Below are 114221 nucleotides of genomic sequence, written 5' to 3' on the forward strand. Positions count from 1 at the left end.
CGCAGATTGGCGCCCCCTGATGCGGGCAGTAGTTCAGAACCGCATGATACTCGCCGTTGACCCGATAGATGCCGATTTCGCGTCCCTCTATGTTCACGACCGCGTGCCCGCCCTCCGGAATATCCTCCTCCGCCAGCACGTAATGTACCGCCATACATGCCACCTCCTTGCCCTATGCGCCCAGCTTTGTAGGGTTTGGCTTTGAGTCTTTGCTTTGAGTTTGCTTTGAGTCTTTGCTTTGAGTTTTTGCTTTGAGTTTGCTTTGAGTTTGCTTTTGGTTTGGGTTTGGTTTGGGTTTGGTTTGGGTTTGGTTTGGGTTTGGTTCAACTTTGTTGTTGCCTTTCTTTCGCCTTTGATTTCGACTTTTCTTTGTCATTGCTTTGACTTTGGTTCTACTCTAGTTCAACTTGTTGTTGCCTTTCTTTGCGCCTTTGTTTTCGACCTTCTAACTTTTGTTTCGCCTTTCTATCCCCTTGGATTTCACCTGTGTTTTCGGCTCGCTTTTGGTCTGACTTTGGTTTACCCATAACCCCAGCTTCAATTATTCAAGCAAGCTTTCATACGGATACCATTCATTCATTCATTCATTCATTCATCCATTCATACATCCATCATGCATCCATTCACCCATTCCCTCAATCCAACCTGTACAGCTGCTTCGCGTTCTCGTAAAAAATCTTCCGCCGCGCCTCCGGCTTCAGCCCTCGTAAAATATAGCTCGGCGAGTCGAAGTCCCAGTGCGGGTAGTCGCTGGAATAAAGCAGCATGTTCTCGGCATCGATCATATTGAAGAGATCGATGAGATGCTGCGGATTGTCCGGCTCCTCAATCGGCTGCGTCGATAAGTAGCAGTGATCCCGGATGTACTCGCTCGGCATTCTCGTCAGCCAGGGCACGGTTGCGCGCAGCGCCTTGTAGTTTTTGTCCAGCCGCCACATCAGGCCCGGCAGCCAGGCTACTCCGCCTTCAACCAGAACGATCTTGAGACTCGGATACTTCACGAACACGCCCTCGCATACCATGCTTACCAGATGTGCCATGAACATCTGGGAGAGGCAGGTGTGCCACTCAATGTAGCGGGTCGGGTAGCCGGCAGCGGTGGGAGCCGTCGAGCTCCCGCCGCCTTCCGCTCCCGGGTGAATCGCGACCGGAAGGCCGTTGCGCTCCGCCGCTTCGTAGATCGGGTGATAGTGGCGCTGGCCCAGCGGCGACCTCGCCGCGCTGGAGATCATCACCTCCACGATATCCGGATGACCGCCGATCCGGTCGATCTCGCGTGCCGCCAGCAGCGGGTCCTGGGTGGCTACCGCCATTGCGCCTTTGAACGCTTTATGTTTGCCAAGCCACTCGGCGATCAGATAATCGTTATAAGCCGAGCATATCGCGGCCGCGTAATCCGGATCATGCGTGGAAGAGATATTGTAGACGACGCCCGTCAGCACGGCATAATCCAGATTGTAGCCTTCAATCAGCTGCTTGATCATATAATCGGGATCGGAGCCGGCTTTGCCTCCACCCGGAGGGATCGAGTCTTTTTTCATGACGCCGATCGGCGAGTAGTACCCTGAGCCTGCATAACCGATGCCGGATGTCGCTACCCGGGAGCGCCAGGGCTCCTGCAGATATGGCAGCAGCGCCCTGTCGTCCTGCTCGTTATGAACGTCGACATCGATGATTTTCATATCGTCCATTGCCTGATTCCTCCATTCGACTTGCGGATTACTTGCCGCCGTATGTGCGAGTATAGGCGGTGTTGTACATGGTAAGGAGTTCATCGGAGCCGAGTTTCTTGGCCTGGTCAATAAATTGCTGATAGGTGGTGTCGTTAATCGGGGTTTTACCGGTCACAAACTCCGTTACCTTCTGTTCAAGGAATTTGTTCAGATTGTTCAGCTTCGATTTCTCGAGCTCCAGCTCCTCTTCCGTCTTGACGATCTGTTTTGGTGCCGGGACGATATACTGCTCATACCTTGCATTGATATCCTTGCTCTTCTCGCTTAAACCGCGCTCCCACACCTCACGGGATTTGGCGTTATTCAGCGTGATCAGGTCATACCATACGCCCCAGTCCTTGCGCAGCGCATTAAACGGAGATTCGCCGAACTCCTTGTTATATACCGCTTTGCCGTCCTCCATCGTATAGGTTTTGCCTTCGATGCCTAATGATAAATAATTCGTTCCCTCTTCGCTCACCAAATAATCGAGGAATTGGACGGCTCGCTCCTTATCCTTCACTTTGGCCGATATCGCTCGGCCGACGGTGCCAACGACCGGGCGGGAGAACTGATAGTTCTTGATCCCTTCGGCGGCAAAGGAAGGAATCGCGTCCAGCTCATACTCCGCCGTACCGGCTCCCCGCGCCTTCGCTACAAGCGACTCGAGATCAGCCTTCCAGAAAAAGGTCACCAAGGATTTGCCCGTCAGTATGCGCTCCTCCCACTGTGCTTGCGTCAGCAGCGAGAATTCCGGATCCAGTAATTTTTCCGCATACAGCTTATTCAGATACACCAGCATATCCTGATAATTCTCATGGTACGGCGCGAATGCGTATTGATCCGTGGTCGGATCCAGGTTGTAAAAACCGCTGATGCCGGTGAAGATACGCCCGAAGGTCGTATACAGCCCCGTATCGCCCACGATCGCGTTCGAGATGAGCGGATAGGAATCCGGAACCTTTTCCTTCAATGTTTTCAGATACTGATAAAATTCATCCACCGTGGTCGGTGCCTGTATCCCGTGCTGATCCATAATGTCTTTGCGGGCATACCAGATAAAGTTGAAGCCCTTGCCTTCCGCATCCCCTTCCAGTACGGGTACGGTGTACAGGCCCCCGTCCGTGCCTGTTGCCAGCGCCTTGGCCTCAGGATATTTTTCGTAAAAGGCTTTCAGATTCGGTGCCCGGTCCAAGTAATCATTAAGGTTCAGGAACACCTTCTCCGGCCCATGCTCTCGACCGTCCTGCGTCGGCACCTGGATAAAATCCGTGGCCGTGTTCGTCGCAATCATGATCTGCCTTTTCTCCTCAAGTCCTTCCTGGCTTACGATTTGAAACTTCACACTGACGCCCGTCTTGGCCTCGATCTCTTTGAAAATCTCCCAGTCATCCCGAACCTTGCCCTCCACCCGGTCGTATACCAGCCATGAAAAAGTAACCGGTTTGTCAGGACTTAGCGTCCCCGAATCGTCCTTGCCCCCGCCGTTGCAGCCCGTAACCAGCATTGCGCAGAGCAGGATCATGGCAAGCGCAGTTCTGAACCCCTTTCGCCGCATTCCATAACCTCCTTTTTTTATCATCACATCGTATAGAGATGGATTCCCGTGAATCCATGACTACCCCTTAATGCCGCCAATCATCGTGCCCTGTACAAAATATTTCTGGATAAACGGATATACGCACAGGATCGGCAGCGTCCCGATCATGATCATGGCGTATTTCAACGTTTCCAGATGCGTCAGATCCCCTTCGCCCTGTACGTTCGTACCGGCGATCAGGATGTTGCGCATCATGATTTGCAGCGGATACATCTCCCGGTCATTCAGATAGATCAAAGCACTGAAGAAGGAGTTCCATTGATTCACCGCCGTGAACAGGCCAATCGTGACCATCACCGGCACGGATAACGGCAGCACGATCCGCACCAGAATCTGCAGGGATCCGCACCCGTCGATGGCAGCGGCGTCCTCGAGTTCCTCCGGCAGCGCCTCGAAGAATGTCCGCATAATGAACAGGTACCATGTGCTGATCAGTGACGGAAGGACGATCGCCCAGATCGTGTCCAGCATCCCCAGCTTCTGAACGATCAGGAAGGTTGGAATCATGCCGCCGCTGAAGAGAAGCGTGAACGCCGCCATCAGCAGAATCACTCTTCGGCCGGGCAGCCACCGCTTTGCCAGCGGGTACGCCATTGCCGAGGTCGCAATCAGCGTCAGCACCGTATGCAGGAACGTATACCGGATCGTATTCCAGTAGCTCACCCAGAGATCGGGGTTATAGATGAGCTGCTCGTAGGCGATGAGCGTAATTTTTTTCGGCCACAGCAGCACCGCGCCGCTCGCAACCATGGCATTGTTGCTGATGGAAGCCGAGAATACGTACACCATCGGGTAGGCCATCACCATGATCAGCACAATCATGAACAAAACATTGAATACGTCAAACAGCTTCGAGGCGAAGCTTTCCTGCTTTTTCATCGCGCACCTCCCTTACCACAGGCTGGTCTCCGAATATTTGCGTACAATCCGGTTGGCCGCAACGACCAGAATGAAGCCAATCGCCGACTGGAACAGGCCGACCGCGGTCGCGAAGCTGAAATCGGCGTCGAGGATACCCCGCCGGTACACAAAGGTGTTAATGACATCCGAGGTTTCATAATTCATCGTGTTGTAGATCAAGAGGATTTTCTCGAAGCTGGCCTCCATGAAATTGCCGAGCGACAGCACGAACAGAATAATCATGACCGGCACCATGCCGATGAACGTAATATGCCGGACCTGCTGCCACCGGTTCGCCCCATCCATCTTGGCCGCTTCATACAGCGTCGGATCGATGCCGGCAATCGCAGCCAGATAGAGAATAGTCCCCCATCCCACCTTCTGCCATATTTCGGAGCCCACATACACCGTCCGGAACCACTCCGGCATGCCCAGAAACATGATCGGCTCCATACCGAACAGCTTAACCAGCAGATGGTTCACGACGCCCGTGGTCGGAGACAGGAAGGTCACGAGAATGCCCGCGATTACGACGGTGGACAGGAAATGCGGCATGTAGCTGATATTTTGCACGAACCTTTTGAACCATTTGCTCTTCAGCTCATGGAACAGGATCGCCAGAATGATCGGTGCCGGAAAATGAAACAGGAGATCGTACACATTCAGCATGATTGTGTTGCGAATCAGCTTCCATGCATCGGGGGTGACATAGAAAAATTCAATCAAATGCTTGAGTCCCACAAATTCACTTCCCAAAATGCCCCGGCCGATCGAATAATCCTGGAAGGCGATGATGATGCCGTACATCGGCGCGTACTTGAATATTAAGTAATACAAAATGCCAGGCAGCATCAGCAAGTACAACGCTTTATGCTTTCTCAGAACATAGCCGATCCGTGATAGCTGCGCCAATAATCCTCACCTCCGATTGAAAGCATTTACATTCGTTTGTTGTTGTCCCCACTATACGAGCCGTCCTTCTTTCGCGTAAAGCGTGCATCTTTTCCTGGAGACACTCCTTTTGCGACCCCCGTGGCACAAGGCTTTCCGCTTGGGTCCATGCAAAAAAAGAGACTTCAGAAAATAATGCAGTCTCTTCTTTCCTAATGGTGGGAGCTCCTGTATTTAGCAGGTGTAATGCCCTCGTATCTGCGGAAAGCCCGAATCAGAGAATTTCGCCCCCAATACCCGACCTTCTCAGCAATTTCGTCAATTTTCAAATCGGTTTCAAGCAACAATTGCTTCGCCTTCATCAGCCGGTATTTCGCGATATATTCCACGTACTTCTCGCCAATCTCCTCCTTGAAGGTCCGGCTGAAATGCCCTATGGACATATTCATCATCCCGGCAAAATGCTCAATCGACAGCTCTTGATCGTAATGCTTATGAATGTACTCCAGAATCTCCATAAACTGTTGACTCCGGCTGCTGGAAGCCGGCTTCCGAAACAGAAAACCATGAATCTCCGTAAAGCAGCACGTCAGCTCGTCCCATGTCATGCAGCGATTCATCCGTTCGAACAGCCCCGAGTAATACGGAACGTTGAGTTCATTGCGCTCCGATTCCACCGCCCGAATCCAGGTGTTGAGCACATCGGCAAGCAGATATTTCATCTGCACGGCTGTTGCATCCTTGCCCTTTCCCTCCTCCAGCAGAGCAAGCACAGAATGAAGCAGCTTGTCATACTCACGGGTTTTGTACTGATTTAGGATCCGCTGGACCTCTTGCACGGATAAGAAAGGATCCCACTGCTGCAGCTCCCGGGAAGGCTGTCTGCCGCAAATCTCTACGGTGGAATGCAGCCCCCGGTACTTCAGCATGATCAGGGCATGCTCATAAGACTGGTGCAGCTCTTCCATGGCACGAACGGTCTTTCCGATACCGATGGTCGCTTTATAATAGGTCCCGTATTCCAGGAAAATGTGCCGGATTTGCTCCGCTACTTTTTCAGGATGACCCTGGCCCTCCGTGATGTGGCCATGCTCAACGATGCATGCCATCAAATCCGGCCTTGTCTGGCAGATCCAGACCATGCCGGGTGCCAGCCGAAGAATCTTGTCCTTCAGCTCGGTCAGCATAAAGATCTTGGCGGATTCCGATGTCGAGTCGTAAACCGACCGGTCATAATGGAAAGAGATGCACAGGACGGTTCTTGCCGCCTTGTGGCTGTAAGCAAACTCAATCTCCTTGGCGTAGTACTCAATCGATAAGGCATCGCGGTATTGCCCCAGCAGGATTTTCGTGAAAAACTGCTCCTGCACGATCGGCAGCATCCCGTTCACCATCTGGTACAGCTCTTTATTCTCCGTCATGATGAATTGGGAATAACGTTTGATGGCATCAAACTCGTTTCCTTCGTAACGGCCGACTTCATTCGGAGCGTGATGCAGCTTCAGCCCATCCTTAATCTCCCGGATCGGCCGGTATAATCGCCGGCCTAAATAATACGAGGCGAGTGCGCCGACTAGAAGGAAGAATACGAGGAACAACCAACAGATCCATCGGGTAATATAGACCGGCTTCATCAATGTGCCTAAGTCGATCATGCTGATATAATGCCAGGACTGATCGAAGCCGGAGGTCATGAAGGACAGCCCCCTCTTGTCCGATATCGTGAATTGCGAAGCAATGCCGTCCGTACGTATTAGCTCCTGCAGAGCAAGCTGGTCCTGCGCGGTCAGTCCGTTCTGGGCGATCACTTTGGCCCCATGATCTACAATCGCCGTGCCCGTAACCCAGCTCTCCGGAATGTGAATCTGCTCCTCAAGCTTGTCTCGTTTCACTTCGACCAGGAGATAGACTTCAGGGGCGGCCGTATTAAACGGGTAGCTCATGGCAGCTGTCAAAGAGGCGGAGGAATCCATGAAATCCATCATTTTTTTACCGGATAATTCGGCTTCCAGCTGATAGCGCCGGTTTAAATCCAGGGGATAGCGGGAACGAAAATAATACGCTTTATTCGTGTAGGTTTCGGCATCGATCATCAAATCCTGGTGCACGAAATAATAGTATGCCTTCTCGACCAAATCATCGGATTCCAGCTGCTGCAGCTGCTCCCGCAGGGAATGAAGCAATTCCGGAAGCAGCAGGCTATCCGGCGTTGAGGACAGGGGAGCGAGCAGCACGCTCCGTAATCTCGAGGTGCTGAGGATATTAATCATGCTGGTCTTCAAGGATTGCAGCTCGGTGTCCGTCTGCTCGGAGAAGCGGTTCATCATCACTTGGTTGAAACGCTCGGCATCCTTTTCAATGATGCGAACGACCAGCACCTGGGCGAGAACCGAAGCAACAATCACAGGAATCAGAATGAGGAGAAAATAGTTGGCGAATAGTCTCCAAAACAAGGTGTGCCTTCTGGGAGGCGGTGAATCAGGCTCCCCCGGCTCAGGAGATCGGTTTGGCGTTGTCCTGCGATTCATGAGTGTCCCCCCTTGTTATTTTAAATTTGCAAGTAAACAAGGCTTGCATTTACGTCTACTATATTTAGATGTAAGTTATAATATTCGCTGCAACTTCCATGCATGGAGTTTGCACAGAAATGACGTTTTACCGGACATGTTTGCATCTATAGCAAAAAAAGAGCCAGGAATCTCCTGGCCCTTACGCATCCATTCAAAATCAACCTATTGATACAGTAAATCGTTGCGACACTCCAGTAGCACTCCATTAACCCGCTTGATCTATTCTTGCGGACACCGGAGGTTTTCTTAAAGAGAGAGACAGCCAGACACAGTGGACGGCCAGCACCAGCAAAATGAACAGATCGTATCCGATAAATGCATCACTATTGTCATTACCGACAAACTGGATAAAGTTATGAAGGAAGTGGAATAGAATCAGAGGGATGATATTTTGGTTTTTCACCATCAGCAGAGCCAATACAGCGCCTATAAGCAGAGCATATACAATCTGTAAAACCGTTTGGAATATGTCCTGCCCTGATAAGACATTCAGTACATGCGTGACCGCAAACAGAATGCTGGAGGTGATGACCGCGGTCGGGATGCCTTTGTGCAGCAGTGTTTTCAAAATCAATCCCCGATAGATGCTCTCCTCCACAAATCCAACAAGCAGTGTGAAGAAGATAAAGAACAGGATCTCCGATGCGCTGATTTCACGCATCCCTTTAAGCGAGATTGTAATTAGAATAAGGAGCAAGGGGGAATAATAGAGCCACCCGGCGGCCGGTATACTGTTCAGCTTACGGAAACCGAGCGGGTTCCACTTCTTTTTCCATGTAAAGTAAGCCATCAACACAAGAGCGATTGGGATAAATGAGATCAGCACAGGCGAAGTGTAACTTAACTCTTTAATCGTAGAGTAAGCCCCAGCAGCAAATACGGCTAATAACAGCAGAACCTCGATAATGACTACGGTTATAATCGGGTGTTTATGCGAAAAAGAATCCTTAGTTTTCCGGTTTAACATGGTTCAGATCCTTCCTCTCCATAATATCCTTCAACCATTGCCGTTCCATCTGAAAATGGTTCAGTCCATACGCCAGAACCGATACCCGATAGTAATAATTCTCCGGATGTTCGATCTCAGCCAATTCTCCAGCCACGACGTTCTGCACCGCTTCAAGCATGTGAATTTCCTGATCCAGCTTAAATATGTACTCGGCCAATCGTTTTTGACGAAGTTCTTCATCCAAATAATCAAAAAAGAAAATACGGATCAGCTGCTCATTGCGTCCTGTCTGCATCGGTCCAGACAACCAGTCGAGAAAAGCCTTTTCACCACTGGGCCGCAGAGAATATAGCTTCTTGTTCTTACTGTTATCCGTCTCGGTCAGCATAACCATGTCCTTCTCTGCGAGTCTCTTGAGCGCAGGATAAAGACTTCCGTAACTCGCTTTGTAGAAAGTGCCTACAGTGCTGTCGATTGTTTTCTTAAGATCATAGCCGCTCATTGTTCCTTCCATCAGCATGCCGAGGAGAATGTACTCCAGCAATGTCATCACCACATTTCATATAATATATCCGTTCGATATATCTGTTTGATATATTGATCATCGCATTTTTTCCAAAAGGAGTCAAGATAATTTTCAACAAATGATTCTTGTTCTTGCGTTCATCAAACGCAAACCAAAAACGCCCCCGCATCTGTTTCCAGACGCCAGGGACGCATATCTCTCGACTCATCATTTATTCCACCATGCGCTCAAACACCTTAAACCTTCGATCCTCCTGCAAAGCCACCAATGAATGGTGCCCGCCAAGGTCAAATCCGCATCAGCAAAAGCCTCGGCATCCTCGATGCCTTTTCCTAGAGCTATAACAGCTCATCCAAGCGTTCCTTTAATGCCCGGGCATCATAACGAATAAAAGCTCCGTTGACCGTGCCGACGAGCACTTCCCGTTCCGTTACGTTCAGCGCACCGTTCTTGGCATAAACCTCTCGCAAATCGACGCTGCCGGTGACCACGTTATGCAATCTGCCCAAGCTTCGGCCGTCTTCCTTGTTCAACACCACGAGATCGCTTCCCAAACTTACCAGCAGGTACGAATCCAGGATTCCGTAACTGCTGCCAACCAGATGGGAGAGATCGTCGCCCGCTTTGGATGAGGTCCCCATTTTCCATATGATGCTACCGCTCTCTATATCTATCGCTGCCGGAATGCCGTTCAACGTAAGATAGATTCGTTCTCCCTCGATGGCGCCTCGTGCGGCTTTGCCTCTCACGATCCATATTTCCTTATCTTCCAGGCTGTCATACAATACGCTTTCGTAAGCGGTAGCCCCGTTGAAATACTCCCCGTTCAGCGCACGCTGCACCAATAGATACCGCTCATTCAGCACCTCGAATCTTTCCATCTCACGGGCCGGATACACGGCTTCGCGCGCCCCGGTTTCGGTATTGAGCAGAACCCATTCCTTGCCAAGCAGCATCCATCTTGTTGTCATATCCGCAGGAGATAGCGGATTGTAGCGATACCCTCCGATATAATACGGATCTTGGGATGGATCGTCCATAATCCTCTTACCCACCTTTACATTCCATGCCGCTTTGCCGGTGACCGGATTGTACGCGGTAAGCTGTCCGTTCTGCTCGACGAGCACATACGGATCACCCGATCCTGCATTCAACAAGCGGTGTTCGCCGGACAACGTCTTTTTCCAGCGCAGCTTCCCGGTTTCCTGATCCAGCACGCTCAGCACGCTTTCGGTTTTGGTTTTGTTCATACTCAAAGCTTCATCCAGAATTATCGCATCGGCCGCAGCCGTCATCGTCAGTCCAAATTCATTCTTCGGCTTAACCTCCCATATCACTTCACCATCCGACAACCGGATATGCCGCACGCGGGCTGCATAATCCTTAACCTCCGGGTTATAAGCCGAGTACATGGTAACATGCTCCCGCTCCTTATCCGTGACAGCCGTATACCACCCAAATCCCGCATCCTCCTGCCACAGCTTCTTGCCGGTGCTGCGGTCAATCGCATACAGGGAAGAATTATCGTGCATCCCGCTGTATCCGCCATCATCTCCCTTGAGGAGCAGGACGTCCTCGTTCGCCTCAAGCAGGAAGGTGAAATTCAGATTGCCCTGATTTCGCCAGTCGGGCCCGGCTTCTATCGTCTTCTGAGGCGGCACAGGGGCAAAGCGATAGGTAAACTCGTAATCATCGCCAGGACTGTAACTCCGCTCAAAGGATCCGGTCGCAGGGATTGTCCATTCGCTGGACGTCAGCTTTCCGGACGGAGAGAAGGTCACGGTATAATGGGCATCCCGCTGCTCATATCTCCAGGTCTCTCCTAGTATCATCGGTTTATTGGAAGATTCCTCCTGATTCCGCGATGTCTCCCTCGCCTGCGGTTCGCCGAGCAGCTTTTTCACGTATGAAGAAGGAGTCCCTTTCATAAAAAGAAGCTCCGTCAAGTTGCGTACCACATCCGTCGTTACTTCCGAATTTCCATCAAGCAGCCCGTCAGGCATCGCCTTCTTGGCCGTCGTATCCTTACCCTTTACCCACATTATCGCTGGGCGGTAGATCCGGTAATCTTCCTTCCACTTGGAAGGTGCGACCATGACGCCGTACCAGTCCTTCCACTGGGCTACGGCGATGAGCGACGTTCCCGTCTGGGATACCGGCCATTTCATTACGCTTCCAGGAGCAAGATATATGCTGCCGCTGCTGCGCAGTTGAAGCGAGAGCGGGAAAATTTCTTTCGCTTGGACAGCTTCCTTGGATACATACCATGTCGGGAGCCACAAATCTCCCCGGGAATCGGATTGGATAAAGGCTAATTCCCCCTTTACGGAGGTAATCCGGAGCTTTTCCCCCTTGGCGCCGTAATAGCTCACCTTGAGATTTGTCAGATGGCTATTCTTGCTAAGCGCATTAGGAAACAAAGCAGCCTTTTGCTGAATCGTAACGCGTTGACCAGATGTTAAGCTCACGGCCCCGGCAGCATCAGCGAATACGACATGTGTGCTCTCCTGTGTCCGCTGAGTTGGATGCCCAACAAGTGAAATACATACGGCTGCTGTTATTCCGATGAATAATCGCTTTCGGATCGATACGCGTAAACTCACAGAAACCATCCTCTCCCATACAAGCCTATATAATGTAAACGCTATTATAAGGCAATCTGTTCCAAAATCAAAACAAAAAAACTCCCTTCCAGGAAAGGAGTCTATCCATCTCTTATTGCCAATGTACATTCACGAAAGATTCTTCGTTACAATGTTTTCTGCTGCACATTCATAATTAGCCGTCTTCTCCGCTTTATCGTACCTCCATACGCCAACTCGCTTCGAATAGGGTACGGCTCGGCGTTTGCCTGCCTGTCATTTTTCTGGTGCGGTTCGTCACCCCGTCCGATATGTCCCCCCATAACTGCCCGAGAAAGGATGCTGGAGCCATTGACGTGCTTCTATTGCTTGCTGTGGCCCTCCCCTGAACGGATCGATTCTCAATCCGTGTATCATCGCGGGGCATCTTGAACTCTGCGCATCCCGCTAGTAATATGACACCAACAACCATCACAATGATTGCTGGCCATGCCAGCGTAAGCCTGATGTTCCGTTTCGCATGATGTATGGATCCCATCCCGACTGCCTCCTTATGTACGTTCCTGAAGGAAAGTATAAGGAACACATCTTACCATTCCATGGTCCAAATCCTTAACGAATGCTTAAATAAAGCTGAACAATTACCTTCGCCACGTTATAACAGATCTTAACTTGAAAAAACTGATTGGTGGTTGTAAAAGGAAAGGGAAATTCACCTATATATATGAAGGCCAATTAAACCATATATAAGGAGAGTTGACCAATGAGAAATGTATTGTATGTACCCTTGGATGACCGCCCGGTAAACCTTGATGATGTAATCAAATTAGGACAAGCCTCAGGATTGAACCTAATAACTCCTCTTGCTACAGATATTCGTAACCGGATCGATTCGGTCGCAGATGCTTCAGGCAGCCAACTGATAGGCACCTCGGCACCTACCTTTGGTAAACCGGAAGATATTCGTCAGTTCATATTAAGTCACGCCTCTTCCGTCCAGGGTTTTATTATTTCGATCGATATGCTCATTTATGGAGGCTTAATCGGTAGCAGACGTTTACGAACAAGCGGAGGAGGGACGTATCCCCATTATGATTCAGGGACGGCAGACTTGCTTGACGTAATCCGCGAGATTAAACAGCTTTATCCGAACAAGCCAATCTATGTGTTGGATACCATTATGCGACTCGCTACGACCACATACGTGGAGGGACTCACTTATAACGCGTACACCGAGTCTCGCAGTCTCATGGGGATAGCTCGCAAAAAATATACAGACTTCAACGATATTTTGAACGGCTATAATATATCCGGTGATGGCACCGAGCTGGGCGATACCGTTCACTTCAATAAAACCCATTACTACAACACAAGGCAGCATAAGTTTAAAACCAATCATTATGTATTGGACAGGCTTGTACGTCAGGGTTATATTGACTTCCTGGCCGTTGGGGTGGACGATGCGAATAAAGAAGGCGTGCAAATCAATGAAATTCGATTTGTGGAGACTTATATCGATCGTTATCTAGGCGGTTGTGAGGGACAAAATCCGAATCGCGCCATTATACTGCCTGATGCAGATGGCTTGGGTCATTCTCTGGTAGCACGGATGGCTAATCAATTGCATCGGGAAGGCAGAAAAACGCAAATTTCGGTACAATATTTCGGTCCTCATGGATCCACAATCATCAACAGCTATGAATACATGACTGTTCATCAGAATATTCTTCGCCATATTGACGTCGTTGGCGGCCAATATGTCAATTGCACACCAAACATTGAAATCCTGGCAATCACAGACGAAACACAGGTGTCCAGTGCCGTAAGCCGCATCCAAACCAATGGAACAAACTTCGTAGCAACTGTGGTTATGGATTTCACGGGAAAAGGCTCTGCCAATCCAACGGTAACGGAAGCTCTGCTAGACAGCCAGTACACGGGACGCCTATTGGGTTATAGTGCATGGAACACTGCCGGGAACCTTATGGGCATCTCGCTTGGCATGGGGCAAGCGCGCTACGCTTTTTTGGTATCAGAGACCTCTGCCTCCGAATTGAATATGGCGGTGAACGCTCATGGGTCACTACTCTTCAAACGATTTTTGAAGGATTATTATTATAAGAGACTAGCTGTAGTCGATGTCCGAAGCTATTCCAGAACTCCAAGCAATATTCGTTACGAGAATCTACAAGCCTCGTTCGCTGATCAAAACATGCGTCTCTTCAACACAGAATCAGCTTACCAGCAAGTGTTCACGATTCTTCGAGATCAAATGCAGATCCACCAAACAACGCTGGCCGGAAGGAACGCTTTCCTGATCGGTACCTCCACTCCGACATGCAATGTCAAACAAATAAAGGGCTCTTCGTGGAAATTGTCAGAGTACGGCAGTGCTTCGCTGGTTTATGACAATCCTGACTTCATCTGGTGGCGCGCCTTTGAGATCACGCTCAATCCTAAGGTCACACTCCAATAATATGAGAAAGAAAAAGGATAGCTCGGTCTTTATCCGAGCTGTCCTTTTTCTTTTGTCCTTTTTATGAGTGGATTTCTGCCGACAGCCATTTAATTAATCCTAGAAATCCTTGAACGACAGTGATCGGAAGAACTTTTCACACGGCTGCTCTATCGAGTGAAATCAATAATACAACTTATAGAGTAGATTACCATTTCACAATAGATGTAAAAAATGGTACAATAAAAATAAGAACAAATGTTCCTATTTGTAGCTTGTTAACTTTCTCTTTTTCCCCAAAATAATGAATACGATGATAGACAGGCACAGGAGGGATGCGTTATGAAGCAGCATATAACAGCATACGAACACTATAAGACTGAAATTTATCGGATTGGTTGGAGAATACAATATCAGGCTAAAAAACTTAGAAAACGAGAAACGCTATACCCTGATATTAGTACCGCGCAGACAGGGTTATTTCATGCTAGATCCGATGACCGCATTTGGCTTGGTCAATTACTGGATTCATTACCCCCTCAAGGAAGAACCATTATATATAAACTCTACTTAGAAGACCTCACTGAAGCGGAAGTAGCCAAGCAGCTCCATATCTCTCAACAGGCGGTGAACCGATGGAAAAGAAAAATGATCCAAAAGTTATCTCAGATCGCGAATTCATGACTTTGCTGCAAGCTGCAAAGCAGAATGAAGATCAAGCCATTCTGCAACTCATTGATTTATACAAAGACGATATAATGAAAATCAGTCAATATATCTATATGCCTCAAGAGGATGCCATATCAACGATTGTCCTGGAGTTTATGGAAGTGATTCGAGAGAACAATGATACGTATGAGACAGATTGAACCCTTTCCCGGTTCAGAGCGAATATAAGGGTGGGACGCTTTATTCTATGGACCATCCATTTCAGGTTTACGACGAACACGGTTAATTGTCTGCCTTGTGAATCAAACGACTTCTCTCCCTTTTTTACTTCTTCCAGTATAACAACAAACCCAGTACCGCCCGAGGCACTGGGTTGTGTTTTATAGAAACTGTATTCGTATTGCAGCGCCCTCATTAAGGGGCGCTCATTCAAGATCACATCCTGTTTTCCTGGGAAAATAGGCAAAGTAAATACAGGAATTTGAAGCAGTCGCTATACGACTGTAGGAAAGCGCGTTTCAAAGGTCGTTCGCTGCCGATCGCTCCGCACCCGGATTTCGCCGCCCTGGACTTCCACTATGCTCTTCGTAATGGCCAATCCCAAGCCGGTGCCACCGGTTTGCTTCGAACGGGAAGCCTCTACACGGTAGAAGCGGTCAAAGATGAACGGCAAATCCCGCTCGGGAATCGGATCGCCATAGTTGGTGAAGCTGATGCTCACCTGATTGCCCTCACTGCGGACGGCAATGTCGATTCTTTTGCCCGACTCCCCGTAACGGATCGCATTGGATATCAAATTCTCGTAAGCCCGGACGAGCTGGGCGCCGTCTGCCCGAACCACGAGCCCTTCCTCTGCAGCAAGCTTACATTCCAGCCCGGCTTTCTCCAGAGCAGGAACGAATTCCTCGATCAGCTGTCTCATGAACTGAGCCATATCGATCTCCCGGATATCCAGCGGAAGCCCGTTATTAATCCGGGTGTATTCGAATAAATCATCAATCAGCTTCTTCAGACTTTGCGCTTTCTCATATGCGATATTTACGTAGTAACGCAGCTCCACTTCATCCTGGTACCGGTCTTCCTCGATAACCTCCAGAAATCCCAGTATCGATGTAAGCGGCGTCCGCAAGTCATGGGAAACTCCCGTAATCAGATCATTCTTTGTTTTCTCCGCGTTACGTTCCTCCAATATGGATTGGTGAAGCTGCCTGCTCATCTGGTTGATGCTCTCGGCCACCTCACCCAGTTGGCTGCCTGACTGAACCGGAATGTCGGTGTCGAAATTCCCCTTGGCAATCTCGCGAAGCCCAATCCTGATTTCCTCCAGATAAACGTTCAGCTGATCGGTCATGCGGTTTATGCTGGAAGCGACGATGCCTAATTCGTCTTGGGATCTGAGCTCGATTCTGGAATCGAATCGCCCCGCCGTGATGTCCTGAAGACCGGTCTGAATCTTCTGCAGATCAAGGACAAACCACTTCGTGCTCACATAATAGCTGACCAAAAAGAGAATGATGCCCGCAACCAGCATAACCGGATCCGAGCCAATGTTGTTAATGATCCAGACGAGCGGCGGCTTGATGGCCGGAATAGAGAGTATCAACGTGCTTAATGCGTAGAGTATGATAAGCAGGGCGGCCGTGATGCCGATGCTGGCAAGCAGCATAAGCAGCATCTTCAGGCGGATGCTATAAAGCTTCATTATTTTCAAGTTCGTCACCTCTGCTTAAGTTTACTCTATTTTATAGCCAATCCCCCACACCGTCTTAATATATACCGGCTGCTGCGGATCCTTCTCGATCTTCTCGCGCAGCTTGCGAATATGTACCATGACTGTATTTTTCGATTCCATGAACGGTTCGTTCCACACTTCGGTATAAATCTTGTCCATGCTAAGGACGAGGCCGCGATTGATGGCCAGCATATGCAGCAGAGCAAATTCGCGGGGCGTCAGCTTAATCTCAACGCCTGCCACCGCCACCCGGTGGGAAGCGACATTAATCACCAGCTCATCGATCTGAATTTCGTTCTCATCCCTCACCGAGTTACTGTTCAGCTGTTTGTATCGGCGGAGCTGCGATTTGATCCTTGCGATCAATTCAAGCGGGCTGAACGGCTTGGTCACGTAATCATCCGCGCCGATGCTGAGTCCGGCGATTTTGTCAATCTCCTGACTCTTGGCCGACAGCATGATGATCGGCGTGTTGTTCTCCTCCCGAATTCTCATGCATGCCTCAATGCCATCCATCTGCGGCATCATGACATCAAGGATGATCAAGTCCACTTTATGGGTTCTTAGAATCTCCAGCGCTTCCAGGCCGTGAGATGCGGTGAGCAGCGTGTAGCCCTCATTTCTGACGTAAATCTCCATCAATTTCAAAATTTCGGTTTCATCATCAACCATTAATATCGTAACTCCAGACATGGCTCCTCCTTGATCAACGGCTGCCAGAACAACGCCGTACGGTGTCATTCTTCATGGATGTCAGACTGCGTGGTGCGGTAATGGTTGTCTCTTCGCTTCGCCAGAGCCATGCCCTCGGCTTTGGATACGTCCTGGTTTACCGTGAAGCAGACTACGAACCGGAAAGAGGCACAGACGGCGAATCGACTGGTTTAACCGACCTCTTCGCCTTCGGAATATTACCGAATATCACCCATGAGCCTGGTATAAATCGAACCGTCAATTCCACAACGATCCATGAACAGACTAATGCCGCCGCAAAACCGCCTGCATACCACAGGTGGGTAAGCATGGAATTCCCCGTAGTTAACGGAAACTCCCGGTAGACGAGCAGAAAGAACGGATGAATGAGATATATCCCGAAAGATACGGCACCCAGTCTTTCCAGCGCCGGCGTCCATCCCCGCACCCCTGCCCGATAAAAAAGAATCGCAAGCTGGAGCAGAACGAGCGCCCCCAGGTACGTATGCATATTCCACAGCAGCTCATACAGCGTTGAATTATACCCGGTTCCAAGCAGCCGGTTGTTGTAATAAATGTACACATGCCCGAGACCGGCCGCCGTCCATGCGATCCACAGCACCACCCAGGCGGTAATGCGATGAGGCCGTGCGTTCGCGCGGCTAATAACAAGCCAGGCTTTCAGTTTCGGGTAATAAATGCCGATAAAAGCACCCAGCATGAAATAGGCAATGTAGGACAATGCCCAGCTTCCTTTATTCGGTACCTGCCAATAATACTTATTCATCAGTATAAACGTCCACTGGATCACCAGTCCAATCGGTATCGCCCATTTCGCCAGCTGGGGCATCTTCTTGAACAGCCATAATACAAGCGGAAACAGCACATAAAACTGAATGCTGATAAATACGAAATAGAGATGCGTATACGCTTTGCCCGTCAACAACTTTTGCACAAAACTCTCCATCGTCTCACCGAACGGCCTGCCCTGATAATACAAATAGTGGAGCAGCGCGAAGTAGAACACGGAGAACAGCGTATATGGAATGATAATGTACAGCAGTCTTTTCTTGTAAAATCCGCCGATCAGCTCCTTCGTTGTGGGACGGTCATAATAATTATAGAAGAGTACCAGACTGCTCAAAAATATAAATGTCGGCGTTCCGAATTTCATGAAGATGTTCATGAAATTGTACATAAAAAAGTATTTGGAATCCGTCATCGCAGATACGGCATACGATGTAGAGTGAACGGACAGCACGCCGATGATGGCGAATGCGCGTACCAATTGCAGCTCGGGAAGACGTTCCCTTGATAAAGATTTTAATTGGTTCATGAAAGTACCCTCCCATCTTAAAAATTCGATTATTCTCGTTCCTTGCGAAACAGATTCATCAAGTATAGTAGACAGTTCTTAACGCCATACTTCCAAATTCTTATCATTTGCTTAAGATTATGGTCCTTCCTCCTAATAAAATTCTCCTTGATCATGTAGAATCCTTGGACTTACAATAAGAAAAACATCTATCGACGTACTTTCTTTAGAAGACAGACCGCGTATAGCGGAAGTATTTCTGGCGAGATAAGGATGGTAAGCCTCTGAAGCTTATACTTTCTTATCTCTTAAAAATAATCTTTCAGAAATGGGGTGAATTGGATGCTGATAAGGGTCCTTGCCGTTCGAAGTAGCTAGGCCCGGTCTCTCATACTGGACCGGGCCTAGCCAGAATCACAGTAACTGGCAACGAACGAATAAGTGACGATCTGTTTTCAGCATCCCATTTTATCTCATATGGAAGGTGAACAATATAAATGGATTCACAGGAATACAAGCAGTTTTATGATATCGTAGGGGCTTTAAACGGCTGGGACTTTAGCCAGCTAAGATGTATCTCCGAGGGTATGGAGTGGGATTTTTACGATGAGGTTGGCAAATTATGCAAAAAATCCGATGTTGTGCTTGATATCGGCACTGGTGGTGGAGAGAGCTTGATGTCCATCGCCGACAAAGCAGCCCTGCTGGTTGGAATCGATCTATCGCATGCGATGATGGAGACAGCCCGGCGGAATAAACGGAACGTATCGGCTTCCAATGTACGCTTTATGCAGATGGATGCAGAGTCGCTTCAATTCCCGGAGGCGTTTTTCAATTTGATCTCATGCAGACATTCCCCATTCCGTGCATCAGAGGTGGGAAGAGTACTAGAAGAGGATGGCGTGTTTCTAACGCAGCAGGTTCGCGAATCTGATAAAGCCAATCTGGCTCAAGCCTTTGGCAGAGGACAATCCTCCCGTGAAGACGGTGCCTTAAAGGATCAATATATGGAGGAACTTCGGCTTGCCGGGTTCCGTAATATCCAATATGCCGAATACGATGCGGATGAATACTATGAACGTGAAGAGGATCTTATCTTTCTGCTGAAGCACACGCCCATTATCCCCGGGTTTGGACAGGAGGAATCGGATTTTCGCATCCTGCAGCAGTATATCAGAGACCATCGCACAGATCGGGGTATCCGGACGAATTCCGCCCGGTTTATGATCGTGGCCCGGAAGTAACCGGCCCCTCTGGCAATCCATAACCCGCAGCATCCCGCTGTTAAACAGAAAAAGCGCAAAGGGACGAGACCTTTGCGCTTTTTCTTATGCAAAAAGATATCATCCCTTTGATGAATAGGTTGCCCTCCACATAAAAAAGCAAGCCCCCCGTAAAAGGAGGCGCTTGCTTTCGGTATGGTTTATCTTCGCATCGACGAAAGGATCACTATTAGCCGTTAACCAGCAGTTCTTTCAGCTGCTTGATCTGCTTGCGCTCGCCCGCAAGCACCAGCGTCGATCCCGCTGTCAGGATGTCGTCCGGACCCGGATTGATTTTCTGCTCTTTCTTGTTCACAATCGCTAATACATTAGCACCTGTACGTTGACGAACCTGAAGCCCCGCAATGGATTGTCCCACGCATTTGTAATGCGGCTCGATGCGTGCCCATTCGATGATCAGGTCTTCGAGTGTCACCTCGATGGTCTCGAGCGCTTTCGGTTTATACGTCATGCCGCCGATGATGCCGGCGATTTGTCTAGCCTCATCATCCTCTAATGTAATCTGGGAGATGGTCTCCTCAGGATCGTCATCTTCAAAATGGTACAGCTCTCTACGGCCATCGTCATGAATAACAATAACCAGCTTATCCCCTGATCTCGCCTGAATAAGAAATTTCTTACCGATACCCGGCAGATCAGATTCGCGAATAATACTCATGTGAAAATCCTCCGTTCTGGGGTTAATTCAATCTCTAGATTATATAGATTAGTTGGAAGAAAGTAAATCAGGCCAGCAGCCTTAGGCCTTCCTTTTTTTTACTTTCTCCACGGGCTCGCTCCATTTGAATATTTTATTCGCTCCGCGGTAGACACGTTTTGACTCCTTGGCTAGAAGAGGACCGAGAATCGCAAGAATCAAAACATAGAGGGCCGAGAATGGTTTCAGCATAGCGGACAGTCCGCCGGCGAGTCCCAGATTCGCAACGATGATCGTGAACTCCCCGCGAGCCATAATGGTCAATCCGATGTTAAGCGACGATTTATGCGATAATCCAGCCTTGCGACCCGCTATCATGCCTGCGACCAGATTACCGATAATGGTCAGTACCACGGCGCCTAGAGCAAGCCAAAACGCATTGCCAAGCGTGGTCGGGTCGATGCCGAGACCGAAGCTGAAGAAGAAGATGGCTCCAAAAAAGTCACGGAAAGGAATGACCAGCTGCTCGATCCGTTCGCTATGATCCGTCTCCGATAAAGCCAGTCCGAACAACAGCGCGCCGATCGCTTCGGCTACGTGCAATGTCTCCGAAAACCCGGCAATAAAGAACATCGACGAGAAAACAACGATAATGAAAATCTCGCTGGACGTAATATTCAGCAATTTGTTAAGTATAGGCGGGCCTTTTCTCGCAATAACAAAGAACAACAGCATGTAACCTATGGAAATGCAAACCGAGATGATGGTTGCGCCTATCGATGTAGCCCCGCCTAACAGGAGTCCCGACATAATCGATAAGAACACGGCAAGAAAAATATCATCGAACAAAATCATGCCGAGAATGAGTTCCGTCTCCGCATTCCCTGTGCGCCGCAGATCCACAAGCACCTTAGCGACAATGGCGCTGGAGGAAACCGACAGCATCCCTGCAATGATCAGCGTCTCGTACAGCGGCATATTGATCACGAAACCGTAAGCCACACCCAGTACGAAGTTCAATACTACGTATACGGTTCCGCCTACCACAATGTTTCTTCCGGACTTGATCAATTTTTGAACGGAAAATTCAAGACCAAGATAAAAGAGCAGGAATAGAATACCGATCTGTCCCAGAAAATCGATGATCCCCTGGCTCTCGATGAACTTAAAATCAAGAATCCCTATCGTTGGTGCATGTGGACCTACAAGCATCCCGAGCACAATCAAGAACGGTATGATCGAGAACTTGAGCTTTCCAGCAATTACGGAGGCTATAGCAACCAGAATCAGAGCAGTTCCAACCTCAAACATCATATGGTCCATAGAAGACCTCCTCCTCCTCAAATTTGACTTCTGGCAATCATTTCTATTATACATAAAAATGCATACATTTACAAAGTGACTGCCGTTTTCTTGCTTGATAACCCAATAGATGCTATATTTACTCCATAATGTTCAGGGTTAATTTTATTAGTGATTTTATAGTTTCCAAAAAATATAAAATATATCCAAACACTTTACCCCACAAAATAAAATGAATATTTATGCATAATATTGAATACAATACCAGGTAAAAAAATACATATATCGCGAAAAAACACCCTTGTGGCCATCCCCCATTATCTTTATCCGGACAAAAAAAAGAAGCCCCGTGGCTGCAACCACGGGGCTTCCGGCTATTTTCAGATGATTATTTAAACCAACCTTTTTCTTTAAAACGCGTAATCGCTTCGATCCGGTTGCTGACACCAAGCTTATCAAGAATAACGGAAATATAATTTCGCACGGTGCCCGTTGTAATAAACAGCTGATTGGCAATTTCCTTCGTGTTCTTGCCGTCCGCAATCAGGCCCAGCACTTCCTTTTCCCGCTCCGTCAGCGGATTCTCTTCGCCGGAATACGCTTCATCCACCAGCTCGGAGGCGTATATTCGTCTGCCGGCCATAATGCTCCGAATGGATGCCGCCAGTTCCTCGCTCGGGCTGTCCTTAAGGAGATAGGCGTTGGCACCGGCCTTCACGGCACGCTCAAAATACCCCGGCCGGGCAAAGGTTGTCAGGATCATCACCTTGCAGCCAGAGCCCTTTAGTTCTTCAGCTGCTTCAAGTCCGTTCATCATCGGCATCTCAATATCCATGATACAGATATCCGGTTTATGAAGTTTGACAAGCTGTACGGCATCCCTCCCATTCCCTGCCGTCCCGACCACCTGCATATCTTCTTCCAGATCAAGCAGTGAGGCCAGGGCTCCAAGCAGCAATCGCTGATCTTCGGCTATGACAATTCGGATCATATTCCCGCCTCCTTATCCGGCATTCTGAGCACATTAGGTACACGTAGGACCAGCGTAGTCCCCTCGCCGGAAGTGAACTCCATGCTTCCATTTACGAATTCAAGCCGCTCTCTCATTCCCCGCAGCCCATTGCCGCGGTTTCTCGCATCGATCACGAACCCTGTTCCATTGTCCTTCACCCTCGCAACCAGTTCCGTTTCCGTGGATTCGATCACAATGGAGCAAGCCGTGGCATTGCTATGTTTCACTATGTTATTCACGGCCTCTTTCAGGCACATGCTAATCACATTTTCATTCATTAACGACAGATTTTCCGGCTCCAGCGTTCCCTCAAAGGTTAATTCAATCTGGGCAGCCTTTAGAATTTGCTGAATGCGGAAAATTTCATCCGTAAGCCGGGTCCCCCGCATCCGTGTCACCATCTCGCGCACTTCCTTGAGTGCCGTTCTGGCCGTCTGGCGTACATCGTTGATCTCGGCTTGGGCTCTTTCCGTATCTTGCGTCATCAATTTACCGGCCAAATCACTTTTGAGGCCAATGAGAGACAGCTTCTGTCCGAGCGTATCATGCAAATCGCGGGCAATCCGCTGACGTTCCTCCAGCTTCACCAGTTCCGAAATCCGTTTGTTGGCATCCTCCAGCTGACCTTGCAGCTGATCATTCTTATTCCGGTTATAGTTCGTCACGGGCAGCAGAATCACCCCGACTACACTGACAAGCACAAATGGCAGCTGCGTGATAAAGAACGGATTCCGCGTTAACAATCCATAATTGACCGTAATGATGGTGGTGACCAGATGGATCGAATACAGCGTGATAAACCCGGCCTTATTCTTGATGTTCCCGATAAAAAATGCGAGGAACAACGAAAAATAGATATATCCGAATACCAATGACATCGTAATCGATATCAGAATTTGCAGACTCGTCCAGAAGTAGACGAGCCAGCCTTTGGCCAGAAATGAAAAGACGTAGAAAGCAAAGAACATCACGATCATCAGCGTACCGAATACGACCTGATAGGTAGAGGTCGACCGGAAGATGAAATAGAACGGAAGGATATAGAAGACGACCCATACATAAGGGCTCAGCCCCGTACTTTTATGAAATATCTGATACCACTTCTGCATGGAGTCCCACCTTCTGTCGGTTCTAGCTTTGTCCTCATTTCTGTATAACGGACCTGTGATTCTTATTTATTCCTAATTATAACCTCATAGCCGAAAGGAATTACTCGCCCTGCACCCTAGGCCTGCTGTTCGCCAGGCTCTTCTCGGCTTTTGCCAATACCGATTCCTTCGGTTTTCGAAGCGATTTCTTTGCTTCCTTAAATGTGACAAACACCTTTTTCTCTTCATCCCACAGACGGAAACGAATAGATTTCAAACTGGTCTTGAGTGTAATCGTTGTTGCCTTTTGCAGCGGAGGAGCAGCTTCATGCGCCTTCTCCAGGTTGTAATTAGGAACCTTCGGGCTCAGATGGTGAACGTGATGGAAGCCGATGTTACCCGTGATCCATTGCAGAACCTTCGGAAGTTTGTAATAAGAGCTGCCTTCTACGGCTGCATTGATATAACTCCACTCTTCATCATGCTCGTAGTACGTTTCTTCGAATTGATGCTGTACATAGAACAACCAAATGCCCAGCATTCCCGACACCATGAATATAGGAGCTTGAACGAGGAGGAAGGCCTGCCATCCGATCGCCCAGCACAGCAATGCATACAGCGCAACAATCGAAATATTCGTTATATAGTTACTGATTTTCTCCTTGCGTCTCGCACCTTTACGGTTAAAACGGTAGGATACCAGAAATATGGCGATGGGACCCAGTCCGAACATCACGATCGGATTACGGTATACCCGGTAGTATAAACGCTGCCAGAAAGAAGCCGCTCCATACTCTTCAACGGTCAATACCCACATATCGCCGATTCCCCGCTTATCGAGATTGCTGCTCGTCGCGTGATGAATCGCGTGCGTGTTCTTCCACTGTTCGTAAGGGCACAATGTAATAACGCCTGTAATCGTGCCGAGAATTTTGTTCGCCCGGCGGCTCTTAAAGAAAGATCCGTGACAACAGTCATGGAATATGATAAACGTCCGAACAACAAATCCCGATGCAATAATCGCTATGGGCACGGTTAGCCAGTAGGATACAGATAAACTTAAATAGGCTGCATACCATAGCAATATTAAGGGAACCAGTGTATTGAAAAGCTGACCTATACTCGCCTTTGTGTCAATTTCTTCATAAGGGGCAACGTTCTTTTTCAAGCTGGATAGTTTGTTATCGGGTTTAGCCATAGTTGTCTTCCTCCTCGAAATGGCGCAAGGACATTATACATGTATCACGCACTTGTCTAATCTAATTATAGATAGAATGTCACGTAACTCGTAGTCATAAACGTCATTTCGGGAGTATGACAAATATCATATATCGATGCGGGAATCGGCCGGAAACCGCAGTCCTACCTGGCGTCTGGCCTCCTGCATGATTTCGGCCGTAATGAGTGAGTTGGCATGGGTATTGATTGCGCTTTCCCTTTCGCCGCATTGGATTAAATCGATAAATTCCCGTGCTTCATAATACATCGATTCATGGGTCTGAAGCTGGGTCACGTTCTCAATGGTGCCGTCTCTGTAATGAATCTTCACATCATAGGGCTGATTGATTTTGTCAATAATCATCGTGCCGATCTCGCCCTGGATTTCGGCAGGGGCATAGGAATCGCTGATTTTGGAGTGCATGATCACGGCATCCATCTCGGGATAGGACAACAGCAGGCTGCCCTCGCCATCAACCCCGGAGGATAGCATATAGCCGGAAGCTTTCACGGAGTCCGGTTTACCGAACAGGGTGACCATCGGATACAGGCAATAAATCCCCAGATCCATAAGAGAACCGTTGGAATATTCGGGGTTAAATGCATTGAGCACCGTTCCCTGCTTGTACGCATCATAACGGGAGGAGTATTGGCAGTAGCTTGCAAAATAACGCCGGATCGGACCCAGCTTGTACAGGTTGTCCCTGACGGTCTTGAAGTTCGGCATCAATGTCGACTTCAGGGCTTCCATGAGCAGAACGTTGTTATTCTTCGCAGCTTCAATCATGGCGGACACTTCGGCTGCGTTAGAAGCCATCGGCTTCTCGCACAGAACATGCTTCCCGTGGTTCATGCACAATATCGCCTGATCTACGTGATAAGAATTCGGACTTGCAATGTACACGGCGTCAATCTCGTCATCCTGCAGCATCGTCACAAGATCCGTATATACTTTGGGATCCGCATATTTGGCCGCGAAAGCCCTGCCCTTCTCTTCCGTTCGGGAATATACGGCAGCTAGAATAAATTCTTCCGTCTCCAGAGCAGCTTGCAGAAACCGCTCGGTAATCCAGTTTGTGCCTATAATGGCAAAACGGATGTTCATCTCTAATCCCATCCCTTCTCATCTGATAGTAAGTGATCTTTCACTTTTCGTTACATCCATCCTTCAAAAGCGGATATTCGCTCGCGTGCCGAATCCGGAATCGGCGTACTCTTGCCTGACGCGGTATCAATGAGCACAATGGTTCCGCGACCGGCCGCTTTTAAGATGCCGTCCACGACAATCGCATACTGGACGTCCATGGAGGAACGTCCGATCTCGGCCACACGGACATGAAGCTTAAGCGGGTCCTTCAGATACAATTGAGCAAGATACTGGCATTCCAGATCCGCAACCACCGATACCTTTTGTTTGCTGAAGAGGTCCTCGGTCAATCCCAGGTTCTCGAAATACTCAATGCGTCCCTGCTCAAAATACATGAAATAACTGACGTTATTGACATGGCCCAGCATATCCGTTTCGCAATACCTTATCTTTATCGGAATTTCAAAGTGAAACGTGTCCAGCCAAGCCTTGGGATCCGGTTGTATGAAGGTTGGTTTTTTCATGATGAGTCCCCTTTCTCTTTATAAGAGACAAATGTATGTACAATTATAATCAGTCTTCTACAAGGATAGTCAATACACGTTGAGTCCGTCAACTGCATAACCAAATCATGGATAACCCGCCCGAAAGCAGCTGGCCATAAAAAAAGACCACCCGATCCAGAGCAGAATCACTGGAGGGACAGTCTTGATAAGAATGAATGGAGCAAGCTGGTCAAAATACGTGCGGCTCAGCCATCAATGTCGCTTCTTATAGTAAGTCAAGGCAAGCGCCAACGCCAGCACCGAGCCCTTCACGATATCCATCGCATAATACGGCACGGACAGCATGATCAGACCGTTTTGCAATATACCGATCAACACGGCGCCGACAAAGGTCCCAAGCGCGTTCGGCTTGCCGGCTCCGAATACGGAGTATCCGATGAAGGTCGCAGCGACGGCATCCATCAGATAAGGTCCGCCGGAGCCCACCTCGGCCGTCATGACGCGAGCCCCGAGGATAATTCCGCCGATGGCGGCAAACAATGCGGAGACCAGGTATGCAATCAAACGGTATTTGCTCACCGGAATCCCGGATAAGGCCGCCGCTTCTCGGTTGCCTCCGATCATATACATATACCGTCCGTGTTTGGTATAGGTCAGGAACAGATGGACCACGAGGACCACGAGCACCATGATGATAATGATCCATGGCACCTGTCCGATCTTCTCAAACACCGCCGGAATTTTACCCGTGGCAAAATCTCCGCTCGGCAGGATCATATTCTGGGAAATGGTAGCACCCCGGGTATATGTCAAGGCAATGCCCTGGAAGATAAACATCGTCGCCAGGGTCATCAGCATGTCGTCGATTTTGAAATTGATGACCAGAAACGCGTTGATCAGCCCGACGGCTAGACAGAACAGCAGCGTGAGGCCGATGCCGATGCCGATATTTTGCCCATGCCAGACGAACATGGAAATGACCAGCGCATTCGCCAGGGAAGCCGTTGAGCCCACAGACAGGTCAAACCCGCCCACGGCCAGCGATACGGTCAATCCCACGGCAATAATCGTCACGATCGAAATCGAACGGAGTATGTTAATAATGTTGCTTGTATTCAAAAAGTTATCGGCGACGGTCCCGAATACGAGAATAAGTGCGAATACCGTAATCAACGTGCCGTATTTATACAGAAAATCAAAAGCGAAACTAGCCGCCGGCTTCTCCTTAATTGGTCTTGCTGTATTCATGTTAACCCGCCTCCTGTGCAATAAAGCAATAGTTCCTCTTCGTTGGATGACTGCGTCGTCAGCTCCTTCGTGATGCCGCCGTCATACATCACATACACCCGATCCGTGATGCCAACGATTTCGGACAGCTCGCTGGAGGCGTACAGCACGCATTTCCCCCGTTTGGCCAGCTCGGCCACCAGATGAAAAATGTCCCGCTTCGCGCCCACGTCAACCCCTTTGGTTGGCTCATCAAAAATATACACATCCGCGTCGACCAGCAGCCATTTGCCGATTGCCACCTTCTGCTGGTTGCCCCCGGACAAGTTTCTCACTCTGGCCCGCTCGTTCGGGGTCTTAATTCCGAGCGACTCGATAATCTCCCTCGCCGCCTGCTTTTCCTTGCCGAAGCTGAGCCAGGATCCCCATCTGGCGAAACGGGACAGCACCGCAGCCGTTAGGTTGACGGACACCGGCTCTTCCACGAAGACGCCTTCGCGTCGGCGTTCCTCGGGAACCAGCGCGATGCCATGCGAGACGGCATCGTGCGGCGAGCGGATGCGGAGCTTTTTCCCGTTCAGCGTGATATCGCCGGTTGATGTATCGGATGCTCCGAATATCGCCCGGCACAGCTCCGTTTTCCCGGCACCGACCAGCCCGGCCAAGCCGACGATCTCCCCCTTGCGTATGTGCAGGTCAACACTGTTGATTTTGCCTGGGTCGAACATGTTCTTCACCTCGAAGCAGACAGAGCCGATCTCTCGCTGGATATGGGGAAACTGCTGCTCCATCCTGGAGCCCAGCATGTACTCCACCACTTTGGGCTGATCGATATTTGCAATGCGGTCACTCTTCACCAGCTGACCATCCCGCATGATCGTAATCTCGTCGCAGATTTCATACAGTTCCGGCAGCCGGTGCGAGATGAAAATAATGCCGACCCCATCCTGCTTCAGCTTGCGCACCAGCTTGAACAGCTGATCTGTCTCGCTGTGGCTGAGCGGCGCGGTCGGCTCGTCCAGAACCAGAATCCGGCACTGCTTGGAGACGGCCCTTGCGATCAGCACCATCTGTTTCTCCGCCAGCGTCAGCTCCGAGATCAGCTTTTTGCCGGGAACCCGGATGTTCATCCGTGCAAGAATCGACTCAGCTTCCTGCTGGAGCTCCTTCCAGCGGATCAAGTGCCGCTTACCCATATCGTGAACCGTCCGGTCGAGCATAATGTTCTCTCCGACCGTCAGGTTCGGAATGAGCGCCGTATCCACCTCTTGATAGACGATCTGAATGCCCAGATCCTTCGCTTCCTTCGGGGAACGAATGTCTGCCTTGCTCCCATCGATCCAGATCTCGCCCTCATAATGGTTGTAAGCACCCGATAGAATTTTCATTAATGTAGATTTCCCTGCGCCATTCGCGCCGATCAATGCATGTGCTGTTCCTGCGACCGTCTGAAAGTCAACATCGATTAACGCCTTGACGCCTGGAAAAGAAATTGAGATATGCTTCATTTGAAGTAAGGGTGCCGCACCCGACACGTCGGTTGATGTGGCAGTTGTTGGCTCCATAACGCTTCGCAAGTGTATTCTTCCCTTCAAATAGGATAGGGCGCCCTTATCGAAAACCGACAAGAGCGCCTGTATGAATAATGCCGTTTATTTGCCGCTTGCTTCTTTCAACGCCTTCATCCAGTCCTCTTCGAATTCGGTGCTCGTCCCCCAGCTAGGGATAATATCCGCCAGGTTGACCATGTTGACCGCTTCGGCTGCACCCTCAAGGCTGGAACGCTCGATCAATACAGGCTCCAGATTGACCGTGGCAGGCGTTTCCTCACCGGCAATCTTTTTAGCTAGCAAACGCACGTTGATCGCGCCGATCGTTTTTGGATCTACGGCTGCGGTAGCCACCCAAGGGCTGTCCGGCTTCTGGATCAGCTCCAGGTCCGCGTTGGATACGTCGATGCCGTAAATCTTAACCTCGGTGCGTCCCGCTTCCTCCAGCGCTCTGGCTGCGCCGATGGCGAACGCATCCCAGGTTGCGAAAATCGCATCGATTTCGCCCTTCGGATACTTCGTCAGGATGGCGGATACCGCATTTTGCGTTTCCAGCGAAGTCTGGTCGCTCGCCACGCCGAAACGCTCCACTTCCTTGATGCCCGGATTGTTCTTCAGCGTTTCCTGGTATACGGCATTACGTCGTACCATCGGCGGGAATCCGTCTACCCAGAGATAGACGATGTTGGCTTCCGGCCCTTGCTCTTCGACCAGCTTGTCCAGTGCCAGCTTCGCCAGCTGCTCATCATCCTGCGACGTCTGGGTTACCCCTGCAATGTCGCCAATCTCCGGCAAGGAGTCAAAGGTAACGACCGGAATTCCTTTATCCGTAATCTTCTTCACGTCTTGAACGGATGCAGGATCGTCTCCGTGCGAAATGATAAATCCATCGTAATCGCTGTCAATGGCTTGGGCGATCGCATCGTGGAATTTGGCGGAATCCCCGTTCGCCGAGAAGGTATCTACCTTAAACCCGAGAGCCTCGCCTTCCTGCTTCGCGCCTGCCAAAAATTGCGCCGTATGATCATCGCCCCCGATTTTCCGAACGACCATCAATTTCACCGGATCCTTCTCGGCAATGCCTGACGGCAGGTTCTCGACTTTGTCCGCCAGATTGCCTGCTCCGCTGCCGCCGCCGCTGCCCGATTCAGCACAGCCGGTTAAGACAATCATAAACGCAAGCACCAGCGCGGTTAATTTCCTTACGTGTTTACTGCCTTTCATGTTCTCTCTCCCCCTGTTTTCCGTTAAAAGGACTATACTAATTAATACAAGTAATCCTATAGGATTTAATTAGAGGCGTCAACCCTTATTTTCTCGCTTTAATGCATTACACCACATAGGCAAAAAAAATGAAAGTTATTTTCTAACTCTCCTTCTGCCTGAGAGACGCTTTCATTCCATACGCCAGCCCCTTCATTTGATATGTATCGGCAGCGGCGCGCCGATATTTCATATCCCGTGCAAATCCTATCAAAAAAAAGAGCTCGAGAGGGCAGTCATTCACCCCCGAGCTCTTTTTCCCATCCTAATCGATCAGCTCACCCAAGCTTATCCTGCAGCATTGCAGTCCGCTTATTGCCGATCAATGAATTAATCCAAACGAACGCCTATCGTTTCGAGCCAAGCCTTCGCGATCAGTCCGTGTCCGGCCGGTGACGGATGCACGCCGTCCGGCGCCCAGAAGGCAGCTTCGCGGCGGGCCGACGCCGCAGCGAACAATCCGTCCAGCGGCACCAGCAGCGCCCCGTATTCCACTGCTAATTCGCGAACGGCCGTGATTTTCGGATCCAGATCCTCGCGCCAAACTCTGCGATCCTCCGGATGCGGCAGCACGAACGGCTCAACCAGAATCAGCTTGGCGTCAAGCGCCCCTTTCGTGCGTTCGATCAATTTACGGTAGCCGGCTTTGTAATCCTCGGTGCTTGTCGGGTCCCCGCTATCATAACGGCGCCAAGTGTCATTGATTCCGATATAGATGGATACCCAGTCCGGTTTCAAGTCCAGGCAATCCTCCTGCCATCTAGCATTCAAGTCAACGACCCGGTTTCCGCTGATCCCTCTATTCAGAAAGGTTACATTTAACTCAGGAAATTTCATGCCGAACAACGAGTCAATCAATAGCGGGTATCCGTTTCCCAAGCTGCCGGAAAAGTTCCGGTCACGACCGCAATCCGTAATGCTGTCTCCTTGAAATAATACGACATCCCCTTGCTGCAAACGATTCATTCCACTTCCTCCTCATCGGTATGTTGCTAATGTACGTACAATTGGAAATCCGTAGGCTCATTTCTCGTGAGAACGCTTCCTAGCATTAAATATTTGCCACGCAGTGCTCATTTCCTTTTTATGTACCATGCAAATCGTCGATTTATAGGCGAATTTTTTGGCATAACCCATCGGAAGAGAAAAACGTGTATCGACGTACTTTCTCAAAAGACATACTGCATCTAGTAGAAGTTTTTCTTGCGGGACCAGGATGGTAAGCCTCCAAAGCTTATTCTTATTTCCTCAAATAAAAAACCTGCCCCAAAGTCGGGACAGGTTCTGTTATGGTTCGATTAAGCTCCGGTTGGCATGGCCACCCAATGGCCTTCCGATACTTCCACAAGCTCCGAATGCTCGAGGTTATATTTGTCCTCGCCGGTGCGTTCTTCCAGCAGTACCCGTTTCTTCTTGGATTCGATCTTCGGATCGGGTACCGGAATCGCCGCGAGTAGGGACTTCGTATAATCATGCTGCGGATTGGAGTACAGCTCTTCGCTTTCAGCCAGCTCCACGATTTTGCCCATATACATAACGGCAACGCGGTCGCTGATATGCTTCACCATCGACAGATCGTGCGCAATAAACAGATAGGTCAAGCCCAGACGATGCTGCAGCTCCTCCAGCAGCTTCACGATCTGCGATTGGATCGACACGTCGAGCGCGGAGAGCGGCTCGTCGCACACAATGAATTTCGGCTCCACCGCAAGCGCCCGGGCAATCCCGATTCGCTGGCGCTGGCCGCCCGAGAATTCATGCGGATAGCGCGTGGCATAGGCCGGATCCAATCCGACCATATCCAGCAGCTCCTCGACCCGTTTCTTCCGCTCCTGCTTACTTCCCGTCAATTTGTGAACATCCAGCGCTTCGCCGATAATGTCCACCACCTTCAATCTTGGGTTGAGCGAGGCATACGGATCCTGGAATATCATCTGCATATGGCGCCGCATGGCCTTCATTTCCGAAGGAGAAAGGCGATTTACGGACATTCCTTGGTACAGCACTTCTCCGCCGGTTGGCTGGTGAAGGCGTAGGATGGCTCGTCCCGTCGTCGATTTTCCGCTGCCGGATTCCCCGACAACCCCGAGCGTTTCCCCAGCCTGTATGTGAAAGCTGATATCATTTACCGCTTTAAGCACATTACCTTTACCCATATCAAAGTACTGCTTCAAGGATTTAACCTCTAACAGAGGTCCCTTGTAATCCGTGCTAGGCACAATGATCGGCGCGGGCTTCGCTTTCTTCTTCTCGTCCAGGCGCGGAAGCGCGTTTAACAGCTTCAGGGTGTAGGGATGCTGAGGATTCTCGAAAATTTCGTCCGTCGTTCCCGTCTCGACGATCACGCCGTCCTTCATCACCGCCACGCGGTCGCACATGCCCGCGACAACGCCAAGGTCATGCGTGATCAATATAATGGAAGAACCGAATCGCTCCTGCATATTTTTCATCAGATTGAGGATTTGAGCCTGAATGGTTACGTCAAGCGCCGTTGTAGGTTCATCCGCGATCAGCAGCGCAGGTCTGCACGCCAGCGCGATGGCGATCATGACCCGCTGCCGCATGCCGCCCGAGAACTCGTGAGGGTACTGGTTATAACGCGCTTCGCTGTTCGGGATGCCGACCAGCTTCAGCATCTCAAGCGCCTGCTGCTTCGCTTCCTGCTTGGACAGCTTCTGGTGTTTGACCAGGCTCTCTGAAATTTGTTCCCCGATTCGGATCGTCGGATTAAGCGAGGTCATCGGATCCTGAAAGATCATCCCGATATCGCGTCCGCGGATGCTCTCCATCTCTTTCTCGGTTTTCTCCGCCAGGTTCTGGCCAAGGAACAGGATCTCCCCATCCTTCATATAAGAAGGCGGGGAAGGCAGCAGCCGCATGATCGAGCGTGCGGTGACGCTTTTGCCGCTTCCCGATTCCCCAACGATCCCGAGCGTTTCCCCTTTCTTCACTTCAAAGCTGACCCCACGCACCGCGTGAAATTCTGAATCACGGGATTGAAAGGCTACACTCAAATTTTTAACCTGCAATATCGGTTCCAACTCTGCTCACCTGCCATTATGCGTTTATGTCATTAAAGTAATATCATCTACAACTCTTATAATCTATTGACTTTTAAAATAGGCTAAAATAAAATATACTATATCACTCGGAATAATGCAATTTGAAACAAGGAGGAAAGGCAGCTTATGGGGGGGACAGAAGCAGCAAGACCAAACAGACTCATAGGTTCGATAAGCAGCACATACAGTAAGATCCTTCTGAATCCTTCTTATAGATACTTACTATTATTATTGGGAGCGCCCGTGAATCTCGTGGTCTTCCTATTTTATTTGGTTCAGAGAAAGAAGGACGACTACGCGGCGGCTGAGAACCGCATACGCAGCGAGATGCTCGCTGCCGGATATCTGGAGGCCCTTCGCTCCGAGATAATGGAGCAGCAGAAGCGCAAGCACGACTTTTTCAAGCAAAAAGTCAATGAGGGGCAGCTCCGGCAGGAAGTCGACAAAATCGTAGAAGCAAGGTTCCGGGAAGTCCTTAAGGAACGGACTGTCAGGGAGCTGAAACTGAACAACCGGAAACGGTTGACCATGGCCGATACGTTTGGTTCTCTTATCGAGAATCCGTTGTTCTTCATTATATCACTTATTCCGGGCTTGCTGATGTACATCCTTATTTTTTTGTACAGCAATCCTTATCTGAAATATATTCTGGAAAGACTCGTGATGACGGTCTTCGTTATCTTCGGAGTAGCGGTGCTCGTCTTTACGATTCTCCACTTGTCGCCGTTCAACCCTGCAGCCAACATTTTGGGAGAGACGGCAACGCCGGAACAGATCGCGGCTTTTAACAAAATGCACGGACTGGATCAGGGCTATCTCACCCAGCTGTGGAACAACATTAAAGGAATCGCCTACTTCGATCTCGGCAAATCCTTCTCGGGCAATGAAGAAATTACTTCTAGCATCGCCAGAAAGTTCCCGATTACGCTGACCCTTACGGTCATTTCCCTGATTATCGCGATTGCGATCGCATTGCCGATCGGGATTATCTCGGCAACGAGACCAAATTCGTTTTTTGATTATACGTTTATGTTTATCGCGCTGATCGGGCTGTCCATTCCAAACTTCTGGCAGGGACTGATCTTCATCCTGAATTTCTCGATCAAGCTGCAGTGGCTCCCCGCCACCTTTAACCCGGAGAACTGGTTGTCCATGGTCATGCCGGTGATCGTGCTCGGTACAGGACTTACCGCTTCGGTAGCGAGAATGACGCGCTCCTCTACGCTGGAGGTTATTAATGAAGATTACATGATCACAGCCAGAGCGAAGGGGCTCAGCAAGGGCACCATTCTGATGAAGCATGCTGTTCGCAACGCCATCATTCCGATCATTACAGTCATCGGACTTCAGTTTGGCGGAATGCTCGGCGGCTCCGCCGTTACGGAGAAGGTATTCAACATCAGCGGAATCGGCAGCTACATCGTCGATAAACAATTCATCCCTGACATCCCGGCCATTATGGGCGGCGTGGTTTACACCGCCATTACCATATCGCTGGTGAACGTCATCATTGATATCTTGTACGCGTTCTTCGATCCACGGATCAGGTCCAAGATGAAACAATACTAAAGCAGGTGTACTCATGATCAAGAAGCTTCTTTCTAAACAAGAAACCAAACACCAGCTGAAATCCTCACACGAGTACAGTCAAGCCAGCTTCACATGGGTTATTTCTTTGACCTTAACGGTGATCCTGCTTCTGAACAGCTTTGATTTCACTGGGGGAACCATCAAACCGTGGGTGTTCGCCGCCTTTGCGGCATATGCATTGTTCACCATCATTCAGATCATCATTACGCTGTTGATCCGCAGAGATTTTCAAAGCCAGGGAGAAATCCGACGCTCGACAAGGATCCTGGGATACATTCAGCTGCTTAGCATTGTCACAGGAAATCTGTTTACCGTCACGTTCGGTTTCAATCTGATAAAAAAACAGAAGCCTCCTGAATATACAATTGCCGTCTACATGCTGTTAACCCAGCTGTTTGTCATCGCGGTCTCGGCACTGAATCTGTTCAAGCCTTATGTGTCGAATACATTCCTGCCGGCGATGGCCGTGCTTCTGATTATTGCAGTCATTCAGCTGATCGCGCTTATACTCGTTGCCCGATATGTTACAACGAATTCTGTACCTCCCCGGATGGCCTGGCTTGCCTTTCCGGTCATTCTGACTGCGGTGACGGGTAATATTTTTGCCTTGGTGCTCGGCATCAACCTCCTTGCGAAAATACGCAAGAACGGCAATCCGGCAATGACCCGCTGGGGCGACGTCTGGGTGAAGCTTACTGCCAATTCGACGGCCATGTCCGGATTGTTCTTTGTGATCTTCCTGTTCTGTCTGTCGGTAAGCAGTCTGTTTACCTTTGATTACAGCATCGCGATCGATAACAATTACAGTGCCATCCTGCAGCCGCCAAGCCTTGTGTACCCATTCGGTACGGACAACTTCGGCCGGGATTTGTTCTCCCGAATCGTATTCGGAGCCCGAATCTCGCTGATCGTCGGATTTGCCTCTACGGCGATCCCGGTTGTCATCGGCGGTGTTCTCGGTGCCATTTCCGGCTACTATGGCCGCCATACCGATAACATCATCATGCGTTTGCTGGACGTGCTGTACGCTATTCCGGGCATCCTGCTCGCCATTGCGATCATTGCTGCATTCGGAGCCAACACCGTCAACCTCATTCTGGCACTCAGCGTAGGCGCAATACCGACTTATGCGAGAACCATGAGGGCAAACGTGCTCCTGGTCTCCACCTTTGAATATGTCGATGCGGCCAGAGCTTTCGGCTCCAGCAATTTTTCGATTATATTCAAGCATATCGTTCCTAACTCGCTTGCACCCATGATTGTCAAATCTACGCTAACCATTGGTGCAGCCGTCATCTCGACGAGCAGCTTGAGTTATCTGGGTCTCGGGGTTGAACCGCACATCCCGGAATGGGGGAATATCCTGAAGATCGGAAGCACGTATCTTGAGACGCATTCCTACTTGGCCATTTATCCGGGTCTAGCCATCATCGGGCTTGTCCTGTCCTTCAACTTCCTTGGCGACGGACTGCGGGATGCCCTGGATCCTAAGCTGGATTAAAACTCTTCGTGCCCTTGGCACACTAACTGTCGGTTTCAAAAAATATTTTATATATATATACAACTCAGGAGGGTATCACCAATGAAAAAGAGTTCCTTGCTGTTACTGTTTCTCTCGCTAGTCATGGTACTGGCCGGATGCAACGTAACAACCAAAGATGATGCACAGCAAAATCAGCAAGAACCATCGGATACAGCTACAGACACATCCGCTGTTAATATTGAACTGCTTGGCATGAGCTCGAACGAATCCGATGTCAACATCATTCGCGACCAGCTCACGAAGAACGGCTTCAACGTGAAGCTGAATCTGCAGCCGGACTACGGCAGCTACAAGGCTCAGCAAGATGCCGGTAATTACGACATCTCGCTCTCCAGCTGGACAACCGTTACGGGTAACCCTGACTACGCTGTACGTTCCCTGTTCAAAACCGGCGGCGACTACAGCATCCTGTCCGACGAAGAAGTGGACAAGCTGATCGACCAAGCGGCAACACAAACGCCTGAAGACGCTGTTGAAACTTACAAACAACTGGAACAACGTCTTGTAACAGACAAAGCTTATATCGCACCATTGTACATCTCCCTGAAGAGCCAAGCGTTCAACAAGGATGTCCTGGACGAAAATTCCGTCCGACTCTCGAAGTCCCGCTCCCTTCCTTGGGAAGCCGTTGATTTCAAAGACCAATCCAAGCGTGCTTCACAGCCGCTGATTCTGTCCCAATCGATTTCCGAACTGACTTCTCTTGATCCGATCAAGGGTAATGACGGTTCCATCAACATCATCAACACCAACATGAACGTACGTCTGATCAACCTGACCGATGATGACAAGATCACATCCGAAGGATCGCTGTCTTATAACCATGCCATTGGCGAAGGCAACTCGGAGTATTACTTCATTCTTAGAGACGATATTAACTTTGCCAAAATTACAAACAAAAAGGCTGAAGATTCCGGCGAGCGCGTAGGCGCTGACGATGTCATCTTCTCCATGAACAGAGCCAAAGACAAAAATTCGGTACCGGATCATCGCACCTACACGCTTCACGAGCATATCAACACGGTTGAAGCTGTAACCGATCTGAGCGCGCTGGAGAACACCAAAGTATCCGGTGGCAGCGAAAGCATTAAGGATGCGCTGGAAGCTGGCTTGGATACCAAGATCACTTCCCTCGTCGACGACAAGAATCAAGCAAGCACGAAAGACGGAAAATACCAAGTCATTAAATTGACGACCACCGAGCCGTTCCCGCAAGTATTGAACTACCTGGCTCACCAATCGGCCGGTATCGTATCGAAGAAACAAGTGGAATCCATCAACACGTATGACGTCGAGAAATTCGATGTAAACAAAGACATCCCTTACGGCGACCAAAACACGGTAACCGAAGGCGACAAATATAACAACACGCTGTATGCCAGCGGTCCTTATATTCTGTCTTCCAAAAATGACTATGAAGCGACCTTCTTCAAAAACCCTGGCTACATGAAGGGCACCGAGCACGAACCGAAAATCGAGCAGGTGAAAGTACGCTTTATCAAGGATGCGGACAGCACGCTTTCCGCACTGCGCAGCGGCGAAATTCACTTGTACTACGGCGTGCCTGAAACGAAATACGATGTGGTTAAAGGCGACAGCAAGCTGAAGCTGCAAACGATCGAGAGCAACGCCGTATCCTACTTGCTGTTCAACACGAAGAACCGTGATGTGGCAACAAGCGATGATCTGAGAAGAGCGGTCCTCTACTCCATCAACCAGGATGAAATTTTGACTTACTATAACAATAACAAAATCAAAGCCTACTCCACCGTCAGCCCAATCGTCAAAACCGGCAACGAGCTGGTGGCCGATCCGGCGAAGGTGAAGGAATTCTTGAGCGCATATAAAGCGAGCAAGTAAAAAAAGGACGACATTAGCGAAAAGCTGATGTCGTTTTTTTTTGATACGAGGTTTATATGCGCCACTTAACTTCTGGCTCCCATATAGCATCGCAATGGGAGTAAGGAATTCTTTTGCATCGTTCCGGCTGTTTTTTTGCATCGCTCCGCATGCGGATGATTCTTCCGATCTCTGTTGCCCCCAGATTTCATGAATGAATGGGCCAGTGTAGAAATCCGGGGGCAAAGGAGACCGCTAGCGCTTCTCCAGAATCATTCCGCCTTCTCCGCTGGAGTAGTACCTATAAGTAATGCCTTGTTGGCTCGTGCTTCGATGCATCTCGTATAAACCATTTAAAAGGACGATGGATTAGCCGCGGCTCAGCTAATGTCGTCCTCTTTAAGAGGAAGGAGTGAGGGTAAGCCCCCTGTAATTAACATATACAGGGGGGCTTATCAAGATTGAAGGCTTGGATTACTGGCGCTTGATATCGTCCACAAGCTCGGGCAAGCCCTTGCCGAAGTAGTGATCGTCACCCTCGTATGCCCGGGTGACGGCTTGGGGGAGCTGCTTCGCGTAGTACTGGGCATGTGCCAAAGGTACCACTGGATCGTGTCGGCTGTGATATAGAATTAACTTTGATATGTGCGGTAGCTTGGCTGCAAATGAATTGGATAACGTATACTCTCCATTCTGCCAATCGTCGTCCTTGCCCCAATAGGGGGCTGCGACCAAGAACAGTCCAGAGACGGTTCGCTTGCAGCCTTCTTCCGAGAGATATTTCAGTAGCACCGAGCCGCCTAAGGAATGGCCTATGAGGAGAAGCTCCTCATCCAGTGCCTCGATTTCACTGGCTATCTGCGCTTCCCACAGAGAACAATCCAGATTCTCGGGCATGCCTGGGGATATAACATGGTAACCTTTACCGAGCTGTTCTTGTAGATGGGCAATCAAGCCGCTGCTGCCTTGGTGAATACCTTGCGGGCCTGCACTATGGATGAACAAAACTTGTTTTTTCAAGATCTGGCCTCCTTCCCGATCTTTGCTTAGGGTATGAGCATATCCAACAGGATGTGTACCAACCTAGAATAACTGATAGCAGCGTGCCGGACTTCTTTTCGTTTGCTGACATCCCACCTGTATCAGAAGCCCTGGCATACCCTTTATTACATAGAGGTATCTAGATCAAGGTGTCGAACCTCCGGGATCACCCGCTTATGATGAAGGCCAACAAAGAAATGGTTAGCATCAATTGCCTGACTCCATTGAACACAAACAAGCCGCCCCTTCACCAGAATCGGGCGAAGGGGCGGCTCTTTTTAGCGGATCTATGATGGTCTCTTTCTATATCGCCAGCACCATCGCCGGGTCAATACAATCGGCCATGGACCGAACCTCGACCTGACCCGGCTTGCCCGGTACGAATGCCTGCTCTCCGTTATTTCGGCAGCTGAAGGAAACCGTCATCGGAATGCCCGGTATCAAGTCGAAGAAGTTATCGCTGTAGAAGCCTTCCGTTTCCGACGACAGCCATACGTGGCGGGCAAGCACGTTGCTCTCCAGCACAAACGTGGTGCCGTTGCTTCCCTCGACCTCTTTCACGTGGATGGTCGGGCTATGCAGACGAAGTTGTTTGTCATTCACGAAATAGAATGTTTTGCTGTCCACCTCGTCTCCGTCCGTAAGCAATTGCGCCAACAGCACGACCTCGGCTGGATCATGTCCACGAAGCAGTTCCTCGTTCATAGCTCGGAACACAACGAGCGACGCTTGCTCTTTCGCACGGATCGATTGCTCCGATACATAGAGCTCTTTGCCGTTAAAATCGAATAACTGAACCTTAAGAGTCCCTTGGACCTCGTCTGAAATGTCGGATACAAGATGGACCAGAATTTCGGAGTCCTTGGACTCGATCGACAGACTCACATCCCGGAAACTGCGCTTGGCCACATATTGCAGCGCCTTCCATCTGCCGAGATAATCCATGCCCGCCCACGAAGCGACCGGCCAGCAGTCATTCATCTGCCAGTACAGCGTGCCCATGCAGTACGGTTTGTTGCGGCGATGGGCTTCAATCGCCATCTTCATTGCTTCGGCTTGCTGAATTTGGCTCATATGCAGGAAAGCTTCAAAATCCTTCGGCTCATTATAATATTGATCCATGTAAGTCTTGATCAAGCGATTGCCGGCACCGTTCTTCTGATGCGCCAGCATGACCGTTGACTCCAGCTCCATATCACCGTCTTCGGCGTAGGTACGGACCGTCTTCGGTTCCGGGAAGGACTGGAATCCGTATTCGCTCATGAATCGGCCGACATAAACATTGTAGTTATCAAACGGCTCCGTATTATGCCAAACGCCCCAGTAATGAATATCTCCGCTCGTTGTGGACGGATTGGCATGCTGCTCCTTGTCATGGCTGAGCGATACCAGCGGGGATGAAGGCCAATACTCCGCTCCAGGTGCATAACCGGTTACAGCCTCAGGCAGAGTTTCGTGGAATACCTTTTCGTAGTCGCTCCAGATCTTCTCGCGGAGTTCCTCGGTATAGTCCTGCTTCCAGCCCCAGCCGCCATTCTCTTCATAATGCGCCCATGCAGAATCAATCTCGTTGTTGCCGCACCAGAGCACGATGCTCGGATGATTCCGCAGACGGACGAGGTTCTCCTCCGCTTCCAGCCGCACGTTCTCCAGAAACGCCTCGTCGCCTGGATACATGCTGCAAGCGAACATGAAGTCCTGCCATACCATGATTCCATATTCATCACACAGATCGTAGAATACGTCCTCTTCATAAATACCGCCGCCCCATACGCGCAGCATGTTCATGTTCGACTCCGCTGCGGACGCGATTTCATGACGGTAACGGTCTGCCGTCACTTCTGTTATGAAGCTGTCATTCGGGATATGGTTTGCCCCCTTGGCAAACACAGGCGTGCCGTTAAGCTCGATGTAAAAAGAAGTGCCGCGGCTATCCTGTTCCCGTACCAGCTTGACGGTGCGCAGGCCGGTTCTAACCTCTTTCTCAGCAACGATCCGTTCCGCTTCCACCAGCTCGGCATGGAACGAATACAGATGAGCCTCACCCAGGCCGCGGCACCACCACAGCTTCGGCTCCGCAATCGCAAGATTTAATTCAACCGAGTGGCGGCCTTCTTCAAGCTGTACGTGCTGTTCCCATACCTGACGGCCTGCGGTTACGCGCAGCACCCCTTGCCAAGGTTGTCCCGCTTCGATTGCAGCGACCGCGGTAACTCTAGCTACGTCAGCTGTAACCTCATCCTGACGGATGAACAAGTCATCGATTCGCACCTCGGACCAAGCCTCAATCCGGGCTTCCCGCCAGATTCCGCTGGTCACAAACCGCGGTCCCCAATCCCAGCCGTAATGATAAGGCGCCTTTCGGGCAAAAATGCTCAGTTTCTGATCGCCCAGGCCCCCAAGCTCAGACTGGTCATTCGTAGCCGGCAGCGGATATCCGAGCTTCGCAAGTTTCGGCAGATCCTCCTGGATAGGGGAACGAAAGCGAATGTGAATCACGTTGCCGGAAGTCTTTAGCTGCGATTTCACGTCGATCCGCCATGAACGGAACATATTATCTGCGGAAAGCACCTTCGTCCCGTTCACGTATACGTCCGCGTAGGTATCCAGGCCGTCAAACACGAGTTCAATGCGGGATTGGGCGCTCAGATTCGGATTCAGATCAAATGTGGTCTCATACTCCCAATCCTTCTTGTCGATCCACTGCAGATCATGCTCATTCGTTCCGTAGAAGGGATCCGGGATTTTGCCATTTTTCAGCAGATCCGTATGTACGCAGCCCGGTACCTGGGCCGGAAGCCACTCGGATTCGTCGCACGCTTTGAATTTCCATTGGTTTAAGGTCATAACGTTATGATTCATGATAGTAGTCTCTCCACTCTATTTATTTATTTGATGCGGATCGGGCCATATTCCATACTGATATGGCTTCTCCGCGCATCAGCTTGTTCTCCACTCAACGCTTAGGTAAACTGCGGCTTATGCTTGCATCCCTGTCAGAATACAAACCGCTCAGCCTTTTAAATCCGGAAGCTCATCCAGCGTGACCGTAAACGGATGGTGATAGGTTCGGATCAGCTGCTGCTCATCCGTATACTCTTCTGAATACCTCCGTTCGTTTCCTTCTCCTGTGAACACGAAGTTTCCATACCACGTGCAATTCCATGCCCACGGGCATCCGTCCTCCAGCATGAGATCGGGGTCGGGAATGACGCCGTTCTCGGTCAGCGCAATGATTTTTGCCGTATCCGTATACGATAAAGCCGTGCGGAACCGCTCGGATTGTGAACCGTAATCCCGGGCAGGCGGGTAAATGTCCTCTCCGATGATATCGACGTAGGAATCTCCCGGATACCAATCTTTGTGCTGCCCGTTCCATACCCAGATCAGGTTGTTCAATTCGTGGTGATGCGTCATGCGTTCGTACATCAGCTTCCAAAGCGCGATGCAAGGCTCGGGGCCTTTGGCCCCCCACCAGAACCAGCCTCCCGAAGCCTCATGCAGTGGTCTCCACAGCACCGGAATGCCGGCATCCTGCAGGCGCTTAAGCTCGATTGCAATAGCATCGATATCCCGGATGATAAGGCCGTGCGCTTCCGACGAAGGCTCCGCCATCGCCTGTGCGATATCAAAGGTTGTCGCATTGGTGTAAAAGCCTCTGCCCCAGGTCCGATCCGGCGGCATATCCACCAAATCCTTCGGGGCGTTCCAGTGCCAGCAGAAGGTCACGATCCCGCCTCGATTCCACCACTTCATCGCCAGATCCGTGTCCTGACACTCGGCTCCGCGCTCCACCCGTGAAGGCGAGTAATTCATGAAATCGAATCCGCCAACGGCAGGGTATTTCCCGGTGACCTCATGGATCATGTCGAACTCCGGCGTGGATACAACACCAATCTGCTGCCCGGTCAGCATCCGTTTGCCGTAGATGCTGCATAAATACCCCATTAGCCGTTTGGCTTGATCGGAAGCGGCCGGGTTGATCAGGTCCGGCTGGACCTCAAAGCGGGTGCTGCTTGCTTTTGTCATGAGATTCACTCCTGTCCTGTAAGTTCTTATTAGGTGAAGGTTGCCGCCCGTAACACAAGTACAAGGCACAAAACTCATTCTGCGACACGACACCTGTCCATTAACCCGATAGCTATCCTTCAGCGTTGCACCTGTCCTACAGCAGCCATTAACCGACAACCCCGGTACGCTCCACGCTCTCCACAAAGTGGCGCTGCACGAACAAATACAGTCCAATGAGAGGTAGAATGGCCAGCAATATCCCCGTATCTACCACGAGTGCCACGTAGTTCGGATCGGCTTTGGCCGATGAACCAAGTCCCATCAGCGCCGGGAGAAACTGGTTCGCGTCCGCGGGCAGGGAAGCGATCTTCAGCGGCATCAGCGACTGCTCGCTCATAAAGAGCGAGGTATAGAAGGTGTCATTATACTGCCAGACGAACGAGAACAGGGTCACCGTAATGAGCGGCGGAATCGCATTGGGAAGCATGATCGCAAAAAACGTCTTAATCCCGCCTGCACCGTCAATCAGCGCGGCTTCCTCAATCTCCTTCGGGAGCCCCCGAAAAAATTGACGGAAAATATAAATGAACAGTCCGGCTTTAAGCCCGGTGGCCGTAGCCGAAGTAATGATCGAGGGCCAGTAGCTGTTCAGCAGGTTAACGCCTTCTTTTCCGGTAAACAAATGAACCAGCCCCAGAATATCAAAGCTGCGGAAGTGCAAATACATCGGTACCATCAGCGTGCTCATCGGAATCAAGATCGTCAGCACGACCAGGCCGAACAGCAGGTTGCTTCCTGGAAAGGTGAACCGGGCAAAGCCATATCCGGCAAGCGCGGTCGACATCGTGGTCAGCAGCATCGTGATGAATACGTAAATCATGGTGTTCAGCAGCAGCGGCCAATAATCCAGCAAGTCGAACACGAGCTTGAAGTTATCCAATGTGAAATGCACAGGAATCATATAAATCGTTGGATTATAAATATCCTGTTTGTCTTTAAACGCAACAGAGAACTTGGAGATGATCGGATAGATAATGATGAATGTAATGCCGATGATCAGCAGGTAGCGGAACACCGCCCACAGAATAGGCAGCGCTTTGTTCTTGAACCGGTTCATTCGTTCCTGAGCCGTTTCGTCCGAGCGATCCCGAATCGATGCCATACGGACCTCCTTTTTTCCTGTACCCGTCAGGAATCTCTTAGCCATTAGTTTTGATAAAAGGTTTTCCTTGAGACGATGATCCCCATAATAATCAGCAGCAAGCTGATAACGATGGTATACAGCCAAGCCATCGCGGCGCTGAGCCCGAAGTTCTGCGTTTTGAAGGCCGTCTCGTATATCGTCCGGGTCACGGTGCTGTCCGCGAACGAATCGATGATGGTATAAATCATGTTTGTCAGGATGAGCGGACTCACCATCGGAAAGGTGATTTTCCAGAACGATTCATAAGCGGTCGCCCCTTCAATCTTCGCCACCTCGTACATTGAGCCCGGGACGGCCTGCAAGGCGGCAAGAAAGATCAGAATTTGAACGCCTGAGTTGCTGATAATATCGTAGATCCTCATGACCGCGCCGATAATATACTCGGTTACGGTAATGGGAAATCCGGCCTCAGATAAAATGCGAACCATCGACAGCACATTGAATTGTCCGGAAGCTTGCCCGACCTCCTCCGCCACCGTAGCATTTCCGACCAGATTGATCAGACCGGAAGTTTCCGCTGCGGAAATTGCGCCGGACGCCAGGATGACCGGCAGGAAGAATATCGCCCTCGCAAGGGCTCTCCCCCTGAATTTCTGATTCAGCAGAATGGCGGAGAACAAACTGAAGAACAAGATCAGCGGAACATCCACCACCATGCCCAGGATCGATTCCGTCAAGATCCGGTTGAAATTCGCGTCCACGAACAGCGCCGTGTTGAAATTGCTCCACCCAACCGACTCCAGTTCATAGCCTGTGGGGGAAATGTTCAATTTACTGAAGCTGAACAGGATGGACTGGAGCAAAGGTCCGGCAAACAAAAAGATGAAACCGATCAGCCATGGTGCAATGAAAAGGAGACCGAGCATGGATCTTTTCTGAGTCAGGGACCATCTCATTTTCATGCCCGGCCACCCCCTACGGCATAATTTTGCGGCTCCACCAGGACCCCGTTAACATCGACGGCTTGATCGGTATAATTGATCAGGATCGACGTGCCGTTCTCGTACCTCACTTCGACCACGCCTTCGGCATGCCGCTTATGCTCCACCATTTGCTGCGTCCGAAGCGGCGCCAGCACCTCGTTCAGCTCCTGGTACAAGGAAACCGCTTCTTCGAACCAATCCTTGTAATGGGTGGAGTACATGTCATCAAAACGCGTGTACTTCAGCTTCGAGCTTTGTTCATATGACCACAGGAAGTGCGGAGCCGATCCGAATTCCAGTGACTGCAGAAGCTGCTTGCGTAAATTTTGCTCATTCAGGTTATTGACTGCTGCCCCCGCATAATCCAGGTATCCGTGAATGACCATTTGATAAAAGGGGACTTCCTCATCCGTCAGCCCGAATCCGCTGCTCGACGTCGGTGCATCGATCACGTGGCTGGCATAGGCCCAGCTGTATGCATTGGCGCCGGAAATCATCGTATCCGGATAGACCTCATGCAGCTTCAGCAGCTGATCGGTCACGATAAGCTTCGCGGTTTCACGGAAAACCACCCGCTGCACCCGGTAATCGGAGCTCAGAACATCGCCCAGGTCCCGCAATGACACCGCCCCGATGCCAAAACGTTCATATTGCCCCGCGAATCGGTCCACGTAATAGGGAAGCTTCGCCGGCGACATGAGATTGTACGTACCGTAATAAGAGTCCATCCGGTTCGTGTTCCGGTCATACGGATTTAGCGCTGCCGTTTCCCTGGTCACGAAACGGGATGCATCGGATGAAGGCGTGAACGCCCCATCGTCATGATAAACGTGCTGAAAGGCAACATCCGGATACAATCCGCCGCCGGCATCCTTCAATTGCTGGGACAGGGCCTTCAGCTCCGATGTGCTTCCAACCACGCGATCGGCCTTTATCTTCACCGGGGTTTTGTGATGGACGCCTTTGCCGAACCAGCCGAGGTAACGCATTCGGAGATTGGCGATGCCCTCGCCATTCAGAAGAGCGGCGATCTCCCCTGCCTGCTCGAAGGTGGTCATCGAGACGACGGCATCATAAGGGACGCCCAGAAAAGATCTCCGTTTATCCACGCTGCCCAGCATATCCAGATAGAACGGGATCCCCTCGTCTTCTTCCAGTGGAGTCAGCTGGTTATCCTCCACGAGCGTTTGCTGATACAAGCGCGCCATGCCCGAGTAGCTGGCCTCATCACCCGACAGGAAGCTGTATCTAACCGCCAGATTGCCGCTGTAGAGCTTGTCGTTCAGCAGCTGAATCTCCTGCACCGTACTGCCGGTGTAAAGCTCCAGCATATCCTCGCCGCGCACGGCAAAGCTGCTGAATGCATGATTGTACGAGTTCTGCTTCCCTGCGATGTCAGCGGACACGCTCGCGATGGCGTCGCCTTCTTCAATCACGGCAAACCAGCCGCGGTCACCGCTCTTCATTCCGAACACGGGCATCCGTGCCTGCTCCGCCACCTGTCCGCGGCTGCCGCTGTTGTTATTCGGATCGGTGCCGTATATCCGCTGCACGTACTGCTCTTCCTTCACTTTGCCGTTATTCAGCTTAATGAGACTGCCACTGCCGTCCGGGACCAGCATATATCCCTGTTCCTGCGAGCCGGCCGCGCCAAAATAACGAAGCAGCTCCACGCTGCGCAGACGGTGGCTCTCGCTTTCCGTTACCTGGTCAAGCGGAATTGAAACGACCAGCGAATCTTCCTCCAGCCGGTATTCGAGCGGAATCTTGAACTGCGGTTTCGAAGAGGCGCTTGCGGCGGCTCCTCCGCCCGCTTCGTTATCAACGGCAAGATCCTCCGCGGTGTAGCCGGCCTGCTCGAACGCCCCCAGCATTTTTTTCAGCACCAGCTCTTTCTTGATCTGGTCATCCAATCGCTCCAGCATCGCCGGGTTATCCTTCATGGGGTAATACCGGGCCTGCACATATCTCGCCAGCGACTCATCGAGCTTGCTAATCACCTTCTCCTGCAATCGGTCCTGCGAGATGTATTTCGGCAAGGCGTCGATCCCGAGCGACACATCCCCCAGCGTATACGTGACGCGAATTCCGTTGTCCAAGCTTTCCACCGTGTAGTTCCCGTTCATCACACTCCACGTATAGTTCGGATAGGTCTCAAGCGTGCCGATCGCATCCCGGAACGTCAGCGTCAATTGCGAAGATAACACTTCCTTCTCAAACGGCGAGGCAATTCCATCCTCCATGCGGTCTGACGGATTGCTGTACCATAACGTATCGCTCCGTTTATCCCGTACCGCCACCTCGGTCGTTTCCGGATGATAATACAGAGCAAGCGCCGCCGTCTCCGCTACCAAATCCATACCGGCTACGCCGTCTGTCGAATCGTTCAGAAGGGTCAGCTCACCGCCCGGCGTTGACTCGGCTGCCGCGATTCGGTAAGCCGCCACGTCAACTGCCGGTGCTCCCCGATTCACGTAGATCAGAAAGCCCGCAGCCATGCACGTTATAACGGTACATGCAAGCACCGTGTACAACCATTTTCTTTTTTTCACGGCCCACGGCCTCCTCTATTGCCTGAATAGGATCTCTCGGTAAACGTTGACAACGAACGTGTAAATCTGCTGCATCATGCTCAGCACAAGCGTGCCCAGAAATACGATGATGCCCATAACGATCAGGGTCAGAAACATCGTGACGACCGTTTTGCCGGCCGAGTACTGATGAACCGTCATCGTGCCGACAAAAAGCAGCCCGATAAACCAAATGGCCGCAACCGTCGTAAGCAGATAGTAGAACACGGCCTCTTCCTGCACCATGAACTGGCTTGCCAGCGTCATGGGCGGATAAATCAGCACCATCGGAATCAGGGCATACGCGCTGGCCATCACGATTTCTTTAAACTTCCCTTCCCCGCCCATGAGCGTGGTGACCGACCAGTTGGAGACGCACCACAGAAAGAACGGGAGCACGATATAGATTAGCTCGTCGATGCGCTCAGCGTCCGCGGATCATTGTAATTGACCAGAAATCCCGCGTATTGCCGCTGCAGAATCATGGCCATGACCACCAGCGCCAATACAACATAAGCAACTCCGAGTCGTCCTCTGTTCTCATACTTCAGGTCCCAATACCCGTCGAAGGGGTGTACGATCAAATGAAGGGGGAATCTAAGATAATCCTGTTTCATGCTTCCCTTCCCTCCTCTGCTTTCGGTATCTCACCGTTCTGTAGACCGCATAGAGCAGCACGACGCTGGTCCCAACCGATAAAATGGTGCCGAAATGCTCCTTCATGACCTCTCTGCGGTAGCGTTTATAAGCAACGGAATAATTTTTGCGGTCCATGCCCAGCTCAAAATATCGAAGGGCTTCCTTGTTCTCCCCTTTCATGAGCTTCGCTTTCCCGATGCCGATATAAGCGATGTCATAGTTGGCGTTGAGCTGAAGCACGCGTTCCCAGTACCTTTCCGCCTCCTCGTCTTCCCCCCGATAATGGTGGCGTACGGCAAGGTTAACCTGCTTCCCGAACTCGGTTGGCTCGAACATGACAATGCTTGCCTTTCCCCGGTCCAGCACAAGCTGACGGTCTCCAAGCCGTTCAATCGCCGCCGGCGTCTTAAACACGCCCAGCTGATTCCCGATGCCGCCGTAGACGTACAGCAGGTTTCCGGACTCATCATAGGTGAATACGCGTCCCTGGGTAGAGTCGAGCGCACTGTATATCCCGTCGCCAAGCACTTTAATATCAACGAACTTGGAGGGACCTACCGTTCTCCGATAATAAATATCCCCGGCAACCGGAAAGTAGCCAAAGCGTTTCAGCACATCCTCACCCGACGGATTAAGGCGTTTAATTGGCTCCTTGGACCCGACATCAATATTCGTGGCATAAACGAACCCTTTGCCGTCGATGTCCAGATTGGAGAATTCGGTCGGGATGAATAGCCTCATCTGGGCTTTTTGGGCACTCGTTGAGACAAGCCGCCAGAAATAATCGCCATAATCGCGTTTTACCTTAATCGTTCCGACGTAACCGAGAAAGGTACCGTTCTCCTCAAATTGCATAATGCCTTCGTAAACACCCCGGGCGACAACGAATACCCGCTTGGCTTCATCCACCGTTACTTTCAGCGGGATGAATTGAAAGCCTTGGGGCAGCACATCCGATTCAGGCTGCTCAATGATCCGGACAAGCACGCCTTTCGCCGTTAATACGACAACCCGTTGATGGTCGGTATCGGCAACATAGATGTTCTCGTCCCCGTCAACGAAGATGCCGGAAGGATTGGCAAAGCCGTCCTCTTTCCCTTCATTCATAAAGGCATCAATGACGCGAACGACATTCCACGTTTCATCGAGGCAAACAATCCGTTTGTTGCCGCTGTCCAGCACGTAGATGTTCCCCGCCTCTGACACATGCATATCGCCGGGCTCCAAAAACTCCCCGATGCCCAGATCCTTCCCCGTCACGGAGCGTACCGGCAGATAGGCCGCAGGCACGGCAACCGTTTCCTCCCAATAATTGTAGATATAGCTCTCATACGGAGCACTGGCGGAAACGCTCCCCGGCATCAGGCCGGTTAGCAGCAGGGTGGCCGCCGCGAGCGATAACAACCATTTTTTCGCTGACATGTGATCCCCCCTAATCCTTCATCCCGGAAGTGGCCATCGTCTCGATAATCCGGCTCTGCGAGAACAGAAAGAGCACAATCGGCACACTCATCAGGATGACTGCCACGGCCGCACCTGCGCCGGCCCGGGATATACCGCCCAGAATAATCTGATTGGACGCATAGTGCAGGGTCTTGAGCTGCTCGCTGTAAATAAAGCCGTTGCCGTCGGTCCCCCATAGGATCTGGAACAGCAAAATAATCAAGGTAAGCCACGCCGGCTTCACGTTAGGCATCACGATGGACCAGAAGATCCGGTATTCGCTGGCTCCGTCGATCTTGGCCGCTTCAAGCAGGGCATCCGGTATCTGCTCCATGAACTGCTTCATCAGGTATAGGCCGAGCGAATAACCGAATGCCGGTATAATTACTGCCCAGTAGGTGTCAATCAGTCCCAGCCACGACAGGATCATATAGTTCGGCGTCGCCGTAACGACCGGCGTGAACATCAGGGACAACACCACGATTTGGAATAGAAAAACCTTGCCCGGAAACTTGTGCTTGGCCAGCGGATATGCCGCAGCGGAGGCAAAGATCACGTGCCCGACAATGCCAACGCCGGTAATGAATACCGTATTGAAGATATACCGCGAGAACGGTACCCAGGACTGACCGAGCAGATTGATCAAATCGGAAAAATTATTCCATGTGGGATTGCGGACAAACAACGTGGGCGGGAACAGGAAAATCTCGTCCAGCGGCTTGAAGGCATTGTTGATGGCATACACCAAGGGCAGCGCCATGAAAGCGCCGAACACCGCCAGCAGCGCAAACAGGGAGAAAGTGCCCATGAAGGATCGGTTTACCCGTTTGCTGCGCCCTTTAATACTTACGTTCAGCAGGCGGCTGCCCCGTTTTTTTGGAAGTTCGTATGTAACCCTCATGCGTCTACTCACCTACCTTGCGCAGCAATTTTTGGACGATCAGGTTGGTTCCCACCATCAGAATGAACAGCACGGTCGCAATCGCCGAAGCAAAACCCATCTCGAAGCGAGTCGTGCCAAAATCGATGAGATGCGTTACGATCGTTTCCGCCGCATAATTCACGCTCGGGAAACCGGCAAGCGCAATCGATACGTCGGCCACGGCAAACGATGTCGTAAGCTGAATGACCGCGCCGAACATGAGCTGCGGCCGCATCGAAGGCAGCGTAATGTACCACAGCTCCTGCCAACGGTTGCGGACCCCGTCCACGGCACCGGCTTCGTAGAGCGTTTTATCTACGGTCTGAAGACCGGCGATGAAAGCCAGAAAGCCGGTTCCGAGGCTGAGCCACAGCTGGACCAGAATGATGATCGGCATAATCAACGCTTCGGTCTTCAGCCATTGGATCGGCTCCAGGATGATGCCCAGCTTAATCAGCATGCCGTTCGCTATGCCGTAGCGGTCGCCCGAAAAGATCATCAGCCAGATGAAGTAAATGTTCCCGGAGATCGAAGGCGCATAGAAGATCAGAGTCATGAACGCCCGCAGCCGCGGCCCCAGCTCATTGATGACCCACGCAAACAGGAAACAGGCCAAATAGCTGATGGGTCCTGTGATGGCGGCGAAGAGAAGGGTATTCTTCAGCGCAACCAGAAAGATATCGTCTTCCAGGAACAAACGCGTGTAATTATCCCAACCGACAAACCGCGGAAATTCCAGCATGTTGAAATACGTAAAGCTGAGAATCATGGAAATAACGACCGGAAAAACGGTAAACAGCGTGAACAGGATCATATAAGGCGCAAGCAAAACATAGGAATGCTTGCTGGCCTTGATCTCCGCCTGTTTCCGCTTCCACCATGATTGCGGCTTCACCGGGTGAACAGCGGCAGAGATCGTAACCTCAGGATCCTGAAGGCTGACATTATGCAATTTGGATTCCCCCTATCCCTGCGGCTCGCCGAATTCTTCTTGCTTGGTCCGGATTTCGTCGTGAATATACTGCACGGAATCCATCAAGGCCTCCCGCGGCTCGATGCCGCTGATCACCGCTCGGTAGAAGGCATTAAACAGATGTCTGCCCGTCGAATAACCGCCCGGCACCTCCGGAATTCCCTGCACCCATTCAAATTGCGATTTCAAATTCTCATAATCGGCAACCGGCCATGGCAGACTGTCAAGCGCCTTAATATTGGCGGTCGGATAGCGTGCCGCTGCGCCCATCAAGCCTTCCATCTCGCGGCCGAAGCTGGTCTGCGTTGCATCGCTGGTCCACCATTTCAGGAACTCCCAGGCCGCATCCTTATCCTTGGCATCATCCAGCATCAGCACGGCACTGCCACCGCTCGGAACGGTTCGATCAATCGTGCCGTCAGCCTGAACGGTTCCCGGAACGGGCGCAAAGCCCCATACGCCACGAATTTCCGGCGCGAACACGGACAGCTGATTATAGGTGGTATAGTCGGAAATGCCGATCGGCATTTGTCCTGTACGGAACCGGTTCGCAAAATCATACTCCCGCTCCAGCTTGTAATCCGTGTAATATTCCGTCCATTGTTTAAAGGCTTCGAGCCCAATCTTGGAATCCAGATCCGACTCCTGATTGTTGTTGCGGTAGAATTGCCCGCCGGATTGCATCAGGAGCGCCGCATACAAAGAATTCGGCGGCAGTGTAGTCCACTGATCCGGTGCCTGCGCCACAACGGGAAGACCGAATTGCATATGATTTTTGTTCAATACGGCAAGCAGGCTGGCTACATCGTCCCAGGTCTTCGGAACTTCAAGTCCAAGCTCCTCCAGCACATCCTTCCGGTAGAACATCATATTGAAGGTTTGCGTCTCAGGCAGCGCGTACACGCCGTCCAGGTATCGGTATGGCACCAAGGCGCTGTTCCTGAATCGGTCCGATACCGAATCGAAATCATGGAATTGCGTCAGGTCTGCTGCGGCATTCCGCATGGCAAAATTCACCGGCAGATCATTGCCGATCTGCATCGCGACCTCAGGTCCCTGTCCCGACAATGTTGCGGGGAGCAGCGTTCCCATGTTGACCAGCTTCAGATTGACGTTAATGCCGGTCTCCGGCGTAAAGGTCTCGTCAATCATCGCCTTGATGGTATTGGCCTGATCGCGACCGCTGCCGATCCATACCGTGATCGAACGCTGATTCTTCGTATCCGCGACATTACCGATATTGTTGTAATCGATGAAGAAGGAGCTGAAGAACGTCGTCACCTCATGCTTCACCTTATCACCGGCACCCATCCCGCTCTTGGGCAGCTTGACATCGGCCGAGGCAACATAGAGGGCATCGATCTCGAGCGGCTGCTCCCTAGCCTGCTGCAGCCATGTTCCAAGTCCGCCGGTATTCGTCTTGTAAGCCTCCAGCCTGCGCGGAATCGTATCCGGCTTCTCGATCATCTCATCCAGCTGAAGCGCCATGGTCTTCAGCAGCGCTTCCTGGTCGCCGGATTGTCCCGACAGTTCAACCAATCTGGCCGCGACGACTTTCAGTCTGTCGCTTTCGAATCGGAAGATTTCCAGCAGCTCCGGTATCCGCTGCTCCACCCGGTAATCGCGGAAATCATCCGGATTCGTGCCAGTGATCATCAATATTTTGCGATACATGGCATTCAGGTTCAGCAGACTGTCCTCCACCTCGTGAATGAGCGGAGCGAATTCACCCAGACTCGCCTCGAGGCGCAACACATGCTTACCTTGCTCCAACCGGAACAGATAGGGTTCATCGCCTCCAAGCACGTCCATGCGATATCCGTTCTTAAATCGGAACGGAACATGGTTCATTTCCTCAAACGGAACCTTCCCGTCGATCGTCAGCTTTCTCGTCGCGTACATGCCCCGCACAAAATTTTGCTGCGATTTGAATGCAATCTTGTAGAGCCCGCTCTCGGGTACATCCAGCTCCCATTCAATCCACTGCCCGGGCAGCCGCCAGTTGAAGCCGCCAATGGTATTGATTCGGACCTTCGAGGCGCTGTAGGGACTGACGCTCGGACTCGAACGCTCGCTTAGCGGATACAAGGTCGGTGATGATTTGGCGACGGCGTCTTCACCCTGTATCGTCAGTAAAGTTCCTTCGGTTATTCGAGCTCCTTCAGTCTCATACTGTTGATGCAGCTCGGCGTACGTCAGCGGGCGCTCCTGCTTGAAAAGCTTCAGCTCCCCGATCACCATCGGCTCCCTTGCTGCTGTAAGAGACACGGTATGCTCTCCTTTTTCAAAGTAAAAAAGAAACGGCTCCGTGATATATCCGTCGGCATCCTTCAGCACCGCCTCGATCCAGGCCGGACGTTCGATTTGCTTCGGTCTCAGGTCATTGCCCTGGTTATCCTGATCGATGCTGTCCTTGGCGTTATCCCATATCCGGTCGAATTGCAAATAAGCAGCCTCTTGAAAGGGAAGCTTCCCGTCGATGCGGATGGAACGCTCAATAGAGGAGCTCTTTCCTTCCACTGGATAGTAGAGCAAGGATAGGTTATACAGTCCCTCTTCCTCTACACGAAACTTCCATTCCACCTCACCCTTTTCCCCCGTAAATAACGAGGTTCCAGGCCGACCCTCATAGGCCTCCAGCTTGCGGAAATCCCCGCCCTCAATACGGCTGTAATCCGCGGCAGGAATCGTGATTACACGATCAGGCCGACTCTTTCCGTCATGATCCGACAAATACTGGGCATACGAAATGCTTTTTCCCGGCTGCGTGCTGAGTTTGACCAGCGATGCGGGACGTTCCAATGAAAGCTCTGTACGGCTGTCTCCCGCCTTGATGCCGGATCCGGGTTCATTTCCCCCTCTATTAAAAAACAGAATCAAAGCGGCCATGACCGCCAAAAGAATCAATAGTCGGTTCATCCATTTTTTTAGCTGCACATGAAGTGTCAATGTTCATCCCCCTGTTCAGGAGAAGGGGGCGCGGCTCTAAGCTTTAACGCCCCCGTCCATCTTATTTGCCCATTTTATCGACAGCAGCCTGCGCCTGTTGTTTATATTTCTCGGCCGTAGCGGTTACCGATTGATTGTTCACGATAATATCCTCAATGAAAGCGCCCGTAGGGTAATCCGTGTATGCTTCGTCGACCGTGATGACACCGGTTCCGGCAATATGCTCGCGAATCATGTCGATGTCTTCCTGATTGGTATAGATGCTCTCCAGGTAATCCTGACCCGGATATTCCTCTGTTGGCGGTATATCGAACGTCTCTTCATAAATTTGATAGACGATGGCCGGATCTTTCACGCCCTTTGGAATGAACTTCGCGGATGCGGCGGTATTGGCATACGTTGTTTCCGGCGAGCCTTGCGGACCGCTAGGAATCGGAACCACGCCGACCTCGAACGTAATGTCGCCTAGCATCCATTCCGCTGCCGTAAACATGGCTACATCACCGTCTTTAAAGGTGTTTGTTTCTTCCCAGTTCGTTTTGTTGCCGCTCTTGACTTTAACCACCTTCTCCACGTTGTAGAGGCGATTCACAAATTCGGCTGCTTCCAATGTTTTCGGATCGGACAAGCCTTCTTTGCCATTGGAATCATCAACGATTTTGCCCCCGTTAGCGGCGGTGAAATGTTTAACCACATCAATCGCCCAACCGGAGAAGCCCCATACGTCGGTTTTCCCATCGTTATTCGTATCCTTGGTTGCCTGCTTGGCAATCTCCATGAGTTTATCCCAGTTCCATTCTCCTTTGGCATGCAGCTCCTGAAGATCCGGGAGGCCGTTCTTCTTAAACAAATCGCGATTGTAATGAAGTCCAAGTCCGATGGAGGTCGGATTATCGAAACCGTATTCCCCTCCGCCAATGGCAGGATATTTCGCCTGCAGATCGGCTTCGTTATTGATATTGTTCTGATCCGTCGTAAACTCGCTGATCGGCAGGATCTGCCCTTTCATAATAGCCGGCAGTGCCGATTTGTACTCCAGCTGTACGATATCGGCAAACGGCTCGCCTGCCAGCACGCTTGTCGTAAATTTATTCATGTACTCCTCAAAGGGAACGTTAACAAACTCGATTTTGCAATTGTATTTCTTCTCGATTTCGGCAATCTTCTCCAGGCGGGCTTTCTCTCCGGCTGTTGTGCCTGCCGGCTTCAGGTCCCACCAAGAAGCAACCTTAATCACGCGGCCGCCTAGATCTACAGGTTCTGCTTCAGGTTCAGCGGGTTCTTCTTTTGGAGTCTCTGCGGCCGTTTCCGTGCTAGGAGCCGGAGTCGCAGGCGGTGTCTCCGCTTGTTTAGCCCCTCCGCCACTGCAGGCCGTAATCAAAAATAATAAACAGACAAGCAATAAAGAAAGCCCTTTCATTTTTCTCACGCTAAAAACCTCCCCTATTTGTTTAACGCCCTGTTTAAAATCTGCATGTACCCCCAAGATGATGTTGATTGGAATGATTCACTGTTTTTTCCTGCTGCTTTCCTCGGCTCCCCCCAATCCGTTATCCACGTTTGCCAAAAAATATATCACTCTGATTGTAATCTCGTCAATATATTTTATGATAATAATAACAATATACCTAATTAATTATTATAAATAACACAAATATTTAGTGATAGCGATTACAAATCCAGTCTGCGAAACTCGTCTTTTTTCGATGCAATTCCTTATGTACCAACGATATATTTCAACATATACTGCAAACGAGACCCTTATATGATCATGAAATTTGTTATCCTTTTGTTATGAATACATAAAAAGCCCCGATGTCGTGAAGACATCGGGGCTAACGTGGGAATAGGACAATGCAGCTTACGTTTCATCCGTATCGCGTGTTACGTTATTCAAGTCCCTAACAATGACATCCGCTTGAATTAAAAGCCGCTCGTAATTGGAATCCGGGTTCAATATCCGCCAGAGCAATTGATCGACGGCACGCATCCCGAGCAGTTCCTTATCGATGTTGACGGTTGCCATAATCGGCAGGTTATCGTACGTATTATCAAATCCGGTCACCTGTACGTGGCCAGGTACGTCGATGCCCTGATTCCTGAGCGCCTCCATTGCGAACATGGCGGTGATATCGTTGGCGCAAACAAACACTTCCGGAAGCTCGCTTCCGGCAAGGACCTTTTCTAACGCTGCGTGTATATTCTCAATCTCCGGGCTGATCAGGGATGGCAGCTGATGATGTTCGATTTTGTATTCGGCCAGCGTGGACGAGAAGCCGATCCAGCGCTCGTAAAAGCTCTGGGCATCTTCGATATTGCCGATGAACTGATACTTTTTATAACCTCTGCTGATCAGCTTGGTCATGATTTGTTTCATGCTGTGCATATTGTCGGTGAATACCGTATCCGATTGAAAAGCCGGGTCCATGTGGTCCACCATGACCACGGGAATGTTCAGCTTCTTGATATCCATTAAATTTTGGGTGGATACCGATCCCACCGTCACAATCCCGAGAATGCCCTGGGGATTTAACAGAGTGAACATATGGTCATTCGATGGCTCCGTCAGCGTAAGAATGTCCAGCCCCTTCTGATTCAGGCGAGCGGATATGCCGTCAAATACCGGTCCCCAATAGAGGGATTCCCGATTTTGATAACGGACATTCGGGAACAGAACAAGCACTGCCCCCGCCCATTTTCTGTTTTCCGGATCTTGAAGCTGCTGGTTTTTCCCCGCGGCTTGGTTCGGCTGATCCTTAAAGTACCCCAGTTGCCCCGCTGCCTTCAGAATCATGTCCCTGGTCTGCGGACTGACGCCCGACTTTCCCGACAAAGCACGGGATACCGCGAATTTAGACACGCCGGTGAAATCGGCAATTTCCTGAATCGTCACTTTCGTTTTCATCGTTATCTACCTACTTAAGTGCGAATTTGTCGTTCATTTCTCGTGTTATTTATGTTAGTTCTTGTTAGGTTACAGACATAATATTATTTGAAAAAGCAGTCAAAGTCAAAGAATATCCTGCATTTTCTTGTTTTCATTTTTACAAAAACAAAAGCTGTCCGCTGGTCATGTTCAGACCAGGGACAGCTCCTCTCTTGTAAGAGATAATATTACGATATTATGGTTTCTGCGCGAGCAGCGCTTCCCACTGCAAGCCTTCTCCGGTGATTTCGATCCGAAGGTCGGAGATGCTCTTCAGTGCCTCCTCGCGGCGTGTCTCAAGTGTGATTACCGTTTCCTTGTATAGCTCGCCTATCTTCTTCTGCGTACCGCTTGCCATTTTCGTTATTTCGGATTTTCTTGCGGCATTGCCCTTGGAGATTGCGTTTGTCTGTTCCTTAAACAGCTTGCTGTATTGGCTCTTAGCTGTTGCTTTGCTGATTTTTCCCTGTTTATACTTCCACATCGGACTGTTCAGGTACGACGTACTGGATCCGTTACGAAGCTTCCACATCGGGCTGTTCAAATAATCCTCGTTCATTTCTTTGCTTAGCTTCCAGAGGGTGCTGTTCAAATAATCCCGGTCTGCGGCTTTCGCATACTTCCACATCGGACCGTTTAAATAACTTGGATTGATGAACCGTTCATATTGTGTCAGCTTATCCTTTAAATCTCGGTTCCCTTCATACTTCAGCTTCAGCTGATCCAGATCTGCTTGAAGCTTCTCGTCCCAGTGCTTTTGATCTTCCAGCACTTTTTTCTCCAGCTGATCCAGGGACGCATGGCTTGCATCATAAAACACCTTATATTCCTTGTCTACTTGTTTCTGGTAATTGTTATACGCATTGACCGTCTTCTTGTTATAGGATTTATATTCGCTCCATACTTGATTCATCCATTTCTGATCCGCTGCGTGAACCGTTGTTTGCGGAAATAGGACCGAGACTGCAAGCAAAAGGCTGCATAGGGTCAATACGGATTTTCGCACCAATCTCATCGAAATTCGCCCCTCTTCTATAGATAGTAAACAAGGGATATTTTACCTAATGGCTTGGTTTCTTCCAATAGGAATTCCGGCCCCCTAACTTTTAGACTATAGCCTGCTTGCTCCGAGCTCGATTATTTCATGGTACATCGCACTCCTTTCCCTGGCTCTTCGCGAAAATCTGCCTATTTTTCGCAATTACCATATTTCAAAGTGGAGTATATATGCCCTTCCTTCCTTAGTCCTGTAGTCACTAAGTATCGATTAAGTTAGTTAGCTAGTTATAACAGCCCATGTTTGACCAGAAGCGCTTCCAGACGCTTGACCGGTCGAAAAACACACTTATGCAATTCGAGTCGTAGATTGCTATAAACGAAAAAGGGCCCAAACGGCAAATCCGTCAGGGCCCTTTTTATTACACCAGCAGGAGTAGTATCTACTTCTGCGCTTCAACTTCGGTTGAGATATTCCAGTATACACCGTATTTATCCGCAACGATCCCGTAGGCTGGGCTCCAGAACGTTTCCTGCAGCGGCATAACCACCTGGCCGCCCTCCCGCAGCGCTTCATATATCTGCTTCGCACGCTCGGCTGCATCGGTCATGATGCAGATCTGAACCTGATTGCTGGATTCAACCGGTTGGCCGGGAAACGTATCGGAGTAGACAACTCCTCATACCCATCCATAGAGAAGTGTGAAGTCGGCGGTTACCTCCATCTCTCCATCTGGCATCCGTTCAATAACCTCAGGTGAGGTGCTCCAGGATAACGGCGTCATGTGAATCAGTTGCTTCACCTGATCGGAATCCAGAATGATGCGATACCGAAGCTCTTCGAATTCGATCCGTTCAAAGTGACGGATGAACAGCTCTATCGTGCCGTTATTGGAATACGTCTCTTTACCTGTTCCTGTATAAAACAAAGCGCGAAGCTCCTGCAAATACATGCTCCCCGGGATTATCTTCACCAACATTCCCTTACTCGTTAGCAGCCGCCTGAACTCCGAATAATTGGAAGGAGACAGAATATTCAAAATGTAATCAAACTGCTGGTCGGCAAACGGACTCTGAGACAGGTCGGCCACGCACCACATCGGGTCCGGGAATGTCTTGGCAGCCATTACGACTCCCTCCTTGGCAATATCCATACCCACACCGAGAACGTCCGGCACCATTCGTTGCTCCCGAAGCTTACGTATAATGTCGGAGAGATGGGAGCCCTCCCCGCAGCCTGCATCAAGCAGTCTTACAGGCTTCACGGATTCCCGGGACCTCAGTTCCTGGATCAGGCGATTCGTTACCGCTTCTACCATGGGGCCGAAGAAGCCGCTGTCGCTCATCGTTTTTCGAGCCTCGAACAAGGCCTTATCGTATTTGGTTTTGGACGAATGGTTCAGCAGGTTGACGTATCCCTGTCTGGATATATCATAGCAATGCCTGTTATCGCATTTCAGGCTGGCCGTCCGTTCTACCTTCATGGCACCGCCGCAAATCGGGCATTGAAACATCTTCTCGTGTATCGAAAGTTTTTGTGCTTTTTTTAACAATTTTTCATTGTTGGACACAGCGAAACCACCCTTTCATTCGATTGATCGCAATGAAAAAGGCACAGAAAAATAAACTCCGGCCGCAGTTGTCAAAAAAAATGGGCCGAGCCTACTTTGATCTGTACCTCACATTAACGTAACCGAATGAAATGGATCACGAAAAAACACGCTCCTGATATCAATTCGGGCAAGAGAGATGCCCTGTTCCAATTTTAACACGCGAGCACAGAATGTAAACCTTCGGCCATGCGTCCGGTTCAGCAAAAAATATCAAGAATATGCTCCCCCTATGGACTATGATGAGTGCTTGAAACTCTATCCACCTCCTCACTTAAAAAGACAAATATTAAATTCAAAATGACATATATATATTGCAAAAAGACGTAAATACTATTACAATGCATGTATCCAGAAAATCTCAAGAACCTATCTAACCATAAGGAAGGAATGATGAGCTTGAATTGGTTTAAGAAGAGCACGGCCGAAGATGAGCGTATCGTCAATCTAAAGAACAAGTTATATAAAGAGGTGTATACCTTGATCATGATCATATGCAGCATTTCCGTCATCATCAAATCCTTTGCGCTTCCGCGAACGGAGTCCGTCTGGCTGGAAATGCTGATCATCCTGGGAGGCAGCTTATATTTTGGGATACGCAGCGTTGCGCTGGGGATTTACTCGGATGAAGTGGAGGTCCATGACCAGCGGAGCAAAATATCGTTCAGCATGCGCACGGCAATTTGGGGGCTCATTATCGGTGTCGCACTTGCTCTTTTTTTCGGTATCCGCAGCGCGATTCTGTTTGGCAATGACAACAGTACGACCGAGCTCAAATATTTCTTTAGCGTTTTCTGCGTCTCACTGATCTTCTACATCCCGCTCTTTGTCGGGGTAAATTGGTTGATCCACTACGGCGCCAACAAGGTAAGCCAGAAAATGTCACAGAACGATCCTTTCGACTCGTAGAAAGGGATGTCAGGGGGACTGCCGCATGAAAAACATCAAATTGAAGATGGCCCGCGTCGAGAAGGATTTATCGCAGGAAGAACTGGCCCAGATCGTCGGTGTCTCCAGGCAGACCATCGGCCTGATCGAGCTGGGGAAATATAATCCGTCCCTCAGCCTGTGCGTTGCCATATGCAAGGCATTATCGCGTACGCTGAACGATCTGTTCTGGGAAGAGGATTAAGCGGCCAGCTCATGGCGGCGTTGAACCATCGAGCCGTAAACTCGGCTATATTAAGGAGGTGATACTCACATTCAAGGCAGAAAGCACTTAGTGGCGGGCATCTTTACACGTCCGTTCATACCATTTAACAATCATACGACATCTTAAAAGGAGTGATCCTCTATGCCACTACATAACGCTAGAAAAGCATTCACCGTGTTTCTGCTCACCGCTTCTGTCATAGGAACTTCCCTAATCCCTCACGGAAAAACATATGCTTCTACCGCCGATTCCATCCAAGGCCAGGTTACAGAAGTTAAAACAGCCCGAACTTCGGATGAAAAGATTGCCGAGTGGGAGAATTGGGCCAAAGACCATGCGTACCGACTGGATTCGATTCAGCCCGCCGAAACGGCGGGCGGTCCAAACCAATATAAAGATCTGGCTATGCTAAAACCATTGCTGCAAGATAAACGTTTCGTGTTTCTGGGGGAAAGCTCCCACGGGGTTGGCGAGTTCAATCTGGCCAAGACCCGTTTGATCCAGTTCCTGCATCAGGAGATGGGTTACAACGTTCTGGCCTTTGAGAGTGGTCTTGGCAATAGCTCCTTGGCTTACGGCCGGGCCGGACAGCAGAGCGCGGAACAAACGATGAAGGATTCCATCTTTGGCGTCTGGTGGTCCAAGGAGATATTGCCGTTGTTCGAATACATACAAGCAGCACAAAAGAGCAAGCAGCCGCTCGTGCTGACCGGTTTTGACATGCAGCTGCAGCATCCGCTGTTGGATGGGCAATGGCTTCAGGATCAGGCCATGGCTAAGCGTCTAGCGGAAGCGGAGAAGAAATTGTCGGAGTACTCTCTAGGTACGGATCTTGCCGCATACCGCAAAGAGAAGAATCAGCTGATTCAAGTATACAAAGATGCTATAAAATCCTTAAAAACAGAGTCAAATGAAGCTCATGTTAAGCAGCTATATCCGGATAACCCCAAGCTTCCCTTGCTGCTTGAAAGAAGTTTGAACGACCGGATTCGGGTAGCTGGGGAATATGTGGAGCTCTCCATCAAGTCGACCCTCGGCATGGAAAGCGGGGATTATGCACCGTTCCTGGAATCGATGGAATGGCGGGATCAGGCGATGCACGATAATCTCATGTGGCTGGCTACCGAAGTCTATCCAACGGAGAAATTCATCGTCTGGGGGCATAACGATCACATCCGCAAGGCTCAAACCGAAGTCATGGGCAGCCCTTATCCGGTGGCTTTAATGGGAGAAAAACTCTCGGATGAAATGAAAAAATACAGCTACGTGCTTGGCCTCTATCCAGCCAGCGGACAAACCGCAGATAACATGGGGAATGTGCATGACGTTCTGCCGGCAGAGCCGGGATCCATCGAATCGATCCTGTCGGCCGCAGGCTCGCCGTATACCTTCGTTGACCTGCGTTACCAAACACGTGAGTCGGGTAATTCTTGGATGTTCGAGCCGCGTTTTGCCTATAGCTGGGGCATGATCCCCGAAAGTCTGATTGCCCGTGACCAATACGACGGTATCCTGCTGATTGATAACGTAAACCCACCGCAATATATGAGATCTTCCGCTTCATCCAAGGCTTCAGTGCCTGCCGAAGAATAAGGTGCTATCATTTTTCTTAATCATATAAGAGTTTAATAGGTTAACATGCAAGCATCCCCTGATCGTCTGCTTCTAGAGCACATAAACTGTGAACTCTGGAACGGACCAGTACGGGGATGCTTCTTTTTCTTATTTTCTAGCATGTTATTTTATTTTTATCGAGATATTCCCCGACGAGGTTTTGAGCTTCACCTCATGCTGCCCGTCACCGGAGCGTCCTTCCGTCTTTCGGTTGCTCTCCTTCCTGTCCTCGAGCGAACTAACGAACAACTATATTATTTTTATGTACTTGGATTACCTGCGTATTGGAAATAGGCACGAGATTTAATTTAGAATTATAGTGAGCCATTAAATCGGAAGCTGCGTCTTTAAAAGGTTCGTTGTTATAATGCGGGACAGGATAAACATGGATGAAGTTTAAACCCTCAAACGATTTTAATGCAGTTGCTTTACCTATATCATCCATGAATTTTACATACTCTATATCGGGAGATGTTATTATAGATCCCGCTGATTCTCCAATATATAATTTTCCCGAATGAACTTGATCTGTTATGATCTTGTCTGCCCCTGACTTCCGCAGCTCTTGTAACAAGTAGAACGTATTTCCACCAGATACGTAAATATAATCATTTCGTTCTAGCTTCTCTTTGATTTCCTGCGAAGTTGCTGCAGATATGTCAAGCTCTTCAACGACAACTCCCAACTCTTCGAATGCTTCTATTGCCGTATCAACATAGTGGGTGATTTCTTCTGGAATACTGGCAGTAGGAATAAACGTTAAACTCCTACCTTTCAGATCATCAGCAACGAATTCTCTAAAAAGATCAACAACATCTTTAAACGAAGATGTTAAAAACAAGTTCAGCATCTTTACTCCTCCTTTATACCACTAGGTATCCGCTCTTTAACTTTAATATAAATCGAACATACTCACTTCATAGCCCTGGGCTTTCAGGTAATTGAACATTTGCGCCCGATGATGCTGGGCATGCGTGACGATTTCAATTAGCCACTTAGCTTGGGTTGAACCATGCTCCAAGTAGAAGGGTTTGGTTTTCTTCTGCATAAATTCTTCATCTGTAAGTCCGCCCATATAAGATTTTACATCCGAAAGTCCCTTCGTCATCCAGGAGATCAGTTTGTCCTTGTCCACGCCGTCAGCGGCGATGCTAGCTTCCAGCTCCCGGATCTCCGCTTCACTCTTCTCTTGCAGAATCAACAGGTCCGTCGCAGGCACTGACACCAGATGATGCACGAGTTCCTGAAGCGATCTCATATTGTGGGCAGGCCTGTAATCCCAATGCTCCGGTGAAATTTTGCCGATCAGATTCGAACTGGTCCTAACGATAAGCTCCAGTTCCTCAAACAACAGGTGCTTCATTTCATGCAATTGATTCACGTTTCATCACTCCATTTTTTAGTTATAAAGGGTCTCTGGGTTCTACAGCCAGTATAGCGTATAATGGTGACAACTATTGTCATAGTCATCAAACAGATACGGAGCTGATCTAATGTCCAAATCCAAACGTCTCATGGAGCTGATGATGACCGTGAACCGGATGCGGAAATTCACGGTAAGGGAATTGGCCGATCAATTCGGCGTGTCCTCTCGCACGATCTTGCGGGACCTGCAGGAGCTCAGCGAGCTGGGCGTTCCCCTCTATTCCGAGGTAGGACCGCACGGCGGATACCAGGTGCTCAAAGAACGGATTCTCCCCCCGATCGCCTTCAGCGAGGAAGAAGCCGTTGCGATGTTTTTTGCCAGCCACGCCCTGCGTCATTATCTATTTCTTCCCTTTGAAGCTGAGTCCTCTACCGCGCTTCAGAAATTTTATTATTACATGCCGGGTGATGTTCGTGACCGGATTGACCAGATGAAGAACCGTGTGGATTTTCTGACGCACACCAGGCAGCAGAAGGTTGAATCCCTCGGGGTTCTGCTGGATGCCGCCGTCGCTCAGCGGGTCGTTACGGTGTTATACGAGAGCAGGGAAGGCTATGCCGCGCGAAGCATCCAACCCGTAGGCATCTATGCAAGCAACGGCTTCTGGTATTGTGCCGCTTATTGTTTTTTGCGGGAGGATTTTCGCCTGTTCCGGTGTGACCGTATGCAGTCCGTGGCCTATGATACAACGGGAATCGAGCCGCGGGATCACCGGCATATCCATTTGGGCAATTGGAGGGAATATGGCGTCGAGAAATCCGCCTATATTCGGATGGTCGTGGATCTGAGCCGGGAAGGCGTTCAGCGCTGTGAATCTGAATTATGTCCTGTCCCCCATATTGCTAAGCGGCCGGATGGAAGCGGACGGCTTGATCAGAACGTCCCTGCCAGCGAGCTTTTGTATTTTTCTAAATTTTTTATCGGATTAGGAAATGAAGCCACCGCGAAGGAGCCACCGGAGTTGGTGGATCGCATGAAGGAAATTCTGAAGGAGATGATGGCGAAGTATGGTTAGAGGCAGCTAAGTCCCCCTTTTGGCAAAGGGTATGGGTTATTTTATCGGCATCTATCGGTTCGAGCACTGGTCCGAAATAAAGTATATAAAGGATATTGTCACAAACCCAATGATTACAGTAGGAGAATACTCTTACTATTCTGGTTATTACGATCATCATGATTTTGAAGATGGTTGCGTTAGATACCTTTGGGGGGATGAGAAATCCCGAAGGTTGTTTAACCCCATCGAAGACCATGTGATTAGAATAGGATGCAAATACCCCTTCTTGAAATCAAGAAGGGATATTTTTCGCCTGGTCTTTAACATAAAATAAAAGAGGGAAGGAATCTGCAGCTGCATTCATTACAACCTATGGACCCAGTATTAGATATCCTAAAAAGGTGTAGATAAAATAAGAGAATAACGCAAGCACATTGCAGGCTATTAATAACAGGTCCTTGGCTGAATCGGTTACGCCATAGGAACGTATGGAGAGCGCGATCCCGAATGGCGGAATAACGACAGTGGACAAAAGTCCATAAAAGTGAAACCAGTGCCCGTCACGAATAAACAGAATCTCTATCGTGAATAAGAGGATAGGCAGCACAAATGTCCAAGCCGAGATTTGCCGTACAACGGGAACTCTCCATTTCAATAGCATGTCTCCACTCCCTCCTGTTCCGTGATAAGGAAAAACCCAGATCGAAATCCGGGTTTTAGTTATATTTACTATATTTTAACACCTAACAATCCCCTTGGTAAACTGAACGCCCTCCCTTGACGGTCTCCACAATGCGGAGGCACCCCTTGCGCTTCTCCAGAAGCACGAAGTCGGCCTGCGCTCCTCTCTTCAGGCCATAGGGTTCCGCTTGCCCCATCGCCTCGGCGGGCCGCATGGAAGCCATGTCCCAAGCATCTGGAAACGTGCACAGCCCCGACTGAGCCAGCCGCCAAACCGCATCGGCAAGCATCATGGCCGAGCCGGCCAGCAGCCCGGGCTTGCGGGCTAGATGCAGTCGGCCTTCCGGTGTCAACACAACATGACCGCCGATATGGGTCTCGTATTCGCCTGGCGGCATCCCGCTTAAATAGACGGCATCGCTGACGAGCAGCGCTCTGGACGACTTGGCGCGGAGCATCACTTTGATGACCGAATCCGGCAGATGGTTCCCGTCCGCAATGATGCCTGCCCACAGCTGATCTTGCGCAAGCTGCTCCCATATATAATTCGGATGCCGCGGCAGCGTCAGATGTGCGCCATTACCCAGATGGGTGGACATCGTGGCTCCTGCTTCCACGGCTTCCCGAATTTGCGCAGGCGTCGCGGCGGTGTGCCCGATCGATACAACGATTCCCGATTCGACGCAAGACCGGATAAAACTCGCTGCATTCGGCCACTCCGGCGACAGGGTGACGATCCGAATCCGATTCCCCGATGCCGCCTGCCATCTCGTGAACAATGCCCAGTCCGGCTCCTTGATGTACCGGGAATCATGTGCTCCCCTTGGCCCTTCCTCCGGAGAAATAAAAGGGCCTTCCAAATGAATCCCGCCTATGGTTGAACCCACCGCTTCATCCTCCAGGCAAGCCGCGTCGATAACCCGAAGCAATTGCTCGATCTCTTCGTCTCCGTTGGTAATGACGGTGGGGTAGTACAGCGTTACGCCCTTTTCCCATAGACGCCGGGTTGCCTGAATAATCGTATCCGTTGTGAGCGGCAGCGAATTGAAATCATGTCCATAGCCGCCGTTAATCTGAAGATCGATCAATCCGGGAGCGATCCACGTCTCCTCTTCACCATCGTGAGGAAGTATCCGTTCTATCCGGCTGCCAGAGTCCCATTCTAGCCTTATTTGCTCCCCTGTTCCGTAATGACGGCCCATACGAACAAATTCGCGGCTATCCATTCCGGACTTCCCCGTACGACTCCAGGTCCACGTACAGCGTGCAATCCGGATGCCGCCGAAGGATGCTGGCAGGACAGGCCTCGATTATATCGCCGTACAGCGTCCTTTGTACCGCCGCTCGCTTGCTTGCGCCCGGAACGACGCAGAACAGATGGGCAGCCGACATTAAGGCCGGAATGGTAAGCGTAAGCGCGTAATTCGGAACCTCCTCCAAGCTCGCGAAACAGCCGTCATTCACCTGCTGCCGGCGACAATCCTCGTCCAGCTTCACCCGCTTTACCCATAACGGATCCGCAAAATCGGCAACGGGCGGATCGTTGAAGGCGATATGCCCGTTCTCGCCAATGCCGAGGACCACCATATCGATCGGCGCAGCGGTAATCAATCCGCTGTACCTGTCGCACTCCGCTTCAGGATCATTCATGCCGTCAATCAGATGCACCTCTCCTGGAGATACCAGATCAAACAGCCGCCGGGATAAAAAGTTCCCGAACCGCTGCGGGGCCGACTTGGAAAGGCCGATGTATTCGTCCATATGAAAAGCCGTGACTCGGCTCCAGTCCAATCCTTCTGATTGAACCAGCGCCGCCAGGCACTCATTCTGGGACGGGGCGGCCGCAAAGACGATGCGAATGCGCTCTTTCTCGTCCAGCAGGCGATGCATAGCCGCACGGATATCGGCGGCCGCCGCCTTTCCCATCGCCTCCCGCTGGTCATAAACGCGGACCTTCAGTTGATCCTGAACTTTTTCAAGCACAGGCTTTGCGCTGCGCTGAGACATCATAAAGTCACCTCCATCCCTTACAACACCGGTTCCGGTCTGCAGTTCGATTTCCTTGCGCTGGCGGGAAGCCTCGTAGGTGCCGAGAATAATTTCCAGCGAATGCCTGCCGTCCTTCCCGGTGATAACAGGCTGTCGGCCTTCGCGAACGGCATGCGCCATATCTCGAATTTGCAGGCGGTGACCGTCCGGTATGACTTTAAATGGCTCGAACTCAGGCAGCTGAATCTGATGGCCATCGATCTCAAGGGATACGATTGTATCCTCTTCAATGACGAGCACGCCCTTATCCCCATGGATGACCAGCCGCTGTCCTTTGCCGTCGCAGGCCGTCGTCGTGATCTCCAGCACGCCGAGCGCCCCGCTCGCAAATTCAAGCGCAGCGATAACGGTATCTTCGACTTCGATATTGCGCAGCACGGCCTTGGCCTTTGCAGTCAAGGACGCAACAGGGCCTACGAGCCATTGCAGCATATCCACCGTATGGATTCCCTGATTCATCATCGCCCCGCCGCCATCCATGGCCCAGGTCCCGCGCCAGCCTGCACTGTCATAATAGGCTTGATCTCGGTACAGCATGACATACGCCGAGCATAAACTGAGCTTCCCAAGCCGTCCTTCCTGAATGACCTGCCGGGCATACCGGGCCTGCGGGGACATGCGCCTCGGAAAGACGGTTGCGAGCAGCACTCCGTTCTCCGCACACACCTCGATCATGCGCTCAACATCGTCAAGCCGGATCGCCATCGGCTTCTCCACCAGCACATGCTTGCCCGCCCGTGCAACCAATGCTGTCTGTTCTGCATGCATGCCGCTTGGGGTGCAGATACAGACTACTTCCACATCCTCGCGCGCCAGCAGTTCTTCTAATGTGTCGCAGACATCTCCTCCATACGTTTCAGTCAGCTTGACCGCCGATTCCCGTTTCGTATCGAACACGGCGGCAAGCTCAGCCTCCTCCGTGTTCAAGATGCCCTTGGCATGGATATCCGCAATAATTCCGCAGCCGATGATCCCGAATCGAACCGGCAGCTTTTCCTTTGTCATGTTTCCTACGCCTCCTCCACACGCTCTGTTTTCGATGAAAGCCGTATACACTCCCTATTTCCGGATCAGAATTCGTGCTCCCTCATCGGCCATCACCGTAGCCTCCGAGGCTTTGTAGATATCGTCATGCGTGATGATGCCCTCTTCCCCCTCCACCCGGTTCAGGAAATCCTGCGCAAGGGAGAGGGGCGGCGGTGCCAAAGGCAAAGAACGCAGCTCCTGATCAGTGATGACAAGCGCAACCTCATCACTCGATAATAAGGGATCGCCTTCCAGCCGAATTTCCGCAGTGCCGCGCGTCCCCGTTACGAATATCCGTCCGTCTCCCCAAGTCCAGCTGCCGGCGGGCGTGTGCCAGTCCGCGTACAGCTGTGCCGTGATCCCGCCAGCCATGAATACCTGCACGCCGGCTGCATCATAAAAGGTCGGGTATTCAGGCAGCATATGCTTCGCCAGATAACCGTATGCCGTCTCCACCTCCCGGCCCGTCAGCCATCGTAACAGGTCAAAATCGTGCACGAATAGATCATTAATGATGCCTCCGGATTGCGACTTGTCAAAATGCCAGGCTGGCCTCGATTCCGGATTCAGCCGATGCGGCTTACGCATCGAGATGTGGACGATGTCCCCTAACTCTCCCGCCCAAATCATCCGATGAATGGTGTGAAGGGAAGGGCGGAAGCGCTCGGTCAGCATCATCCCTACCTCGATTCTTCCCCGCTCTAGAACGCCGCGCAGCCGGATCAGCCCCGCCCGATCCGTCACGGCAGGCTTGTCGATCATGACGGGCTTGCCGTGCAGCTCGCACAGCTCAATGACATCGATCTTCTCATGGTTGATGGCAGCGCAGCCGATAACGCTCACGCCTTCATCACTCAGCAGCGATTCCCGATCCCCCGTCAGTTCCAGACCGTACCGGTCGGCAAGAGTACGGGCCAACGGCTTATTATCCGGTTCGTATACGCCTGCGCATTCGTAGCCCAGTGCCAGCATCTCCTCGATGAACATGCCGATGTGGGCATGCTGGCAGCCGATGATTCCAAATTTCCGCGCGTTCCCCGTCATCCGGTCGACACCTCCACAGCCTGCAGCCACTCCTTGATGACCGACAGGTCATAAGCAAGCCGTTCCTTCGGCGGATAGGGAGCTGCGCATTCCAGCGTAAGCCAACCCCCGTACCGGTATTCCCGAAGTCCCCTGAGCAGCCCGCCGTGATCCACTTCTCCTTCACCAAGGCGGCACTGCAGGAAGAACTCTTCCCCGTGACGGGTCAAATTCTTGAACGTTCCCGGGGCGCTCCCCTGCGCGATCCGCCGTTCATCCTTTATGTGCACATGGAACAAACGGCTTCCGAGCTGCCGGACCGACTCTTCCCCAAATTCCGTGTCCGTGATGTACATATTTCCTGCGTCATGAATCAGACCAACCTGGTCATCGCCGATCAAATTCAGCAGTCGCAAAGCGCTATCTGTCGTCTCTACCAGGCTCTGGTTGTGAATCTCCAGCACGATTCGTTTTCCCGCAGCGCGGGCTTCCTCCGAGCATTTCCGAATCCAGAAAGCCGCCTTGGCATAATGATAATCCTCCGCCAGGAAGGCATTCGGCCCTCCTTGAAAGATCCGGATCATCCCCGCCTCCAACATGACCGCGCGTTCAAGCAGGCCCATAAACTGATCGTAAGCCTCAGCGCATTCCGCATCTCCGCTTGTGGAGAAATGCCCCATATAACCTGCCAATGCAGGAATCTCCAAGCCGTGGCCTTCCGCAACGGCCTTCATTTCGCGAACCCGCGGCAGCGAAGCTACCGGACTTAAGTGCGGTTCGCGGCAGGCAATTTCGATTCCGTCGAAACCGAGCCCGGCCGCGATCGACATCGCTTCGTGGATGCTGTAATCGATTAACGATCCGCTGAATGCCGCTATTTTCATCTTCTCTTTCATCCTTTCCATCACAGACATGGCCCCTTCCGGGGCCGATAGTAACGTTAGTAACGTTCCATTATTTAATGCCGGCCATATTGTGGTTCTGCACAAAATATTTCTCGGCAAACAGGAATACCAGCAGGATCGGAACCAGACTGACCAGTGCGGCTGCAATCATAAGCTGTTCATTGCCGGTCCACTGGCCTGACAAGGAGAGAATGCCGATGGGCAGCGTATACTTCTCATTCGAGGTCAAATAAATGACAGGCGTCAGAATCTCGTTCCACTTGCCCATGAACGTAAAGATCGCCAGCGTCGCCAGGGTAGGCCTGGCCATCGGAATAAAAATCCGCAGGTAGATCTGGAACGGATTGCAGCCCTCCATCTTGGCTGCCTCCTCGTACTCCTTAGGTATATTCATAAAAGCCTGCCGCATGAGGAAAATCCCAAACGGCTGAGCCAGCCATTCGATGATCCACAACGGCGTGAGCGTATCCAGCATGTTCAGCTTATTAAAAATAATGAAATGCGGGATGATGATGACCACCGCCGGAATCATCATCGTACCCAGCACCATCACGAACAGCGCGCTTTTCAGCGGAAAGCGCAGTCTTGCGAACGCATAACCGACCATCGAGCAGGAGATCAGGGCGCCGATGACGGACAATGCGGCTACGAAGATGCTGTTCAGCGTGTAGCCGCCAATATTCCCAAGCTCGAACACCTGGGCGTAATTGGACCATTGGAATACGTCAGGGATCCAGCGGGGCGGAACCGTTGTATATTCCTTGTAGGTTTTCAATGAATTCATGAGTGCCGACAGAAACGGCACGATCATGATGAGCGAGCTGATCCCGATCAGCACGTATCCGATACTTTTTCCCAGCAGCTTTCTTCTCATTTGAGGCCACTCCTTCCTCCGATGCGGTTCCAAATCCCCGGTTCCATCTTGATCGCTTGATCAGTCATAATGCACCCACTTCTTCTGGGCCCGAAGCTGTATCAGCGTCAGCAGGAACAGGATCATAAACAGCACCCAGGCAATGGCGGAAGCATACCCCATCCTCATAAAGGTGAACCCTTCGCGATATAAATACAGCATCATGACCAGGCTGGAGTTATTCGGACCTCCGGCCGAGCTGATGTCGCCCCTGCCGGTCAGCACGTAGATCTGTTCAAATGCCTGGAAGGTAGAGATCGTGCTCATGATGACGACAAGGAAGGTCGTCGGCGAGATCAATGGAACGGTAATATACCGGAATTTGCGCAGGGCTCCTGCGCCGTCGATCTCCGCGGCTTCATACAAATCCCCGGGAACGCTTTGAAGTCCTGCCAGATAAATGACCATAATGTAGCCGATCCCTTTCCAGACCGCGATGAACACGAGCAGCGGAATCGCCAGCTTCGGATCCTGCAGCCAGCCTTGCCCTTCCAGCCCCAGCTTGGCAAGCAGCGTATTCGCCAAACCGAAGCGAGGGTTGAATATAGCGTCAGCAACATACAGGATGACGGTCCAGGAGGAGATCACCGGGATAAAATGGGCCATCCGGAACCATTTAAGCCCTTTCAAACGCTGATTTAGCGCGACCGCCAGCACCAAGGCCAGGAAGGTCTGGAGCGGCACGAACAGAACCGCAAAATACAAGGTGTTCCACAATGAGCGCCAGAACATCGAATCCTCGGCCATGCGCCGGAAATTATCCAGTCCGCTCCACTCGGGCGGATTCAGCATATCGTAATCGGAGAAGCTGAAGTACAGGGATGCGGCGAGAGGCCCCGCCACAAAAATGATAAAGTGGAGTACATAGGGGGAGGCCATGAGCAGCCCCCATCTCCCCTCATGATCCCATTTCCGTTTTCGGGCGGGCTTTCCGTGCGGCATCGGATCGGCTTTGAGTGCTGCATTGTCGTTTAGCGTATTGTCCATTTCACTCCCGCCTTTCTTCCACCCTTGGTTTTATTTTTTATAGAAATCATCGAGGACCGCCTGAACGGCGGCGTCCGCTTCGCTTAAAGCCTGATCGATGGTTGCATCCCCCAGGAAGGCACGCTCCGCATGCTCGTTGAATTTGCCTACCCATTCTTCCCAGACCGCGTTATTGTCGAGCGTCTGCGCGAACTCCAGGCTATCCAGGAATGCCTGTCGGTTAGCCGGCTGCTCTCCCGCCTTGAGGAAAACTTCGGATTCCGCGACGGATTTTTTCACGGGCACGGCTTCGCCAAGCTCGGTCCACTGCTTCTGCACATCGTCTTCCGTAGCCCAATATTTAATCCACTCCCAGGCAGCTTCCGCTTTCTCGTCGCTTGACTTCTGATTAATCACCCACGAGTTGGCGATGACGGGGGACACCCGCTTGCCGTCAGGTCCCTTCGGCAGCAGCGTCACATCGTAATTCAGACCGGCTTCATTCGCTGCCTGCACCCGGGCATAGATGCCGATCCGCATGGCGGCCGATCCGCTTGGGAACACGGCGGTATTGCTCTGGAAGCTCTTCAGATCGACCGGATCCGTAATGATGCCGCGCTGCATGCCGTCGACCATCCATTCGAACGCCTGCTTGTTTTCGGGGGAATTGATGATCGAGTTCTCCGCTTTCTCGTCAAGGGTTCCGCCGCCGTAGGATTTCATCACGGAGAACCAGCCCTCGGTAATGCTGAAGAACGTAAGCCCGAACTGATTCACGCTGGCTGCATCGAACCCGCTGTCCTCAGCCGTTTTCCCGCCGGCATCCAACGTCAGCTTGGCTGCCGATGATTTCAGATCCTCCCAGGTCCATTCATCCGAAGGATACGCTACGCCGGCCTTATCAAACAGCTCCTTATTGTAAAACAGCACGCCGACCTGTATGCCCTGCGGCACGCCCCAATAGCGTCCGTCCGCGTCCTTGTTGAAATCGAGGCCGTAGTACTCATCGGCTTTCAGATCCCTTGCAATCCAATCGGTCAGATCCTTGGCCGCGCCCCGCTGGGCGTATTTCATCACGTAGACGCCGTCGGACAGCCATACGTCCGGCGCCTGGCCGGCCGCGATCTGCGTATCCAGCTTCTGGTAGAACTGCCCGTAAGGCGCGCTCTGCGTCTTGACCGTAATGTTCGGATGCTGTTTCTCGAACTGCTCGATCAGCTCCTTCATCTTCGCATCGGAGCTGTCGCTGGAATAATACCCGAGCAGGATTTCTACCTTCTTCCCTTCATCGCCTCCGGTGCCGGGTGTGGCAGTGCCGGTCTTCCCGTCATCAGCATTGCCGCAACCGCTTACCATAACGGATATCAGCAATAAGGCCGTTAACCAGCTGTAAAACCCTTTTCTCTTTTTCACAAATCCTCGCCCCCTATTGTTTGAAATGGATTAATGCGATTGTAGTTGATAACGACCGAATGCGCCCATGTGCTTTCTTAGCCCACTTGCGATTTCTTGCTGCGGCATCATGGTTTTTTATTTACAACTTGTGTTTTTTTGCTACAATGTTCCTTACATTCCCTACTTCAATGCGAGGAAGGCGGAAGAGCGATGAACATCCAAGGCGGTTCCACCGGTAATCTGACCATTAACCAACGTTTGTTCGTGCTGATCACCCTATTCATTGGCCTCCCCTTCTTTCTGCTCGGCAGCTTCTGGTACCATTCGTCTACTGAAGCGATTGAACAGTTTGCCGCAGGCGCTAACAAGCGTATCATCGAGCAAACTAACGTCTCGCTGAATTCGTACATATCCAATCTGGAGAATTCCACCTATCCCTTTATCCACAACCCGCAGATCCAGCAATTTCTCTCGGCTACCCAGCTTACTCCCTATGCCTACTTTCAGCTTGCCAAAAAAGTGGAGGACGACTTGTTTGCCCAGATGATTTACGGCAGGTCCGACATTATCGGAATCTCGCTCGTCGCCGAGAACAAAAGGCAAATTACCGATTACGAAAGCGCACCGGGACTGCTCAACATGAGTGAAATCCGCAAACGCAACCGATCCTATCAGGCGCAGCTGGATCAATTCAACGATTTTCAAATCATCGGCCTCAGCCGGGTAGGAAACACGCCAGCCCTTACCGTGGCCCGGAAGCTGTATGACAATTCGTCCTTTCTCTATAAGGGCTTATTGATTGTCGACCTCAATCTGAAGCAAATCGGAGCCATCTGCTCTAACGATTCGCTGGGGGGCTTTGACGTCTGGATTATGGGCAAGGATGGGCGGATGATCTACCACCCGGATTCGAGCCGGGTCGGAACTCCAGTCGAACCGGGGCTGCTGACACGTATTCAAAACCGGGACTCCTCCTTCTTCCGGCATCAAGACACCGTTTCGGGCACCGAAAAGATGGTCCTGCATGAACGATCGCAGATCACCGGCTGGACGGTTGTCGCCGACCTGCCGCTGAACAATCTCATCGGCGGTTTGATCACCCAGCGTAATTACTCGCTTGCGGCCGCAGCCGTTCTCATGATCATTGCATTGGCGCTTGTGGGCGGCTTCTCCTTGTCTTTAACAAGACCGCTCTCCATGCTGCAGAAGCTGATGGCCCGCGTCGAGCGGGGGGATTTTGTGCTTCCAGCCAACATGAACCGGTTCCGCAACAATGAAATGACCGCCGTATTTCAAAGCTTCTACAGCATGACGGGAGAGCTGAAGCGGCTGATCCGGGAGGTCCAGGATTCCCAGCTGAAGGAACGGGAGCTCATGATCAAGCAGAAGGAATCCGAGCTCCGCTCCATGCAGTCCCACATCAACCCGCATTTTTTGTACAATTCATTGGAGATTATTAATTCATATGCCATTGCGGACGACCATATGGAAATCAGCCGCATGACGAGGGCGCTGGCCCATATGTTTCGTTACAATATCGGTCATGCCGGATCCGTCGTTCCGCTGCGGGAGGAGATCACGCATGTCCAGTATTATCTCGACCTTCAAAGCGCCCGTTTCCGCAGGCTCCGGATCGAGATGAACCTGAACGAACGGGACCTGGATCGCGTAAGCGCTGTCAGGCTCACGCTGCAGCCGATTGTAGAGAATGTATTCATACACGGATACCGAGGCAAGAAGCCAAGCTACCTCGGGATCCGCTCCCGTGCGGAGGCGGACTATTTTGCCATCATCATCCGGGACAAGGGGATTGGCATGACGGCGGAAACGCTCTGGCAAATCAGGCAAATCCTGCAAACCCGCGAGAAGCCGAGTAAAGGCATGCAACAAAATGACGGAGAGGAAACCACCAACGGCATCGGCCTCTTGAACGTGCATCAAAGACTCCAGCTTACCTTCGGTGACGAGTATGGCCTGCAGCTTGTGGAATCCGTGCCCTTGGAAGGCACGATATTTGAAATCAGATTGCCGTACAGGACTAGCGAGGAGGGACACCATGTACCGGATCATGTTGATAGATGACGAATACGCCATTCATTTGAGTTTGCGAAAGCTTGTTGAGAGGTCGGGTCTTCGGATTGAGTTTGTCGGCGAAGCCGAAGACGGGGTTGAGGCCTTGGAATTGCTGGAGGATAGCCGGCCCGACATCATCGTGACCGATATTTGTATGCCTGAAATGGATGGACTGGAATTTATCCGCCGTGTGCGGGAATCCCATCCCCAGATGTTTTTCATTATCCTGTCGGGCCATGACAACTTCGAATTCGCGCGTCAGGCCCTGCGCTATGGCGTTTCGGACTTCCTGCTGAAGCCCATCGATCCTGCTCAGTTCCAAACGACGCTGGAACGTGCCTGCAGGGAGCTGGATGAGCGGAAAGCGCGGTTCTCTCGGCAAACGGAATGGACGCTTGCGCAGCAGCACCACAAAGCCAGGCTGGCTGAGCTGCTGTATTCTGCCGATGAACAGAGAGCGCTGGAACAAATTCGCGAGATCATGGCTCTTTTCGAGACGAGCGGGCCAGAAGAAGTCAGCGTGTCACGTTACGCCCATATGCTGATGCAGGATCTGCTGACGGCGATGAAAGAACGCGGTTTGCTTCTTGCGATGGAGATTGGCGAGGATCAATGGCCACAGGACGATCCCATTGCCTGCAGCCATCAATTACAAGAGAAAATCAAGGGAATGCTGGCGTTAATTAAGGGCTCCCGAAATTTAGGGTCTCGCCACAATATTCAGAAAGCCAAACGTTACATTGAAGAGAATTACGCGATGGAGGATTTGTCCTTGCAGGAGGTAGCTGATTCGGTGGGGATGTCGGTCACATATTTAAGCCGTACCTTCAAAAGCGAGACAAATATGAACTTCGTAAAATACCTGGTGCAGGTACGCATGGAAAAAGCGAAGGAATTGCTGGCGGAGTCTGAGCTTTCCGCCCAGGAAACAGCGTACCGTGTCGGCTTCTCGGACTATGTCCATTTCAGCAAAACGTTCAAAAAATTTCATGGCCTCACCCCTTCCGCTTACCGCAAGCAGTGCAAGGCCATGAATGGAGAATAAATTCTCAGGCGCTTATTCGGATTGCACACCGTTCTTCCATGCTTTCGCCCTTAGGCAACACTGCCTCTTTTGCGGAGATATAAACGGCCTGGAATACCGGCTTCACCGAGATCCTCATAACCCATAGCGGTCAGTCTGGGGATGATTTCACTCCAATGCAGCGCATTCTCCACGCCCACCAGCATATCGATGACGGGTTTGGCCGTCATCCCCGGTACCGATGTGCTTCCGAAATGTTCGATGGCAGCCGTATAGGGACCAATCTCCCTGGTTAACGTCTGAAGTTCATCGCTAAACCGATCGGCCCACTGCTGGTCATAGGACTCCAAGTGAATGGCTTCGTCAATCGTCATAAAAGCTCCCCCTGCAAGTTTGTAAGCATGTGCGATGAAGCCGGTTCAAGCCAACCCGCAAATGGGCTGGCCTAAAAACCAATAGGCACTGCATCAAATCATGTCATACATGACTCCATCATGACTTTTATAGCGCCGGCCGACAAGGGCCAATCTTCTATCGGTTCAGGCCGAGAAGCATGCCTCAATATCGGCTTTCGGCTGCAGGTGCCAGAACCTGGTCGGCATACCTGCCTGCCTCCGCCTGGAGCTCCTCATCGCTTACCTTCTCTACGTTGTAGGTCGCAAAGGCCGGCAAATATCGAACTTTGCACCGGTTCAACGTGGCTTGAATCGGGCGCAGCAGCTCACTGACGGTATACCAATTGTCCCCGCCTGCCTGATACCCTTGTTCTAAGCCTGCCACCGTCGTGGCCAACATAAATTCCTTGCCCTTTAAATTGTTCCCTTCTCGTCCAAACGCCCAACCGAAGGTCAAAACGTCATCGAACCATTTCTTCAACAAGGGCGGGCAGCTGTACCAGTAAAATGGGAACTGGAACACTACCCGATCATACTGAAGAAGAAGCTGCTGCTCGCGCTCAATATCGATAATCCAATTCGGATACTCCTTGTAAAGATCCCGGATATCTACATTTCCATTCGCATACAGCCTGCTGTACTGCATCAGCACTCGATTTGCACGCGAGTTGTCTAAATTCGGATGAACTACAATCACCATGATTTTCATATTCAGATCTCTCCTGCCCCATTTGGTTTGTGTGACACCCCCATTATGTTTCGGATCCGTTTCGTTGAAAAGTACGCTCTTTTTATGTACTTAGTCGGTTTTAGCGTACCTATTCATCCCCTGCATGGTACGGTAAAACGTACTAAGTACGAAGAAGAATAGTACTGGGTTTAAACCGAATACTGTGCTACATTACTAACATCAAATGAACAAAGAACGATGACACACTTCCTATGGGAGATGAGAACATGAGAACAACCGATCATGAACGGCCTAACACCGACGGCATCCTGACAACGCTGCAATTAATCGGCGGTAAGTGGAAACCTCTGATTCTGTTTATACTGCTGCAGGACGGAACCAAACGGTTCGGGGAGCTCCGGCGTCTGCTTCCGGGCGTGACCCAAGGCATGCTCACGAATCAGCTGCGCGAACTGGAACAGGATGGACTTGTCGTACGCAAGGTATATCAGGAGATTCCGCCCAAGGTGGAGTATTCCATCTCGCAGCATGGAAAAAGCTTGGACAGCGTTCTGACCGACATGTGCACCTGGGGATTTCTACATTTGGATTATGTCGAGAAGATCAACGGTCAGCTTAATGAGAGTCACGGAAAAAACGCAGGCGGACTGTAAACGCAGGAAGCGAAACCCTTAATGCTCTTGCTGGGCACGGCTCGCCCATGCAAGCACATGCATCTACTCCTTGCTGTGCAAACCGGATCCAAGTATGCTCTATTTCTCAATACGAGTTGGCTTCTTTCCTCCCCCTTCGCATTCTTCCAGCCGATCCTTCTGGGATCGGCTTCAATTGCTGCACCTCTTCATCCTGAAATTCGGACGATTGCCTACACCTCTCCATCCTGAAATTCGGACAACCGTTATTTGGAGAGCGACTGCCAAGAATATTCTCCCGCCATTGCAATTTTATGTCGCCTCGATATATATTTATATCGATACGACATATTCATGGAGGAGCTCATATGTATGAAATTTTTGTTCTGGGTGAATTGATGACCGGGGATAAACACGGCTATATGCTCCAAGAGATCCTTAAAAATGCAGGCGGGCCGTACCGACAGATCAGCTCCGGAACGTTGTATCCGCTGCTCTCCCGGATGGTGGATAACGGATGGATCCATCTTAGTCTTGACGAATCCGGCGGAGGCAAACGCCCCCGAAAAATCTACGGGATTACCGATTCCGGACGGAATAACTTTCTCGAGCTCATGGAGAAACCCCTGGAATACAACATGGATACAGAGCAGGTATTCCATTTCAAAATGGTCTATTTCCGGTATGTTCCGAAGAAGGTTCGACTCGACTGCCTGGAGCAATATTTAATTTATCTCGAGACTAACCTGCAGCATGTAACGGATTTTGAAGCGAAGATCACGTTCTACAAGCCCGAGCCAAATAAACAACGGCTTCAATTGCTGAGGGTGCTGGATCATCGAAAGCAGATGGCAATGACGAATATCGAGTGGGTCAAGAAAGAAATAACGGCCGTTAAGTCCGAAGAAGACTAGCGTTCTAGCGTTTTTTTACATTGCATATAAGGAGGGATACGAAGATGGAACGTTTATGGACGAAACCGTTTATTCAGATGACGGTCGGGATGCTGTTTCTATTTACGGGCTTCTATCTGCTGCTGCCCACGCTTCCGCTGTATATAAAGCATTTAGGCGGCTCCGAGACTCAAGTGGGCTTGGCGGCCGGCGCGTTCACGCTGACGGCGGTTGTGTTTCGCCCAATGGTTGGGGGATTGGTGGATCGGTACGGCAGGAGAGCTTTTTACATTTGGGGCCTTATCTTCTTTGTTCTTTCGATGTATCTCTACGATTGGGTCGGCAGCATTCTGCTTCTGCTTGCACTGCGGATCCTGCACGGCGCGAGCTGGGCCTTTTCGACAACCTCCATCGGTACCGTCATTACGGATTTAATCCCGGCCTCCCGCCGCGGAGAAGGCATGGGCTGGTATGGAATGGCGATGACGGTGGCGATGGCCATCGGCCCCATGCTGGGGACCTATATTGTCGGTGGATATTCCTTCCGGACGTTGTTTCTTGTCGCTACCGGGCTCTCTCTGATTGCCTTCATAATGGCCTACATGACCAGTGCACCTTATCAAGCCAAACCTTCGGCAGGCCGGATCCAGCTTGTCGAGAAATCCGTTCTCCCTGTCACGGTCGCCATCTTTTTTCTGGCTGTCGCTTACGGGGGAATTACAACTTTCCTCCCGCTGTTTGCCGAGTCCATCCGGGTCAATCCGGGAACCTTTTTCCTGGTGTACGCCGTCGCTCTTACGTTGATTCGGCCCTTTGCCGGAAAGCTGTCGGATCGTTTCGGCGAAGCGGCCGTCATCATTCCGTCCCTTGTCGTAACGGCTGGCGCTCTCATCGTCTTAAGCCTGTCGAGCGGATTGCCCGGACTGATTATCGCCGCTATTCTGTACGGCATCGGCTTCGGCTCGGCCCAGCCCGCTCTTCAAGCAGCCACCCTGCGCATTGCTCCCGAAGATCGGAGAGGCGCAGCCAACGCCTCCTTCATGACCGCATTCGATCTCGGCATCGGGCTTGGCGCGATCCTGCTGGGCCTGGTCTCCGAGCGTATCGGCTATGCATATTTGTTTACGGTTACGGCAGTATCGGTTGTCGTATCCCTGGTCATATTCACGATTTTTGTAAGAAGACTGCTTACTTCTGGCGTTGCGGACAAAGAGTGAAGGCTATCCGATTTCCGGCAAACACGCCCCGGACCGAAACCGCCGCATAAGAGCGTTCTGTCTGCTCGAAAGCCGTTCCGCGGGGATGACCGTGCTTCCGAGCCTCCGAGTTTCCGAGCCTCCAAGCCCGCCAGCCTCCGAGGTTCCGAACTTCCGTGGTTCCGGACTTCCGACCCTCCAGACTTCGTAACCTTCGCGCCCACTTCCGAATAGGCTAACGTATCTGATGTTAGATTGGAGCGATGGTACGCATGGCGCAATTTGTACCGCCGGTAAGCATCCATACCCTCACGCATACGGCACCCGGTCTCGTGATTCATTATCCGCAGGTATACGGCCTCATAAATCCAGGAGCAGAAGAGGCCATCAACCGGTCTATTATTGTTCAAATCCAAGATATGCAGCGCGAACAGCAGCAGATTCAGACCGGCACCAACCCGCAAACGACGGGCACTTTTGAGATCAAAACGAACGAGCGCGGCATCCTTAGCCTCGTGCTGACCAACTACACCTACTCCGAACCTATGGCGCATGGACATACGGTAACGAAAGGCCTGACCTTTTCCACGGCCACCGGTAAATCCTACGCCTTATCCGACCTGTTCCGTCCGGGCTCCAGCTATCAAGCCGTTTTGGCCGCCGAAGTGAACCGTCAGATCAAGGAACGCGGCATTCCCGTGCTGGAGAGCGGTCCCGTCACCGTTTCGCCGAATCAGGACTTCTATCTGGCAGATAAGTCACTGGTCATCTTCTATCCGCTATACGCCATCACGCCGTACTATGTCGGCTTTCCGATGTTCCCGATATCGGTATATGACCTCTTGGGCATGGCGCCCGAGAACGGATTGTTATCGGATCTTGCCGGAGACGTGGCGTAGGGAGGATAGGCATAAAAAACAAACCCGATTCCCTGGTGCCATACCAGCGTTTCGGGTTTGTTTATTATCATCGCATGAGCCAGCTACGACGGTTACACCATGATTTTGCAAATATCGTTCGTGAACTCCACCGGATCGGCAATCGGCAAGCCTTCGATCAGCAGCGCCTGATTGTATAGGAGATTCGTGTAGAGCTTCAGCTTATCCTGATCCGCTTGCTGTGCCTTCAGGGATTTGAACACCTCATGGTTCGTGTTAATCTCCAGCACCTTGTCGGCTTGGATATCCTGTCCGTTCGGCATCGCCTTCAAGATCTTCTCCATCTCAATCGAGACATCACCCTCCGTGGACAGGCATACCGGATGGGATTTCAGTCGTTTGGAGGCCTTTACGGATTTCACCTTGCCGGCCAAGAGGCTGCCCATAGCTTCAAAGAGCTCCTTATTGTCGTTCTCTTCAGCTTCATTCTCCTGTTTGTCCGTCTCGGAATCGAGGCCAAGATCGCCGCTGGATACCGACTTGAATTCCTTCTCCTTGTATTTCATGAGCATCTTGATCGCAAACTCATCGACATCGTCGGTGAAGTACAGAATTTCATAACCTTTGTCGAGCACCATTTCCGTCTGCGGGAGCTTCTGGATCCGGTCGATGGAATCACCGGAAGCATAATAGATATACTTCTGATCCTCCGGCATCCTCGATACGTACTCGTCCAGGGAGACCAGCTTCTTCTCCTTGGAGGAAGTGAACAGCAACAAATCTTGAAGATCTTCCTTGTTCATTCCGTAATCGTTGTAGACGCCGAATTTCAGGCCTCTGCCGAAGGATGCAAAGAACTTCTCGTAATTCTCCCGCTCGTCCTTCATCATGCCTTGCAGCGCGCTTTTCACTTTGCTCTTGATGTTCTTGGCAATCAGCGTCAGCTGACGGTCATGCTGGAGCATCTCGCGTGAGATGTTCAGCGACAGATCCTCGGAATCGACCATCCCTTTCACGAAGCTGAAGTAGTCCGGCAGCAGGTCGCCGCATTTGTCCATGATCAGGACGCCGTTGGAATAGAGCTCAAGCCCTTTCTCGTATTCCTTGGTGTAATAATCGAACGGCGTATTCTCGGGAATGAACAGAATCGCGTTATACACGACGGCACCGTCCGCTTTGACATGAATGTGTTTGAGCGGTTTATCGAAGCCGTACCGTTTCTCGTTGTAGAAATTCACGTAATCTTCGTCCGTCAGCTCGCCTTTGTTCTTGCGCCAGATCGGCACCATGCTGTTGATGGTCTGCTCTTCCTGGACTTCCTCGAACTCATTCTCGGCATCAGCCTTCGGACGCTGCGTTTTCACGTCCATCTTGATCGGATAACGGATGAAGTCCGAGTACTTCTTGATGATCGCTCTTAAGCGGTATTCTTCCAAATACTCGTCATACTGATCATCTTCCGTGTTCTCTTTAATCTTCAGAACGATCTCGGTTCCGACGGAATCCTTATCGGCCGGCGTAATGGTGTATCCATCCGCGCCTTCGGATTCCCACTTGAACGCTTCGTCGCTGCCGAGGGCACGGCTCGTCACGGTAACGACATCGGCAACCATGAAGGCGGAATAGAAACCTACGCCGAATTGGCCGATGATATTGTGGCCGTCCTTCGCTTCGTTCTCAGTCTTGAATGCAAGGGAACCGCTCTTGGCAATGATGCCGAGGTTGTTCTCGAGGTCTTCCTTTGTCATTCCGATCCCCGTATCGGTAATGGTCAGCGTACGGTTTGCTTTATCTGCGGTAATCTTAACGTAATAGTCTTCTTTATTAAAGGTCAAGTTGTCGTCGGTCAGCGCTTTATAGTAAATCTTGTCGATCGCGTCGCTGGCATTTGAAATCAGCTCACGCAGAAAAATTTCGCGCTGCGTATAGATGGAATTAATCATCATCTCGAGCAGCCGTTTGGACTCAGCTTTAAACTGTTTTTTCGCCATGAAAAAATCTCCCTTCCAATCTGAACGAGGTTCTTTTTAGCACTCTTTACAGCAGAGTGCTAACACTTCTTCTATTTAAACATGTACCAATTTTTGATGTCAATATGTTTAAAGACTTTCCCTGGAACAAATACGAAATTCAGCCTGCAGCAGTGAAGCAGACACCGTAATGAATTTGAAAGAGCCTGCTGCAATTGGCAAAAAGGCCGCCTAAAAGGGGATTCCCTCTTAGGCGGCCCTTCACATTCATGGCTCGATACCGCTGTTTATTCTCTTGGATAAGACAGGGCGAATCCACCATACGTAATACAGGCCGCATAGGAGCAGCACGCCGGCCGTGGCCAGAAAGGGAAGCCGATAATCCTGCCGGGCCAGGATCAGTCCGGCAACAAAGGTTGCCCCGGACGAGCCTAAACTCCGGAATACCGACCTCATGCCGGCGTACAGATTCCGTTCCTTTTCATTAAAGGCCGACATCAGCAGACTGTCCAGCAGATTGGACAGCATGGTCACGCCGCCGCCCCGCAGTAGAAACAGCCCAATAAACAGCCATACGGGGAGAATCATGTATAGAGCGGCAAACAGCACAATATTAACGATAAATACCGAGATAATGGCCGTGTTATAACCGAACCTCTCCATGACGTACGGCGTCATCAGTGAACATATAAACAGCAGGATCGCGCCGATGGCCAGAATCAGGGATACCTGGTCGTCCATCCAATCCAGGCGGAACTTCACGATGACGTTCAGGAATGAGCCGGTCATGGCGATACAGCCGCCGAGCAGCGCCGTAAACACGGCGAACAGCCACAAGGTCCCGGAGGATAGAGGTCCCATTAGCCTGGAGATGCCTCTCGAAGGTGAAGCAGCTGCCGCCGCTGCCTCCTCTGAAGCCTTGTTCTCGGCAGGCAGCCAGAACGCCCGGATGACGCCGTGAAGCACAAGCACCAGCCCGGTCAGCAGAAGCGACACTTCATAACCTCTGCTTCCTTCAAAACCCTTCGAGATATATCCTGCCGCCAGCGTTCCGAGACCCGTGAAAGCCGTAAAGACGGCAAACATCAAGGAAAATGCACGGGCTTCCTCCTTACGGGAACGGCAATAATGGAAGAGAAGCTGGATCTCCGTCGTCTCCACCAGCGTCAAGCCGGCAGACACCAATATTTGAGCGGCATAGAACCACAGCAATTCATCGCTGACGGCAAACAGCGCATTGCCCGCGGCAATAAAGAATACGCCGGTAACCAGCAGTTTTTTTCTTCCGGTCCGGTTAGCGAGCAGGGATACCGGAATGGCGAGAACGCCCATGATCAGTATGCCCATCGATACCAACGCGCCGATCTCGTCCTCCCTTAGCCCCCGGAAGAGCAGATGCAGATTCAGGACGAGTGTATAGAGACCGATTCCGATGCCGTAGAAGGCCTCGCTTATCAGGAACCGGCGCACCCCCGTAGACAGCTGCAGCAGGTCTTTGATGTAAAAGGACATGTTATTCCCCTTCTCCAGAAAATCCGAAAACGATCTGAAATGAAATCAGTCGGTTACTTGTATAATTCCGCTTCCGAGCGCATCCGCCGGCTCAGCCGTACCGGGTCGGTATCCTCGGCAGCGTGAGCCTTCAGCAGCATGCGGAACGAGAACGGCTCCGGCTTGATTGAGTGCTCGGGAGTCTGTGCCGGACCGCAGCTGTTGCTGCCAAGCCCGTTCTGCCGGTAATCCAGGTTCAGCGTAATGAAACTGCGCGGAACAAGATCGCTGGCATGCGCCGCGGCCTCGACATCCTGATCGGCGTACCGGCTCGCACTGAAGTTCAGGGCGGGCTCGCCAACGGCGAGAAGCCCCATTCCCGCGCCATCCGCGAGCGAGATCCAGCGGACATCCGATCGGTTCCCATTCTCCTGCGGATAAATATAAGACGTGAACAAGCCGTCCACGGTGCTGCGGTATTCCCCGAACCGTCCCGCTTCCAGACTGTCCGGGTAGCTTTCCCCAGGTCCTCTGCCGTACCACCGGACATGTTCCATGTCGCCCGGGACCTGCATTTGCAATCCGATTTTCGGCAGCATGGCAGGCGGCGTGCCGATCGGCTCACCCTTCACGTCCATGATGATCAGGCCGCTGGAGGTGATCGTATAGGTCGTTTCGCATCGGAAGCCCCAGTCATATACCGGCGGGGCAATGCGGGAAACCCGCCGTACCTCAACGCATTCCTGGTCTAATCGCTTCCATTCGAAATGATCGATCCGTTCAGAGAGCCGGTCCAGATGGGCCTTGCGCCAATCCGGGAGCACGTACATATCGTTATCGATCGGCGGACGCCAGAAGTTCAGCGCGGGACCGCCAAGCATGATTCTTTTGCCATGCAGGGATAAGCCTTGGAAGCCTGAACGGAGAGCGCTGAGTGACAACTGAAAGCTTCCATTCCCCACTTGAAGGCTATGCTTCTCCTCGCTAATCTGCAAGGGGCCCCGCCGAAGGGCAGCCGTTGACTCGAATTCTGGCTTGGACGATTCCCGCAGCAGCAACTGAGACCACGCCACCTCATGTCCCCGTTCCGCCCAGCGGCAGTCCGCAGCCAGCGAGAGGGATACCTCAAGCCACAGCTCGGCATAAGGACTCACGCCTATTGTCGCCTGCTCCAAAACCTTCGAGAGGCTAAGCTCCGCGCTTGTGCCTGCTTCGATGCGGGGAAGCTCCAGTACTCCGCTGTGGACAAGCTGCCCGTCGGACAGTACCCGGTAATGGGCCTGCAAATGATCCAGCGAAATGAAATCATAACGGTTCATGATATGAAGCACACCATGACTTCCCATCGTCATACGGACCGGTTCTATAACCTTTTTGTATTCCAGAAGCCCGGGTGAAGGCGTCCGGTCCGGACGAACCAAACCGTCAATGACAAAATTGCCGTTGTTCGGCACATCGCCGTAATCGCCGCCGTATGCATAATCCTTCTTGCCGTCCGGAGTCCTTCTGCTCAGCCCGTGATCGATCCATTCCCATACGAAGCCGCCCGCCAGGCGGGGATGCGCTTCAAAGGTATCGAAGTAGGGGCGCAGTCCGCCGGGCCCGTTGCCCATCGCGTGCGCGAATTCGCACAGAATATGCGGCTTGGGATGGTCGGTCATTTTGCCGAAGCCTTCCATCTTCTCGACGGAGGAATACATCGTGCTCACTACATCGCACACCTCGGCTTCACGGTCCTCCTCGTAATGGATCAGTCTCGTGGGATCATTCTCCCGGCACCAATCCGCCATTGCGCGGAAATTGCAGCCGAAGCCGGATTCGTTGCCGAGGGACCAGAACAGCACGGACGGATGATTTTTGTCCCGTTCCACCATCCGGCGGACGCGGTCCACGTACGCTTCCTTCCACTCGGGATCGTCGCTCAGGCGCGAAATGTTGCCAAGCGGCTCGAAGCCGTGGGTTTCCAGATCCGTCTCTTCCATCACGTACAGCCCATACACGTCGCACAGCTCGTAAAACCGCGGATCATTCGGATAATGCGCCGTCCGTACGGCGTTGATGTTGTGCTGCTTCATCAAGCGGATGTCCTCCCGCATCGTGGACAAGGTGACGGTTCGGCCCGTGTCCGGATGATGGTCATGGCGGTTGACCCCTTTCAGCAGGATCGCCCTGCCGTTAACGAGGAGCTGTCCGTCCTTTACTTCGATGGTGCGGAAGCCGACGCGCTGCGCAACCGTCTCCAGCGTCTCCCCCTGAGCATTCCGCAGAGTGATCACCAGATGATACAGTGCCGGTGACTCGGCACTCCATAAATCCGGACCGGCTACCTCGATCGCAAAGTCCTCCACGGCGGCGTGCCCGACGTCTTTGCCGGTTGATCCCACTTCCGCTCCGTCTCCATTCAACAGCCGCAACTGGGCGGAGCCGCGCGCTCTTCCTTCCAGTTCCAAACGCACCTGCAGCTTGGCGTTCAGATACTCCGCATCCAGCTCGGTCGTTACGCGGAAGTCGTGGATGCGAAGCTCCGACGGCTCGGCAACCAGATACACATCCCGGAAAATGCCGCTCATCCACCACATGTCCTGATCTTCCAGATAGCTTCCATCGGACCACTGGTATACCCGGACGGACATCCTGTTTACCCCAGGCTTTAAATAAGGCGTCAGATCGAATTCCGAGGTCAGCCGACTGCCTTGGCTGTAACCGATAAACGACCCGTTCAGCCACACATGAAACGCGCTGTCCACCCCGTCGAATTTGACGCAAATCTTTCTGCCGTCCCAATGTTCCGGAAGCTCGAACTCGCGTACGTAACTTCCGGTCGGATTCGCATTTGGCACATGCGGCGGATCCACAGGGAACGGATAGTACAGGTCCGTGTAATGCGGATGCCCGTAGCCCTGCAGCTGCCAGTGTCCCGGAACCGGAAGGTCATACCAGGCCGATACATCGTAATCCTCTTGATAAAATGCTTCAGGAGCGCTTTCCGGCTCCTCGGCATAGTGGAATTTCCACACCCCGTTCAGCGATTGGTACCAGGCCGAGCTTCCTCTGTCATAACTGAGCGCTCCGTCCTCATTCACAAACGGAATGAAACAGGCCCGGCTCTTCGCCCGGTTCCGTTCCAGCACGCTCAGGTCATCCCAGTCGCGGCTTATATGACGGTCTTTCATCATGTCTCTCCATCCTTTCCCAAGCGGTCTAAGCTTCTAGAGGTCGCTCAAAAAGTCATCTGTCCATGACTTTTTGAACACGTACAACTATGTTCGGATATTGCATCATGCTGCATCGATCGTGGATGCCTATTATCAACCGGCACCGTTTATCCCTTGATCCCCGTCGTGGCAATGCCGCCAACGATATAACGCTGCGCGAAGAAAAAGACGGCCAGCGGCGGAATCGAGATCAGGCAGGTGATGGCCATGATGGATTGCATGTCGACGCCGTGCATGCCCTTGAATTGGGATAACCCCAGCGTCAGCGTATATTTCGTCTGATCGTTCAGGAAGATGAGCGGACCCAGATAATCGTTCCAGCAGCTCATCATATGGAACACGGCCACCAGAATGAGTGAGGGTCCCATTAGCGGCACGATGATCCGCAGCAGAACGGTCATTTTGCCCGCCCCGTCAATCGTTGCCGCTTCATCCAGCTCCTTCGGCAAGGTCATGATGAACTGGCGCAGCAGAAAAATAAAGTAGGCGGAACCAAACCAGGACGGAACAATCAGCGGTTTGAGCGTATTGATCCAGCCCAGGTAGTTGAATTCCATATACTGCGGAATCATGGTCACTTCCCACGGAATCATCATGGTGGCAAGCACGATCAGAAACAGCGCATCCCGCCCCTTGAACTGAAACCGGGCGAACCCGTACGCCACCAGCGTGCACGATATGAGCTGACCGAGCGTCGACAGCAGTGTCACGATCAGCGTATTTTTCAAAAACAGGTTAAACGGCTGAATGCTCCAGGCTTCCGCAAAATTGCTGAATCTCCACACGGAAGGAAACCATTTTGGAGGAAACAGATACAGCTCCTGCTGCGACTTCAGCGCTGTTGTGATAGCCCAGAAGAGCGGAGCAATGAACAACAGCGAGCACAAGATGAGCAGCGTGTAAGTAATTACTTTTTTCATGCGGAACGCCCCTTTCTGCCGGCAGGCACGTCTGCTTTGGCACGCTTCGGCTTCGCCTTCTCCTTCTTCATCTCGCCCTCATAGAACACCCAGGCCTCCGAGGACTTAAACACAAGGAACGTCAGCGTTAGCACGATCAGGAACATAAACCAGGCGTTGGCTGCGGAATAACCCATCTTGAAGTACTTGAATGCATTCTCGTACATGTACATCGCATAGAAAAACGTCGACTTCAGCGGGCCCCCGCCCGTAAGCAGAAGCGCCAGCGTCAGCTGCTGGAAGGCAGCAATGATGGACGTGATCAGGTTGAACAGCAAGGTTGGCGTGATCATCGGGATGGTCACATTGAAGAACTGCCTGATCTTGCCTGCCCCATCCATCGAGGCCGACTCATACAGGTCCTTCGGAATTCCCTTGAGACCCGCCAGAAAAATAAGCATCATCGAGCCCTGTCCCCACAGGCTTGCAATGACCATGGCGACCAGGGACCACTTCGTATCGTTCAGCCAATCCGGCCCTTCGATGCCGACAAGCGATAAGAAAAAATTCAGGATCCCGTAATCCCCGCTGTACACCCAGGACCAGATCATGGCGAGGGCTACGCCGGAAATGACAGACGGCAGGTAGAAGGCAGTGCGGAAGAACGCGCTCCCTTTTACCTTCTGATTGAGCAGCATGGCGAGTCCCAGAGCCACGATGATGTTCAGCGGCACGAACAAAGCCGCGAATTTTAACGTAACCAGCAGCGATTTCCAGAACAGCGGATCGTTCGAGAACATCTCCACATAGTTGTCGATGCCGACAAAGGTCACTTGGCCTACGATCGGCCAATCAAAAAACGAAATGACGAGGGAAAACAGCAGCGGACCAAGCGTAAAAACCAGGAATCCGAATATCCATGGAAAAATGAAGAGGTAGGGCACGGCCCCACCCCATCGTTTTGGTCCAAGTCGCTTCGGGGCCGCTGTCTGCTGTTGTGAGTAAGGCGCATGAGTGTGGGCCATTTTCGCGAACCTTCTTTCTTCGTTTATTTCAAATAGCGTTCGCTATCCTTCACCGCCTGGTCCAGAACCTCCTGGGCATCGCTGCCGAACATGACGGATTCCACGGCTGCCGACAGCTGGCGGTTGACTTCGTTCCATTTCGGATTCAGCAGGAAGGCCGGCGTATTGTCCGAACGCTCCAGCATCGTGTAATACGGCTTGTAGAGCGGATCCTGGTCCTTCTTCAGCTCGTTGACCACGCTGACCCGGACCGGCAGATCGGCCACGCGCATTTTGATCGCTTCATCCGATACGTAGAACTTGATGAATTCCCACGCCAGATCCTTGTTCTTGGAATCCTTCGCTATGGATAACGCGGATTCGGCCAACACGCCCTTCACAGGCTTGCCCTCGAAGGCCGGCATCTCCACCGTACCCACATCGATTCCGGCTTCCCTGAAGGATTCCAGCGGCCAGATGCCGCTCTCCCACATGGCAATTTTGCCGGCTTTGAAAATATCCTCACCGCTCTGCTGCCCTTTGCCTCCAGTCAGTACGGCTGAGCCGTTCTTCAGCATATCGCCCAGCATCTGAATGGCTTCCGCCGTTTCCTTGCTGTTCATGTATCCTTCAATCGTTGTCCCGTCCTCCGAAATAAAGGAACCGCCGTTGCTCCATACGAACCCTTGAAGGTCATACGTATCATTCTCGGCCCGAACGCCGAAGCCGTACTGCTTCTTGGATTTATCCGTCAGCTTCTGGGCGATTTCCTGGAATTCCGTCCACGTCCATCCATCGCTCGGGTAGGGAATGCCCGCATCGTCGAACATCTTCTTGTTGTAGTACACCACCCGGGTCGTAAAGCCCGCCGGGATTCCATACAGCTGATTATCAATCTTGCCGTAGTTAAACAATCCTTGGTAAAAATCATCGATATTCAAGTCCTCGTCCTTGGACGCGTAGGAATCCAGCGGCTCCAGGGACTGGTGATACGTCGGAAAATCCCACATGTACATCACGTCCGGCGGATTGGCTGCGCCAAATCCAGCGGCCAGCTTCTGATCGAATCCGTCTGCATATGCCTCCACCTGTACCTTGGTTCCTGGATGCGACTCCTCGAACTTCTTGGCGATCTCTTGTTCAATCTTCAGCGCATCCCCGGTATCCCAGGTAGCGAAGCGAAGCGTCGTTGCCGCGCCCGATGCATCGCCGTCCGGCTCCTTCGATGCCCCGGTCCCGCCGCTGCCGCCGCATGCGGCCAGCAAGGATGCCATTAACGTCATCACCGAAACCAACGCGATCCATGACATTTTCTTTTTCATATTGTCAGCTCCCCTAAAGTATTGAGTTGATATGAATTGAACCGCTTTCATCATAACTCGGATGAAAGCGGTTCAAAACGTGCGCTGATTCGCAGATGATCGTATTTTTGTTCGAACTTGTATAGACGGGTGTTCATTTGTTTACGATGGTTCCCCTTTTTGTTCGGCACGGTATTGACTTGGCGTCTGACCCGTGCAGCGCTTGAACCATTTGCTGAAATATTTGCTGTCGCCAAGCCCGGTCTTCTCGGCAATCTCCTGCATCGTTAAGGAGGTTTCGCGCAGCAGACCATAGGCGAGACGTAGCTTGCGTTTATATTGGAATGTGATGAAGCTGTCGCCAACCGTTTTCTTGAACAGGATCGAAAAATGGCTGCGGCTCAGCCCCACCTGATGGGCCAGCTCCGCCGCCGACCACTCGTCCGCGGGATGTTCGTGCAGCAGATGAACCGCCTGCAGGATCGGCTCCGGCCAATGCTCGCCGCTCAGACCGTACACCCGTTCCAGCTCGGCTTCCTTGTGCAAGGATTGAAAGGCCGCCTGCACATCCATTAAATCGTGAAGACATTCCCGCGAATTCCAGGTGAGCTTCCCGCACCGGCTCTTGATCTCCACAAGCAGGCTGTCTGCCGCACCCTTAAACTTCTCCGGTACGGCCCAATAACAGCTGTCCGCCCCGTAAGGAATCAGCTTGCTGCTGCGTAAACCCGGCTCATCGATGCCCTTCTCCTGCAGCAGGTGCTCCCAACTGCCGCTGCAGCCCGCCGTTTTGATCAGATACAGCGTGATGGGCTTGCCCTCTCCCAGCCCGACGCGGCTGCAAAGCTTTCGGAGTTCTCCTGGGAAACGGTCACTGTGCCCGTAAAGCCAAGCAAACAGGTGAGCAGAAACCTGCTCTTCCAACTCGTTCCCGTAGGCCGGCGTATCGGACAGCTCTCGCTGGAATTTTCCCAGCATCGCTTCGAGCTCTTCGTCCTCGAAGGCGGTTTTCAGGAGATATCCCGAAGCGCCAAGCCGCATCCCCTCTTGAGCATATTCGAAATCCCGGTGACAGCTAAGCAGAATGATCCGGGTTTCCGGTGCAACCTCCTTCACCTTGCGCGACAGCTCGATCCCATCCATCTCCGGCATGACAATATCCGTAATGACCACCTGCGGACGAAACTCCAGAAAAGCCTCCCAGGCCGCCTGACCATTGGGGCTGTCTGCCACAACCTCCATCCCGAACCGGTCCCACGGGACCGTGGAGCGGAGTCCCTTCCGCACAATGCTCTCATCGTCGGCAATCATCACCTTAATGTTTCCTGCTTTCATCATCGCAAGACTCCTCCTTTTTCGGCCAGCGTATAGTAATCGTTGTTCCTTCTCCCTTAACCGAATGCACCTTGAGACCGTATAGAGGGCCAAAATGCAGCTTGAATTTCTGATCGGCGTTCCGCACGCCAAGCCCGCCGCGTCCCTTCCGCTTCATCTCCGGCGAGAATAACCGGGCGAGTTTCTCCTCCTTGATGCCGGCTCCGTTATCGCGAAGCGTAAGCACCAGCTCGTCCTGATCCTCCTCGACCTTGACCTGTATCTCTCCCTGACCATCGGTGAAGGCATGGAAAAAAATATTCTCGAACAGCGGCTGAAGCGTCATCCGGGGAATCAAATAAGGCAACAGCGCCTCATCGCAATCCAGCTCATAACGGAACACCTCGCCGTACCGGATCTCCTGGATTTTCAGAAAGTGACCGATCATGCGCAGCTCCCTGTTCAGCGTGACGAGCTCCTGTGAAATATCCAAATTCCCCTCCAGCACCATCGTCAGATGATACAGCATCTGGCGAATGTCCTCCGCGCCTTCCAGCCTGGCTTTCCACTGGATGGAGTTGAGTGTGTTGAACAGGAGATGGGGATTGATCTGATAATGGAATGCGCGCAGCTCCGCCTCTTTTTTCAGCCTTTCGCTCTGCTCCACCTCGCCAATCAGCGTCTGCACGCCCGTAACCATCCGGTTAAAACTCATATCGAGGCTGCCCAGCTCATCCCTCCCCTCGATTGGCGTCCGGGTATCCAGCTTGCCGAAGCTCACCTTCTGCATCGAATCCTTCAAGGTCCGGATTCGCGAGGTGAACCGGGAGGAGAACAGATAGGCGATGCCAAAAGCGAGCAAGCAGGAGACGGTGGCAACAACCATCGTGTTCGCCCGGATAATGCCCGAGGATTGATAGAACGCCTTGGCGGGAATTCTGGCTTCCATGGTCCATTGATTGACGTCAAGCGTCCGCGACCAGGTCACATCGTTGTCATGGGGCGTATACGGAGCATCCGTCTCATACACGATCGTGCCGTCCGGCGATGTAATAAGCAGGTGGGCATGCGTGTCGGCCTCGAACTTCGCATAACCGCGCAGCAGCTCCTCGGCATTCTCCTCGATCAGAATGATGCTGCCGTCCTGTGCCTTGTCGGGGTGATGGATCGGCACCGCCAATCCAAGGACGGGCACGTTGTCGCTATCGCTGCTCTTGATGGAATGATCCTGTTGATAATAACCGAGCCAATAAGTCCCGGCATATGCCTTCGGCCTCGTGTTCCACAGCGGAATATTTCCGAGTTTGTTCACATCGAGATTGTTCTCTCCATAGTAATAGCCGGAGGACGTTATGATGTAAATTCCTGCTGTCAGCTGCGTCCGAAGAGACTTTAACAACGATTCAAAGTCGTTCTTCTCCATGATGTCGCCGTATGTGGATGGCGTCCCGGCTCCGATTCCCGAGTGGCTCGGGTCCAGTAAATAGGAATAGATCGTCTCCGCCGTCTGCTTCATCCGCTCCAATGCCGAACTGGTCTGCTGCTCCAGCTGCGCTACGGCATTATCGCCGTATTTGCCGAACTGGGAGTTAATCACTTTAGCGGATTGAACATAAGAAAGTCCGCCAAGCGAGAACAACGGAATCAGGGTGACGATTAAAAAACAAGTAAGCAGCTTGGTCCGTATACTGTGATAGGTGCCGGTGAACAGCCGGCCCACTCGATCTTTGATCCCCTGAAGATTCATGGTTACTCTCCCCATTGTTGTATCGTATCGTGAAACTTACATCCACTCGTTCGTCATGAGGCAGGGCTGCGAGCCCGACCTTGATACCGCTTTCATTATAAACCCGAACAAAGAGCTTGTAATTAGGCGGCAAATGGAAAATGAGAGAAAACGGAAAAAGCACCTCCCCCGCAAGGTACAAGCCCGGGAAGATGTGTTTGTCCGTCATCGTTATTGGGTGTATTCATGTGCAAGTATCAAAAATACACTGGAAGTCCAGGTGAACGCCCGATCGCGCAGCCCCGCTCCGGTCAGGGCATCAAAATTCTCGGCCATGCCGCTGAGACTGACCATCCGGCAGTATCGCTGCGCAATCTCCATCGCCAGCTCCTTATCGCCGGCCGCCGCCACCCCTTCGACCAGCAGCATCGTGGAGGGAGCCCAGATCGGTCCGCGCCAATATCCGTCCGGCTTATAATATGGGCTGCTTACGCTTTCGGTAGCCCAGCCGTTGGTCGTCAGGAATCGGCTTTCATCCCGAAGCCCCTCCAACAGTGCCGTGCGGATAAACTCGGGAAGGCGTTTTCCCAGCAGGATGGGAACGAACAGCAGCAGGCTGTCTCCCTCGGATACCTCATGCGTTCCCGAACGGCAGGCCGTGAACCGGTCATCCTTCCAGAAGTGCCGTACCAAACGCTCCAGCGTATCGTCCGCTCTCCGTCTCCATTGACTCGACTCCTCGGTCAGGCCCAGCAAACCCGCGATTTCAGCCAGCGTCTCCATCTGAATAATTAAATAAGCGGCAAGGTCAGGGCTCTCAACGGGGATGCCGTTATTAAACGCCGTGCTGTTGTCCCAGCCTGAATCGTTGCCGTGGTTATACTGGGGAATGCCGTCGCCGTCATGGTCCCGGTGCCTGAACCACCACTCCGTCCATTTGGATAATGGGCCATACACCTCGCGCAGCTGGGCCTCCTTAATGAAATCGGTTCGACGCATCATCCAGGCCAGCGTCCAGCCGTGAATCGGCGGTTTGTTGCAATTCCAAAGCTCGTATTTATCGTTCACGAAGTCCGGGATCAGGCCGCTCTCATCCTGCCGGTCAAAAAAGATCATGAACTGATCCCAAGCCAGCTCCGGCTGATGCCGCACGAGGGCCATCGCGTTAAAGCAGTTGTCCCAGCTCCAGATGTTGGTCATCCAATTCTTGGACATATACATGGCTGGGCGGGTTAAACAGCCTTCGGCCGGAACTACGCAGGACCAGGTAATATAGGCAGCGAGCTCCCTAGCTTCCTGCCACCGCTCAGAGACGGTCAGGGTATTGTTCAACCAATCGGCATAATCCTCGCGAACGCTTTCAACCGCATCGTCGAAGGACTCCCAGTCAGTGCGCGGCGTCATGACGGTCATGAACTCTTCTACGGCGAATTCAGCCGTATCGGTTGCAGTGTCCACGGAGAAGTCGGCGGTCACCTGTGAGCTCTTGATCTCGTTCCATTCGACCTCCATGCTCATCTGGCCAACAAGCCGGGTCAGCATGAAGCGGCAGCCGTGCGTAAAGCTGTTCACTTCCCAGCTGTCCGGATTTGTCTCGTAGGCGTAGTCATACGCTGCGGGGAAAAAGGTAAGCCTTATGCCGCAGCCTTCCGCGCGGAATCGGACGGTCCGGGAGTCCGATATGCATATGTCCGCATGGCCTTCCGAATCGGAGGCCGTTAGCCTGATTTTGTCGGGTGATGCTACAGGTTCAAAGGGAACCGGCTCGTTCTGCCGGTTTAGCAGCTCTATCAGAAACGCCTCGCCAAACTTGTCATCCCCTCCGCGGACGGTTCGCAGGTATAGTCCTGGTCTGCGATCCTTTGCCGCGGGCAGAAGGGAAATTGCCAAGAAGGACTCTCTACGGCTGAAGGGTACGATATTCAGATCAAAATTCATAAGACATCTCCTTCGCTGAAGTATCGCTTTCATTGTAAAACTTCTCATGGGAAGAGAGGACTGCCGGATGTCTTGCCGTTAGAGGGATATTGTTTGCCGTATGCTTAACTGAGCGGGAGAGGTGTCATTTTGTTCGATAAGAAGGGGGACAAAATGTAAGACAAACCGAAGCGACGCGAAGATTCTATAAAAACGCAGATGATCGCATCATCGGTTTATGGCTGACAATGGCGATCATCTGATTTAGCCTGGCGACTACTGCCATCTGAATGAACCGCTTGTCGTTCAGCCGGGATTATACGTTTCCTGTATATAGTGAGCCATTATGTCGCTATGATGGCTTTGCCTGCTATAGCTGCTGAGGTGCTATGGCCTCAGGCCATGCTGCCTCCAATACTGTTTTTTTCCGTCATCCCGCACCGTAATGCCCAGCTTCGAAAGTTCCCGGCGCAGATCGGCTGCATCCTCTTTATCCTCGTTCTCCATCGCCTTTTCCCGTGCGAGGAAAAGCGCGTTCATGGCAGGCGTCAGTTCCGGCGAATCAGCAACCCATCTGATGTATTCCTCGGCGAACGGATCTTGGTCTCTCCAGGAGTAACCGTGCCGTTTGAAGGCTTCAGCCACTGCATCCCGCTTGGCTTCCGGTTTCTCCCGATAGAGCTCCTGCCCCTCCGTGCCCAGCAGGACAAGCTGCTTGCCATCCAGAAAGACCGCTGAAACCTCTTCTCTCGCAAAGGTTCTTTCAGCTTCACGAATGCGGAGTGTAATCTCCTTATCCGATAGTCGAACGGCAAGACTTTCTTTAATGGCAATGTGGGAGAGCACCATGCCCGCAAGCAGGCCCAGAACAGCGGTTACGATGACGATCCAAGGTCCCTGTATGGCTGTGATTAACTCCAGCGGTCCTTGAAAAGGCACCCAAGCCTGACCCGTTGCCCAATCCGCAATCGCAGGCAGGAACCAGCCGACCACCGCGCCTAATAAAGGCGGCACCGCCCAGACCAGCATTCGGTCTGCCCAGGATAATCCGAGATCACTGTATTCCATCCCGTTATTCAAGGGTATCCGCTCCTTTCCTAAGGATACTGTTCACCGCTTCCCTCCATATCGCTTGGTAATCCAATCGAATATCCATCATCATATAACTCGTGATATTATCAATGACCAGTGCCAGCACATACGCCTTGGAATCTGCCTTTTGCCGCTCAATGATCCCGAAGTCTGCGCCTAACCGCATCAGTTCCCGAAAGCCGTCCAGGAACGATTGCTGCATGGCGATCACCCGCTGGCCGTAATTGGCACTCCGGCTTGCGGTCAGCATGAACTCGCTCAATAAGCGCATCATCGGCACAAAAGCCTCTTCCTCCTCCGGAAACATACGCAATCCCCCTTGATACAGCTTCTCCGCGAAGTTACGCTCGTTCATTTCGGCCAGGGAGAAATAATGATCGAAATGATAATCGCTGAACATATAATCAAAGACGCGTTCCACCAGTTCATCCTTGGATGCAAAATGGTAGTAGATCGACGGTTTCGTAATGCCCACCTCGCCGGCAATCATCGCGAGACTGGTCTTCTCAATGCCATGAAACGCAAACAATCCGATGGCGGCCTCAACGATTTGCTGCGAGGTCAAGTCTTTCTTTTTCAACTATAATTCCACTCCTTTTTTTAACTACCGATAGGTAGAATTTTAAATCACAAGATATAATGCGTCAATATTTTTTAACTATCGGTAGGTAAAAAAATAAAAATCGCCGACGTTTACCGCGTCGACGATTCGTTTAATTTCGTTTGGTGCCCGAATCGGCTCACCGATTAAAGCATTCTTCTTCCCATCATGATGATGGTTTCAAGCAGCGACTTCCACTTTCCTTCGACTGTACGTGCAGCCGCTGCGGCGTGGATCGCTTCATTGCGTTTAGCGCGCCATTTCGTTGCCATCCGGCATCGTTCCAGTTCCTGACGGAGATCGCGAACATGCTGTTTGGCAATATCTTCATTATTGATATTCATGGTTTCATTCCTCATTTCTTTTTATAGCGACAACATTCCGACATTACCAATACCTGCAAGCTCCTCTTCCGTCCCCTTCACTATAATACTTCCATTGTTTACCCGAAGGTAAGGGTACAAAATGCCTTTAATTCTTTTTTCCCCTACAACGACTTCGCCAAAAAGATCCAGGGAGGACACCGAGGCCTTAATATCTTCCTCGGTGACGTCATCGTCAAAGGTCAGCGTCCCGTCAACGATGAAGTTCGCAGCCTGCCCCAAAGCCGCCAGCTGATCCTTTGACCAGGTCTCCTCGCCGCTGATGAACACGAACAGCCGCCCGTAACTTACGATTTCGGTATTCAGGTTAGGGCAGCGCTCCCAAACCAGGTCCTCGATCTCTTCACCGCAAATGATAAACGAAGTTGATTGTATCTCCGACACGGCCTGGCTGAAGGCGTCCCGAGTCACGTCTGCCTCGAGAATGAGCGGCTTTTTCGTGTAGAGCTTATGATCTTTAAAGCGCCGAACGGTTCTTGCGTTTAGCCTTAACGGTTTGGTTACATATTCGAACCCTGTCGGGATCACCTCGACCAAGCCGTTTATCGTTTTCAACTTTTCGTAGAAATATGGGGATTGATGTTCATGGATAATCGCCTTGCCGTTAACTTGAATCCTTTCAATCCGGGCCTTGAACTGCTCCATATCCAGCTCCTTATCCAAGTGAACCATGCCGTTCAGGACCAGCTCCATAGGCTCGCTGCTCGAGGAAAGGTATGCATTGTTCAACTGCACTTTCCCGGACTCGAACCTGGGTTCGTAATCGTAAGCGTGAATCTCCGCGCTGGCGCCTCCCACTTTGAGGAGTGCAGAGGTAACGGCAGCGGCCAGATGCCGGGGAGCGTAGACCTCGCCGTTGACCACCAGGTGCAGCGTCCCACTCTGGAATGCTTCGAGGGATACTCCTTTATCGATGATGACCGTACCGTTAACGAAGACGCGATCCGGCTGCTCCAAGAGCCGGAAATATTCCTCGTCCAGCCGCAGCGTGCCGCTGTAATAACGGTGTCCCTCGGGAATTTCAATCGTCTTGCCAATATTGCCTGTGTTTTTCAACAGCGTGAGCAGGTGTGCCGTCTCTGCCCGGTATATCACAAGACCTACGTTACCGATCCGTTCGATGCTTGTTACGGTTTCCTCCGTTGCCTGCGTAAGATCCAACATTCCCACATTTTCAATGATTTTGCTCATTTCATATCTTCCTCCCATAGTTTTCTCAATTTTTTGATGGCGGTTTGCAATTTGTACCGAACGGTGGCTGCCGGCATGCCCAGCTGCTCGCCGATTTCCTGGCTGGACATTCCGAGCCAAAATCGCTTAAACACGATGTCGCTCTGCGATTGCGGCAAACGGGCGAGCCATTCCGTCATTTCTATATTGCGGCTTGAAACGGGGAGCTCGGCGACGTCCAGGTCATCCTCCCACGATACGAGCCGCTTCTCCTGGCGGCTAATATCGATCATGCGATTTTTGACGACTCTGAAGAACCAGGCCTTCTGCTTGTGAATGGGCAGAGCTGCCAGGTTCGGCTCCTTGATGGCCTTCATAAAGGCATCCTGGACCAGATCGTCCGCTTCGTAAGCATGCTTGGCGATGGATTTGGCATAACGCTGGACATCGTCCTTCAGATTTTCATAGAGATCACATACCTGCATTAGCCAACCTCTCACTTTTCGTTTTGTCTTTTCTGTTAATATAACGTTTGGGCAAAAGAAACTGATGGATAGTCTTGAAATTTTTTTCGTGCCCATAAAAAAACACGCCAACCGTCTACGCAGTCAGCGTGTTTACCTATAATTAATCCCACATGGAGAACAACACCAGCAGAGTGGCTATTACACCGAGCAAGACCGTGTGCCTGGAAAACCATATCGAATGTATTTCTTCCTTCATACTTCATTCCTCCTTATTGTTTTCATTTAACCTAATCATTCATCTTCCCTGATGGCTCAGTCCCACCAGCTAAGCACACTTACCAGCATAACCGCTACCAAGAAACCGTCCATAAATTTGAGCTGAAGTTTAGCCAAATTGGATTCACCTCCTTTAAAGAGTCAACGAGTAATCTGTTATTGATTGATCAATTATAATAATTTATAAAAAAGTGCCCCTATCCCGCCGCGCACCAGCCTTGAGGTACGCGGTGAGGCACTTCAGAGCGCGCCATGGCATGCTCTATCTTATGGGCATCATATTCGGCATATCCATCGCCATAGCTACATTGCACAGCATGCCCCGGGCCAGAAAATCGGAGGTTTTCTTGTCGGCATCCTCAAATCCCGCTCGCACAAAGGCATTCTCCACGAGATCCTTCACCTCATTCATTCCCTGCTGCATCGCTTCGCGGATGGGCGCTTCCTGAATCGTCTGCGCCTGCATCTGAAGCAGGATCTCGCTGCGATGCGATTGCACAATCCCTTCGTATGCCTGAATCAAACCCAACTCCAGATTCTCTGGCGAAGCGGATTCGATCACCGCTTGGAATGCCTTCACAATGCGCTCCCAGGAAACAGCCAGCGATTCCACAAGCAGCGACTCCTTGGTAAAGAACCGATAGACGTAAGGCTGGGATATCGCTGCCCGTTCGGCAACCTGAGCCGTGGTCGCGCGATAATACCCGATTTCTGCAAACACTTCGATGGCTGCCGCCACGATATCATTGCGCCGATTCGCAGAGGTTGACGCTCTAGCCATTTCTTCCCCTCCTTTCTTTCATTTCGATCCATTATTGATTGACCAATCACTAATTAAACTCAGTATATACGGTACGCTTTACTTTTGCAACTGCTTTTTCCAAAATTATTAAATTCAACATCGGGCTATAGCTTAACGCGTAGGGAAGGAATCCGCTATTTCTTATCGAACTGTTTTATGGACCGCAAATTAAGTCGCATCATTCAAGACATTTATTCTGTGATCGATCAAGGAGGACAAATCATGAGTCATGAAGGTCAACAGCTATTCGAACGATGGCATAAACACCGTACGGTCTTGCTTCATCTGCTGCAGGACGTTCAGAACGAGCATTTGGATTATAAACCGTGGGAGAACGCCTATACCTTGGGCGCATTAGCAGTTCATATTGCGGCGTCCTCAGACATGTTCCTGCGCTCCATTGTAAAAGGCTCGTTCTCTCCACCCTCTATTTCCACCGAATTCGAAACCATCGATGACATTAGAAATATCGTGCACACTTCGACGGAATCGACTACAGCGGTTTTTAATGAATTGTCCGACATCCTGCTGGAACAGCCGCTGGACTTTAACGGGTTCGTTGCCCCAGGAAAAGTGTGGCTGAGCAACATGGTCGACCACGAAATCCACCATAAAGGGCAACTATTCACTTATGTTCGAGCTGTGGGTATTGAGAGGGTTCCCTTCTTCACGGTCCAGCCGTCCAAACAGTAAAGATGGGTATGAGTGTGGATTTGCAGCTGCAAGTTCCTGATACTCCCCGAATTCATCTCACGCAAAATAAAAAGCCGGGTCTCCTGCAGCTTACGCTCAGGAAACCCGGCTTTCTTACCCCTTACTAACCCTGCTTCGCCAGCTTCACCACAGCCTGCAAGGCCGTGTTAATTTCGCGTTCCACCGCGTCGGCAACCACATTCGTGTTCGGGTCGTACTCAGCCGCGAGATCGGCGTCGGCAAAACCGTCCATAGCGACAATCGCGCCGGCGCGAACGCCGCGGATCGCCGCAACGACGTACAGTGCCGCAATTTCCATCTCAACGCCGAGCGCTCCCGCTGCTTTATACTTCTGGTGCGGTACTTCTTCAACGCCGTTAAAGAACACGTCCAGCGTGACGGTAATCCCCTTGCGCACCACGCCTGCGCCAATTGCAACCGCGGATTTGTACAGCGCCTCCGCTACCTGACTGTCTGCAACCGCTGGAAAGCCGTCCGGCACGAGCTGTTTCGTCAGGCCATCCGTGCGGATCGCAGCCGTGCTGACAACAAGGCTTCCCGCGGGGGTATCCGCCCGATAAGACCCGGCCGTGCCGACGCGAATCAATGTCTTCGCCCCCGCGCGGATCAGTTCCTCGAAACAAACCGCAGCTCCCGGACATCCGACGCCGTGGCTGGTTACCGCGAGTTCAACGCCTTCATACGTTCCCACGAAGGTGCGGTACTCGCGGCTGAACGCGAGCTCGCGCGCGTTTGTAAGCTTGCGGGAAATGGTCTCCGCACGCTTGGGATCGCCGCAAACGATCACAAATTCCGGTATATCCTCTGAGTTTACTTGCAAAATAGGCATCAACATATTAGTCAAACTCCTTATGTGTCCATTCATCTTCAGGTATATCCAGCGCCTCGCCGCTAAACCGCTCTTCCTTGAACGGATCCGCTTCATTGTGGAAGCCGTTTCGTTCCCAGAAGCCCGGACGGTCTTCCTTCATAAACTCGATGCCGCGCAGCCATTTGGCGCTCTTCCAGAAATAGCGATGCGGTACAACCGTACGCAGCGGCCATCCATGCTTGTCCGTAAGCGGCTCGCCGTTAAAGCGATAGGCCAGCAGCACATCGTCCTTAAGCAAATCCTCGATGGGTACATTCGTATCGTAATCGGGATCGGCATGAAACATGACGAATTTGGCATCCGGCTTGATCTTCAGCCCCGCCAGGAAATCCCGGAACAGGATCCCCTCCCATACCGTATCGAATTTGGACCAGCGGGTAACGCAGTGGATGTCCGCGTTCACGGTCACCGTTGGCATCGCCAATATATCTTCATAAGAAAACGTCCGTTCCTCTTCGACTTCCCCGAACACCTTGAGCGTCCATTCCGACATGTCGTAATGAGGAACCTCCCCCTCGTGCAAAATGGGGAACTTCTCGGTCAGCGTCTGCCCCGGCGGCAGCTTGGCACGCTGCTCCTCAGTCAGGTTGCTCACCGCCACCGGCTTCATTTTTTTCAATCGTTCTGCCTTTTTGTGCACCAAGTTCATCTCCTTTACGCTTGATCGCTGTCGCATCCGCTTATCGTTTGGATGACTTCAATCACAGGTCGTCGCGGCGCGGCATACGCGCCTATCTGGAGCTGGATCCCTGCTTCAGCGCATCCTGCTGGAAGCTTTTGTCCTTAAAGAAGAACATCGCCAGAATCGTTACGACATAAGGCAGCATCTGCGTAAAATGCGTTGGCAGCGCCAACCCCTGGAACCGGATGCTGAGTGCATCCATAAAGCCAAACAACAGGCTTGCCGCCGTTACCCCAAGCGGACCCGATTGGCCCAGCATCGTGGCGACGAGCGCGATAAAGCCGCGTCCGGCCGTCATGCCTTCCGTAAACATCGTCACTTGCCCAAGCGACAGCTGCGCGCCGGCAAGTGCACATAACACGCCGCTCGCCAGCACGGCTCCATACTGATACCGTCTTACACGAATGCCCACGCTTTTGGCAGCGAGCGGATTTTCGCCGGCAGCCAAGAACCGGAAGCCGTTCTTCGTGCGATAGAAATAATACCACATGAGGCCCGCAATCAAAAACGACAGATAGACAAGCGGCGTCAGGCCGGCCAGAATGGGACCGAGCACCGGAATATCCTCGATAATCGGAATGTTCCATTTCGGCAGCCCGACCATCGTATTATCATAAAATGCGCCTTTAACATCAAAAATAGCCCGTAAACTAAACGTGGTCAATCCCGCAGCCAACGCATTCATCGCGATACCGACCACAATGACGTTCGCCTGCAGATTGATGCTGAGATAAGCAAATATAAAAGAAAAAATCGAAACGATCGCAATCGCGAACAATATCGCATAAAAGACGTTGCCGAAGAAGTGGTTCCCCACCACGGCAGAGAAAGCTCCGAGCAGCATAAAGCCTTCCAGGCCGACATTGAACAATCCGACGCGCGAACACAGGGCACCGCCGAGGGCCGCAAGCAAGATCGGAGTGAGCACGCGGAGGGCCGAGTTGATTAAAGCAAGATCAAACAGCTGTTCCATCGGATTTGTTCCCCTTTCTGCGCTTCAGGAAGCTGTATGTGAATCGGGCGGAGATAAAGAGAATCAGAACGGCTTGGATGATCGCTCCTACCTCAAGCGGCACTTCCGTATTCCGTTCCACGCCCATACCGCCTGTCTGCAGCGCGGCCAAAAAGATCGATGCAATCAGCGTGCCGATCGGATGCGATCCTGCCAACAATGCAGCCATAATGCCCGTCCAAGCATAGTCGGCCGTAGATAATGCACCATCGATATAACGATACTGGGAGCCCAGAATTTCAACGGCGCCGCCAAGTCCGGCCAAGCCGCCGCTGAAGAACATGGCCCCAAGCATCATGGGACCGCGTTTAACGCCCCCAAACAGGGCAAACAGCGGGTTGCCGCCAAGCATCCGCACCTCGTAACCAATCACGGAGCGCTTCAGCAGAACGAATATAATCAACGCAGCCAGCACAGCGAGCACAAATCCTACATGCAGCGGCATGCCGGAAATCAGCTTTGGCAGCCACACGCTGTTATCCAGCATTTCGGATTGAGCCATCGCAGCCGAGCCCGAACGGTCTTTCAGCGGATAGGCAACCAGATAGCCTGCAAACAATACCGCCACATAGTTCAGCAGCAGCGTGGAGATCAGCAGGTTCACCCGGAACCGGGCATCAAAATAACCGGCCATCACCGACCATAATCCGCCTGCGATAACACCGGCAAGAATCGCAACGATGCACACCAGCCAGCCGGGACCCGGCATGTACAATCCGACCAATGCGGCAGCGAGTGCGCCAAACACCATCTGACCTTCCGCGCCAAGGTTAAAGAAACCTGCACGGAAGGCAAACGCCGCACCCAGACCGATCAGAATGATCGGGGTCGCCCGGGACAGCGTATTCGTGAAGAAATACATGCCGCCGAAGGCACCCTTCCACATCTCCGCGTAAGTCTGCAGGATATCGCCGCCGGCAATCATGATGGCAATGGCACCGGCGAGCAGCCCCACCATGATGGCGGCGATCGGCTGGAGCAGCGGAAGCGTAAATTTTGTCCATTTATTCATTACAAGATTCCTCCCGCCATCAGCAGTCCCAATTTCTCCTCTGTCGCTTCCTTCGCCGACAGCTCGCCCGCAATCCGGCCTTCAAACATAACCAGAATGCGGTCGGACAGCTTCAAGATTTCCGTTAATTCCGACGATACGAGCAGAATTCCCGTGCCCTCTTCGCGCCGCTTAAGCAGTTCGCCATGAATCGTCTCCATGGCACCGATATCAACGCCGCGCGTCGGTTCGGCTGCGATCAGGAACGGAGTTCCCTGCTCCAGTTCCCGTGCGACGATCAGCTTCTGCAGATTGCCGCCGGATAAATACTGCGTGCTGGTCTCCAGGGAGCCCGTCTTGATCGAGAACTTCTGAACCCATCCGGAAACCAGCTTACGAATGTCCTTCAGATTGAGGAAGCCGCCCTTCTGCAAGCGGCGATGGTGACCCATAAGCCCGGTATCCATAACGGTTGCCGTTCGATTAGCACCCCACACATACCGATCCTCGGGAATATGAGCTAATCCCTGCTCCCGTATTTCTCTTGTCGACATGCCGGTTACGTCCTTGCCCGAGACGGCAATCCGCCCGCTGTCCGGCTGAGATAGACCGGAGATCACCTGAAGCAGTTCGGACTGCCCGTTGCCGGAAATACCGGCAATCCCGACAACCTCACCCGCACGGACATCCATATTGATGCCGTCCAGAATCGGCTTTCCTTTCGTACCGCGGATTGAAACATCCGATACTTCCAGCACCTTCTCGCCCGGCGTGACCGGCTTACGGTCCAGCTCCATGAGTTCACGGCCGACCATGAGACGGGAAAGCTCATGGGCATCGGTATTCCCCTTCTCCACCACGCCTGTGACGGCACCGTCACGGAGCACCGTGATGCGATCAGCCACATCAAGAACTTCGTTCAGCTTATGACTGATCAGAATAAAGCTCTTTCCCTGTTTGGAGAGCTGTTTAATGGCATCCAGGAGTTCCTGCACCTCAAGCGGCGTCAACACGCCTGTCGGCTCATCCAATATAATGATCTCGGCGCCTTGATACAGCACCTTCAATATTTCAACCCGCTGCTGCACGCCAGGCGCGCTGCTGCTTACGATTGCGCGGGGATCCACCTTCATGCCATATTGATCACAGAGAGCCTCAACAATCTTCACGGCTTGCTTGCGGTCAAACCTGGCACCTGATCCCGGCTCATTGCCGATCACGATATTCTCAGCGATTGTAAACGTAGGAAACAGCATGAAGTGCTGGTGCACCATGCCGATTCCGCCTTGGATCGCGTCAAGCGGGCTTGCAAACGACACTTCCTTGCCATTCAGCCGAATCGTACCCGAGGTTGGCTGCTCCATCCCGTACAATATCCGCATCAGCGTCGTTTTGCCTGCACCATTCTCCCCGACAATCGCATGAACCTCACCCGCGCGCAGCGAAAAATCAATGCCGCGGTTTGCGCTAAACTCGCCATACTTTTTCGTAATATTGTCCATCTGGAGTAGCATCGAGTCATGCCTTCCTTTCGCTTCTGAATGAAAGACCGACTGCTCATGTGCAGCCGGTCCAGGTGAGAACTAATTTTGTTCCAATGCGTTGGTTACTTTAATCTTTCCGGCGATAATATCGTCGGAAATCACCTTAAGCTGATCCACGATGTCTTGTCCAATGAATGGGTTAAGCGGCGTTTTGCTCTCATGCGTAACGTAAGTGAGACCTACAGCGCCTTCTTTCAGACCGTAGTCACGAATATCGAAAGTATATTTACCCTCTGCAAAATCTTTAACCGTTTCGTACACAACAGCGTCTGTACCTTTCAATTGCGCAAGCACCACATGCTCAGGCTCCGTGTTGTCCGTATCTTGTCCGGAAGTGAAGAAGCCTTTTTCTTTCGCTGCTTCGAACACGCCCAGATCGCCTACAGCGGACATACCCGCTACGAAATCCGCACCCTTGGAGTTCTGCAGAAGCGCAAGTTCCTTCGCCTTAGCCGGGTCGTCGAATCCACCAACGAAGTTAACGAAAATTTCAATATTCGAATTGACCGATTTCGCGCCTTCCTCAAAGCCGGTCATGTATTTGTGCATAATCGGAATGTCGTTGGCCACAACGTTACCGATCTTGTTCGTCTTGGTTGCCAATCCGGCAGCCGCCCCAAGAAGGTAAGCAGCTTCATGTTCGCGGAATCCGACGCTGCGGACATTCGGCAAATCCACTACCGTATCAATAATGGCAAAAGGCACGTCCGGATTCTCCGGTGCAACCTTCTTCAGTGCATCTTCCATCTGGAAGGTGGATGTAATAATCAAATCATATTTTTCGGCAACCGCCGTACGCAGATTTTGCTCAATCGAAGCCGGGTCTGTCGATTCAATCGTCTTCACTTCGACATTGAAATCGGCAGCAGCCTTCTGCAATCCTTCGTCCATCAATGCAAAGAAAGGATTCACGCCGATCTTCTCGGGGAGAACAAGGGCAATGCGTTTCTTATCTTGAGATCCTTCAGAACCGCCATTAGCTGCACCACTGTCAGTAGACTTATCATTATTGCCGCAACCTGCAAGCAATCCAACGGATAATACGAGTGTTAATAGAATTGACCATGTCTTTTTCATTTCCTGACCTTATCCTCCTAATTGGGCACTTTTTATACTATTATCCTATGGTATAGACAAGCAGATGTCAAAACAAAAATTTTAGCGTTTTATGTAGTTTAATGTGTTTTTTAGCAAAAATTTGGTGGAAAACTGCGGATATCACAGAACATTACCTTGTCCAAATGTCGATAATGTTCGGAATTTGCCAACATTTGATCAAACGTTTTCGACAACGAGCAGGATGAAAACGCATTATTTTCAAATTCTCGGTATCCTACAAACATACCTGCAAAAAAAAGAATGCCTGAATGGCATCCTTTTAAACCTTGATTTCTATTTAGCAGTACGATCTTCCTCAAGACTCCATCATGAGCTGAAGGATCGTATCCACTTGAATCGGTTGACCTTCACGATCGCCACAAAACACTTCAGAATCTGATCGGACTTCAAGCAAATGAATATGGCGAGCGGTGATAAATGGAACACAAACGCGCATAATGCCGATGATGGCAGCACGATCAGCCACATAAAAATCAAATCATTATAGAGCACAAAGCGGGTGTCTCCCCCGCTTCGCACAATGCCCGTCAATGCCGGCATCTGATAAGCCGTTCCGACCACGGTGATCGACAACACCGTCATGAAATGCAGCGCGAGTGTCTTCGCCTCATCGGAGATGGAGTAAAAGCCCAGCACGAAATCCTTAATCACAAACAGCACGGCGCCCGTCAGCAAACCAAGAAGGATATACAGAATCTGCAGCGTTTTGGCATAGGATATGATTTTGTCCATTAAACCTTCTCCGATGGTCTTCCCAATCAGCACAGCCGTTGCACTGGCCGAAGCGTATACGATGACTGTCACCATCTGGAAAATCGTTGTGGCAATGCTGTTGGCGGCGATCGCCGATTCTCCCATATGCCCCAGGATGGCGGTTTGTGCCGCCATGGCAAGCCCCCATATCGTGTTGGACATCAGAATCGGGGAGCCTACGCGAATGTACTGTTTGAAGAGCTCCATATTGAACTGCAGGAAATCCTGCATTTTTAACAAGATTTTACGGTCGAACCGCTTAATATAAACGATCACGATCAAGCATTCAAGGATTCTTGCCGTCAGGGTGGCGATAGCCGATCCGGCCACGCCCAGTTCAGGAAAACCCAAATAACCGTAGATAAGGATATAGTTCAGGCAGATGTTGATTATCAAGGTCGATAACGATACCACAAAGCCGATTTTTACCGTTTCCACGCTTCGCAAGGAAGCCAGCAAGGAATTGGTGACGGCAAAGAAGATATAAGAGAAACAGATGATTCGTAAATAATCCACGCCGGCGGCGATGACATTCTCTTCCTTCGTAAACAAAGACAATACCTCATGCGGGAAAAAGAACACGATTATCCATAACACAATACTGAGGAAGATTGCCATGCGCATGCCGATGCTTGCCGCTTTTTTGATGGAGCCTAAATCTTTCGCTCCCCAGAATCTGGATGACATGATGACCAATCCTTCGCATACGCCCAAAACCAGCATGTGCAGCAGGAATTGGATCTGGTTCGCGAGGGCAACGCCCGATAGCGCCGATTCACTGTATCCTCCCAGCATGACGTTGTCCGACAAATTCACGCCGACCGATATCAGGTTCTGCATCCCGATGACAAGCGTAAGCCAGAAAAAACTTTTGTAGAACCCTTTTTCGCGAACAAATAAACTCATGTCAGTTAACCCTTCTTCGTCTAAAAGATGATGAATCTCTAATATATATGAAATAACGCATACCAACAGAACAAAATGAAGCGAAGCATCCTTTCCATAGAATCATAGATTCATAGAATCAAATACATAATAACATTATAATGTTTTTACTAACATACCGTATATAGGATGGCAGTGTAATCCAATCCCAATGATGCAGAGGAGAATGTGTATGACCGTATGGAAATATCCGTTATCTCGCAAGATGGTCCAGCGAAGTATGATTGCAGCCCTCGGCGCTGCCCTCTTCATGCCCCCGCTTCATGCCTTTGCAGCCGATGAAGCGCCCCAAACCGATGCATCTTCCACTCATTCGGCAGCCAGCACAAGATCCGGCGCCTCGGTCCCAGCACAAATCGCGGAGAATCCAATCGATTCCCTGGCGATCGGGGAGCACAGGCTGATCAGCCGCAAGGAGATTGACCAGAACTGGGACGGCCTTGATCCGGATTACACACCGGAGAAGGCGATCGCAGCCGTTAAAGCGCTGCTATCGGTGGATGACTTCGAGGCGTTGTTCCCTTACCGGCTAGGTTCGGCGGAATGGTTTAATGTCGCCCGTGGCAAAGAATACTTCAAAGCCGATCAGACGGACTATTTCTCATACGATAATCTCATCAACGCGGTCGCGGAGGTCTCCAATCTCAAGATCAAGATCAGCACGCGGCAAGGAACTCGTTCCGCACAGGAGATTTACCGATTAGACAAGGACGCCCGCGTTGAAACACTCGTTGTCCGTTCAGCTGACTTCCATTCGGCTGAGAACCTTAACAAAACGACTGAAACCGTTATCATTGATGGCGGCACTTTCCTAAAGGAAGGGTTCAAGAAGGACCGTAAGCGCGAACTGGCAGCCTTCCTCGCCAATCTGTCCCACGAGACGGGCGGAGGCTGGGCTACCGCCCCGGGAGGACCGCTCCGCTGGGGTTTGTTCTGGAACGAGAACATCGCCGGCCGGACTGGCGTTAATAAAGACGCCTTCGTCGATCCTGCCAGTGCTGAGCTATATCCCGGAACACCAGGCAAACGCTATTATGGACGGGGACCGATCATGCTCAGCTGGAACTTTAACTACGGCCTGTTCAGTTCCATCATCTATGGAGACAAAAGCGTGCTGCTGGACCATCCGGAGATCGTTGCCGCTGACGGTAAGATCGGCTACATGACCGCCATCTTGTTCTGGATGACGCCGCAAGACCCGAAGCCTTCCGCCCACGACGTCATGGTTGGCAGATGGAAGCCTTCCCCGCTCGAGAAGTTCAGAGGGCTGGGCGATCCCGGCTTCGGTACGACCGTGATGGTCTTGAACGGACTGGAAGCCAACCTCGGTGAAACCGAGGGCAGCCCGGTGCAGCGGCGCGCCGGCCATTACCGCGATATTACAAGCCGTATGGGCGTTGATATTACCGGAGAGAAGGTAGATACGTTGGGAATGAGACCATTCTGATACGAAACCTTCCTGAAGATAGGTTGGAACAGGTTTAATGGTATCAGCTAATCATCGCCCTCTGGCAAATGGACGTTTTCCTGCCTCCACTCTGCCACAGGGCGATGATTCATTTCAGCAGGCTTTAGACCAGCCGCTGAGCGATTGCAACGCGCTGAGCTTTCGGTAAGCTCTTGAGCACCAAATCATAGGAATGATCAATCATATCGTGCAGGTCCGCTTCCGTTAAGGAACCATCCACGGCAACCGTATTCCAATGTTTCTTGTTGAGATGATATCCGGGCTGCACCGCGTCATGCTGCTGACGCAAATTCTCTGCGATCACCGGATCGCATTTCAGGGATATATGGCTGACCTTCTCTCCTGCCGTTATGGTAATCAGGGCAAACATTTTGCCCCCGACTTTCATGACGATCGGAAGCGGTCCGAACGGATAGTCTTCGGTTGCAGCTTTCTTGGAAAGACAGTAAGCAATGAGTGGACTTCGCACCTGGAAATTCTCTCCTTCTAAATCAGATCTATTTGATTATAGTAGAGTATTTTCCCTGTTCAATCTAGTCACAGCAGTCTTATTTATCATCATATTATTTTCGATAAAAAATTTTTTTCAAGTACATAGCTTGGTTCAAGGCCAACGTGGAGGCTTGCTCTACTTTTTCGGCATATGCTGAACAAAAAAGAGAGAGGTGAGCCTCTTAACTATGAAATATAAAAGCAGTACCATCAAAAGCAAATGGAAGAAAACAAAATGGTTAAACGAAGATTCTTATTTCAGACAATACGTACCGCACACACTGCCGTTCAGCAAAAAAAACCTGAACGCTATGCTGGCGGAATACACCACGGTTTTCTTCAAACCTACGGATGGTTCAGGTGGTGTAAACATCGTCCGAATCCGCAAAACGGACGGGGGCTACCAAAGCCAGCTGAATACCAAGAAAACGTCGTACTCCAGCTCATCTCAATTGTACCGTGATCTGAATCGCTTTGCCGGGAGCAGACCCTACCTGCTGCAAAAAGGAATTCAGTTGGCCAAAAGTAATGGCAAGCCATTCGATATCCGGGTAATGGTCCAGAAGACTAGTCAGGGAGCCTGGGTGAGTACCGCCTTATTCACCAAAGTCGGCAACCCTAACAAAGTCGCAACCAATTATAATCAGGGCGGCACCATTGGAACGTTCCGTAAAACGATGAAGGGCACTAATTTCAACTCGGCCTTTACCCAGCAGCTGGAGTCCGAACTCAAAGGACTTGGCGTGGCCGTTGGCAAAAACTTTGACCGCCATTATCGCGGTTTCAAAGAGCTGGGACTCGATGTAGCTGTGGACTCCAATGGCAGACCATGGATTCTCGAGGTGAACACCAGACCGCAAATTTATCCGCTCAAAACGTTAAAGGATCGGAGTCTGTACCATAAGGTTCTCTCTTACGGAAAGCATTATGGGCGTACGAAATAATAAGGATAAACCCTTCTCGCACAAACAAAACTGCCGGGCTTAGTGCCCGGCAGTTTTGTTTGTGCGAGAAAGTCTCGACAGCTATTTTTTGTACATTTAATTCAACACGACACCGCGTTA

96 protein-coding genes and 3 pseudogenes are annotated in these 114221 nt (G+C 51.3%); 21 read left to right on the top strand and 78 right to left on the bottom strand.

Annotation, left to right across the window (positions count from 1 at the left end; all coding sequences use genetic code 11):
- From DP091_RS21675 to DP091_RS21720, 10 genes are all read right to left on the bottom strand, one after another.
- Window positions 1-154: Rieske (2Fe-2S) protein (locus DP091_RS21675; RefSeq protein ID WP_146747014.1), on the bottom strand; the 154-nt coding region annotated here is incomplete at its 3' end.
- A 481-nt stretch (window positions 155-635) separates the two neighbouring features.
- On the bottom strand, window positions 636-1691 hold the full coding sequence (locus DP091_RS21680) for an amidohydrolase family protein (RefSeq protein WP_113060221.1): 1056 nt from the start codon (window positions 1689-1691) through the stop codon (window positions 636-638).
- A gap of 28 nt (window positions 1692-1719) precedes the next feature.
- Window positions 1720-3270 carry an ABC transporter substrate-binding protein gene (locus tag DP091_RS21685; RefSeq protein WP_113060222.1) on the bottom strand — a complete coding sequence of 517 codons (1551 nt, stop codon included), beginning with the start codon at window positions 3268-3270 and terminating at the stop codon, window positions 1720-1722.
- Between the two features lie 60 nt (window positions 3271-3330).
- On the bottom strand, window positions 3331-4191 hold the full coding sequence (locus DP091_RS21690; RefSeq protein WP_113060223.1) for a carbohydrate ABC transporter permease: 861 nt from the start codon (window positions 4189-4191) through the stop codon (window positions 3331-3333).
- 12 nt (window positions 4192-4203) lie between these two features.
- Window positions 4204-5124: an ABC transporter permease gene (locus tag DP091_RS21695; RefSeq protein ID WP_113060224.1), complete on the bottom strand. Its 921-nt coding sequence runs from the start codon at window positions 5122-5124 to the stop codon at window positions 4204-4206.
- A 191-nt stretch (window positions 5125-5315) separates the two neighbouring features.
- Window positions 5316-7631, bottom strand: a complete 2316-nt coding sequence (locus DP091_RS21700; RefSeq protein ID WP_113060225.1) for a helix-turn-helix domain-containing protein — start codon at window positions 7629-7631, stop codon at window positions 5316-5318.
- A gap of 247 nt (window positions 7632-7878) precedes the next feature.
- On the bottom strand, window positions 7879-8640 hold the full coding sequence (locus tag DP091_RS21705) for a CPBP family intramembrane glutamic endopeptidase (RefSeq protein WP_113060226.1): 762 nt from the start codon (window positions 8638-8640) through the stop codon (window positions 7879-7881).
- The gene (locus DP091_RS21710) at window positions 8621-9172 is read right to left on the bottom strand and encodes a PadR family transcriptional regulator (RefSeq protein WP_113060227.1); all 552 of its coding nucleotides are present in this window, start codon (window positions 9170-9172) and stop codon (window positions 8621-8623) included. Before DP091_RS21710 ends, DP091_RS21705 begins: the two co-directional genes overlap by 20 nt.
- Window positions 9173-9486: 314 nt before the next feature.
- Window positions 9487-11751 (bottom strand): outer membrane protein assembly factor BamB family protein, encoded by a 2265-nt coding sequence (locus DP091_RS21715; RefSeq protein ID WP_113060228.1) that lies wholly within the window; start codon window positions 11749-11751, stop codon window positions 9487-9489.
- A gap of 193 nt (window positions 11752-11944) precedes the next feature.
- Complete coding sequence (locus DP091_RS21720) at window positions 11945-12268, bottom strand: hypothetical protein (protein ID WP_113060229.1); 324 nt, start codon at window positions 12266-12268, stop codon at window positions 11945-11947.
- Window positions 12269-12493: 225 nt separating this feature from the next.
- On the opposite strand from DP091_RS21720, the gene DP091_RS21725 reads away from it, so the two are divergent.
- From DP091_RS21725 to DP091_RS21735, 3 genes are all read left to right on the top strand, one after another.
- Window positions 12494-14206, top strand: coding sequence for a DUF4127 family protein (locus tag DP091_RS21725; RefSeq protein ID WP_113060230.1), 1713 nt, complete (start codon window positions 12494-12496; stop codon window positions 14204-14206).
- 321 nt (window positions 14207-14527) lie between these two features.
- On the top strand, window positions 14528-14869 hold the full coding sequence (locus DP091_RS21730; RefSeq protein WP_113060231.1) for a sigma-70 family RNA polymerase sigma factor: 342 nt from the start codon (window positions 14528-14530) through the stop codon (window positions 14867-14869).
- Window positions 14821-15054: a hypothetical protein gene (locus tag DP091_RS21735; protein WP_258394654.1), complete on the top strand. Its 234-nt coding sequence runs from the start codon at window positions 14821-14823 to the stop codon at window positions 15052-15054. Before DP091_RS21730 ends, DP091_RS21735 begins: the two co-directional genes overlap by 49 nt.
- Before the next feature lie 293 nt (window positions 15055-15347).
- Here DP091_RS21735 and DP091_RS21740 read toward each other — a convergent pair whose 3' ends face one another.
- The 3 genes from DP091_RS21740 to DP091_RS21750 all read right to left on the bottom strand — a co-directional run bounded on the left by DP091_RS21740 (window position 15348) and on the right by DP091_RS21750 (window position 18615).
- On the bottom strand, window positions 15348-16565 hold the full coding sequence (locus tag DP091_RS21740; RefSeq protein ID WP_113060233.1) for a sensor histidine kinase: 1218 nt from the start codon (window positions 16563-16565) through the stop codon (window positions 15348-15350).
- A 21-nt stretch (window positions 16566-16586) separates the two neighbouring features.
- Complete coding sequence (locus tag DP091_RS21745) at window positions 16587-17279, bottom strand: response regulator transcription factor (RefSeq protein ID WP_113060234.1); 693 nt, start codon at window positions 17277-17279, stop codon at window positions 16587-16589.
- Window positions 17280-17430: 151 nt separating this feature from the next.
- On the bottom strand, window positions 17431-18615 hold the full coding sequence (locus tag DP091_RS21750) for an acyltransferase (protein WP_113060235.1): 1185 nt from the start codon (window positions 18613-18615) through the stop codon (window positions 17431-17433).
- Window positions 18616-19091: 476 nt separating this feature from the next.
- Between DP091_RS21750 and DP091_RS21755 the strand changes: the two genes are divergently transcribed.
- Window positions 19092-19838, top strand: coding sequence for a class I SAM-dependent methyltransferase (locus DP091_RS21755; RefSeq protein ID WP_113060236.1), 747 nt, complete (start codon window positions 19092-19094; stop codon window positions 19836-19838).
- 208 nt (window positions 19839-20046) lie between these two features.
- Here DP091_RS21755 and DP091_RS21760 read toward each other — a convergent pair whose 3' ends face one another.
- The 12 genes from DP091_RS21760 to DP091_RS21815 all read right to left on the bottom strand — a co-directional run bounded on the left by DP091_RS21760 (window position 20047) and on the right by DP091_RS21815 (window position 33808).
- The gene (locus tag DP091_RS21760) at window positions 20047-20535 is read right to left on the bottom strand and encodes a cation:proton antiporter regulatory subunit (protein WP_071221197.1); all 489 of its coding nucleotides are present in this window, start codon (window positions 20533-20535) and stop codon (window positions 20047-20049) included.
- 81 nt (window positions 20536-20616) lie between these two features.
- The gene (locus tag DP091_RS21765) at window positions 20617-21837 is read right to left on the bottom strand and encodes a cation:proton antiporter (protein ID WP_113060237.1); all 1221 of its coding nucleotides are present in this window, start codon (window positions 21835-21837) and stop codon (window positions 20617-20619) included.
- A 367-nt stretch (window positions 21838-22204) separates the two neighbouring features.
- Window positions 22205-22807, bottom strand: a complete 603-nt coding sequence (locus tag DP091_RS21770; protein WP_113060238.1) for a response regulator transcription factor — start codon at window positions 22805-22807, stop codon at window positions 22205-22207.
- Window positions 22804-23937 (bottom strand): sensor histidine kinase, encoded by a 1134-nt coding sequence (locus DP091_RS21775; protein ID WP_113060239.1) that lies wholly within the window; start codon window positions 23935-23937, stop codon window positions 22804-22806. Before DP091_RS21775 ends, DP091_RS21770 begins: the two co-directional genes overlap by 4 nt.
- 100 nt (window positions 23938-24037) lie before the next feature.
- Window positions 24038-25114 carry a Delta(5) desaturase DesA gene (desA, locus tag DP091_RS21780; protein WP_113060240.1) on the bottom strand — a complete coding sequence of 359 codons (1077 nt, stop codon included), beginning with the start codon at window positions 25112-25114 and terminating at the stop codon, window positions 24038-24040.
- A gap of 126 nt (window positions 25115-25240) precedes the next feature.
- On the bottom strand, window positions 25241-26239 hold the full coding sequence (locus DP091_RS21785; RefSeq protein WP_113060241.1) for a Gfo/Idh/MocA family protein: 999 nt from the start codon (window positions 26237-26239) through the stop codon (window positions 25241-25243).
- A 50-nt stretch (window positions 26240-26289) separates the two neighbouring features.
- Complete coding sequence (locus DP091_RS21790) at window positions 26290-26745, bottom strand: acyl-CoA thioesterase (RefSeq protein WP_113060242.1); 456 nt, start codon at window positions 26743-26745, stop codon at window positions 26290-26292.
- Window positions 26746-26979: 234 nt separating this feature from the next.
- Entirely contained in the window at window positions 26980-27975 is a 996-nt protein-coding gene (locus tag DP091_RS21795) for an ABC transporter permease (RefSeq protein WP_071221204.1), read from the bottom strand.
- Window positions 27972-29462, bottom strand: a complete 1491-nt coding sequence (locus DP091_RS21800) for a sugar ABC transporter ATP-binding protein (protein WP_113060306.1) — start codon at window positions 29460-29462, stop codon at window positions 27972-27974. Before DP091_RS21800 ends, DP091_RS21795 begins: the two co-directional genes overlap by 4 nt.
- 144 nt (window positions 29463-29606) lie before the next feature.
- Window positions 29607-30728 (bottom strand): sugar ABC transporter substrate-binding protein, encoded by a 1122-nt coding sequence (locus DP091_RS21805; protein WP_113060243.1) that lies wholly within the window; start codon window positions 30726-30728, stop codon window positions 29607-29609.
- Window positions 30729-31097: 369 nt separating this feature from the next.
- Window positions 31098-31733: an SGNH/GDSL hydrolase family protein gene (locus DP091_RS21810; RefSeq protein WP_113060244.1), complete on the bottom strand. Its 636-nt coding sequence runs from the start codon at window positions 31731-31733 to the stop codon at window positions 31098-31100.
- A 332-nt stretch (window positions 31734-32065) separates the two neighbouring features.
- On the bottom strand, window positions 32066-33808 hold the full coding sequence (locus DP091_RS21815; RefSeq protein WP_113060245.1) for an ABC transporter ATP-binding protein: 1743 nt from the start codon (window positions 33806-33808) through the stop codon (window positions 32066-32068).
- Between the two features lie 147 nt (window positions 33809-33955).
- On the opposite strand from DP091_RS21815, the gene DP091_RS21820 reads away from it, so the two are divergent.
- From DP091_RS21820 to DP091_RS21830, 3 genes are all read left to right on the top strand, one after another.
- Window positions 33956-35398, top strand: a complete 1443-nt coding sequence (locus DP091_RS21820) for an ABC transporter permease (protein WP_113060246.1) — start codon at window positions 33956-33958, stop codon at window positions 35396-35398.
- A gap of 13 nt (window positions 35399-35411) precedes the next feature.
- Entirely contained in the window at window positions 35412-36920 is a 1509-nt protein-coding gene (locus tag DP091_RS21825; RefSeq protein ID WP_113060247.1) for an ABC transporter permease, read from the top strand.
- An 81-nt stretch (window positions 36921-37001) separates the two neighbouring features.
- Window positions 37002-38822 carry an ABC transporter substrate-binding protein gene (locus DP091_RS21830; RefSeq protein ID WP_113060248.1) on the top strand — a complete coding sequence of 607 codons (1821 nt, stop codon included), beginning with the start codon at window positions 37002-37004 and terminating at the stop codon, window positions 38820-38822.
- A 453-nt stretch (window positions 38823-39275) separates the two neighbouring features.
- On the opposite strand, the gene DP091_RS21835 is transcribed toward DP091_RS21830, so the two are convergent.
- The 17 genes and pseudogenes from DP091_RS21835 to DP091_RS21910 all read right to left on the bottom strand — a co-directional run bounded on the left by DP091_RS21835 (window position 39276) and on the right by DP091_RS21910 (window position 60969).
- Window positions 39276-39821, bottom strand: coding sequence for an alpha/beta hydrolase (locus DP091_RS21835; protein ID WP_113060249.1), 546 nt, complete (start codon window positions 39819-39821; stop codon window positions 39276-39278).
- 324 nt (window positions 39822-40145) lie between these two features.
- Window positions 40146-42704, bottom strand: coding sequence for a beta-mannosidase (locus DP091_RS21840; protein WP_113060250.1), 2559 nt, complete (start codon window positions 42702-42704; stop codon window positions 40146-40148).
- Window positions 42705-42854: 150 nt separating this feature from the next.
- Entirely contained in the window at window positions 42855-43871 is a 1017-nt protein-coding gene (locus DP091_RS21845) for a glycosyl hydrolase (RefSeq protein ID WP_113060251.1), read from the bottom strand.
- Between the two features lie 148 nt (window positions 43872-44019).
- Window positions 44020-45015: a carbohydrate ABC transporter permease gene (locus tag DP091_RS21850; RefSeq protein ID WP_113060252.1), complete on the bottom strand. Its 996-nt coding sequence runs from the start codon at window positions 45013-45015 to the stop codon at window positions 44020-44022.
- Between the two features lie 44 nt (window positions 45016-45059).
- Entirely contained in the window at window positions 45060-45959 is a 900-nt protein-coding gene (locus DP091_RS21855) for a carbohydrate ABC transporter permease (RefSeq protein WP_113060253.1), read from the bottom strand.
- Window positions 45956-48532, bottom strand: a complete 2577-nt coding sequence (locus DP091_RS21860) for a DUF5696 domain-containing protein (protein WP_113060254.1) — start codon at window positions 48530-48532, stop codon at window positions 45956-45958. The genes DP091_RS21855 and DP091_RS21860 overlap by 4 nt, the downstream gene beginning before the upstream one ends.
- 15 nt (window positions 48533-48547) lie before the next feature.
- Window positions 48548-48949 (bottom strand): YIP1 family protein, encoded by a 402-nt coding sequence (locus DP091_RS32280; protein ID WP_306438128.1) that lies wholly within the window; start codon window positions 48947-48949, stop codon window positions 48548-48550.
- An 8-nt stretch (window positions 48950-48957) separates the two neighbouring features.
- Window positions 48958-49167 carry a hypothetical protein gene (locus DP091_RS32285; protein ID WP_306438129.1) on the bottom strand — a complete coding sequence of 70 codons (210 nt, stop codon included), beginning with the start codon at window positions 49165-49167 and terminating at the stop codon, window positions 48958-48960.
- Entirely contained in the window at window positions 49148-50611 is a 1464-nt protein-coding gene (locus tag DP091_RS21870; RefSeq protein ID WP_113060255.1) for a gluconolactonase, read from the bottom strand. Before DP091_RS21870 ends, DP091_RS32285 begins: the two co-directional genes overlap by 20 nt.
- A gap of 10 nt (window positions 50612-50621) precedes the next feature.
- Window positions 50622-51533: a carbohydrate ABC transporter permease gene (locus DP091_RS21875; protein WP_113060256.1), complete on the bottom strand. Its 912-nt coding sequence runs from the start codon at window positions 51531-51533 to the stop codon at window positions 50622-50624.
- A 4-nt stretch (window positions 51534-51537) separates the two neighbouring features.
- Window positions 51538-52506 (bottom strand): carbohydrate ABC transporter permease, encoded by a 969-nt coding sequence (locus tag DP091_RS21880; RefSeq protein ID WP_113060257.1) that lies wholly within the window; start codon window positions 52504-52506, stop codon window positions 51538-51540.
- A gap of 12 nt (window positions 52507-52518) precedes the next feature.
- Entirely contained in the window at window positions 52519-55476 is a 2958-nt protein-coding gene (locus DP091_RS21885; RefSeq protein WP_113060258.1) for an extracellular solute-binding protein, read from the bottom strand.
- Window positions 55477-55537: 61 nt separating this feature from the next.
- Complete coding sequence (locus DP091_RS21890) at window positions 55538-56905, bottom strand: ABC transporter substrate-binding protein (protein ID WP_113060259.1); 1368 nt, start codon at window positions 56903-56905, stop codon at window positions 55538-55540.
- A 432-nt stretch (window positions 56906-57337) separates the two neighbouring features.
- On the bottom strand, window positions 57338-58381 hold the full coding sequence (locus DP091_RS21895) for a LacI family DNA-binding transcriptional regulator (RefSeq protein WP_113060260.1): 1044 nt from the start codon (window positions 58379-58381) through the stop codon (window positions 57338-57340).
- 217 nt (window positions 58382-58598) lie between these two features.
- Window positions 58599-59417 carry a hypothetical protein gene (locus DP091_RS21900; RefSeq protein WP_113060261.1) on the bottom strand — a complete coding sequence of 273 codons (819 nt, stop codon included), beginning with the start codon at window positions 59415-59417 and terminating at the stop codon, window positions 58599-58601.
- Window positions 59418-59841: 424 nt separating this feature from the next.
- A pseudogene (locus DP091_RS21905) lies at window positions 59842-60075 on the bottom strand (VOC family protein); the annotation flags it as partial.
- Between the two features lie 3 nt (window positions 60076-60078).
- Entirely contained in the window at window positions 60079-60969 is an 891-nt protein-coding gene (locus DP091_RS21910) for a putative RNA methyltransferase (RefSeq protein WP_113060262.1), read from the bottom strand.
- Between the two features lie 432 nt (window positions 60970-61401).
- Here DP091_RS21910 and DP091_RS21915 point away from each other — a divergent pair, with 432 nt between their 5' ends.
- The 3 genes from DP091_RS21915 to DP091_RS21925 all read left to right on the top strand — a co-directional run bounded on the left by DP091_RS21915 (window position 61402) and on the right by DP091_RS21925 (window position 63754).
- Window positions 61402-61917, top strand: coding sequence for a DUF6773 family protein (locus DP091_RS21915; protein ID WP_113060263.1), 516 nt, complete (start codon window positions 61402-61404; stop codon window positions 61915-61917).
- A gap of 25 nt (window positions 61918-61942) precedes the next feature.
- Window positions 61943-62140 (top strand): helix-turn-helix transcriptional regulator, encoded by a 198-nt coding sequence (locus DP091_RS21920; RefSeq protein WP_009594955.1) that lies wholly within the window; start codon window positions 61943-61945, stop codon window positions 62138-62140.
- 162 nt (window positions 62141-62302) lie between these two features.
- Entirely contained in the window at window positions 62303-63754 is a 1452-nt protein-coding gene (locus tag DP091_RS21925; protein ID WP_113060264.1) for an erythromycin esterase family protein, read from the top strand.
- Window positions 63755-64013: 259 nt separating this feature from the next.
- Here the strand turns inward: DP091_RS21925 and DP091_RS21930 are convergent, their stop codons facing one another.
- Entirely contained in the window at window positions 64014-64625 is a 612-nt protein-coding gene (locus tag DP091_RS21930) for a Type 1 glutamine amidotransferase-like domain-containing protein (RefSeq protein WP_113060265.1), read from the bottom strand.
- A 42-nt stretch (window positions 64626-64667) separates the two neighbouring features.
- A complete protein-coding gene (locus tag DP091_RS21935; RefSeq protein WP_113060266.1) occupies window positions 64668-65156 on the bottom strand; it encodes a DinB family protein in 489 nt (162 codons plus the stop codon).
- A gap of 112 nt (window positions 65157-65268) precedes the next feature.
- On the opposite strand from DP091_RS21935, the gene DP091_RS21940 reads away from it, so the two are divergent.
- Both DP091_RS21940 and DP091_RS21945 read left to right on the top strand, forming a co-directional pair.
- Window positions 65269-66216, top strand: a complete 948-nt coding sequence (locus DP091_RS21940) for a helix-turn-helix transcriptional regulator (protein ID WP_113060267.1) — start codon at window positions 65269-65271, stop codon at window positions 66214-66216.
- Window positions 66217-66247: 31 nt separating this feature from the next.
- Window positions 66248-66448 (top strand): annotated as a pseudogene (locus DP091_RS21945) (hypothetical protein); the annotation flags it as partial.
- A 120-nt stretch (window positions 66449-66568) separates the two neighbouring features.
- Here the strand turns inward: DP091_RS21945 and DP091_RS21950 are convergent.
- The 9 genes and pseudogenes from DP091_RS21950 to DP091_RS21990 form a co-directional block, all read right to left on the bottom strand.
- Entirely contained in the window at window positions 66569-66859 is a 291-nt protein-coding gene (locus tag DP091_RS21950) for a hypothetical protein (protein ID WP_113060268.1), read from the bottom strand.
- A gap of 82 nt (window positions 66860-66941) precedes the next feature.
- Window positions 66942-68105 carry an N-acetylglucosamine-6-phosphate deacetylase gene (locus tag DP091_RS21955; RefSeq protein WP_113060269.1) on the bottom strand — a complete coding sequence of 388 codons (1164 nt, stop codon included), beginning with the start codon at window positions 68103-68105 and terminating at the stop codon, window positions 66942-66944.
- Window positions 68098-68886, bottom strand: a complete 789-nt coding sequence (locus DP091_RS21960; protein ID WP_373456943.1) for a glucosamine-6-phosphate deaminase — start codon at window positions 68884-68886, stop codon at window positions 68098-68100. The genes DP091_RS21955 and DP091_RS21960 overlap by 8 nt, the downstream gene beginning before the upstream one ends.
- Before the next feature lie 54 nt (window positions 68887-68940).
- Window positions 68941-69933 (bottom strand): annotated as a pseudogene (locus DP091_RS21965) (Gfo/Idh/MocA family protein); the annotation flags it as partial.
- Between the two features lie 54 nt (window positions 69934-69987).
- A complete protein-coding gene (locus DP091_RS21970; protein ID WP_113060270.1) occupies window positions 69988-70998 on the bottom strand; it encodes a Gfo/Idh/MocA family protein in 1011 nt (336 codons plus the stop codon).
- Window positions 70995-71861: a sugar phosphate isomerase/epimerase family protein gene (locus DP091_RS21975; RefSeq protein ID WP_113060308.1), complete on the bottom strand. Its 867-nt coding sequence runs from the start codon at window positions 71859-71861 to the stop codon at window positions 70995-70997. The genes DP091_RS21970 and DP091_RS21975 overlap by 4 nt, the downstream gene beginning before the upstream one ends.
- Before the next feature lie 70 nt (window positions 71862-71931).
- Complete coding sequence (locus DP091_RS21980) at window positions 71932-72756, bottom strand: carbohydrate ABC transporter permease (RefSeq protein ID WP_113060271.1); 825 nt, start codon at window positions 72754-72756, stop codon at window positions 71932-71934.
- Window positions 72757-72816: 60 nt separating this feature from the next.
- Window positions 72817-73782 (bottom strand): carbohydrate ABC transporter permease, encoded by a 966-nt coding sequence (locus DP091_RS21985; protein WP_113060272.1) that lies wholly within the window; start codon window positions 73780-73782, stop codon window positions 72817-72819.
- 30 nt (window positions 73783-73812) lie between these two features.
- Window positions 73813-75174, bottom strand: a complete 1362-nt coding sequence (locus tag DP091_RS21990; protein ID WP_113060273.1) for an ABC transporter substrate-binding protein — start codon at window positions 75172-75174, stop codon at window positions 73813-73815.
- A gap of 192 nt (window positions 75175-75366) precedes the next feature.
- Between DP091_RS21990 and DP091_RS21995 the strand changes: the two genes are divergently transcribed.
- Window positions 75367-77238 (top strand): sensor histidine kinase, encoded by a 1872-nt coding sequence (locus DP091_RS21995; RefSeq protein ID WP_113060274.1) that lies wholly within the window; start codon window positions 75367-75369, stop codon window positions 77236-77238.
- Window positions 77213-78274 (top strand): response regulator transcription factor, encoded by a 1062-nt coding sequence (locus DP091_RS22000; RefSeq protein WP_113060275.1) that lies wholly within the window; start codon window positions 77213-77215, stop codon window positions 78272-78274. Before DP091_RS21995 ends, DP091_RS22000 begins: the two co-directional genes overlap by 26 nt.
- A gap of 50 nt (window positions 78275-78324) precedes the next feature.
- Here the strand turns inward: DP091_RS22000 and DP091_RS22005 are convergent, their stop codons facing one another.
- Both DP091_RS22005 and DP091_RS22010 read right to left on the bottom strand, forming a co-directional pair.
- The gene (locus DP091_RS22005) at window positions 78325-78627 is read right to left on the bottom strand and encodes a GrpB family protein (RefSeq protein WP_113060276.1); all 303 of its coding nucleotides are present in this window, start codon (window positions 78625-78627) and stop codon (window positions 78325-78327) included.
- A 184-nt stretch (window positions 78628-78811) separates the two neighbouring features.
- A complete protein-coding gene (locus tag DP091_RS22010; protein ID WP_113060277.1) occupies window positions 78812-79357 on the bottom strand; it encodes an NAD(P)H-dependent oxidoreductase in 546 nt (181 codons plus the stop codon).
- 248 nt (window positions 79358-79605) lie between these two features.
- Between DP091_RS22010 and DP091_RS22015 the strand changes: the two genes are divergently transcribed.
- The 4 genes from DP091_RS22015 (at window position 79606) to DP091_RS22030 (ending at window position 82959) form a co-directional block, all read left to right on the top strand.
- Window positions 79606-79992 (top strand): winged helix-turn-helix transcriptional regulator, encoded by a 387-nt coding sequence (locus tag DP091_RS22015; RefSeq protein WP_113060278.1) that lies wholly within the window; start codon window positions 79606-79608, stop codon window positions 79990-79992.
- 347 nt (window positions 79993-80339) lie between these two features.
- Entirely contained in the window at window positions 80340-80885 is a 546-nt protein-coding gene (locus DP091_RS22020; RefSeq protein WP_113060279.1) for a PadR family transcriptional regulator, read from the top strand.
- Window positions 80886-80929: 44 nt separating this feature from the next.
- A complete protein-coding gene (locus DP091_RS22025) occupies window positions 80930-82081 on the top strand; it encodes an MFS transporter (RefSeq protein WP_113060280.1) in 1152 nt (383 codons plus the stop codon).
- Between the two features lie 251 nt (window positions 82082-82332).
- Window positions 82333-82959, top strand: a complete 627-nt coding sequence (locus DP091_RS22030; RefSeq protein ID WP_113060281.1) for a DUF3298 and DUF4163 domain-containing protein — start codon at window positions 82333-82335, stop codon at window positions 82957-82959.
- A 92-nt stretch (window positions 82960-83051) separates the two neighbouring features.
- Here DP091_RS22030 and htpG read toward each other — a convergent pair whose 3' ends face one another.
- The 15 genes from htpG to DP091_RS22105 all read right to left on the bottom strand — a co-directional run bounded on the left by htpG (window position 83052) and on the right by DP091_RS22105 (window position 102545).
- Window positions 83052-84929, bottom strand: a complete 1878-nt coding sequence (gene htpG, locus DP091_RS22035; RefSeq protein WP_113060282.1) for a molecular chaperone HtpG — start codon at window positions 84927-84929, stop codon at window positions 83052-83054.
- A 246-nt stretch (window positions 84930-85175) separates the two neighbouring features.
- Window positions 85176-86420 carry an MFS transporter gene (locus DP091_RS22040; protein WP_113060283.1) on the bottom strand — a complete coding sequence of 415 codons (1245 nt, stop codon included), beginning with the start codon at window positions 86418-86420 and terminating at the stop codon, window positions 85176-85178.
- Window positions 86421-86473: 53 nt separating this feature from the next.
- Complete coding sequence (locus DP091_RS22045; RefSeq protein WP_113060309.1) at window positions 86474-89572, bottom strand: glycoside hydrolase family 2 TIM barrel-domain containing protein; 3099 nt, start codon at window positions 89570-89572, stop codon at window positions 86474-86476.
- A gap of 149 nt (window positions 89573-89721) precedes the next feature.
- The gene (locus DP091_RS22050; RefSeq protein WP_071221250.1) at window positions 89722-90534 is read right to left on the bottom strand and encodes a carbohydrate ABC transporter permease; all 813 of its coding nucleotides are present in this window, start codon (window positions 90532-90534) and stop codon (window positions 89722-89724) included.
- Window positions 90531-91538, bottom strand: coding sequence for a carbohydrate ABC transporter permease (locus DP091_RS22055; protein WP_113060284.1), 1008 nt, complete (start codon window positions 91536-91538; stop codon window positions 90531-90533). Before DP091_RS22055 ends, DP091_RS22050 begins: the two co-directional genes overlap by 4 nt.
- Window positions 91539-91561: 23 nt before the next feature.
- On the bottom strand, window positions 91562-92839 hold the full coding sequence (locus DP091_RS22060; protein ID WP_113060285.1) for an ABC transporter substrate-binding protein: 1278 nt from the start codon (window positions 92837-92839) through the stop codon (window positions 91562-91564).
- Window positions 92840-92980: 141 nt separating this feature from the next.
- Window positions 92981-94156, bottom strand: coding sequence for a response regulator (locus DP091_RS22065; RefSeq protein WP_113060286.1), 1176 nt, complete (start codon window positions 94154-94156; stop codon window positions 92981-92983).
- On the bottom strand, window positions 94134-95879 hold the full coding sequence (locus tag DP091_RS22070; protein WP_113060287.1) for a cache domain-containing sensor histidine kinase: 1746 nt from the start codon (window positions 95877-95879) through the stop codon (window positions 94134-94136). Before DP091_RS22070 ends, DP091_RS22065 begins: the two co-directional genes overlap by 23 nt.
- 210 nt (window positions 95880-96089) lie before the next feature.
- A complete protein-coding gene (locus DP091_RS22075) occupies window positions 96090-97796 on the bottom strand; it encodes an amylo-alpha-1,6-glucosidase (protein ID WP_113060288.1) in 1707 nt (568 codons plus the stop codon).
- A gap of 366 nt (window positions 97797-98162) precedes the next feature.
- Window positions 98163-98855: a YqeB family protein gene (locus DP091_RS22080; RefSeq protein ID WP_113060289.1), complete on the bottom strand. Its 693-nt coding sequence runs from the start codon at window positions 98853-98855 to the stop codon at window positions 98163-98165.
- A complete protein-coding gene (locus DP091_RS22085) occupies window positions 98848-99447 on the bottom strand; it encodes a TetR/AcrR family transcriptional regulator (RefSeq protein ID WP_113060290.1) in 600 nt (199 codons plus the stop codon). Before DP091_RS22085 ends, DP091_RS22080 begins: the two co-directional genes overlap by 8 nt.
- A 167-nt stretch (window positions 99448-99614) precedes the next feature.
- Window positions 99615-99812 carry a hypothetical protein gene (locus DP091_RS22090; RefSeq protein ID WP_113060291.1) on the bottom strand — a complete coding sequence of 66 codons (198 nt, stop codon included), beginning with the start codon at window positions 99810-99812 and terminating at the stop codon, window positions 99615-99617.
- Window positions 99813-99833: 21 nt separating this feature from the next.
- Entirely contained in the window at window positions 99834-101042 is a 1209-nt protein-coding gene (locus DP091_RS22095) for a hypothetical protein (RefSeq protein WP_113060292.1), read from the bottom strand.
- A complete protein-coding gene (locus tag DP091_RS22100) occupies window positions 101039-101506 on the bottom strand; it encodes an RNA polymerase sigma factor (RefSeq protein ID WP_113060293.1) in 468 nt (155 codons plus the stop codon). The genes DP091_RS22095 and DP091_RS22100 overlap by 4 nt, the downstream gene beginning before the upstream one ends.
- Before the next feature lie 520 nt (window positions 101507-102026).
- Window positions 102027-102545: a TetR/AcrR family transcriptional regulator gene (locus DP091_RS22105; protein ID WP_113060294.1), complete on the bottom strand. Its 519-nt coding sequence runs from the start codon at window positions 102543-102545 to the stop codon at window positions 102027-102029.
- Window positions 102546-102788: 243 nt separating this feature from the next.
- Here DP091_RS22105 and DP091_RS22110 point away from each other — a divergent pair, with 243 nt between their 5' ends.
- Entirely contained in the window at window positions 102789-103259 is a 471-nt protein-coding gene (locus tag DP091_RS22110; RefSeq protein ID WP_113060295.1) for a DinB family protein, read from the top strand.
- A 124-nt stretch (window positions 103260-103383) separates the two neighbouring features.
- On the opposite strand, the gene DP091_RS22115 is transcribed toward DP091_RS22110, so the two are convergent.
- The 7 genes from DP091_RS22115 to DP091_RS22145 all read right to left on the bottom strand — a co-directional run bounded on the left by DP091_RS22115 (window position 103384) and on the right by DP091_RS22145 (window position 111158).
- Window positions 103384-104115 carry a nucleoside phosphorylase gene (locus DP091_RS22115; RefSeq protein WP_113060296.1) on the bottom strand — a complete coding sequence of 244 codons (732 nt, stop codon included), beginning with the start codon at window positions 104113-104115 and terminating at the stop codon, window positions 103384-103386.
- A gap of 1 nt (window position 104116) precedes the next feature.
- Entirely contained in the window at window positions 104117-104791 is a 675-nt protein-coding gene (locus DP091_RS22120; RefSeq protein ID WP_113060297.1) for a sulfite oxidase-like oxidoreductase, read from the bottom strand.
- Window positions 104792-104882: 91 nt separating this feature from the next.
- Entirely contained in the window at window positions 104883-105806 is a 924-nt protein-coding gene (locus DP091_RS22125; RefSeq protein ID WP_113060298.1) for an ABC transporter permease, read from the bottom strand.
- Window positions 105790-106857: an ABC transporter permease gene (locus DP091_RS22130; protein WP_113060299.1), complete on the bottom strand. Its 1068-nt coding sequence runs from the start codon at window positions 106855-106857 to the stop codon at window positions 105790-105792. The genes DP091_RS22125 and DP091_RS22130 overlap by 17 nt, the downstream gene beginning before the upstream one ends.
- Window positions 106857-108350 (bottom strand): ABC transporter ATP-binding protein, encoded by a 1494-nt coding sequence (locus DP091_RS22135; RefSeq protein WP_113060300.1) that lies wholly within the window; start codon window positions 108348-108350, stop codon window positions 106857-106859. The genes DP091_RS22130 and DP091_RS22135 overlap by 1 nt, the downstream gene beginning before the upstream one ends.
- A 69-nt stretch (window positions 108351-108419) precedes the next feature.
- On the bottom strand, window positions 108420-109457 hold the full coding sequence (locus DP091_RS22140; protein WP_113060301.1) for a BMP family protein: 1038 nt from the start codon (window positions 109455-109457) through the stop codon (window positions 108420-108422).
- A gap of 348 nt (window positions 109458-109805) precedes the next feature.
- Window positions 109806-111158 carry an MATE family efflux transporter gene (locus DP091_RS22145; RefSeq protein ID WP_113060302.1) on the bottom strand — a complete coding sequence of 451 codons (1353 nt, stop codon included), beginning with the start codon at window positions 111156-111158 and terminating at the stop codon, window positions 109806-109808.
- A 211-nt stretch (window positions 111159-111369) separates the two neighbouring features.
- Here DP091_RS22145 and DP091_RS22150 point away from each other — a divergent pair, with 211 nt between their 5' ends.
- Window positions 111370-112644 (top strand): chitinase, encoded by a 1275-nt coding sequence (locus tag DP091_RS22150; protein WP_113060303.1) that lies wholly within the window; start codon window positions 111370-111372, stop codon window positions 112642-112644.
- Window positions 112645-112768: 124 nt separating this feature from the next.
- On the opposite strand, the gene DP091_RS22155 is transcribed toward DP091_RS22150, so the two are convergent.
- Window positions 112769-113134, bottom strand: coding sequence for an MmcQ/YjbR family DNA-binding protein (locus tag DP091_RS22155; RefSeq protein ID WP_113060304.1), 366 nt, complete (start codon window positions 113132-113134; stop codon window positions 112769-112771).
- A gap of 211 nt (window positions 113135-113345) precedes the next feature.
- Between DP091_RS22155 and DP091_RS22160 the strand changes: the two genes are divergently transcribed.
- Entirely contained in the window at window positions 113346-114101 is a 756-nt protein-coding gene (locus DP091_RS22160; RefSeq protein WP_113060305.1) for a YheC/YheD family protein, read from the top strand.
- The last annotated feature ends 120 nt before the right edge of the window (window positions 114102-114221 follow it).

This window comes from Paenibacillus sp. MDMC362 (genome assembly GCF_003269305.1).
Taxonomy (GTDB): Bacteria; Bacillota; Bacilli; order Paenibacillales; family Paenibacillaceae; genus Paenibacillus_AQ.

Bases quoted from the DNA above. Each gene is read 5' to 3' on its own strand.
- DP091_RS21680 (WP_113060221.1), bottom strand. From the start codon at position 1,691: ATGGACGATATGAAAATCATCGATGTCGACGTTCATAACGAGCAGGAC.
- DP091_RS21685 (WP_113060222.1), bottom strand. From the start codon at position 3,270: ATGCGGCGAAAGGGGTTCAGAACTGCGCTTGCCATGATCCTGCTCTGC.
- DP091_RS21690 (WP_113060223.1), bottom strand. From the start codon at position 4,191: ATGAAAAAGCAGGAAAGCTTCGCCTCGAAGCTGTTTGACGTATTCAAT.
- DP091_RS21700 (WP_113060225.1), bottom strand. From the start codon at position 7,631: ATGAATCGCAGGACAACGCCAAACCGATCTCCTGAGCCGGGGGAGCCT.
- DP091_RS21705 (WP_113060226.1), bottom strand. From the start codon at position 8,640: ATGTTAAACCGGAAAACTAAGGATTCTTTTTCGCATAAACACCCGATT.
- DP091_RS21710 (WP_113060227.1), bottom strand. From the start codon at position 9,172: ATGACATTGCTGGAGTACATTCTCCTCGGCATGCTGATGGAAGGAACA.
- DP091_RS21720 (WP_113060229.1), bottom strand. From the start codon at position 12,268: ATGGGATCCATACATCATGCGAAACGGAACATCAGGCTTACGCTGGCA.
- DP091_RS21725 (WP_113060230.1), top strand. From the start codon at position 12,494: ATGAGAAATGTATTGTATGTACCCTTGGATGACCGCCCGGTAAACCTT.
- DP091_RS21730 (WP_113060231.1), top strand. From the start codon at position 14,528: ATGAAGCAGCATATAACAGCATACGAACACTATAAGACTGAAATTTAT.
- DP091_RS21735 (WP_258394654.1), top strand. From the start codon at position 14,821: ATGGAAAAGAAAAATGATCCAAAAGTTATCTCAGATCGCGAATTCATG.
- DP091_RS21745 (WP_113060234.1), bottom strand. From the start codon at position 17,279: ATGTCTGGAGTTACGATATTAATGGTTGATGATGAAACCGAAATTTTG.
- DP091_RS21750 (WP_113060235.1), bottom strand. From the start codon at position 18,615: ATGAACCAATTAAAATCTTTATCAAGGGAACGTCTTCCCGAGCTGCAA.
- DP091_RS21755 (WP_113060236.1), top strand. From the start codon at position 19,092: ATGGATTCACAGGAATACAAGCAGTTTTATGATATCGTAGGGGCTTTA.
- DP091_RS21760 (WP_071221197.1), bottom strand. From the start codon at position 20,535: ATGAGTATTATTCGCGAATCTGATCTGCCGGGTATCGGTAAGAAATTT.
- DP091_RS21765 (WP_113060237.1), bottom strand. From the start codon at position 21,837: ATGGACCATATGATGTTTGAGGTTGGAACTGCTCTGATTCTGGTTGCT.
- DP091_RS21770 (WP_113060238.1), bottom strand. From the start codon at position 22,807: ATGATCCGAATTGTCATAGCCGAAGATCAGCGATTGCTGCTTGGAGCC.
- DP091_RS21775 (WP_113060239.1), bottom strand. From the start codon at position 23,937: ATGCAGAAGTGGTATCAGATATTTCATAAAAGTACGGGGCTGAGCCCT.
- desA (WP_113060240.1), bottom strand. From the start codon at position 25,114: ATGGCTAAACCCGATAACAAACTATCCAGCTTGAAAAAGAACGTTGCC.
- DP091_RS21785 (WP_113060241.1), bottom strand. From the start codon at position 26,239: ATGAACATCCGTTTTGCCATTATAGGCACAAACTGGATTACCGAGCGG.
- DP091_RS21790 (WP_113060242.1), bottom strand. From the start codon at position 26,745: ATGAAAAAACCAACCTTCATACAACCGGATCCCAAGGCTTGGCTGGAC.
- DP091_RS21795 (WP_071221204.1), bottom strand. From the start codon at position 27,975: ATGAATACAGCAAGACCAATTAAGGAGAAGCCGGCGGCTAGTTTCGCT.
- DP091_RS21800 (WP_113060306.1), bottom strand. From the start codon at position 29,462: ATGAAGCATATCTCAATTTCTTTTCCAGGCGTCAAGGCGTTAATCGAT.
- DP091_RS21805 (WP_113060243.1), bottom strand. From the start codon at position 30,728: ATGAAAGGCAGTAAACACGTAAGGAAATTAACCGCGCTGGTGCTTGCG.
- DP091_RS21810 (WP_113060244.1), bottom strand. From the start codon at position 31,733: ATGAATCGTTTGCAGCAAGGGGATGTCGTATTATTTCAAGGAGACAGC.
- DP091_RS21820 (WP_113060246.1), top strand. From the start codon at position 33,956: ATGGGGGGGACAGAAGCAGCAAGACCAAACAGACTCATAGGTTCGATA.
- DP091_RS21825 (WP_113060247.1), top strand. From the start codon at position 35,412: ATGATCAAGAAGCTTCTTTCTAAACAAGAAACCAAACACCAGCTGAAA.
- DP091_RS21830 (WP_113060248.1), top strand. From the start codon at position 37,002: ATGAAAAAGAGTTCCTTGCTGTTACTGTTTCTCTCGCTAGTCATGGTA.
- DP091_RS21840 (WP_113060250.1), bottom strand. From the start codon at position 42,704: ATGAATCATAACGTTATGACCTTAAACCAATGGAAATTCAAAGCGTGC.
- DP091_RS21845 (WP_113060251.1), bottom strand. From the start codon at position 43,871: ATGACAAAAGCAAGCAGCACCCGCTTTGAGGTCCAGCCGGACCTGATC.
- DP091_RS21850 (WP_113060252.1), bottom strand. From the start codon at position 45,015: ATGGCATCGATTCGGGATCGCTCGGACGAAACGGCTCAGGAACGAATG.
- DP091_RS21855 (WP_113060253.1), bottom strand. From the start codon at position 45,959: ATGAAAATGAGATGGTCCCTGACTCAGAAAAGATCCATGCTCGGTCTC.
- DP091_RS32285 (WP_306438129.1), bottom strand. From the start codon at position 49,167: ATGAAACAGGATTATCTTAGATTCCCCCTTCATTTGATCGTACACCCC.
- DP091_RS21870 (WP_113060255.1), bottom strand. From the start codon at position 50,611: ATGTCAGCGAAAAAATGGTTGTTATCGCTCGCGGCGGCCACCCTGCTG.
- DP091_RS21875 (WP_113060256.1), bottom strand. From the start codon at position 51,533: ATGAGGGTTACATACGAACTTCCAAAAAAACGGGGCAGCCGCCTGCTG.
- DP091_RS21895 (WP_113060260.1), bottom strand. From the start codon at position 58,381: ATGAAAACGAAAGTGACGATTCAGGAAATTGCCGATTTCACCGGCGTG.
- DP091_RS21900 (WP_113060261.1), bottom strand. From the start codon at position 59,417: ATGAGATTGGTGCGAAAATCCGTATTGACCCTATGCAGCCTTTTGCTT.
- DP091_RS21915 (WP_113060263.1), top strand. From the start codon at position 61,402: ATGAGCTTGAATTGGTTTAAGAAGAGCACGGCCGAAGATGAGCGTATC.
- DP091_RS21920 (WP_009594955.1), top strand. From the start codon at position 61,943: ATGAAAAACATCAAATTGAAGATGGCCCGCGTCGAGAAGGATTTATCG.
- DP091_RS21925 (WP_113060264.1), top strand. From the start codon at position 62,303: ATGCCACTACATAACGCTAGAAAAGCATTCACCGTGTTTCTGCTCACC.
- DP091_RS21930 (WP_113060265.1), bottom strand. From the start codon at position 64,625: ATGCTGAACTTGTTTTTAACATCTTCGTTTAAAGATGTTGTTGATCTT.
- DP091_RS21940 (WP_113060267.1), top strand. From the start codon at position 65,269: ATGTCCAAATCCAAACGTCTCATGGAGCTGATGATGACCGTGAACCGG.
- DP091_RS21950 (WP_113060268.1), bottom strand. From the start codon at position 66,859: ATGCTATTGAAATGGAGAGTTCCCGTTGTACGGCAAATCTCGGCTTGG.
- DP091_RS21955 (WP_113060269.1), bottom strand. From the start codon at position 68,105: ATGGATAGCCGCGAATTTGTTCGTATGGGCCGTCATTACGGAACAGGG.
- DP091_RS21960 (WP_373456943.1), bottom strand. From the start codon at position 68,886: ATGTCTCAGCGCAGCGCAAAGCCTGTGCTTGAAAAAGTTCAGGATCAA.
- DP091_RS21970 (WP_113060270.1), bottom strand. From the start codon at position 70,998: ATGACGGGGAACGCGCGGAAATTTGGAATCATCGGCTGCCAGCATGCC.
- DP091_RS21975 (WP_113060308.1), bottom strand. From the start codon at position 71,861: ATGAAAATAGCGGCATTCAGCGGATCGTTAATCGATTACAGCATCCAC.
- DP091_RS21980 (WP_113060271.1), bottom strand. From the start codon at position 72,756: ATGAGAAGAAAGCTGCTGGGAAAAAGTATCGGATACGTGCTGATCGGG.
- DP091_RS21985 (WP_113060272.1), bottom strand. From the start codon at position 73,782: ATGGACAATACGCTAAACGACAATGCAGCACTCAAAGCCGATCCGATG.
- DP091_RS21995 (WP_113060274.1), top strand. From the start codon at position 75,367: ATGAACATCCAAGGCGGTTCCACCGGTAATCTGACCATTAACCAACGT.
- DP091_RS22000 (WP_113060275.1), top strand. From the start codon at position 77,213: ATGTACCGGATCATGTTGATAGATGACGAATACGCCATTCATTTGAGT.
- DP091_RS22005 (WP_113060276.1), bottom strand. From the start codon at position 78,627: ATGACGATTGACGAAGCCATTCACTTGGAGTCCTATGACCAGCAGTGG.
- DP091_RS22010 (WP_113060277.1), bottom strand. From the start codon at position 79,357: ATGAAAATCATGGTGATTGTAGTTCATCCGAATTTAGACAACTCGCGT.
- DP091_RS22015 (WP_113060278.1), top strand. From the start codon at position 79,606: ATGAGAACAACCGATCATGAACGGCCTAACACCGACGGCATCCTGACA.
- DP091_RS22020 (WP_113060279.1), top strand. From the start codon at position 80,340: ATGTATGAAATTTTTGTTCTGGGTGAATTGATGACCGGGGATAAACAC.
- DP091_RS22025 (WP_113060280.1), top strand. From the start codon at position 80,930: ATGGAACGTTTATGGACGAAACCGTTTATTCAGATGACGGTCGGGATG.
- DP091_RS22030 (WP_113060281.1), top strand. From the start codon at position 82,333: ATGGCGCAATTTGTACCGCCGGTAAGCATCCATACCCTCACGCATACG.
- htpG (WP_113060282.1), bottom strand. From the start codon at position 84,929: ATGGCGAAAAAACAGTTTAAAGCTGAGTCCAAACGGCTGCTCGAGATG.
- DP091_RS22040 (WP_113060283.1), bottom strand. From the start codon at position 86,420: ATGTCCTTTTACATCAAAGACCTGCTGCAGCTGTCTACGGGGGTGCGC.
- DP091_RS22045 (WP_113060309.1), bottom strand. From the start codon at position 89,572: ATGAAAGACCGTCATATAAGCCGCGACTGGGATGACCTGAGCGTGCTG.
- DP091_RS22050 (WP_071221250.1), bottom strand. From the start codon at position 90,534: ATGAAAAAAGTAATTACTTACACGCTGCTCATCTTGTGCTCGCTGTTG.
- DP091_RS22055 (WP_113060284.1), bottom strand. From the start codon at position 91,538: ATGGCCCACACTCATGCGCCTTACTCACAACAGCAGACAGCGGCCCCG.
- DP091_RS22060 (WP_113060285.1), bottom strand. From the start codon at position 92,839: ATGAAAAAGAAAATGTCATGGATCGCGTTGGTTTCGGTGATGACGTTA.
- DP091_RS22065 (WP_113060286.1), bottom strand. From the start codon at position 94,156: ATGATGAAAGCAGGAAACATTAAGGTGATGATTGCCGACGATGAGAGC.
- DP091_RS22070 (WP_113060287.1), bottom strand. From the start codon at position 95,879: ATGAATCTTCAGGGGATCAAAGATCGAGTGGGCCGGCTGTTCACCGGC.
- DP091_RS22075 (WP_113060288.1), bottom strand. From the start codon at position 97,796: ATGAATTTTGATCTGAATATCGTACCCTTCAGCCGTAGAGAGTCCTTC.
- DP091_RS22090 (WP_113060291.1), bottom strand. From the start codon at position 99,812: ATGAATATCAATAATGAAGATATTGCCAAACAGCATGTTCGCGATCTC.
- DP091_RS22095 (WP_113060292.1), bottom strand. From the start codon at position 101,042: ATGAGCAAAATCATTGAAAATGTGGGAATGTTGGATCTTACGCAGGCA.
- DP091_RS22100 (WP_113060293.1), bottom strand. From the start codon at position 101,506: ATGCAGGTATGTGATCTCTATGAAAATCTGAAGGACGATGTCCAGCGT.
- DP091_RS22105 (WP_113060294.1), bottom strand. From the start codon at position 102,545: ATGGCTAGAGCGTCAACCTCTGCGAATCGGCGCAATGATATCGTGGCG.
- DP091_RS22110 (WP_113060295.1), top strand. From the start codon at position 102,789: ATGAGTCATGAAGGTCAACAGCTATTCGAACGATGGCATAAACACCGT.
- DP091_RS22115 (WP_113060296.1), bottom strand. From the start codon at position 104,115: ATGTTGATGCCTATTTTGCAAGTAAACTCAGAGGATATACCGGAATTT.
- DP091_RS22125 (WP_113060298.1), bottom strand. From the start codon at position 105,806: ATGGAACAGCTGTTTGATCTTGCTTTAATCAACTCGGCCCTCCGCGTG.
- DP091_RS22130 (WP_113060299.1), bottom strand. From the start codon at position 106,857: ATGAATAAATGGACAAAATTTACGCTTCCGCTGCTCCAGCCGATCGCC.
- DP091_RS22135 (WP_113060300.1), bottom strand. From the start codon at position 108,350: ATGCTACTCCAGATGGACAATATTACGAAAAAGTATGGCGAGTTTAGC.
- DP091_RS22140 (WP_113060301.1), bottom strand. From the start codon at position 109,457: ATGAAAAAGACATGGTCAATTCTATTAACACTCGTATTATCCGTTGGA.
- DP091_RS22145 (WP_113060302.1), bottom strand. From the start codon at position 111,158: ATGAGTTTATTTGTTCGCGAAAAAGGGTTCTACAAAAGTTTTTTCTGG.
- DP091_RS22150 (WP_113060303.1), top strand. From the start codon at position 111,370: ATGACCGTATGGAAATATCCGTTATCTCGCAAGATGGTCCAGCGAAGT.
- DP091_RS22160 (WP_113060305.1), top strand. From the start codon at position 113,346: ATGAAATATAAAAGCAGTACCATCAAAAGCAAATGGAAGAAAACAAAA.